This window comes from Pseudoalteromonas aurantia 208 (genome assembly GCF_014858725.1).
Taxonomy (GTDB): Bacteria; Pseudomonadota; Gammaproteobacteria; order Enterobacterales; family Alteromonadaceae; genus Pseudoalteromonas; species Pseudoalteromonas aurantia.
Genome location: NZ_AQGV01000012.1, coordinates 922,743 through 1,038,085, shown reverse-complemented (window position 1 = coordinate 1,038,085; position 115,343 = coordinate 922,743). Strand labels below are relative to the sequence as shown.

Sequence of the window (115,343 nt, the reverse complement as noted above, 5' to 3'; positions counted from 1 at the left end):
CTTCATTCCTACGCCACGCAAACAACGTGCATTGATCTCATGTCGTGAAAAACAATAAAGGTATAAACATAGAAGAAAGTGTTATAGGCAAATCCATTGAAAAATATACTGTATACAATATATTCATATTGGTTATTTATACACCAAGATAATTACAGAAAAATTACATTAACTTCACAGTAAAAATACAACATAAATAAGTTACAACATGATAAAGGAGAACACGATGAAAATCGTTTCATCACATTGGACCAAGTTGATGCTTGGTTCAGCAATACTGCTTTCACAACAAGCATTGGGTGCAACTCTGCCTGATGTATGTGCGACGCAGGGACCTTCAACCTCGATAACAGACGGCACACCAATTTGTGTCAATGACAATGGAATAGCCTATTTAAGCTTGAGCGGTGCAAATGAGTATAACAGTGTTGCTATTAGTACAGGACATGGTACTGGAGACCTAAGTTTATATGTAGATCAAGGCCGCTGGCCTAGCACAGGTTCTAATAGTAATGCTTATAAGTCAATCACTTCAGGAACTAATGGTGAGTGCGTGGTCATTAGTAATCCTAGTCAGTACTGGTTGATGATCGCAGTCACTGGCACCCGCAATAAATCATCTCTTGCTGTTGATTTTGGTGCGACGTCTTGTCGAGATATAGATGGTGGTGGAGACAACCCAGGAGATGGGAATACTGGAAGTATCGTTGCGCCTAACAATCTAACGGGTACAACGACCGAATCGAGTGCTACCGTCTCTTGGAGTGACAATTCTAACAACGAAGATAACTTTATTATTCAACGTTCATCAGCTGGTGTATCTTGGCATACCGTAGCAACTGTTAACGCGAATGAAACCAGCTTTACTGATACAGGTTTAGTACAAGACAAAGTCTATTACTATGTAATGTATGCAAAAAATACGACAAATACATCTGGTTGGAGTGCGATATTAACGACTAAAACCAAAAAGTCAGGGTCAACTACCCCACCAGGTGATGGTGGCGATTTAGCCAATATCTGTGCAACCAGTGATCCTACGACTGAAACAGCACTCACGGATGGTGTACCAGTATGTGTACCCGCTGCTTCACAAGGCACTGGTTTTGCTATTTCAACGTTTAACCAAGATGTAACGAGTATCGCAATTAGTTCATCTTACGGCCAAGGTAACTTAACATTGGCTGGCAGAACAGATGGCAAGTGGCCAAAATCTGGCGACGACAGTATCCGTTCGTCTAAAGTCGGCAATACTGAATGTGTGGTATTAACTAACCCTCGTAACGGTTGGAACAATATTCGTTTAGAAGGTTTATTTAAAGGCGCAAGTGTTGTTGCAGACTTTAACAAAACCAGCTGCCGAGTAACTCCTGGCGCGGATGACCCTGGCAATGATGGATATGATCACAATGGTGTGCATGTATTGGTTTATCCATTTAGATTCCCAGATCAAGATTTAGAATTTACCACGGATCAAATCAATGCTGAAATGCAGAAGACCAAAGATTACTTCACCGAGCAATCGTATGGGAAATTCAACTTTACTTGGGAAATTAAGCCAAAAATTACCATGCCACAGAGTCACAATTACTATAACAATGATAAAACGTTATGGAATCCAGGCTATAAAGAGCAACTCGTCAATGCTGGAGTAGATCCAAACTTTCCGGGCGAAGCTACGATTATAATGGTGACTGCACCGCCTGTAGGCACAGACGCAACTTATTTCATTAACTCTCAAGCAGGTCCACCGCTTATGGAGATTTACACTTATGCTGCAGGCACAATTGCACATGAAACTGGGCACGCTTTAGGGTTACATCACTCAATGTCAATTGAAGGTGGTAATAGCATGCTTAATGGCAATTCAAATGATGTTGTCACCAACTATGGTAATGTATTTGGCTTAATGGGCATGGGGGCTCACTCGTTAGAAGAAATGAACCTAATGTATAAAGGTTACTTTAATAACTGGATTTCTGACACCGACGTGCCCACTATAACAACATCTGGTAAATACCGTATTTACACATATAATCATGGCACATCATCAGGCCACAACGCACCTGGTGCTATTGGTCTTAAAATACCATCAGGCGATAAAACGTTTTGGGTTGAATATTTAACACGCCAAAAGAGTGAAGCAAATACATCTCCGGATCAACAATTACGTACACCACTTTTACAAAACGGTATTGTGATCAACCTGCAGAATTATATGGATAACAATGCAGCACCTTGGTACAACCATAACTCATTATTATTAGACTCTACACCAAACTCTCGTAGTTCAAATTGGGCGTTAGAAGACTTTAATGATGCGCCTTTGCAGAAAAACCATACATTCACTGACCCTTGGGGTAAATTTAGCATTTACCCTGTAGAAACAGGTGGCACGCTAGGTACGGCAAATGCTTGGATTGATGTACAAGTGACGTTTTTCTAATCGTTGTTAGAAAGTCATATTGAAAAGTAATATTAAAAAATAAAGCACCGCTAGATTTAATGCGGTGCTTTTTTATCTGGCCTTTATAAAATAGTGAACAACCATACTTTTATACATCAACTACCTATGTTATTCGCCTGCCAAGGTTACTCAGTTATACCGCGTCTTTTTTTACGCTTTTAAAGCGTAGCAATAAGGGCTTGAAGCAATAGTGAGACAGTACTGACACGGTTGAAAATAAAACCACACCAATAAACGGGATCACAGGCCCTGTGAAAAATGCCGCGCCCATAACATAGCCCAGAATACACTCAACTTTATGTAACGGTATAAACAGTGCTGTGATCATCAGGCCCATCAGCATATAAACAGCAATATTTTGTAAACCAAAACTGAACGCGAGCGACGCCAACAAGCTCACCAACAACATTCCCATAAAGCCAATCAGTATATTACGATAGAAGTCGCTTAAGCTCAGCGCTTCATGCGCGCGCGTTAATAGCCTTCTCTTAATACGTATAAAAGTGATGAACACCAAAGACGGTAATATAATTAACCCCCACCAATTGGATATACCCGGCAAGTCTGAGCGCATCAGAATGTGATGTGTGACAATTCCTCCATTAAAATATTCCCATGACAAGTGACAGATTTGAAAAATCACGACGATGATGAGTAAGCTATTTCTAATTCGTTCTAATTGCCTATCTTTCATACCAACTAATTCCTATTACCAAGTTAATGTAGTTATCATTAATAGGTATTCAGCAATAAACAAACCAACTAAAAAACAATAAATTTCAACAACTTAAAAATTTAAAAAATCAACACTTAATCAATTAACTCAAATAGTCGTGTTTATCACTAAACAATCACGAATTTTCCTATGTACAGTAACAGCCATTATATGAGTGGGAAGATAATAAATTTATCCATTCTCACTTGCTGTGGTTGCTGCCCCATTATGGTCAGTTGCCGGTGCAATAACTGTAGATCTTTTGTGGTCAATACCAACGAAGCTTCATTTGGATGATACACAGACCCTGAAGGGTAATCTTTTTTCGCACATGCTGACATTTCGATGTGCGCGCCTAAAATAGCTGAAACAGGATTCATCTCAGTAAATGCTACCAGCCTTGCTATACTGCTTTTAAATGTTAACCAATCGCGAATGTATAGCCTACCTGGATAAAAGGTATCGCCAGTCAAGAGCCACTGTGTTTGGTCATCGTATAAACTGATAGCCTCTCGTTGATGCCCTGGTGTTGGAATAACCGAAATATTTCTCCCACCTAACTTAAACACACTAACCGAATTGGGCCAGTCGCTTAGCTGCAACGTTTTTTGTAATACGGTTAGCTGATGAGGAGGCACAACGGATACGCCTTCCACCCCATAAAACTGTGAGTCAGCTGCTATATGGTCGCTATGACTATGCGAGTGCAATACATGTAACGCATAATCTTTTGGTTGACGCTTTATGCGTATTAAATGTTGTTGAATAATCATTTGCACTGTGCGCGCAAGGGGGAATAGTTTGGCACTTGTTGTGGCCCCAGTATCAAGTAATAGTGCTTTTCGATCACCTAATAATAAATAACCTCAGCTCTGGATAAGCGAATTTGCCCAATAAAGCTATTTTTCTCACTCTCGGCGTTGCTTTCATTTGTAATAGCCCGCTATTACTGCATAAAAGCGCCTTGATATTGAGCAAAATATCATCATTGGATTGTACGTAAGTTTGTTTTCAAAACATTTTCTATTTCAAAACCCTTATCCAAACCTGAGGTTAAATAGATAAAAGGCGCTTCATAATGCACGCATTTACTCTGCCGAATGATGTAGGTAGTCAGATTAAACTCAAGCACTTCCATACTAGGACGCGTATCCAGTTCACACTCTTTACTCCCCGAAAACCACTGCTTTTGAGAAAGGTTTGGAGTTGCTTTCCCATATGCAACAGTGCAACTGATTAAATAAAGTACACATGCTACTAAAAAACTAATCACGCCATTCATAAGGTAAAATCCTGTGTTTCCAAATAGCGTATATTTTTAATACCGCACTGTTCCAACGCGTTTGAGATAACAACGTGGCTCAATACCTTGGGTTTATTGCATTGATACATTGTTTGTTTATGCTCTTTATCATTTTGCATAATAGCAATGGCATCGAACGACGGCGGCTGCTGTATTTTATGGACGACAAGATCGGTATGGTTGTTTAATTTAACGTTATAAAAAACCTGATTTTGTGATTGATAATTACGCGTTATCGGTTCAACTAAAATGGCTTTATGAAAATCAATGTTTGTTTTGTCAAAGTGTATTCCGCCCCTCTCAAAATGACCTGTATAAAAGTCAGCGCCAATAGTGAACACCTCTTTGGTGACCAACCTATTCAAATCGAACTTACTCGGTAATAGCGTAACCATGCCTTGGCGTAATTCAGCTAATACCTGCTGCTCGTTTGGTACAATGATCTGGTAAATTATCTGGTAATCGTGCGGCGTCGAATAAAGAGGTAAATGGCTGGCGTATATATTTTCTTGGTCATCAGTAAACAGTACCATACCGTGAGTGCCATAGCGCTGATGCGTTTGATGTGACTGATGTGATTGGGACTCTGCGAATACTTGAGGTGATACGCCGATGAGTAGCACGCACATAAGTAGCCCACAGCGCGTACAATAGTTAAATAGTAGAAAAAGCAACATAGCCATCTCTTGATGAAAAATTTTAGCTACTTTACACTGTCATTCATTGAAGTTTCATCGATTAAATATCATTAATCATTTACCTTTTGGAATCAATATGAACGTTGAAGACCTGCGAAAACTGGTGCATTTAGCACAAACTCAAAACCTTCATACATCTGCCGCGGCGCTTAATATTACCACTGGCGCTCTGTCGAAAACACTTAAGAAAATTGAAACTCAACTTAATAGTAAAATTTTTGACCGGGTCGGTCGGAACATTCAGGTCAACACCAACGGTAAGAAATTTACGCTGTATGCTAATGAACTTATCAATCAATATGATCAAATGCTCAGTGAATTCATAAGTACACAAGCCAAACATTCACTCAATATTGCAGGCCCATCCGTGTTACTTGATCACGTGCTTGATAAACTCCTCCCTCACATCAGCACTGCGCAATTTGAAGTAAACTTACAAGCTGTTTTTGAAGGCGATGCCCTTAATAAACTTAAAAGCGGCGCCGCTCATCTAGCCATCGTAACCGATGACGCTTTGCCTGATTGGCAATCAGCAGGATTTCATGCCCTCCCTCTAGGGGTTACCACATTTGAACTGGTTGCCGCCACCGACCACCCCATTCATCAAATTAAAACGCCAACACTTGCAGATATAAATAATACATTTTTTGCTTGCCCGAGCAGCTCGTCATTTTGCGGCATTGTGCGTGGTGTTGGCTCTGATGGGTGGCCAGATCATATCCACCCCCGCCATATTGCTTTTCGCTGTGATAACTTCGCTTCACTGCTTAGTGTAATTAAAAAGCACCCTGCGTTGGCTTATCTGCCTGATATTGCTATTGATGAGCAGCTTAGCGTTATCAAACTTAGTGATTTTGCTGCGCGAAATCAGGAGCGTATTAACCTCGTTTATAAACCGAGCTTCTCGACTGGTTGGTTGAACCAGCTAATTGACCGTATTAGCGCGAGCCAGACTCAAACGCCCAGCTTAAAATGAATAAAAACGATACCTTAAAAGAAGTAACAATAACGCACAGCCTAAGCAAATACACACGGTAATCTAAAATCCATGATGCCTGCGAATATGCTTGATTAACCCTTTATCATTGAATTCTAACGACACAATATTAGTAGATTCGTAGTCAATGACTTTACTGGAATGACTCGGTTTTACTTTACCTACTTCAATCATTTTAATAAATACGACATTTGAGCCGACCATCTTTTCCACAATGCGTATAGAGCTAAAGATAACTTTATCGGTCATCTTCGCAATCAGGCTATTTCGAAGTTCAGTTTTGCTGTTGATAACCACATTGTACTTAATATGTTCATCAATAAATGTGTCTGCCAGCAACGACAAATAATGATCGATATCTTCAATATCTGTATCTGGTTGCTGTCTGGCATTTTTGGCTGCTACAAAGGCATTAGCAAGTTCCGTTAACTGTGCTTCACTGAATACCTTCGCCAAAGATGGCAGTGAATATAATAACAATGTGATTATTAGTAGTAATTTATACACGTCGGTCTTCCTTTTATTGTAAATCCAGTGCGTTTTAAGTGGCTTTACTGGTAGGCTCATCTGGCCCTATATAAAGCTAAAAGCACCATTATTTCACCCGGAGTTACGACTCTGATTTTGCTAAAACAACTCCCATACTAATAAATAACGTGCCAAATAATTTGTTGAGAAACGACATTACTCGCTGATTTGATAAATACGGTTTTACGCATAACCCCAACAATGAATAACCCAGCATTACAACACTATCGATCACAATAACCGTTACACCCAAAATCATATACTGTTCGGAAAATGAGTGATTAACATTTACAAACTGCGGCAAAAATGCCGCAAGAAACACAATGGACTTCGGGTTGAAAAGGTTCACGATAAAACCTTGTTTGATAAGCTGACCATACACAGTTGACACTTGGGCAAGTTCGGTGTTCATCGCGCCTTTTTCTCGCCATTTTTTAATGCCAAGAAAAATTAAATATGCAGCACCAATATATTTAAACACCTCAAAAAAGGTCACTGAAGATGCAAGCAAAGCCCCTAAACCAAAAGAAACAACCATAATGTGTAATGCTAGCGCCAATTGCAGTCCTACTAGCCCTTTGATAGCGGCAATTATGCCCCCTGTCATTGAGTTATTAATAGACGTAATTGTCCCAGCGCCAGGGGCCAAACTAAACACAACACACGCAGCAACAAATGTGAGCCAAATACCGATATCCATAACTTTCCTCAAAACATTTTATATTTCTGCGACCAAAGAAGGCACCACTATCTCACAGTGATTTATTCCAAAATAGTACTTATCGCTTTCTAAACAGAAAAACCGACTGGTCGCTCCACTTTAAACTTTTGTTGATATAGGCTCAATTCAAGCTAACTTATTGTATAAATTAAGAACTCGATAAATCAGAATCGCTTACTATCTTGCCTAACAGCTCTCCTACCCTTTCTTTTTGATAGTCCTCCATAGATACATAAAGCGCACTCCCAGAAAGTAATAAAATTGAAACTGAATATACAAAAACTTTCTTTAACCTTGTATTCATATTAATAATCCTTGCACCAATGCTAATAAAAATTTTATGAGTCGGTAGAACGGCCCTGCTTTGTAAATGAACCAACCATAACTTAGTTCCTATTTTGATTCAATCGTGTAGTAACAGGCTTTGATGATGATTATCGCGCTAAACTGTGTCGAAAGATCTGTATAATGAGCTTTGCTGCTTTTTTCTTCGCAATATGCATGTTCAAGCCTCGCGTTCGCTATCATCAATACTTGTTAAAAATGGGAGGATCACCGGTTCATATTTTACGAAAATCAGTTAAGTCAGCTTCTGACTTTATTGATTTAGCGGCTTGTTTAGCAAATGCTTCTAATTCTTTCTTATTCATAGTCTGCCTATCCTAAACCCTATATGAGTATTAATAATAGGCAGTTACACAGATTATCTGAATTTCTCTTTAGTTACAGGGTCAAAATGTTGTGGTTCAATAATTCCGGACACTATTTTAGGTGGTATCATTACCACTCAATCAGAGGTGTCCTATGGCAAAAAAACGCAGAACATTTAGTAAAGAATTCAAACTTGAAGCCGCTTGTTTGGTTTTAGACCAAGGCTATTCACTTCAAGAAGCATGTCGTTCATTGGATGTTGGAGAAACGGCTTTAAGGCGCTGGGTTCAACAACTTGAACTTGAGCGAAATGGTGAAACACCTAATGCCAAAGCTTTGACTCCAGAGCAACAAAAGATTCAAGAACTTGAAGCCAGAATCAATCGTTTAGAACGAGAGAAATCAATACTAAAAAAGGCTACAGCTCTCTTAATGTCAGAAGAAATGAACAATATTCGTTAATAGACCAATTAAGTGAGCAAGAATCGGTAGAGGTGGTCTGCAGTGTCTTTGATGTTGCTCGTTCAAGTTTTTATGACTACAAAAACCGCCGTAACACAATTGACGCTAATGAGGTTGAACTCAGAGCGCAGTTAAATGCTTGCTTTAAGCTTAGTCGTGGCTCTGCTGGAAGTCGCACGCTCTTAGCAATGTTTGCAGATTTAGATATTGATGTTGGTTTATTCAAAGTCAGACGACTGATGCGTGATATGCAACTGGTATCAAAGCAACCGGGGCCACACGCATATAAAGTGGGGGAGAATGAACGGCCTGATATACCAAACCAGTTAAATCGAGAGTTCGATGTGCATAGCCCAAATCAAGTATGGTGTGGAGATATTACGTATATTTGGACTGGTCAGAAGTGGTCATATTTAGCAGTAGTAATTGATTTATATGCAAGGCGGGCTATTGGCTGGGCCATGTCAGAAAAGCCAGATACAGCCCTAACTATCAAAGCATTAGATAGAGCATATGAACAAAGAGGCAAACCTAGAGGGGTTATGTTCCATTCGGATCAAGGCAGTCAGTATAGTTCAACAAAATTCAGGCAAAGGTTATGGCGTTATCAAATAACACAAAGCATGAGCCGCAGAGGTAATTGTTGGGATAATTCCCCGATGGAGCGCGTATTGACGCTCCTATGTCAAGGTCAACTTAGTTTTGATAAAACGGTTCTTCGGCAGTTTAAAACACAATTGGTTTCTGAAAATACCACAGCCAACACGTGAACATATGAGAAATAATGTAATGGCGTATATGCCCTATTACAACTTAGAACGACTTCATACAGCTAATGGTGACCTGCCGCATGTAGAGTATGAGCAAAATTCCTTAAGACACGTGTCCTAAATTAGTTGTACAAAACAGTTGTTTATCAACAACAGTAACGATACAGCGAAAGTAAACGGCTATTTCTATTACGTTTTACGCATAGGCCATCTCTGTGAGATAATATAAGTGGTTCATTGGGTTTGTTTAACAAACTACGTAATTTTGTATCACTAATCATAAGCTACAGGATATACACACTATGATGTTTTCGATATACACACAACATGATAATGAATAGAAACATAAAAAGCACACCACACACACCAAATGAGATTAAACAGCTGATATTAAAGGTAAATAGATACTAATGGAAAACCAGAAAAACAACGAGAATACACCAAGTATCTATTGGCACGACTATGAGACTTTTGGTGCGACACCACAAAAAGACAGGCCGAGCCAATTTGCAGGAATTCGCACCGACTACGATCTCAACATCATCGGTGAACCACTCATTGAATATTGCAAACCTGCGCCTGATTATTTGCCTCACCCTGAAGCTTGTTTGATAACGGGGATCACTCCGCAACATGCGCAAAAACATGGCTTAATTGAAGCCGAGTTTATGGCAAAAATCCATGCACAATTTAGCCAACCTGGTACCTGTGTGGCGGGCTACAATAGTATTCGTTTTGATGATGAAGTCACGCGTTATAGCCTGTATCGAAATTTTTATGACCCGTACGAACGCGAGTGGCAAAATGGAAACAGCCGCTGGGATATTATTGATTTAGTACGTGCCTGTTATGCACTGCGCCCTGAAGGCATTGAATGGCCACTAAAAGAAGATGGTACGCCGAGCTTCAAACTTGAGCACCTAACCGTTGCCAATGGTATTGAACATGGCGCTGCACACGATGCATTAAGTGATGTAACTGCCACCATCGACTTAGCGAAACTGATCAAAACTAAACAGCCAAAGTTGTTTAACTTTTTCTTCAGTCTTAAAAATAAGAAAGCGCTACTCGACATCATCGATGTATTTAACATGCAGCCACTTGTGCATACCTCCTCTCGTATTCCTGCAACACAAGGATGTACCACGTGGGTTGCCCCGATGAGTTTCCACCCGAGTAATAAAAATGCCATCGTCTGCTTTAATTTAACTGAAAACCCGCAAGTATTGCTTGATTTATCGGTTGAAGAATTACGAGAACGATTGTATACCAAACGCAGCGATATGGCTGAAGGTGATTTACCTGTTGGACTAAAGTTAGTTCACGTAAACAAGTGCCCTATTCTCGCACCAGCAAAAACACTGCTACCTGAAAATGCGGCTCGCTTAGGGATTGACCGTGAACAATGTCTTGAGCACCTAAAAATATTAAAAGCTCACCCTGAACTGCGAGATAAAGTGGCTGAGGTTTTTAATAACCCAGCCGACTTTAGCGCAACAACCAACCCTGATTATCAATTATATAATGGTTTTATTAGCAAGGCTGACAAAGCCAAATTTGCGGTTGTACGTGATTCACGCCCTGATACGCTGAGTGAGCTTAATATTGAATTTGAAGATCCTAAGTTTACCACCATGTTATTTAGATATCGCGCCAGAAACTGGCCTGAGTCATTAACCCCTAACGAGCTTGATGCTTGGCGTAAGTATTGCCAAAACAAGCTCATGCATGGTGAAGACCACCCTTCTATTTCGGCTGAAGATTTTATGTTAACCCTTGAAAATTTGGTTCACGAAAATGAAGGCAATGAAAAAAACTTAAACATACTTAAAGCCCTTTATCACTATGCGCAGAGCCTATAAATTTACGGTGTAAACTTGTACTCATGTGAAAGCTGACACCTCAACAGCTTTCACGCTTTGCCTAAATAAGCTTTTTACTTATAATATTAATAAACTAAATAAGGACATCATGCGCCATTTTCCCTCAGCTCCAATCTCAATAATAAAACATATCATGTTACTGTTGCTCATCTGCGTAAGTTGCCAAAGCCTTGCCGCTTTTTCTGACGGACCTTATGTCACACTCAATAATAAAACCATGCAAGTTGAATGGGTTTGTAACAATCAAATGAGTTTACAAACACGTAAATTAACAAAAGAGTTAAAGTTCAACCAATGTGGAATGACATTAAACACGCAGCTACAAACCCCCTCTTCAAAACAGCCTGCGATTTTTAGTAACATCAAAAAGTATGCGGCACTCAGCGATGTACACGGGCAATTTTCAGTGTTGAAAACCCTACTTGTCAATCACAACATCATTGATAGTAAAAACCAGTGGGCATTTGGCGCAGGCCACTTAATTATTACCGGTGATATATTTGACCGAGGACCGGATGTGACAGATATCCTTTGGTTTTTATACGATTTAGAAACTCAAGCGAAAAAGGCAAATGGACAACTGCATTTGTTATTGGGTAACCATGAAGTGATGGTGTTAAACAATGATGATAGGTACTTACATGAGAAGTATGTAAAAACTGAGCAGCAATTAGGCCGAGACATCGACTTACTGTATGCAAGTAACACGGTGTTAGGACAATGGCTCCGCAGCAAAAATGTTATCTTAAAACTAAATAACGCATTATTCATGCATGGTGGTTTGCCTGCTAGTTTTGCACATGACAAGGTTTCTATCGCTAAAATTAACGCTGTATTTTCTCAATACCTGGTTAATAAAGATCGCCCTCAATTTGCCAAACGGTTATTTGGTCGAAATGGGCCAATTTGGTACAGAGGGTATTTCAGCAACATAACTGACAATGAACTGTCTACATTACTTGACTATTATCAAGTAGAGCACATTGTTGTTGGCCACACCTCACAATCAAAAGTTAAAGCAATTGCCGACAATAAAGTCATTGCCATCGATAGCAGCATAAAACATGGCAAACAAGGTGAACTGTTATTATTCAAAAATAACGCGCTCTTTCGCGGAAAATATAATGGCGATGTTGAGCTTTTGGTTGAGTAACCCCTCTGAATTTAAGCGCATGAGTTTATAGCGCTTTATTTCTATCTGTCATAGTAACTTAACTACATGACTTAGCTAAAAAGTTACATTAAAAGCAGCCTATGGCTGCTTTTAATACTTAACGATATAGATAAATCGTTAAGCTATTGACGCATTGATCTCTGCTAATGTTTTAACTGGATCATCTGCCTGTGTTATTGGACGACCAATAACCAAATAATCACTGCCTGCGGCAATGGCCTTTTGCGGGGTCATAATACGTTTTTGATCCCCAGCATCGCTGCCTAAAGGCCTAATACCTGGTGTGATCAGTTTAAACTCACCGCCCAGTGACATCTTAAGCGTTTTTGCTTCTTGCGCCGAGCACACAACCCCATCTAACCCTGCTTCTTGAGCAAGTTTAGCTAAGTAAACAACCTGATCTTGTGGTGTTTTTTCAATGCCTAAACGCAGTAACTGCGCTTGGTCCATACTTGTTAAAACCGTCACAGCAATCAGCAGTGGAGCTTTTTCACCATACTTTTCAAGCGCTAGCTTGGCTTTTTGCATCATTTCAAGTCCACCACTGGCATGAACGTTAACCATCCATACACCTAATTCAGCAGCTGCTGCAACGGCTTTTGCAACAGTATTGGGAATATCATGAAATTTCAGATCTAGAAATACGTCAAACCCTAAATCAACGAGTTGTTTAACAAATTGGGGGCCAAAGTAGGTGAACATTTCTTTTCCGACCTTAAGCCGACACTCACTAGGGGAAAGCTGTTTAACAAAATTTAATGCCGCTTGCTCGTTATCGTAATCTAGTGCGATAAGCACTTTTTTTGAATCTATTTGGGACATAATATTCCTAAGTGTGACCTAAATTTCAGAAATAGCATTATTATTAAAAAGTGTGTTTATGCTAGTGTAAACACATATTAGTAACCGTCTAATCCTTTGCTCGGTGCAATTGATTCCCAATGTTTGCACGACGGACAAATCCAATAAAGCGTATGACTTGTAAAACCACAGTGCCGACATTGATACTCTGGCTTAGTCGCAATATACGATTGTACCAATTTATCTATTTCTGCCAGAACTGTTTGAATTCGTGTATTACTATTACCAAGTAACTGCAACAAAAAGCTAAACCCTCGAATAGATGGTTCACGTTTTAAACTATCGGTTAAAAACTCAATAGCTTGCTGCTGCTGCCCATCTGTTAATAAAGCTTGGCAATGTTTAATCCGTATCAACACACCGCCTTTTGGCAGTAACTCAATAATCAATTCATTAAATTGATTCATTAAATTCAGCTCAGCATAACTCTGCTCAAGCTGCGCGATATAAATAGGGGCTGTGTGAGTAAAACTGCATATCAGCTTTCGCCAATAATATATGGCTTTAACGTAATCTTGCTGTTCAAATGCATCTTTGCCTAGCTCATATAATGGCCGAATTGTTTTATGCGCTAAAGCCGTTGTTTTTTCCATGAGTTTGGGGGTTTTGTCCGCTAACGCAGCTTCACAATAAAAGTTTGCGACTGCAGCACAATGTTGTGGCTTAGTAAATAGTTCACTATATGCCTCATACATACTAACGCCCTTATGCCACTCTCGCATTTGGGAATACAAATTGATAATTGGTTCTAGAGCATCTTTATTTGAGTTTTTAACCAGAACAATAAGGTGTTCTTCAGCGCTATCTAGAAGCCCGGCCAAAATATAATCTTTCGCTAATTCTAATCGACAAGAGTCAATGTCAACATGACTCAAATTTGGTTGATTCAGCAGTAACTCATGTATTTTAATTGCGCGATCAAGTTCCCCTCTTTTTCTGAAAAGAGTGGCAAGCGTAAGGTAATGTTCTACGGAATCAGCGGAAACTTCGAGGAGTTGTATCAAATGTTCTAAGCCTTGATCTTCCTCTCTATCAAGAAGGAATTTAAGGCCTTTACTATATTGTGATGTAATTTGACGGTTTTGTTCATGGGCTTGATTTTTAGCACTATTCTTTCCCATAACGTAACCATATGCGGCTGCGACTGGGAGCAGTAAGAACAACAGCTCAATCATGGTCAGCGTTCAGTGTCAGGTGACAATTGGCGGTTACTTTTTTTTAGCCGATAATTTTGCCATTTCAACTGGGAAAAAACCTTTACGCTCACCATACATCCAATAAGCACACCAATGAAAAAACAAACACTCATTAAAGTCGCTAAAGGTAATTGGCTAGTCGCAATTAAATAATTAACGTTAACCACTTCGGGGTTTTGTGTACCTATTACAAACGCTAATAATATGAGTGCTAAAACGAATCCTTTTTGTACTACCTTAACCAAGTGCTACTCCATCAATGTATCGCTATTTTAGTCAATTATACTGGCATTTACGCGATCACGTAACTCTTTACCAGGTTTAAAATGTGGTACGTATTTGCCGTCTAGCTCAACTGTATCACCTGTTTTAGGGTTACGGCCTGTGCGTGGAGAACGGAAGTGTAACGAGAAACTACCAAAACCACGAATTTCAATACGATCGGAGCATGATAATGAACCGGCCATTTGTTCAAGAATTTCTTTCACAGCATTTTCCACATCTTTCACAGGAACATGTGCGTGTTGCTCGGCAAGTTGTTCTATCAATTCTGACTTTGTCATAGTGTTTCCTTTAATATAAAAAGGAAGGGCTAAAGCGCCCTTCCTGATAAGACTTAATTATTAGTCTTTTTGAGCGTTTTTGAAAGCTGCTGCCATTGCGTTTTCGAACGCAGGCTCTTCTTTCTTCAACTTCTCAAGAACTTCTTTCTCTTCAGCTTCGAACATAGCTTTAACTGAAAGGCTGATAGTACGGTTCTTACGATCAACACCAACAAATTTAGCTTCAATCTCGTCACCAGCAGAAACAACAGTCGTTGCATCTTCGATACGCTCTTGAGCGATGTCAGCTACACGGATGTAACCTTCAACACCTTCGATAAGCTCAACAGTTGCGCCTTTAGCGTCAACTTCAGTCACTTTACCTTTAACAATAGCACCTTTTTTGTTTACGTCTAGGTAGTTATTGAATGGGTCAGCTTCGATTTGCTTAACGCCAAGAGAGATACGTTCGCGCTCTGGGTCAACTTGCAATACGATTGCAGTGATTTCGTCGCCTTTCTTGTACTCACGTACTGCTTCTTCGCCTGGAGTGTTCCAAGAGATGTCAGAAAGGTGAACAAGACCGTCAATACCACCGTCAAGACCGATGAAGATACCAAAGTCAGTGATTGACTTGATCTTACCAGTAACTTGATCGCCTTTGTTTTGAAGACGAGCAAATTCTTGCCAAGGGTTAGCAATACATTGCTTAAGACCTAGAGAGATACGACGACGTTCTTCGTCGATTTCAAGAACCATTACTTCAACGCTGTCGCCAAGGCTAACAACTTTTGAAGGGTGGATGTTCTTATTAGTCCAATCCATTTCAGATACGTGTACTAGACCTTCAACACCTTCTTCGATTTCAACGAAACAACCGTAGTCAGTAAGGTTAGTTACACGACCAGAAAGCTTAGCACCTTCTGGGTAACGGCCAGCGATAGCTGCCCATGGATCTTCGCCAAGCTGCTTAAGACCTAGAGAAACACGAGTCTTCTCTTTGTCGAACTTAAGTACTTTAACTGCGATTTCGTCGCCAACATTAACGATTTCTGAAGGGTGCTTAACACGCTTCCACGCCATATCAGTGATGTGTAGTAGACCATCTACACCACCAAGGTCAACGAACGCACCGTAGTCAGTAAGGTTCTTAACGATACCTTTAACTTCTTGACCTTCTACAAGGTTTGCAAGAAGCTCTTCACGCTCTTGTGAGTTCTCTGATTCGATAACTGCACGACGTGAAACAACTACGTTGTTGCGCTTTTGATCAAGCTTGATTACTTTAAACTCAAGCTCTTTACCTTCAAGGTGTGCTGTGTCACGTACAGGACGAACATCAACAAGTGAACCAGGTAGGAACGCACGAATCGTGTCAACTTCAACAGTGAAACCGCCTTTAACTTTACCGTTGATCATACCGATAACTGTTTCTTGCTCTTCACATGCTTTCTCAAGACGGATCCAAGCTTCGTGACGCTTCGCTTTCTCACGAGAAAGGATAGTCTCACCGAAACCGTCTTCGATTGCGTCTAGCGCTACATCTACTTCGTCGCCAACAGCAACTTCAAGTTCACCAGCAGCATTTTTGAATTGCTCCGCAGGGATAGCACTTTCTGATTTTAAACCAGCATCAACAAGAACAATGTTGTTCTCGATTGAAATAACAGTACCTTTAACAATAGAGCCTTGCTCTGCTTCAAAACCCTTTAGGCTTTCTTCAAATAACTGCGCAAAATTTTCTGACATACTAAATACGTCTCATAAAGTATATTCCAATTAGCAACCATGCTGCATGGGGTAGTTAAATAAACACCAGCTTCCTGCCAATGCATTAATAAATTAGGTTAAACGCGACTTTTCTAGTTTACCGGCAATTACCGACTCCTCTAGAACTTTCATTACAACTGCAAACACTTGTTCTGCATTAAGCTCACTGGTATCAATTGTAATCGCGTCTGATGCTGGAACCAAAGGCGCAACTTTACGATTCATATCGCGTTCATCGCGAGCCTTTATGTCCTCTAGCAGACCACTTAGTGTAACATCTAGTCCCCGCCCATTCAACTCTAAGAATCGGCGGTGAGCACGTTCTTCTGCACTGGCAGTTAAATATAGTTTAATTTGAGCATCTGGAAAAATAACCGTTCCCATATCTCGACCATCTGCAATCAACCCTGCTTCAGTTCTAAATGCGCGTTGCCTGCGTAACAATGCCTCTCGTACTCGAGGAAGCGCTGCTACTTTCGAAGCCGCAGCCCCTACATCTTCATTACGAATCGTAGTGGTAACATCTTCTCCTTCCAAAATGACCCTGCCATTTTTAGAAACAGGGTCAATCAAAAATTGTACATCTAAATTGGCAGCTAATGGTACTAGTGCTTCTTCGTTGTCTAGCGCTATTTGATGGTGTAACGCCGCCAAAGAAAGAACTCGATAAATTGCTCCACTATCTAGTACTTCCCAATTTAGTTTTTCAGCTAACAAGCGACAAACTGTTCCTTTGCCTGATCCACTTGGGCCGTCTACGGTGATAACTGGCATAGATGCCTGCATTTAAACCTCCTGAAATGCCCACCTGAAATTTACCGCGTGCATTATACGCAAGTTTAATGAATATATCCTTACTTACCTGTAACTTTTTGTTAAATAGGTACTAAATCAATAAATAATAGAGCCATAATATGCCGGCTCTATTATTTATACAGGTTGAATTAATATGTTGAAATTGACTCTAACACATTAAAAAATGTCGGAAATGTTTTTGCCGTACAGCCAGGGTCGTTAATAATGATTTCATGACCACCAACAGCAACCATCGCAAAACACATAGCAATTCTATGATCATTGTATGTGTCTATATCAGTCAACTTTATCGTTGTTGGAGGGTTTATTTCAATGAAATCATGCCCCTCAGTCACCTGTGCACCCACCTTACGTAATTCCGTTGCCATCGCCGCTAAGCGATCTGTTTCTTTTACTCGCCAATTATATATGTTACGAATAGCCGTTGGCCCTTTGGCAAACAATGCGACGGTCGCTAAGGTCATTGCCGCATCAGGAATTGCGTTAGCATCAATATCAACGCCTGTTAACTTCCCTTTGCGCACGATAAGCTTTTCATCAAACCATTCAACGTTTGCGCCAACCTGCTCCATAACGTTCGCAAAACCGATATCTCCTTGTACGCTTTGTTTACCAACACCATTGATCTCTATTTCACCGCCAGATATCGCTGCAGCAGCAATAAAATAGGACGCTGAAGAAGCATCTCCTTCAACCATAATGCGATCGGGTGATTTATATTGCTGCAAGCCCTTAACTGTAAATGATTGGTAGTTATCATTAACAACCTCGACACCAAATTGAGCCATTACACCAATTGTTATATCAATATAAGGTTTAGATACTAACTCACCTTTAATACGAATGTGGGTATCGCCAGTAAATAATGGTGCAGCCATTAATAATGCTGTCAAAAACTGGCTTGAAATACTGCCATCGATGTCGACTTGTCCACCCGTTATTTTTTTACCTTCAATTAATAATGGTGGGTAATCAGTACTTTTCAAATATTGAATATTTGCACCTAAGGTTGTCATCGCGTCAACCAAATGACCAATTGGTCGCTCTTCCATTCGAGGCTCACCAATAAGTTCAAATCGCCCAGGTGTTGCCGCTAACACTGCTGTTAATGGGCGATACGCTGTTCCCGCATTACCGAGAAATAATACTTCCTCAGGCGTTTTTAATTGCCCAGCACAGCCATGTACAGTCGCTACTGTTTTGTCTGCGTTTAAAGTGACCGAGACCCCCATTTGCGCCAATGCACCTAGCATATGGCGAATATCATCACTATCTAGTAAGTTATGTACCTCAGTTGTCCCTTCGGCAAGCGCAGCCAATAACAATATACGGTTTGATAGGCTTTTAGAACCAGGCAAAGTGATTGAGCCAGATACTTTAGATATCGGTTTTAATGTTAACTGTTCCATTAATTATGCTCCTTTGCAAACTTCTCCATAAAAGCAATCAACGCTTTGATCCCATCCACTGGCATTGCGTTATAAATACTTGCCCTCATACCGCCAACAAGCCTATGCCCTTCAAGTGCCACTAACCCTACTTTCTCGGCTTCTGACAAGAACAAGGCATTTAAGCTATCATCTCTTAACCAAAATGGTACATTCATTAACGAGCGACAGTGTTTAGCTACCTTGTTACTATAAAATTCTGACGTATCAATATAATCGTATAATAACGCGGCTTTTTCTTGATTATGTGCCTGCATTTTTGGCACTCCACCATTGGCCTCTAAATACTTAAATACTTCAGCAGCTAAGTACCATGCAAACGTCGGCGGGGTGTTATACATACTGCCTTGCTTGGCTTCAATTGCATAATCCAATATTGCTGGGCGAGGCAGCCCATCTCTTTCTAAAAGCGTTTTGCGCACAATAACGATACATAAGCCTGATGGACCGATATTCTTTTGCGCACCGGCATAAATCAAATCAAAGTCATCAACATTAATTTCACGAGACAAAATCATCGATGACATGTCAGCGACTATTGGCGCATTGTTATGCTTCGGGACGTCAAATATTTCAATTCCATCGATTGTTTCATTCGGACAGTAATGAACAAAAGAGGCCTGTTCTGGTAAGTTCCATTGGGTGACAGGTTGTATATCAAACTGTCCATTATTATCGGTGCGAATATTTAACGATTCAACTTGCGTGAACTTTGCACCTTCTTTTGTTGCACCGTTAGACCAAATACCATTTTCAATATACACACCAGGCGCGTCACCTTGGTGCAAATTCAGAGGGACCGCGGCAAATTGCCCCCGACCACCGCCGTGCATAAACAATACTTCAAAGTCATCTGAAATATTCATTAAGCGTCGTAAAGAAGCTTCACACTCTTCAACCATGGCTAGAAATGGTTTTGCACGGTGACTGACTTCCATCACCGATACACCTAAGCCTTGCCAATTTAAAAATTCTGCTTGTGCTTTTTTCATTACTTCAGGGGGCAACATTGCTGGCCCTGCACAAAAGTTATATACCGTCATTTTTCCTCATTCCTAAACAACAATAATTACAGATAAAAAAAGCGGCCACAGCCGCTTTTTAGTTTGCTTTATTCACTCGGTGAATCATCGTTCACTTGCGTGTTTTCGATCGTTTCGGTGTTCTCTGTATTCACATCGTCAGCCTCACCTTCGGGTAAGTCATCAACTTCAATTTCTTCAATGCGCTGTAGACCAACTACTTGCTCATCTTCAATTGTTCGGATCAAAATAACCCCTTGCGTATTTCGACCAACAGTAGACACCTCACTGACACGAGTACGAACCAACGTGCCTCGATTAGAGATTAACATTATTTCATTGTTGTCTTCTACTTGTACTGCACCAACAACACTGCCATTTCTATCACTGACTTTAATCGATACAACACCTTGTGTTGCACGACTCTTCGCTGGATACTCATCCAATGGTGTACGTTTACCGTAACCATTTTCAGTAACTGTTAATACAGCGCCATGATTTTTAGGTACTATCAGTGATACAACTTTAACACCATCCGGCATTTTTATACCACGAACACCAGTCGCTGTGCGACCCATTGGGCGCAATGCCAGCATTTCTTCACCGGTTTCTGGGTCGACTTTCACTTCACCAGTTTCAGAATCACGTAATTTTTCGTTAAATCGAACAACTTTACCATGATCAGTAAATAACATGATGTCATTACTACCATCAGTGATATCTGCTCCGATTAGGTTATCGCCTTCATTTAAGTTAATTGCAATGATGCCACTTGCGCGTTGTCGACTATAAGCTGTTAATGGTGTTTTCTTAACCGTACCATTTGCTGTCGCCATCAATACGTATTTATCTTCCTCATACTCGCGTACTGGGAGAATGGTGGTAATACGCTCGTCAGCTTCTAATGGCAATAGGTTAACAATTGGTTTGCCGCGTGCTGTACGTGATGCCAGTGGCAGTTGATACACTTTAAGCCAGTACATACGACCTGATGTCGAGAAACATAGAATTGTATCGTGCGTATTGGCAACCAATAAACGCTCTATGAAATCTTCATCTTTCATCTTAGTCGCGGCTTTACCTTTACCACCACGACGCTGGGCCTCATAATCTGACAACGGCTGATATTTCACATAACCTTCATGAGACAGCGTAACCACAACATCTTCTTCATTGATAAGATCTTCTAGACTAATATCGTGTGCTGCTGCACTGATCTCTGTACGACGCTCATCCCCGTAGGTTTCTTTAATTTGAACTAACTCATCACGAATAACTTCCATTAAACGCTCAGGAGAAGACAAAATAAATAGTAGTTCAGCAATGACATCTAACAGTTCTTGATATTCAGCTAGGATTTTTTCGTGTTCTAAGCCTGTCAGTTTATGTAAACGTAAATCTAAGATGGCTTGAGCCTGTTGCTCTGACAAATAATATTGGCCATCTCGAATACCCAACTCAGCAGCCAACCAATCTGGGCGTGCAACATTATCTTCGCCTGCTTTTTCAAGCATTGATTTAACTGAACCTAACTCCCACGGACGTGCGATTAGAGCTTGCTTCGCTTCAGAAGGGCTTGGAGATTTTCTGATCAATTCAATGATCGGGTCAATATTAGCCAACGCAATAGCAAGACCTTCAAGCGTATGTGCTCTATCTCTCGCCTTACGTAAATCAAATACGGTACGACGCGTAACAACTTCTCGTCTGTGAACGATAAACGCATCTAGCATTTCTTTTAGGTTAAAACACTTAGGTTGGTTATTATCCAACGCAACCATGTTCATACCAAATACTGTTTGTAACTGAGTTTGCGAATATAGGTTATTTAAAATAACTTCACCTACTTCGCCTCGTTTCACTTCAATTACAATACGCATCCCGTCTTTATCAGACTCGTCACGCAATGCGCTGATCCCTTCGACTTTTTTGTCTTTGACCAGCTCAGCTATTTTTTCGATTAATCGTGCTTTGTTAACCTGATAAGGTAACTCATGCACAATAATTGTTTCTTTGCCTGTTTTCTCATCAACTTCGACTTCCGCACGAGCTCGCACATAAATTTTACCGCGACCCGTCTTGTAGGCTTGTTCAATTCCTTTTTTACCGTTGATAATTGCAGCGGTCGGAAAGTCAGGCCCTGGGATATAATCGATCAGTTCTTCAATGGTCAAATCAGGGTTTTGGATGAGCGCCAAACAGCCGTTAATAACTTCAGTCAAGTTATGTGGCGGAATATTGGTCGCCATCCCAACAGCAATACCAGAAGACCCATTCACTAATAAGCTAGGGACCTTAGTTGGTAGTACATCTGGAATTTGCTCTGTTCCGTCGTAGTTAGGAACATAATCAACGGTTTCTTTTTCTAAATCAGCCAGCAACTCATGAGATATTTTTGCCATACGTACTTCGGTATAACGCATCGCAGCAGCTGAATCGCCGTCGACTGAACCGAAGTTACCTTGGCCGTCAACCAACATATAACGCAGAGAAAATGGTTGCGCCATACGTACGATAGTGTCGTACACTGCGCTGTCACCATGAGGGTGATATTTACCGATCACATCACCGACTACACGAGCCGATTTTTTGTAAGGCTTATTCCAGTCATTTTTTAACTCATTCATCGCGAACAATACACGACGGTGAACGGGCTTTAACCCATCCCGTACGTCAGGTAATGCACGCCCTACAATTACACTCATTGCGTAATCTAGGTATGAATTTTTGAGTTCATCTTCAATATTGACTGGCAGGATTTCATTGGCGAGATCAGTCATTCGATTCCACTTTCCTTCAGTGTCTATCTCTTTTATGTCAAACTAGTCAGACTTATGACAAAGAGATTGAGTTATTATTAATTTCTGAATAGCTATGCTAACACACTTTTTTATAATTTACAGGCGCAAGATTTTAGTGATTTTAATCTGACCCTGCTTATAATGCGCTCAGATTAACGAGGAAGTTTTTTATGACCGAACATCAAAATGTAGATCCACAAGAAATAGCAAAGTTTGAAGACATTGCTCAGCAATGGTGGGATACAGAAGGCGAATTCAAACCATTACATGACATAAACCCATTACGACTAGACTTTATCAATCACCAAAGCCAAGGTTTATTTGAGAAAACTGTACTCGATGTAGGCTGTGGCGGCGGCATACTCACTGAAAGTATGGCCAAACTTGGTGCAAATGCCACAGGCATTGATATGGGGCAAGAGCCATTAAACGTAGCAAAGTTGCATAGCTTAGAAGCAGGGGTTAAAGTTAATTATCAAAAAATACCTGCTGAAACATTCGCACAGCAAAACCCCGAGCAGTTCGATGTCGTTACCTGTATGGAAATGTTAGAACATGTCCCAGATCCTGCTTCTATCATTAAAGCTGTTGCAGCACTGGCTAAACCCGGCGCGCATGTTTTTTTCTCAACCCTCAATAAAACCACCAAAGCGTACCTATTAGCCATTGTTGGAGCAGAGAAAGTATTGAAAATGGTGCCTGAAGGCACCCATGATCATGATAAATTCATTCGCCCTTCCACACTGATTAATTGGGCTGAACAGTGTGACTTAAAAGTAAGAGCCAGTGCCGGAATTAACTATAACCCACTCTCAAAAACATTTACGTTAACTGACGATGTAAGTGTTAATTACATCCTCCACTTTGAGAAATTAGCATGATAGACGCTGTCATTTTTGATTTAGATGGAACATTACTCAATACTTGTGACGATTTGGGTGCTGCACTCAATCATACTTTAAAGTTGCATGGCTTACCTGAAGTCAGTAAAGCAGCATATAGTCCAGCTATTTCTAACGGCGTTAAAGCGCTACTAGAAGTTGGGTTCGGTGACAAACTAACGGACTACGATGTTGAACAGCTGCGCCAACATGTTTTAGATTATTACGCAAATAATATAGCGATACATAGTCATTGCTTTGAAGGTATTAGTACTTTGCTACAGTCACTCAACGATGCAAATATACAAATCGCAATTATGACAAACAAGCCAACTTTCCTAACGCTGCCGCTACTGAAAAAAATAGATGAACTCAAAAACATCCGGGTTGTTGTGTGTGGAGACACGCTCTCAGAAGCAAAGCCATCCCCCAAACCATTATTGCATGCAGCGCATCAATTAAACGTTGATCCAGAAAGATGTTACTACGTTGGGGACGCAGAAAGAGACATACAAGCAGCTAAGGCAGCTAAAATGCGTCCTGTTGCTGCACTGTGGGGATACGTTCCTAGTGAGACAATTGCACGGTCGTGGGCCGCGGATCTGAATCTTACTAACCCTGTGGGACTACTTCAGCACATTTAGTATTATAAAATCAGACAAAGCACCATATGTAGTGTTTTGTCTATATTTTGATACCTAGCTGCATATAAAAAAATCAGTCAGTTTTTTTTTCAATTTACAAAAAAATAGTCTTCATTGAGTTGATTTTTTTATGGCGGCTTAGTGTATAAAACCTCAAAGGTTAATGAACACTAACACAATGCAATTATCCCTAAGTTATCCACAATTGAGAGCAAGTTGTTCTATTGCAAAATTGCCATAACCCCACTATCTTGTGATCCGCAGGGGCACTCCCACCATATATAGTGGTTAAAAGCTAAGCAATTGTTGTCTCAGCGATCAATATAAAAATACACATTCCGAAGGAATACAGGCACAACTATGAACCAACAGCTATCTGTCAGTAAAAGAACCGGCCGAAAAGAGCCGCTCGATTTAGATAAAATCCACCGCGTTATCACGTGGGCTGCGGAAGGTCTAAATAATGTTTCTGTGTCACAAGTTGAACTTAAGTCACATATTCAGTTTTATGATGGCATTCGCACTGAAGACATCCATGAAACAATCATAAAAGCCGCTGCCGATTTAATTGATAAAGACTCTCCTGACTATCAATACCTTGCTGCCAGACTAGCCATATTCCACCTTCGGAAAAAAGCGTATGGTCAATTTGAGCCACCTCGTTTATATGATCACATTACTAAATTGGTCGAAGACAAGCGCTATGATCAACATTTATTGGTTGATTATACAGAAGCAGAATTACACGAGCTTGATGCTTACTTAGATCATTCTCGAGATCTTAATTTTAGCTATGCCGCGGTTAAGCAGCTCGAAGGTAAATATTTAGTACAAAACCGAGTAACCGGCGAAATCTATGAAAGCGCTCAGTTCTTATATATCTTAGTTGCCGCAAGCTTATTCTCTGATTACCCAAAAGAAACCCGTATTGATTATATCAAACGCTTTTACGATGCAATTTCATTGTTCAAGATATCATTACCAACCCCCATTATGGCGGGAGTACGTACACCAACACGTCAGTTTAGTTCGTGCGTACTCATTGAGTGTGGTGATAGCTTAGATTCTATCAATGCGACTTCATCTGCGATTGTTAAGTACGTGAGCCAACGTGCAGGCATTGGTATAAATGCAGGTAGAATTCGTGCTTTAGGTAGCCCTATTCGCAACGGTGAGGCATACCATACTGGATGCATTCCATTTTATAAGCATTTCCAAACTGCTGTTAAAAGCTGCTCACAAGGTGGTGTACGCGGTGGTGCTGCAACATTGTTCTACCCACTTTGGCATTTAGAAGTAGAAAATTTACTCGTTCTAAAAAATAACCGTGGTGTTGAAGAAAACCGAGTTCGCCATTTAGACTATGGCGTGCAGTTTAACAAAACTATGTATGCCCGCTTGATTAAAGATGATTACATCACGCTATTTAGTCCTTCAGACGTACCGGGCTTATACGACGCATTTTTTGAAGATCAAGACAAATTCGAATCATTATATGTGCAGTACGAACAAGATGAATCTATTCGTAAGAAACGTATAAAGGCCATCGAATTATTCTCTATGTTTGCACAAGAGCGCGCAAGCACTGGCAGAATTTATCTGCAAAATGTTGATCATTGTAATACGCATAGCCCGTTCGATTCGAAAGTTGCTCCTATTCGCCAGTCTAATTTATGCCTAGAAATAGCATTACCGACAAAACCACTAAACAATGTAAATGATGCGGAAGGCGAAATTGCATTGTGTACACTGTCGGCATTTAACTTAGGTGCACTCGAATCATTAGATGAGCTTGATGAGCTTGCTGATTTGGCTGTACGTGCACTCGACAACTTACTGGATTTCCAAGATTACCCTGTGCCGGCTGCGCATACAGCGACAATGGGTAGAAGAACACTCGGTATAGGTGTTATCAACTACGCTTACTACCTTGCTAAAAACGGTGTAAAATATTCAGATGGCAGTGCTAATGGCCTGACACATCAAACATTTGAAGCAATTCAATATTATTTAATGAAAGCATCAAATACTTTGGCGAAAGAACGCGGCGCATGTCCATTATTTAATGAAACCACGTACTCTCAAGGCATTATGCCTATAGACACCTATAAGCGTGATCTAGACAAAGTATGTGATGAAACATTAAAGCTTGATTGGGATGCGCTCCGTGCCAGCATTAAAGAACATGGTATGCGTAACTCAACACTATCAGCCTTAATGCCATCTGAAACATCGTCGCAAATATCAAATGCGACCAATGGTATTGAACCACCTCGGGGTCATATCAGTGTCAAAGCGAGTAAAGATGGCATTTTAAAGCAGGTCGTTCCAGAGTATGAACGTTTGAAAGACAACTATGAGTTGCTTTGGGACATTCCGTCTAACGATGGCTACCTCGCACTCGTTGGTATCATGCAAAAATTTGTTGACCAAACTATTTCAGCTAACACAAACTACGACCCGAATAAATTTGAAGGTGGTAAAGTTCCAATGAAACTACTGCTGAAAGATTTGCTTACTGCATACAAATTAGGGGTAAAAACGCTTTATTATCATAATACCCGTGATGGCGCTTCTGATGCTCATGATGAAATGAAACCAGAAGTTGAAGATGATGGCTGTGAAGGCGGCGCGTGTAAAATTTAAGCTTTAGCGGGCCTTTTCGGCCCGCCCTCTTTAGTATCGAGTATTAACTATGTCCTATTCTACGTTTAGCAGAAAACACAACGATCAACTACAGGAGCCAATGTTTTTTGGCCAAACTGTAAACGTTTCTCGTTATGACCAACAAAAGTACCCTATTTTTGAAAAGCTGATTGAAAAACAACTGTCTTTTTTCTGGCGACCAGAAGAAGTCGATGTGAGTAAAGACAAAATAGATTTTCAGGCACTGCCTGAACACGAGAAACATATATTTTTAAGTAACTTGAAATACCAAACACTATTAGATAGTGTCCAAGGTCGTTCTCCTAACGTTGCACTATTGCCGATTGTATCTATCCCTGAATTAGAAACTTGGATTGAGACATGGGCGTTCAGCGAAACAATTCATAGTCGCTCATACACGCACATTATTCGTAATGTAACCCAGTCACCTGAACTTATTTTTGATGACATTGTCAGCAACGACAAAATTAATGAGCGTGCTGATGCCGTCACGCGTTATTATGATGCTTTGATTGAGCAAGTCTCTCTATTTAACTTGTATGGTGAGGGTAAACATGAGATCAATGGTAAAACTGTTGTAATTAGTTTATTCGAGTTGAAAAAACTACTTTACCTTTGCGTCATGTCGGTAAATATCTTAGAAGCTATTCGTTTTTACGTCAGCTTTGCGTGTTCGTTTGCTTTTGCAGAGCGTGAGTTAATGGAAGGCAATGCAAAAATCATTAAGTTGATTGCGCGTGATGAAGCACTCCATTTATCTGGTACACAACATATGCTCAACATTATGCAAGAAGGCAAGGACGACCCTGAAATGGCAATCGTCGCTGCACAATGTAAAGACGAAGCAATCGCGATGTTTGTAGAAGCTGCTGAACAAGAAAAAGAATGGGCTGAATACTTATTTAAAGATGGCTCAATGATTGGCCTAAATAAAGATATTTTATGCCAGTATGTCGAGTACATCACTAATACACGTATGACTGCCGTCGGCTTACCAACACAATTTGAAAAAAAATCTAACCCAATCCCTTGGATCAATGCGTGGTTAATTTCAGATAATGTCCAAGTTGCACCACAAGAAGCTGAAATTAGCTCCTATCTTGTTGGACAAATAGACTCAAAGGTTGATGCCTCTGACTTCGGTGATTTTGACTTGTAATGGTTGAAAAGCCCTACCCTGTGATATCGATAACAGATCACGATGAGCCACTTGAATTTGTGGCTCATTCCCCAACTCTATTACATGCATTAGAAGCTGCAAATATAGATGTACCTTATCAATGTCGTGAAGGTTTTTGTGGGGCGTGCAGAGCACAGCTCAATGAGGGGAAAATCACCTACAATCAAGAGCCTCTCGCTTTTGTACGGGAAGGTGAGGTATTACTATGCTGCTCTCGCCCCCTCTCTAACATTAAAATTACGCTGCTATAGAAACAAGTTTCCTCTAGCGGGTTTTAGAGCAGTTGCGCAACACTGGTTTCATAGTATTCATGCTTATCACTAATACTCAGTTGATTTTGTTCAATCACCACATCCCAATGCAAGCTGCGACTTAATGCATCACTCAATGCATCTACAAACTGTGCCTCAAGAGAAAAAACACTTAAATTACCTATCAAATGTAATCTTTGCGACATTTCGTCAAACCACGTATCATTTTCTTTTATTAAAATCACCAATTTACCAAACAATTTAGCGAGTCGTATGATCTCATCGAACTCCAAAGTATTTGCATACAAAGCCACGGTAATATAGCCCGTATCATCTTCCAGCCATACATCCGGTTTTTGTTTGTCTGAATTGGCGTTTAAAATTGCTTTTTGGTCATATGATATCGCGCACAATCCCACTATTTTAAGTACAAAATGCTCTAGAGATTCAGACTTTTGTAACGCAGTCGTAAAAACTTCTTGGTGATTGGTATGATGAAATAAATCAGCCACATTAACGCGCGCTTTAAAAACAAAAGGTTTGATCATGTTAATCTCCCTACTCTGTCACGCTCTAACTATAGACTTTGTGTCGATTTTAGCAAAAATATTTGAGGTTATAGTATAACATCATTGAACTGCCAATTATGTGGTGTTATATTGTCACGAATTAATTCAACCTCAACATTAGTGTCTAATAAATTATGATGAAGCAGTCTCTTATCAGCAGTGCAATTGTTACTGCACTTTTCTCAAGCAACGTATTTGCCGCAGATGTAAAAGGTAAAATACTCGACAATAACAGTCAGCCAGTAAGTGGAGCAAAAGTACACTTACATGGTAAGAGCCAGTCAGTAACTACTGATAAAAACGGCCAATTTACAATTAATGTCGATGCCGACTCTCAACTTCATATCACCAAAAACAATTATTTAGATGAACGCTTACCTGTAACCGTCGATAACGCTTATGTAACCGTCGTGCTCAAGCCTAGTGCTGTTGAAAGTATGGTTGTTTATGCATCTGCGTTACACAAAAATAATGTTGAAATGGCTTCTCCAGTGACAGTATTAGCTGGTGACGAATTGAAAAACGCAGCCAAGCCAACACTGGGGGAAACGCTTAAAGGCCAACCAGGTATCAATTCAAGCTACTTTGGTCCTGTTTCTTCGAGCCCTATTATTCGTGGCTTAGACGGCCCTCGTGTCAAAATTACTCAAAACGGATTAGACAGCAGTGATGCATCTCGCGTTGGCCCCGACCACGCAAATACAAACGACAGTCTATCCGCACAACAAATTGAAGTGCTTCGTGGGCCTGCGACATTGTTATATGGCTCAGGCGCGATTGGTGGCGTAGTAAATGTTGTCGATAATCGTATTCCAACTGATATTATAGAGTCATTGTCTGGCGCCGCTGAGTATAGCCACGATACGGTATCGAATACCAATACCTATGCTGCAGTGCTTGAAACTGGATCTGACGGTTTTAATTTCCATTTTGACGGTGTAAGCCGCAAAGGGGGTGATTACGACACGCCTGAGTTTAATTTACCGCATGAAGAACATGACGAGCATGGCGAAGATGATCATGACGCGCATGATGATCACGGGCACGAAGGTGAGCATGATGATCACAATGAGTCACCTGAAACGGCTAAAAAGGTAGATAATACTTTTATAGATTCTCAGCAAGTTAATTTTGGTACTAGTTACGTAAATGAACATTTAACACTGGGTTTAAGCTTCGGTAGAATTGATACAGATTACGGTATTCCTGCCCATAGTCATGAAGGCCATGATCACGACGAACATGACCATGATGAACATGAAGGCGAACATGACGAGCATGAAGGTGAAGATAATCATGCAGATGAAAGCGCTGAACAAGGTGTATTTGCTCGCGTAAAACAAGATCGTTGGCAAGCCCTCTTTAACTACTCACTTCATAACGAATGGATTGAGTCAATTAATGTAAGAGCAGGTTATACAGACTATGAGCATAGTGAGATTGAGCATGGCAGTATTGGCACAACATTTAAAAATAAAACCACAGAGTTACGCACTGGCATAGAACATCGTATCGGTGAATGGCACGGTATTGTTGGATATCACTACGCAGATAGTGACTATCAAGCGAATGGTGCTGAAGCATTTACTCCAGCAACAGAAACAAAATCTCATGCGCTGTTTTTGCTTGAAGAACGCACGTTTGGTGACTTTACACTAGAGCTTGGTGCGCGTATTGAAGATTTCCAGCTATCTAGCTTAGTGACAACTGAAGCGCATCACGATGACCATGACGATCACGGTGATGATGACGATCACGGTGATGATGACCACGATGACCACGATCATGACGATCATGACGATCACAAAGAGTATGAATCAGTGGCGTACCAATTAGATATGACGAATATCAGCGCTTCGATTGGTGGTGTATACAATTTTACGGAAGGACATAACGTCGCATTTAATGTTTCTCGTTCTGAGCGGGCTCCTCTTACGGCCGAACTATTGTCAAATGGTACCCATATTGCTACTCGTACTTACGAGCTAGGCCTTGGCTATGTAATTGAAGATGGTGAAGTTCACTTCGAACCGCAAGAAATTGAGCAAGAAACTGCCACTAATATTGATTTCAGCGTACGTCGTTTTATTGGTGATTTTGGCTATACCATTAACGTTTTCTATAATGATGTTGATAATTATTACTATCAACAAAATACAGGGTTAATGTTTACCTCTGAACATGGTATTGAAAACGCAGATCATTTCCATGAAGGCGCATTACCAGTATTTAAGTTTGCCAGTGATGATGCTGAACTTTATGGTGTTGAGCTAGATGCACATTATCGGATAAATGATAAAAACCGTGTAAAAGTTTTCGCAGACACGCTAACAGCTAAATTAGACAATGACCAATATCTACCTCGGATCCCAAGTAATAAGCTTGGGGTGAAATACGAATATGAGCATGCAGGTTGGAAAGCAAATATGACAATAACACGTTATAATAGCCAATCAGATATTGCTGCTTATGAGAGTAAAACTAATGGTTATACATTGGTAGATACAAGCTTTCAGTATGATTTCTCGGCACAGGGTATCGACTTTGTTGGCTACGCTAATATTGACAACTTGACCAATGAACTTGGCTTTGTACATAGCTCCTTCATAAAAGAACAAGCCCCTTTACCGGGTAGAAACTTAAAATTAGGCTTACGCGCCTACTTTTAATTCGCGCTTCGAAAAATGGAACCAAACATAATTTTGGTTCCATTTCTTATTTTTATTTTCGCTTCCCCCTCCTTACACTTTCAACGTTAAATTAATGTAATGCTCTGTAATGGATAAAATTAACATTTAGACCTATGCTCTGCCCACTTCAATTAGTAAGGACAGATGCAATGAGCAAGTTACGTATTGCTACACTCTCTAGCATAATAGGCCTCGTCACGGCCGTTGGCTGCAGTACACAACAATCCGCACCACCCGTTAACCCACCAAAAATAACACCAGCAGAAGGTGGTGAAATAAAACGGGTGTGGTTAGATCAAGGGTGGAGCGAGCAAATAAGAAACGATTTTTGGTTTACTAATCAAGGCGCACAAATCATTCCCTACACATGGTTTGTATGGCTTGAACAAGCCGAAAGTGAGCAACTGTTTCGCCACACGGATCATATGGAGATGTTACGTTACTTGCCGATGCAAGCATCACAGTCAAACCCTGGTGGTCTTCCCATAGGCTTTGCATTGCATAACAATCAGACAACAGGTGAAAGCTGGGTTGGTATGACGTGCGCAGCTTGTCATACTAACCAATTAGATTATAAAGGGACAAAAATACTCATCGAAGGTGCGCCGACACTCGGTAATTTTGTACTTTTTTTCAAAAAACTGATTGAAGCTATGGATAAAACCCTAGCTGACACAGCCAAATTTGAGCGTTTTGCAGCAAATGTACTCGGCCCAAATAGAACGGACAATGATGTAGCACAATTAAAAACTCGCCTCCAAGACATTGCATTGGCTTCTGCAAAACGCCAAACTGTTAATGCACTACCTACAGACTACCCTGAAGATTTTACAAGTTATGCACGGCTTGATGCTTTTGGCAATATACAAAATGCCGGAACGGCTTTTGCTCTACATGACCTTACAAATAAAAATACGCCGACAGGCCCGGTATCATATCCGTTCTTGTGGGGAACCCATCAATCCGATGTTGTACAATGGAATGCTTCTGCACCTAACACCCCTATTGTAGGACCTCTGGTGAGAAATATTGGCGAGGTCGTCGGTGTATTTGGTAGCCTAGATATTAAGGAGGCGCCCATATGGCAACGTTTATGGGGTAAAAAGGTTCGCTATTCTTCAACCGTTGATATTATGGGTCTAGGCTACCTTGAATCATGGGTTAAAACACTCAAGTCACCACAATGGCCTGTCCAGTACTTCCCTGCGATAGACAACAATAAAGCCGCCGCTGGCGCACTGTTATATAAAGCGGAATGTGCGAGCTGTCATCAAATTGTTCCGCGTGAAGATGAGTTGAAACGCTACATTGCAAACCAAACCCTGATAAGTGAATTAGGCACTGATCCTGTAACGGCTTACAACGCATCATGCCATATGGCGAAGACACTTATTCTAGAAGGAACTAAAGAGCGTATTTTAATTGGTGATAAGTTCGGGCCAACAGGTAATGCGATTGATATTCCTGTAAATGGTGTTGTAGGTCTGGTGCTTAAAGATATTCCACTTGCATTAAAAGCAGGTAATATTGCTGAACGAACACAAGCCAATGGCAAAAAGCTCAGTGGGCTTGCTGAATTTGAGGCACTGGTATCTGAGCATCTAAAAGCCCGTAATAACAAAGCAAAATCTGCCGCGACTGACTGTATAGATGGCACCTTAGACAATGGTGTATATAAAGGACGACCTTTAAATGGTATTTGGGCAACCGCGCCATACTTACATAACGGTTCTGTCGCAAATTTATGGGAGCTTTTACAAACTCCCAAAGCTCGATCTAACACTTTTTGGGTCGGTAGTAGAGAGTTTGATCCTGTCAACGTAGGTTATGAAACGCATCAAGGGTTGAATTTGTTTAAAGTCACTGATAGCAATGGCAAAATTAGAGCTGGTAACTCTAACTTAGGCCATAGCTATGGCACCCACCTAAACGATACGCAAAAATGGCAACTCGTTGAATTCATGAAAACACTTTAATATCAACGGGGCATAGGCCATCAGCTTATGCCCTACTTCGCCTTTTTACCTTCACTAAATACCTACGCATGCCTGTCATATATATGTCATTTATTTACAACAAGTATTTGAGTTTATGAGAATTTTTACTATATTTTGGTAATGATGCAAAATAGAACCTTGCAAGGAAGATACGTATGAATAGTGTAAAAGCCAAATTAATGCTGTGTGTCATCAGTGGTATGTCAATAATACTCATTGGCGCGTTAGTGACTTTATTTTTAGTAAAAAATGTCGCAGCAGAATTAGATTCATTAATAAACAATGAATTATCTACCCGCCAACAAGTCGGTCTGATATCTAGCCAGTTTAAAACACAAGTTCAAGAATGGAAAAATGTCTTGATCAGAGGCAGTGAACCAGAGCAATACGAAAAATATTGGTTACGGTTCGAAAAGAATGAACAACTGATACAAGATAATATTAAAGTGCTGCTAGATACCCATACACTCCCTGATTCTATTATTCACCAATTAGCTAGTTTTCAAAAAGAACACAAAAAGCTGGGGGTACTATATCGAGTAGGATTAAATGAATATAGTGCATCCTTATTTAACACCCAAATAGGCGATAAAGCAGTAAAAGGTATAGACCGTTTGTCGGCTAAGCTCCTTGGTGATATCAACGTGGCGATCACCCATTTAGTTTCTGATCGTTCTGTTGCCCTCACTGCAAAAAAAGAGCAAGTGCTATTTCAAAGTATGGTCATGATGTTTATTTTGTCTTCAGTAATACTCCTACTTATGACGTTATTCATTCAAAGGTTGATCACGCATCCTATTCGCCAAGCTTCCAGCATAGCTGAACAAATTGCTAGCGGGAATTTGGCAAACGATATTCATGGTCACGACAATGATGAAATTGGTTTACTGTTAAATAATCTAAATACTATGCAGCAAAATTTACTGGCTATGACCGATGACCTAAAACTGCAAATGGTGCAACAACAAACCCAAGCTCAAGAAAATGGAAGAATTAAACAAGCACTTGATAATGCCGCAGCGCCTGTGATGTTAAGTGATGGCAACGGTAAAATCATTTATTCCAATCACCAGTGTGAACGTCTATTTCTTCGCTATAAAGATCAAATAAAAGCCACTCAACCCAATGTCACATCATTAAATGAAGCCAATGTAGAACACTTTTTTGATCAACAAAGCTGCTATGACACACTCCGTGATGCTCACACGCACCAAGTTGAATGCGAAGTGAATTACCAATCTGTGATATTTAATGTTGTCGCGGGCCCAGTTTTCGATGAAGAAAAACACCTATTGGGCATTGTTTACGAACTCTCCGATCTGACTGAGCAGCGCTACGCAGAAGAACAAGTAGGAAAAATCATTCAATCAGCATCTCAAGGACAGCTTGCCACACGCTTGGATAGCACAGAATTTACCGGCTTTATGCATACACTCGCAAAAAGCATAAACTCACTACTTGATGCCATTGCGCTTCCTATCAAACAAACCAAAGATACCCTTAACTTAATTGCAATTGGCCAAGTGCCTGATGCTATTCACGGAGATTACAGCGGTGAGTTTCTAGAAATAAATCATAGCCTCAAAACAGCAACTGGTGCAATCAACGCGCTCATCGCGGATACCAATATGTTAATGGAAGCGGCCAGTCAAGGTGAACTCTCAAAACGTGCTGATATTGACCTGCATCAAGGTGATTTCCAAAGCATCGTAAAAGGGTTTAACACCACATTAGATGTGATTGTAGAGCCTGTACGCTTAACCGCTGATTATTTAGATCTCATCGCCAAAGGACAATTACCTACAGATATTAGTAATAGCTACCAAGGCGACTTTCTACAAATTAAGAATAGCTTAACAACATCAATTGATGCGATTAAAAGTATGGTGAAAGACACCACTGAGCTGGCGCAAGCTGCCAGCAAAGGGCAACTTGAACAGCGAGTCGATGCTTCTAAACATCAAGGGGAATTTTCCGTTATCGTTGGTGGGATAAATTCAACAATTGATGCGATCTCTAAGCCTTTGCATGAATGCAAATCGGTCATGCATGCACTATCTGAAGGTAACTTAACGCAACTTGTGGAAGGTGAATATCAAGGTGATTTTAATACTTTAAAGCACTCTGTTAATACATCTGTATCAAACCTTGCAAAGATGGTCAGTCAAATACGCACCACAGCCAATACAATTAATGGCTCGGCAAATGGAATAAAGCTGGGTATGAATGATTTAAGTGCACGCACAGAATCACAAGCGGCATCCATTGAACAAACCACCGCGTCGATGAGTGATATCACCCACACGGTTTCCATCAACTCCAAAGATGCGCACTCAGCAGCATCTTTGGCGACTGAAGCTGATAAACAAGCCCAACAAGGTGGTGAACTCGTTCATTCAACCGTCAACGCAATGAAAGAAATTAGTAATAGCTCCAATGAAATATCGAGTATTATAGAGGTCATTAACGAGATTGCTTTTCAAACCAACTTACTTGCACTCAACGCGGCGGTAGAAGCTGCTCGAGCAGGCGAATCTGGAAGAGGATTTGCTGTTGTTGCTGCTGAAGTGCGTGAACTTGCCCAGCGCAGTGCAAATGCGTCTAAAGAAATATCAACTTTACTCAATGACAGCGCGATGAAGGTTGACCATGGAGTGCAGCTAGTCACTGAGTCAGGTCAAACGCTCGGCCACATTGTGAGTAGTATTAAACAACTATCCCAACTAATGGAAAATATAGCACTTGCCAGCACTGAACAATCTAATGGTGTTGGACAAGTCAATGTTGCTATAAAACAGATGGATGGCATTATACAGAAGAACACAATGCTCGTTGAAACGGCCAATTCATCAAGCAATAGTTTATCGCACCAAGCCAACGAGCTTAATCGTTTTATGTCTGGGTTTGAAGTATGAGCTTGCTGAGTCTATTACATCATCATGCTGATAAACTAAAATGGAGGCTAAAGTCACCTAACGGATCCCTCTGCTCCTTGACTTATTGATTGGCAATATAAGTTAACGGGCTTTAATACTGGGGGAGATAAAGATGAAGGTGCTCCCCTTTCTTCAACCACCAAGAATCTAACCTTTGAATACAAAAAACTTTTTGTATTCATTTTAACCACAAAGAAATATAAATAGTTTACAATTGTTGGTTTTAAAATCAACAAGGAATTTTTGTGTATTTAAATATTAAAAACGGTCTTGTGCACTCTATCATTGTGTTCATTACCCTAACCCTATTAATTGCATGTGGCAGCGATTCTTCCAGCTATACTGAGCAACCAAAATTAAAAGCAACTGAGCCTGAACTGCTTTATGGTAAAACTGGAGACGAAAAACTCCATGAAGAACTCGAAGCAATACGTACGCAATACAACATGCCTGCTTTGGCTGCTTTTATCGTCAGTAGTGATGCACTTTTAGAAATGGATGTGAGTGGATATCGTATCAGTGGTCAACCAACACTCGTCACGACTGAAGATCGTTGGTCAATTGGGTCATTCACTAAATCAATCACGGCAACAGTTGCATCCCGGCTTGTTGAACAAGGGTTGATCTCACTAGAAAGTGATGTATTAGAAATCTTCCCTGAATTATCTGGAAAAATTAAACCCGAATATGAACACCTTACACTTCGAGATTTATTATCAATGACGTCTGGGTTAAAGCGAGATTTAGACAGTATGTTTACTGGTCAATGGCATATGGATCAAAGATCAATGACAGAACAAAGGTATTCATGGACCATTGAGCTACTTAATACAGAACCTGAAACCACAAAAGGTACATTCTTATATAGTAATGCCGGATATGTACTCGCAGGTCACATGTTAGAACGTGTTACGGGTCAATCTTGGGAAGCGCTTGTTGCTCAGGAAATTGTCATTCCTTTAGAGATGAACCTTATTGATTTTGGTACTGCTAGCTTTATGGATCCTGACAATCAACCAAGTGGTCATCAGATACGTGACGGACAGTGGCATGCAATCACCGCAGCTGATAGAGTTAGCCTTCCAAAAGTCATAGGTCCTGCTGGCACAATAAATACCAACCTTCACGATTTATCACTGTACTTACAAGCCCACTTATCTGGTGCAATGGGCAAAGGTAATATTGTAAGTACTGACAGTTACGCACACATGCATTCACCTGTCAGTGAAAGCTATGGACTAGGGTGGATATTAAAAGAAAACAATCAGTTTCACCATAACGGATTTACTGGATCATTTTACCTCGATAACCTCATCATTCCAGAAGAGAATATTGCATTACTGGCGGTTACAAACGGAAGTACAACACAAGCAAGAGAAGCTGTAGAGCAAGCCATTGCGGTTATGCTAGAACGCTATAACGCTCAGTAGTTCAATCAGGAATGGCGGTTAACCCGTCATTCCTTCCAATTTAGAGCACACCTATTGCTTTTTCTTGGCCTGATGCAATGCATCTAATCGCGCCAGTAGGCTCGATGTATCAAAACGACCGCCACCGAATGCTTGTACATCGGCATAATATTGATCAACCGTCGCCGTCAATGGTAAAGAAGCGCCATTATTACGTGCCTCATCTAGTGCAATCCCTAAATCTTTACGCATCCAATCTACTGCAAAACCAAAATCATACTCTCCTGCAATCATTGTTTTATAACGATTTTCCATTTGCCAAGAGCCCGCAGCTCCTTTAGAAATCGTTTTAATAACCTGTTCAGTGTTTAACCCAGCTTGTTTTGCAAAGTGCAGACCTTCAGCGAGACCTTGCACAACACCTGCAATACATATTTGATTAACCATTTTGCAAGTTTGCCCACTGCCGACATCACCCAATAACTGACTAAAACGACTAAATGCAGCCATCACTGGTTGAACTACCTCGAAACTTATTTGGTCGCCACCAGCCATCACCGTAAGCACCCCATTTTCCGCACCAGCTTGCCCACCAGATACTGGCGCATCAATGAACGAGATATTTTGTTTTGCTGCCACCGCTGCAACCTCACATGCAACCGTTGCCGAGGTCGTCGTATGATCGACTAAAATAGCCCCAGGGTGCATACCGGCGAGTACCCCATCTGCACCATAGACGACAGACCGTAAATCATCATCATTACCGACACACATAAACACGATGTCTGCACCGCTAGCCGCTAGTTTCGGTGTTTGAGCATAGCTACCTGCATGTTGCTCTGTCCATTGCTGTGCTTTTGCTGTCGTTCTGTTATACACCGTGACTTCGTATCCTGCGCTGACCAAATGTCCAGCCATTGGATATCCCATTACCCCCAATCCGATAAACGCCACTTTCATTGACATAATTCTGTCCTATTTCGCTGCTATGGTATTAACAATGGAGTTTTTATACCCCAAGTAATTGGCGTATAGCAAATTTAAATCACTAATAAGGTAGTTAAAACACTACTTACAACATGCCCGTGAAGGAGTATGAGTCAAATGGAAACAATTTATCGTTATAGTGTACAGCTACTCAACGGTGAAACAATCGCATTGAAGCAATTGCAGGGTAAACCTGTACTCATTATCAATATTGCCAGTAAATGTAGCTTCGCAGCACAGCTTAGTGCGCTCGAAAAAATGTATAAAAAATATCATTCGTTTGGGCTTGAAATTCTAGCGTTTCCCTGTAATCAATTTGGCCGTAATGAGCCACTTGAAGATGCAATGTTAAAAGAGTTTTATAACAGTCATTTTGATCTTAGCTTTATGATTTGTAACAAAGTACAAGTCAATGGCCCTGATGCACACCCATTGTTTAACTACTTAAAATCACACACTCGTGGAATCTCACAAAACCGAGCAATTAAGTGGAACTTTACTAAGTTTTTAGTAAACTCAGAAGGTGAGCTAGTATCAAGATACGCACCTCGCACCAAACCAGATACACTAAGACCGGTTATAGAGAGCCATTTATACAATGAAGATAGCCCTATTCAGTTCGCAAAGTTATGAACAACCATTTTTTGATAAAGCACTTAGTACTCATCCAGAATTAAATATTAAGTGTTTTAATGAGTCATTATCCGAACACACAGCATCATTGTGTAAAGGGTTTGACGCCGTGTGCATATTTGTCAATGATACCGCTGATCAGCAGGTACTCAATATATTAGCCTCACTGGGTATTCGCTTTATTGCTCTAAGATGTGCCGGCTTTAACAATGTTGATATGACCACTGCTAATAAATTAAACATCAAAGTTGTTCGCGTGCCTGCATACAGCCCAGAAGCCGTTGCTGAGCATTGTATTGCCCTGATGCTAACATTAAGTAGAAAAACACATAAAGCTTACAACAGGGTAAGAGAGGATAATTTCGACCTCAATGGGTTGCTTGGTTTCAATTTACACAATAAAACGGTAGGTATTATCGGAGCAGGGAAAATTGGCCAAGCGTTGATTGCTATATTAAATGGCTTTGGTGCAAATGTTTTAGTGTATGATCCGAATATAGGGGAAGGCAGTTATACAAAAGTAACATTCGACATGCTATTGACACAAAGTGATATTATTAGTTTGCACTGCCCGTTAAATGATGCGACCTATCATTTGCTTGATGAGCAAGCGTTTGGAAAAATGAAACCCGGCGTGATGTTAATCAATACCAGTCGCGGTGCACTCATTGACAGCAAAGCATGCATTTACGCGTTAAAAAACCAAACTGTTGGATATTTAGGCCTTGATGTGTACGAGCAAGAATCTGAGTTGTTTTTTAAAGATCGTAGCCAAGAAATCATTCAAGACGATATATTTAGTAGACTTATCAGCTTTCCAAATGTACTCGTTACAGGTCATCAAGGTTTCTTCACCCAAGAAGCGTTGACACAAATAGCCAACGTTACCATTGAAAATCTCTCTGAGTGCACGTCAGATCTACCGTTAACGAATCAAGTCATATAGCACATAAAAAAGAGGCTCCCACTAAAAGCCTCTTTACGCTCTCATAACACCATACTCATTCAAGAACGTGGTCCGATACAGGCAAGGCTCTACCGACTCTTCTTCCTAATTTAGCACGTACAGCCAACGCGGTAGAGTGCAACATCTTTGGACTGACAGCTTGCCAGCCATTCAATGTTTTTACTTCAATATCAAACCCTGGGATCTCAGTAAAAACCATTAACTGACCTGACTCACTTTTGCCAGCTGCAACACTTGGCAGGCGGTAAAACACCCCTTGGGAAGCCAGTTTAGGAATTTCTTTAAAACCCACTAAAGCAATAAATCTTTGCCAATCTTTTTCTCTTGCTTGCAGAGCACCTTTCGTCATAAAAGTCGTATTTTTATCGAAAGAGCGACTTTCTTTGTATCGTAACGCCCAGTCTGGTTTGTGCCAAGCTCGTTCTGCTAACGCCAATAAGCGTGGATACAGCATATATTCTGCTTGTTCATCTGTACGGATCATTTCAGACCAGAGGTGTCCTTGTATTCCTTTTGCACTTACGCCTTTTTCTAATCTACTCGAAGTATCATCTGCGATATATGAACGTGCATAATTATTATGCCAAAGCTCTGCATGTGCCGGTAAGTTATCAGGCATAAACTCAAAAACTTTACGTGTATTCACCGCCCGCGTAGCCCAGTGGTTACCTCGTTCCATTGGATGTGACTCATAAGGAAAATCGAAATATGTCACATCAGGATTTGACACAATGACATTCCAATTTCTATTTATATGGCGGTGTGCAACTTGATGGCCTCCATGAGCCAGTGTTCCCCATACATTACTCTGCACAACATGAGGCATATTTTTTACCCGCACATCATCTAAACCATCGCTCCACCCCGCAACTTCAACCCCTTTATCGGTCACTATTTTACTAATACGCTCAATAAAGTAACCATTTAAAGATGGTTCTGAATACTTAAGTACGCTACATGCAGGAGAATTCAGCCATGCACCAGCGGTTTCATCTGCACCAATATGGTAGATTTTTAAAGGCACTTCAGCGGCTTCGTGCAATGTTTGCACTTCGGTGAGTACCTTATCTATAAATTGATAAGTTTGCTCTAAGCATACATTCAAAGTATTGTCGCTATAGTGCTGAATCGAGCGATAGCGACTCAAGTCTTGTGGTTCAACCAAACGGTATTTGAGTGCATCTCTTTCAAGGTTTTGTGCCATCAAACGCTCAAAGCGTGCTTCCATTGATACGATTGCCGCTCGTGAGTGACCTGGCATGTCTAACGAAGGGATAACCTCAACATGGTGTCGTTTCGCATGCTGTAAAATATCAATATAGTCCTGACGACTATAAAAGCCATTGATACTTGCATCAGGTGCATTACCAGCCCCCAGTTGAGGTAATAAACAACGTTGCTCTGATAGGTCAAAGCACCGAGTCGAACCCACCTCCGTCAACTCAGGTAGCCCTGCAATTTCTAGTCGCCAGCCCTCATCATCTGCTAGATGTAAGTGTAACCGGTTAAGCTTATAGCTGGCCATATGCGTTATCGTCTCTAAAATAAACTGCTTTGACCTAAAATTTCTTGCGCTGTCAATGTGCAAACCTCTAAACATATAATGCGGTGCATCAGTTATATCAACCTGAGGCAGTGTGTGCGTTTCTATATTCAATAAGCCGATTAAACTTTGTAATGCATAAAACGCCCCTTGCTCCGTTGCAGCCTCTATATTTACAGCCTGCGCTGATATCTTCAAGGTATAAGCTTGCTCCGCCAACGTTGCTGTGGTCGTGCGTTTGATGTTTACATTAAACCCCTGCTCTTGCTCATGAATACCCAATGTTGACAACCTAAATAAAGCCTGTGAAATGCCTTCACGCTTAATATTAACCAGTGATAATTTAATACCATTTTGAATGCTGACCACCGGCTCTGAGCTAAGTATCAGTGTCTTTGGTTTTGGAATAATGTCAATTGGCGCTTCAGTCAGTACAGGCCGCAACGCATTTTCAAATAGATATTTAGTCCCCATCCACGGTGTTTTATCACGCTCGTGAATTCGTAATTGAGACATTGTATTGAAAGGCGCCAAATATGGCTGAACCTCCAAACCTGTTTCAGGGTCAACGGTAGGGATTGTACTCGCGATGACTTTAGCACTTAATAGCCCCTCACTATCTGCTAGGATATAATTTGGCATAAACTCAGAGCGCGTTATTTGTGAATCTTGAGTATAAAAGCGGATCCGATGTGCATCTCCACCAGCAAAACCACTAAACATTTTTGACGGTGATAAGCGATGTAGATCCCCATTTATATGCGTGATCTCAAACTCGCTATTAGAGCTATGAACAATAGGCATTAATTGACTAAAATAGATAGCCCAGTTATGACTATTAAGGTCATAGGGTAATGTCAATGACAGTTCCGATAAATAACATTGTTGCACCTTCGCCGGACAAGCAGAATTCGCATCAAGTAATGTGTAAATGACTTTTAAATCTTTTGCCATTGAATCTAATTGCGGTTGATTCATGGCAAATACATTCACGCTGATAGCACACGCCAATAACCCTAACACATATTTATACATCCGATAGCTCCTTGCTATAAATAAGCTGATTGGTGAATCCTGCATAAGCACCTAGTAGCGGGGCATACTGCAATCGACTCGGCTGGACCTGCACATGCTCAGCCAATGCGCTATGACTACGTTGTTTTAATGTGCTAAACATGCTTTGGCTGAACAAAGGAAAAGAGTGTGCCACTGAGCCACCTAACACAATTTTATCCGGGTCAAATGCTAATAAGACATGTGCCAATGCATTACCCAAGTGTTCGCCTAATTGAACGAACATATTTAGTGCCTTTAAATCTCCAAGATTGGCCTTCTCTGCTTCTTTTGCGCCATCAGTCGCGAACCTCTTAAAAAACTGTCCACTGGTATAATCTTCGATTATGCCATCTAAATAAGGAAAACTACCAAATTCACCAGCAAAACCATTTCTCCCCGTATATAACGCACCATTGAGTACGATTCCAGAACCCAACCCTGTTCCGAGTGTCACGCCAACTAAGTTATCAGTCGGTAAATGAGGGCCGTAGTAATATTCACCTAAGGTGAAGCAATTTGCATCATTTTGCACATAGGTTTCTACGCAAAAGCGATGCATTAAATTGTGCTTTAACGAAACATCATGCCAGTTTGGGATATTCACTGTATCGATAATATGCCCATCGCTGATGCGTACTGCACTGGGAACGCCGATCGCAATTCCCGTACTCTGACGGGTCATATTTGACTCAACGAGATACTCGATAAAATCATTGACTTCTTGTTTAGTACCACGACGTGGCACATCATGGCGATATACTTGGCCAAGACCTGACTTTGATACCTGAGCAACATGGGCTTTTGTGCCTCCTAAATCTATACATATAATATGACTCATAATAATTGCTGCCCCTGCGTTTTTTTCTTATACAATTTGGCGGTATGGTTTTTAACTAACGGTCTAGCCCATACTCCAACACTAAATATATAAGCCAGCGGTATCAGCAATAACAGCATTGCACTTCGTTGTGAGTTAAGCACTTCGCTCGCGACCCCCAGTATGGGTGATACCATTGCTCCACCTACGATACCTGTACATAAAATGCCAGTAACCGCACCATGGCCAACCCGTACTGAGTTTAATCCCAACGACACGAGTACCGACCACATAATTGACAAGAAAAACCCCATCGTAGCAAAACCAAATATTGCCCCCTCTTGATCACTAAAAAGAGCTGCCACTAAAGAGATTCCGGCTCCAGCACTAAATCCCATGAGCAGTTTTTGAGCGTCGATGAACCGTAACAACAGTAATCCAATAAAACATCCCAAGGTAAGTAACATCCAGAACTGACTCACCGCAAACGCGCCTTGGGTCTGAACGTCTACCTGATGATACGAGTGCAAAAATAACGAAATGGAATTGGCAATGCCTTGCTCTAAGGTGACATAAGCGACAATTGCAAAGAAAAACCGCAAAACTGTCGGCTTTTTCAGTAATGCAAGGCTCTGTTTTACTGTGAGTAGTTCATTTTCACATCGTGTTACTTTAACCAGTGGCGTAACTGCAACATAAAGTGTCATACCAAAACACAGTACCGAGAATAGCCAATACATACTCAGCCACTCCATTCCATTCGGTACTAATCCTTTAAATATTAAGCCTAACCCTGAGCCCTTTTGAATACGCTCAACAAAAAAGCTGTAAACTAATGGAGACAAGGTGGCAGCTACACCAAATATAAGCTGTGCAAGGACAGAGTACATAGCAAAATACTGACTCCCCCCGCTAACGCGCAACAGCGGGTTAATCGCGACTTGTAATAAGGCCATTGCACAGCCAATCGCAAACAGCGCCACCATTGCAATAGTAAAACGAGGGAAAAGTGCAAAAATCAAAGAGCCAGTACCAGCCAATACAAAAGCAATCAGCATCGTTTTTTTCTCGCCTACAGTTTGCACCAATAGACCGGCCGGAATAGACATCACCCCGTAGGCTGCAAAAAAAGCAAATGGAAAAAAGCCCGCTAATGCAATGCCAATACCAAAATCAGCTATCAACTCTGGAAAAATAGGGCCTAAAATATTGGTCATAAACGACACCATAAAAAATGTCATAAGTACCAGCAAGACAACGGCATATTTAGGATTCATTGTAATAACCTTAATATTGAATAAGGCAATGGCACTAGCGCGTGGTCTGCGGGCAAACAAACCATATGACTCAAGGAGTAGGACATTGCCTTAAATTATGAATGCGTTACTTTGTAGGGACTGAACGCATAAAACCAGTGACTTTAGGCGCTCAGACATCAATAACATGACTCTACAAATCAAGTGGGTGGGTTACCCTCAATTTGCCAATCAATAGAAACCTTACCAGCGCCCTCTAACACCAAAGGTTAAGCGTCGTTCATAAATATTTTGAGAGATACGATTGTCTTTCCATTGCGCGTAGTTGGTCTCATACTCTTCAGTCAGATTACTCCCAGACATGAATACTGTGAAATTATCTTGAACGTCATAACTTGCAGATATATCAATATAAGTCGTCGGTTCGGTCCAAATCGCAGTATCGCTCATACCGTACGGCACTGATATCTCAGCCAACCGTTTAGCACGGTAATTCGCAGCCAATCTAAATTGGAACCCTGATTTTTCATACCATAAAACCGCATTAGCAGACTCTTTTGAGTTATCTTCTAATGGTAAAGCATCCCCATTTAAATCTATCCGACCACTCTCACTGTCGCTATAGGTGTAATTAAACGCCGCACCTAGGCCACTCCAGACACCAGGTAAAAAGTCAAATGCCTGTTGATACGAGAATTCAGCCCCACTCATGGTGCCTCCCTGCCCGTTGATTAAACCATTTACAGACACTTCACGACGAACAACACCGTCAGCATCGGCCATAGGCTGGGTCCATATACTAGACTCAATAAAAGAATCTAGTTTTATGTTAAAAATACCAAGACTCACCATCGCACTTGGAGAAAAGTACCACTCGATTGCCATATCGGTGTTTTGAGCTCGCCATGGGTTTAAATCAGGGTTTCCTTGCATTGTGGCATTCGTTGCAATAAGTAAATCAGGTGAAATGCCTTCTCGTGCAGCTAAGTCTTCACCGGCACGTGTACGACTGATCCTCAACCCTCCAGCAATCTGTTCAAGATCCAGCTTTGTCATGGTCTTACCCCATGCCGCACGATAGACAACATCTTCACTTAGATTGACACTTAAGTTTAATGACGGTAAAAAGTCAGAGAATGATTTATCCGTGATGATATCTCCAGCATCCTCGGCAACAGATCCTGGACAACTAGTACAGATAGAATCGCCAATGATATTCTGAACAATCTCTAAGTCTGTTTTGATGTATTGAAATCCGATATTTGCGCGATAATTTTCACCAGAGAAGTCACTGCGCCAATAGACTGATTGGGTTTGCTCTGTTACCTTGTACGAACTGCCCGGTACAGTGCCACGCATATTGCCCGGATAAAACTTATTTTGAAATGCAAATGGGTCATCTAACTGTTTAGGATCGATAAAATAAATGCTATCGATACTGATTGGTCCAAAATCTGATACTGGTTGTACCCAGCCCTCTGGCAAACTTGAAAACGTAATCAAGTTATCATAGCCCATCGTCAAATCTCCCGCAGATGCACTTGGCGTCCCCCCACTACCATCAGTATCAAATGCGGCCAGCCCTTGATCTTTCCACATGACATTAACGCTCCCATCGCCAACAGGGTTGTTTAATGGGGCAAGCAAAACATATTGGTCCCGTGAAATATCACGCTCGCCAAAACGAACCCCAAATGTCATTTTATTTAAATGTGCATGGTCAAATTCATATTCACCATCAAGACGCACAATATCGAGTGATGCATCCTCATCATAGTTATTTTCAGAGTAAGTTGAAGTGACCGAGTAACGTGATAGGTTTGAGCCAAATGTTTCACCTTGCAATGTAGCTGGTGGTAACAACATGGCATGCTCTCCCTTAAAATTGAATCGCATCGCAATGGTGTCTGGGCCATATCCGTTTGGGTTTACAGCGATTGGACCATTCCCTTCGTTGCGTCTGAGACCATGGGCTAAGCCATTTGTTAAATACCCCTGCGCAACATTCTCTGTATGACTGCGAGATGCATCCGCTGTAATAAACCGCGCTTTACCTGAAAAAGCCCCAGTTCCTTTATAAACAAGTTCAACGTTATAGTTAGTCGATTGCCTTTCATTGGTATGACTTTCTGAATGCGCAACCACTCTTGGCGCATTTAAGGTAATATCTTGTGCAGTATATAAACGATGGCCTGATGCGAGTATATCACCGCGATCTATGGGATCATGTTGGTCTTGCCACTGCCAATGCCCGCCCCACGCGTTATCTGCCATTAACCCGCGTTGACGGTCAGCGTCATCCATTTTTGTATAAAATACATCCGCACTCAACTCTAAATTTTCTGAAACATCGGCCTGAAAACTGATGTTAGCGCCCGTTCTTTCTCGCTCAGTAAATCGATTGACCATACCATAACTGACGTAGGTATATTCGGCATCATTGGTATCACCATCCCCATTCATATCAGCTTGTGGACAGTACCAACAATTCCCCGATTCTTGAGGCGCACCGACCCAACCATGATTGGTTGCCCCAAGACGATAATTTGCCAGTGTCACTTCATCTTTAGATACGGTGGCAAGTACGGCAAAACTATCAGCATTATACCCGGCAAAAATCATTGCTTTTGGATCTGTTTCCTTTGAGTACGACCCCCGTGCGGCTTCAATTGATGCAGCCCCAGTGAACCCTTCAGCTAAATCAAATGGCTTGCGTGTTTGCAAATCAACAGTACCGGATATCCCCCCAGCTAACGTATCGGCTGTAGGTGACTTCATAACATTCATGGCCCCCACTAAACTCGAAGGAATATCAGTGAAATCTGGTTGTACTTTCGTGAGCGAACCCGCACTTAAAAACTGCTCTCCATTGAGTAGCGTGGTAACCTGTGGCATCCCTCGCACATTAATTGTCGCCCCTTCTCCAGCATTTCGACGAATTTGTATGCCCGGTACTCGTTGTAATGAATCTGCGATGGTAACATCTGGCAACTTACCAATGTCTTGCGCTGTAATTGAATCTACAACCCCGTCAGCAAAACGTTTTGTATTTAAGCTTTTTTCTGTCGAAGCGCGTATACCGCGTACTTCTATTACTTCAACGGACTCTTGCGCTTGTAATTCGCTCGCTGCAGATACATTACTCGACAACAGCCCAGCCAAAATAGCATAAGTAAGGTGTGAGAGTTTGAATGATGCCTTGTTGTTCATGTCATTCCTCTGATAATTTTTATATAGTTAGGAGTGTTAATGTTTACTACCAAATAATTGGTACTGACTTATTTCAGCAGCTATTCGCGCAAACAGTGGGCAATTTCAAACCTTTTTACATACTAACCTATCGTTTTGACATCGCTGTCACTCAATAAATTAATATATAATTAATAACTGATAACATTATAAACTCACCATTTCCTTCTTCTATGAGTGATATGGTGCAATTGTTGATTGATTAGTATCACTATAAATAATCAACCCATTCAACATAGATAACGACGTGCTGACGCTTTAATAAAGGAGCTATTAATGAGAGCAATGTGTGAAAAGGTTATTCCCTCCGTCAACTGTTCATGGCGGTATTGTTTATATAAACTAAATGAAATTCCCTTTAATTGGCACTATCACCCAGAATATGAAATTTGCTTAACCCTAAACAGTCAAGGCGTTTGTCATGTGGGGGATCATATTGCACCCTATGGTGATTTTGACTTAGTGCTGTTAGGGCCCGATTTACCACATACTTGGCAATCACTTCCCAATCCAGATGGCTCGCAGCAATTAGTACATGTTGCACAAATTCCCGTTAAGTGGCTCGAAGGGTTAATACAAAACAACACAGACTTATATTCATTGAGTACATTATTACAAAAAGCAAGGTGCGGTGTTCGCTTTAGTACCGCTACAGCTAAGTCTATTTTTCCGCAGTTCAAAGCGATGGAAGCAGCAGACCCATTGACACGCTTTACGCTACTGATGAGCTTGCTTAATGCATTATGCTTAAGTGAGGCTCAAACATTATCGAGCCAAGAATTCTCATTTGTTAACAGCTTAGACCCTGCACAAGACAAATTTGAAAAGGTGATGAGTTACATTTACGACAACTACTGTGAGCAGCTTAGTGCTGAGTCTCTCGCACAGTATGCACATATGAGTACCAATCACTTCCATAGGTTTTTTAAAAAGCGCACAGAGCGCACCATTACTGAATTCATTAATCAGCTACGAATCGCCAAAGCATGTAAATTATTAATAAGTAGCTCGGCGCCTATTTCAGTGATCAGTGACCAGTGTGGTTTTAATAATATTTCCAATTTTAATCGCCGCTTTCTCAGTATTAAAGCCTGTACACCCAGCGCATTTAGAGCTCGATTGAAACAAGCGTCATTAATTTAACTATTCCCTTTAAATCAACTAAATAAGTATGGTAAGTTATTGATGTTGTAGCCTCATTACCCAAGGTTATAAAGGACTACTTAATGATCAATACTCAAAGGCATATTGATAGTAGCCCTTTATTACTTTATGAGGAATTACTATGTCTATAAAACGCCCGACGATTGTGATTGTTGGTGGCGGTGCGGGTGGCTTAGCACTGGCTACGCAACTGGGCCATAAATTAGGAAAAAAACAATACGCTGATATTATTCTCATTGATAAAAACCGGAATCATATTTGGAAGCCATTATTGCATGAAGTCGCAACGGGCTCACTTGACGCTGATTTAGATGGCGTCGTTTACTCTGCCCACGCTGCAAAGCATCATTTTCGCTTTATTTTAGGCGAATTCATTGCCCTAGACGCTCATCAACACACCCTAACATTAAAACCACTGTTAGGTGATAACCAACAACAAATCCTCCCAGAACGGCATGTACAATACGATAAGCTGGTCTTAGCTGTTGGCAGTGTCAGCAATGACTTTAATACCCCTGGTGTAAAAGAACATTGTTTCTTTTTAGACTCCCATGCTCAAGCGGAAAATTTCCAGCACGCACTATTAGATAATTTTACCCGAATTCACCAAAGTAACCATACGAGCCAACCCTTAAACATTGCCATAGTTGGCGGCGGCGCGACAGGGGTTGAGTTATCAGCCGAGCTATATCATGTTACACAGCTATTAAAAATGTACGGCATGAACAATATGACTGCAAATCAGTTGCAAATAAGCTTAATTGAAGCAGGTCCACGTATATTGCCTGCTCTTTCCGAGCGAATAGCAAGCGCGGCTAAACGTGAACTGCTTAAATTGGGTGTCACCGTACTCGAAAATACCCAAGTAGCATCTGCATCTAAAAGCGCCTTTACCACTGTGCAACAAACCACGATACCAGCAGATATAAAAGTATGGGCCGCAGGTGTAAAAGCACCTGATTTCATTAAAGATTTAAACATTTTTGAACTGACTCGAAATAATCAGATCCAAGTGAACTCATACTTACAAAGTACCGTTGATAATCAAATTTATGTCATTGGTGATTGCTGTGCCTTCACCCAAGCTGACGGCTCTATCGTTCCCCCAAGGGCGCAATCGGCTCATCAAATGGCGCAATGTGTCCAACATAATTTAATCGCAACAGTGTTTGATAGACCCCTCAAGCAATTTATCTATCAAGATCATGGGTCTTTGGTAAATCTATCTCAATTCACCGCGGTGGGTAATTTAATGGGGAATTTAACTAAAAACAGCTTCTTCATTGAAGGGAAAGTTGCACGCTTAATGTATGTCTCGTTGTATAGAATGCATCAACGCGCAATTCATGGCTCACTCCGTACGTTTATTCTTTGGCTGAGTGAAAAAATGCTCAAAATTGTCCGACCAAAAATGAAGTTACATTAAACGAAATGGGTTGGGTTTACCCCCAACCCATTGTCGACCGTAGCATAATACGCTCTACTTAAGTGCAACGTTTACAAATACCGCCGTCATCAAAATAGGGCAAACAAAACGAACATATTGGGCAAACCAATAGTGTGGGCCTTTACATTCGAGATGTAACTGGTTACCACGTTTCCACATCCACCCTACTGTAATAAAGTAAAATAAGCCCATTAATGGTAGCTGATACTGCGTAAACAAGCTGATTACGAGCCCAAACATCCAGTCAAAGTTCAAGATAATAAGGCATGAAGCAACTAAAATAGTCGCTGTGACCCACCATGTTGCAACATGTCGTTTTAAGCCGTGGTTTTCTACTAAGAATGATACTGGTATTTCAGTTGATGAGATGGTTGATGTCAGTGACGCTATCGACATTAAAACAAAAAATGTTAAACCTACAACTAAACCCACCTCTCCCATACTGGCAAATAATTCAGGAAGAACCGCAAAAATTAAGCGCCCTTCACCTATTAGCTTACCATCTTGGAACACTTCAACCCCGTTATGTTGGGCAACAAATATCGCAGGAATGATCAGTAAACCAGCTAAAAATGCAACGCCTGTATCTAACAGCGCAACACTTGCAGTGAGCTTTGGTAAGTTCGCGTTTGGCTTCAGGTAAGATCCATAAATCATCATACAGCCAACACCCAAAGACAATGAAAAAAATGCTTGACCCATTGCCGCAATAATTAAGTCGGGGTCTGTGATATGTGAAAAATCAGGAACCAAATAAGCTTGAAACCCTTGCGCGGCACCGTCTAACGTGCCGATATAAACAATGAGTGCAACTAAAAGCAGCAATAACATTGGCATTAAACGCCGAGACCAGGTTTCTATGCCTGACTTCACTCCTTTCAATATGATACTTGCTGTTAGGATCAACATCACAGGTGTAAATATAAAGTTACGAAGTGTGGATTCTCCCACCAAAAAAGCACTCAATTGGTCAAAGCCCAAAAAGCGAGCAATCGGTTCTATAGAGTATGCCAACATCCATCCAGCAACGATAGAATAAAAACTCAGCATTACAATGGCACCAAATAATCCAATATAGCCTGCCGTGGCCCCAATATTCGGCCCCTTTTCTTGCCACGCTTGTTTTAATGCTTTAACAGGGTTAGCCTGCGCTTGATGCCCTAAATATAGCTCGGTATACAATGCAGGCAGCGCTAAAAGAAATATCACAATGAAATAAACAAGCAAAAATGCGCCACCACCGTGGTTCGCTGCTTGTGTGGGGAATCCCCAAATGTTGCCAAGTCCTACCGCAGCACCAGCCGCCGCAAGAACAAAGCCAAGTCGACTTTGAAAGCCATCACGCAATTGAGCCATAACGAGTCTATATGATTATTGTTTTGGACCGCTGATTATACTTAACTGTTTGAAAAATGCGACAGCGAGTCGAAAATTTAGAATAGGCGCAACAAATATGATTAATGTCTAAAAACTTGAGCCAGCTTCCATTAAAAACTGTAGCTCTTCATCATTAGATACGCGGCTTAATATTTGATTCCTATGTGGATAGCGGCCAAATCGATCAATAATTCGCTTATGGGATAACTCGAACTCATAATTAGGCAAAGCTCTGAAAAGCTGTTCAGCCTGTTGGTGAATAATTTTACTTTCACTGTGCATAAATGGCATATACAAAAAGCTTAGCTCAGTATCATTTAAGCGTTTATCGAAGCCTTTATCAATGGCATTTTGCGCGAGACACAACGCCAATGGATCCGCAGAAAAAGCCTCTGGTGTATCTCGAAACATATTCCTAGAAAACTGGTCGAGCACGATTATTTCACACAAAGTGCCCACAGGATCAGCTCGCCAATGTGCGAGTTCTCCTTGTACAGCCATTCTATAATGAACCATAAATTGGGATTTTATTTTGATGTCAAAATGCGCGGACTTTTGCCACCAATCAGACTCTGAACAAGTGACAAACCAAAAATTATAGATATCTTGATACTGCATGACGGCCTCCCAGTTTATGTAATAGTCACTTTACTCGGGATTCAACCGCCATGCAATCTAAAACTTAATTACTAGTTATTGTTACTAAAAAGATACTAGCCGCTACGCAGCCTCCAGTAACTTCGCGTGAATGGCTTGAACCACATTATCCGAGTCTGTTTGTTCAACCAAAAAGCACAAATTGTGCTTACTTGCGCCATGGCAAATCAGTCGAATATTGAAATCACTGAGCACTTGCATTAAGTTGACTTCATGCTGACGTAACTGGATCTGAGAACCAATAAGAGCCACCAGTGTTAAGTTGTTCTCAACAGTAACATGACAAAATTGGCTTAGCTCTTCTAAACAATCTTGATCAAGTTCAGGTCGTGACGCGTTCAATGCGTTATCCAGCGTGATCGCGACACTTATTTCTGATGTTGTTACCAAGTCCACTGAGATATTATAAGCACTCAATATCGTGAAGATACGCGCCAAAAAACCACTAGCAAGTAACATCTCAGGACTCTTTAGTGTGAGCAATATTTGATTTTTCCGCTGTGTAACAGCTCTGATCCCTGCTTGTGATGATGTGTCTTTTTCAATCCAAGTGCCGCCTGCTTGTGGGTCGCGGCTCGATCCGACAAACACTGAAATATTACTGCGGCTAGCTGGTAATATTGTTGCTGGATGTAATACCTTCGCACCAAAAGTAGCCATCTCTGCTGCTTCATCAAAACTCAATTTGGCTATGGGTGTGGCTTTTACACACAGTCTCGGATCTGTACTAAAAATACCAACAACATCAGTCCAGATATGAACACTTTTTGCTTCTATAGCTTCCGCTAATAAAGCCGCACTGTAGTCAGAGCCACCACGTCCCAGCGTCGTTGTTTGATTATATGGATCACTGCCGATAAAACCTTGAGTCACAATCACCTTCTCATCTAACAATGGTATTAAGTGCTTGTGAGCCGCCACCTGTGTCGCTGCAATATCCGGTGTGGCTTTACCAAATTGGTTATCAGTCTTTAACACTTTACGTACATCAAATCGCTCGGCGTTTACGCCTATATCTCTGAGTACTTGGGTAAATAAAAATGATGATAAACGCTCACCAAAACTCAACATCTCATCACACTGTTGTGCACTTAACGCGGGTAAAGACGCCAACGACTTTAGCTCATCAAGGGTTAAATTAAATGACTGTGCTAAATCCGCATCCAGTGTTAAATGGGCTAAAATCGAGTCTTGAATTTTAATGATGTTATCGACTAACGCCATACGTGCACTTTCGTCAGCTTTTTGTTGCGTTAGCGTTACTAGATGATTTGTCACTCCCGCACTGGCACTCACAGCAACAACACGTACATTATTGTCATCGTGAATAATTTGCGCACAACGGTGCATGGCATCAAAATCGGCTACACTGGTGCCACCAAACTTTGCGACCGTGTACTGTGAACTCATAATATCTCCTTTTGACTGCATTGGGGGCAATCATAATAAATAAGGAGAACTTGGCAATTAAGGTGCTTTGCAAATAAAGAAGGAACCATTGCCAGAAGCTCTCCACCAAAACGGTGACAGTTCCAAGGATTCAACCTCGTAAACCGAAAGTTCACAGTGACGTGCTATGAGCTTCCTCGGCGAGTACTTCCCTCTTTAGTGGTCTTTGGCGTTCGTCACCTTTCACTAAATACCTAAGTATCGCACCTCTTCTGTTTATTTTGCCTCGTCATTACTGAACACAGGCAAAATAAAAGCCCGCATATTACGCGGGCTAAAAACAAAGTAACGTTTAGACGTCTAGGTGTCAAGTGCTAAATTGTACCTTTTGTAGTGAACTACATAAATTGCCCTGCGACATACGCCCCAGCATAGCCAATGGTATATGCAATCAACAAATATAAAAACATACGCAAGTAGCTCATAAACGTCAGTGCTTTCACTTTGCTCATCGCGATAATTCCCGCCGCAGATCCTATCACTAACATTGAACCACCTACCCCTGTCGCATAGGTAAACATCAACCATTGCTGTGGCGTCATCACAATATCGGCCTTTAATAAAGCGGCCGTTAACGGTACGTTATCAACTGCCGCTGAGAGTAACCCCATTAAATAATTGGCATATTCTGGTGCAATGTAAACATACAGGTCTGTAAACATGGCCAGGACACCCACTTCTTTGAGCGCGCCAACAAGTAATAGTACACCAACAAAGAATAATAGAGTGTCATACTCAATCTCTCGAATATAATCAATAATTTTCTTGTTCACATCTTTCTTGCGCATTAAGAATTGAGCAACCAAAAACATCAACGACAATCCAAATAAGAATGTAAGTAAAGGCGGCACTTGATACTGCACACTCAAAAATAACGTCGCAAAAATTGTCGAAGTAAATATCACCGCAATCGTTATATCCGTTTTCTCTATCCGTCTTTGTATCTGCTTTTCAAAGCGTAGTTGCTCATTCATACCTATAGACAACATAGCTGCCAGCGCTACCACACTCACCAGCGCAGGACCGACAAGTAACAATAAATTAGGAATAGTAACTTTGTCCGCTAAGAAGATCATTAATGTTGTTACATCTCCTGTAATGAGTGACACACCACCAGAGTTAACACTAAAAATAATTAATGTTGCATACTTAATTAACTTCTTTGGATCTAGCTTCAACGACATAACTACTGCCAAAGAAATCAAGGTTGCGGTAATATTGTCTGAAATCGAGGAAAATACAAAAGCGGCAATGCCTACCAAGAACATAAGCTTACGCTCACTGATCTGAGATGGCATAACACGATGCACAATATTTTGTATAAACCCCTTAGAGTTTAGATAAGCTACAAACGTCATTGCAGCCATCAAAAACAACCACAATGTGGCGATTTCAAGAATGTTATGATCTAGCGCATGTTGTACATTTTCTGGGCTTTGACCATGAATAGGTGAGATAAAAGCGATAATCCAACATAAAGTACCAAAAAAAAGGGTGGTTTTGGCCTTGTTTACATGGATGATATCCTCTATAACGATAAGCACAAACGCAATCGCTATTAGGGTAAGGATAATGGGCGTAACCATAATGCGTAAACAACCTGTAATTAAAAGTTAAAAATTTAGAAAGGTAACGTAATTCGGCGCGGAGTCTAGCACTTACATATAGGATACGCTACGACTAAGCCCAATTAATTTCCTATAAACGTCACATAAAAGATACACTCTGGAAAGTTATGATCCCAGCTAAGAAAGTTTTAAATACGCTAAATGAACATTGGAGCGTATTGGAGCTACTTTTTAAACGCTTTAAAATGACCGATTTTAGCGTCAAAGATGTTCAAAACATCATAAAACACAAAAATCCTCAATGGACCAGTGAACGAATATTCAGAGAAACTAATCGCTTACTCAATCAAGAAATCATCATTCCACTGGCTAAATCTTCGCAGTTGGAAATAAATCGGGCTGTCGCAGATTTCGCAAGTTTTCTGTTACAAGAAGAGCACCTAGGTTTGGCACAAGAGATCACCGTTCTGGTCAAAGACCTTGAACGACTCGGTAACCGCCTAGAACAAGCTGCTGATGAAGGTGATCAAAGTGAACTACGGCGTTTTAGCCGAATCATGGATGAGCGCGTCAGAAAGATCATTAAATTATTTTTACATAATGAAAATGCCATTTTCAACATTGTCGAACAAGCAAAATCTGATAGCAGCTCAATATCACTACAAAAACGGTATCGCGCAGTTATTGAGGCATTTGACGAATATATAGAACCGATGTTAGAAATGGTTGATATACGCGGTGAGTTTCATGCCTGTTTTAACGTCATTGAAAATCAGTTGAGCCAACAAATTGATGATATTGAATTATATGGCCGTGGTGCCCAAGACAAACGTATGCTTGAACAACTGCGCACACGAATCTTGGATATGCACTTGGTCGGCAGGGAAAGCTTAAGAAAAAGTGCAGATATGTTAATGCCATTGCGTGAAGAATTACGCAGAAACTCTTTAATTACGCGTCAAGCATCCAAAGTACTCGCAATGATCCGTAAGAATGGGGTTGATCCAATGTTAAGCCCTGTTCAACCAGAGTTCGTATCAGACATTCAGCGCTTTTCACTTGGCCAGCAACGACACATGGTTGCTTATATGGCTGGCTTGGCCGAATTTGAACATGATGAATATCAACTTCCAGATCAAAGTGATGTCCCTGCATATCAAAGCCCGCATATTCCAGACTATGCAGATGTTAAGAAAAGCTTTTCAAATACAGGTAAAACTAAAATTGCATTACTCGGGTTTCTCACTGGGCACTACCCTGACTTAGACGCTGATGAGTTATTATTTTTATATCAAAAGCTAATCAGTGATGAAGCACTGGAGCTGGCGCAAGATGAACAGCGAGTCACAGTGAACATAGCAGAGCATGACTTCTCTCTCTACCCATTTAATGCCAGTACAAAAATAGAACACACTAATGACAACAATTAATTTAACAGAACTAACAGAATTACAAGCCATTAACAAGAAATTGGCCAGTGGCTATCATATCAGTGAGCAAGACACGACGTTATGGCAACAACTCGACCAGAACATTGGCGCCTATCAAGCACTATTTAATGCCTTAGGCCATGATCTACAACACGATGCTCGTGGGTTCTACTATCTCGCAAGTGATGAAAGTACCCCTAACATGGGAAAAATTTCTCGTGCCATTGCACTCACACTCTTTATTCTTATCGAACACTTTGCCAATCAGGGAAAAGATCCTTTGCGTGCAATTTTTGACGAGCCGGCAGATCTCGAGCTGATGCAAACTTTAGTGCAGTTAAATAAACACTTATTTGATCAACTTGAGATTTTCTCAGGCTCCGACCTCCGTAAAGATGTATATCTCAGGATGATTAGACTTGGACTAGCGAAAGAAACTGAGCGAGGTTTTATCCATTTAGCGCCCGTATATCGTTATATTGATGCACTAATGGAAGTAAACGACACAAATTTTGATGGACTAGAGGAAGAAGTATGAGTGAACTATACGGCCTAAGTAAATTAGCGCTATTAAATACCGCGGGCTATGCGAAGTGCGTGATCCCACTCAATAAAAGTGCTTCTATCTGCGCACCAAATAACACCGGTAAAAGTTCGGTTATTAATGCCTTACAATTTCCTCTTATCAATGATTTACGATTGACCGAGTGGGATGGCCATGATTTAGAAGAAACGCGAAAGTTTTACTTTTCGTCTGACCAATCCTATATTTTGCTCGAAGCAAACCTCCCCCATGGAGATGTAGTAATTGGCGTTGCTGGCCTTGGCAAAATAGCTGGGTTTGCACACCAATTTTTTTGCTACCCAGGTAAACTAAACCTAGATGACTTTACTGAAGGTAAAAGCATCATAAAATACACTAAATTATTCAAACACCTACAAAGCAAGGGCATGAGTCCCGTAGAACTAAAAGCCGCAGAACTCAATGCACTTTTAACCGGCGGCGCCACACAATTTGATGGCGACATCAATTTAAAAATGATCCCACTTAACAACGTCCAAGATGCTGGTATTTATAAAGAAATATTTAGACGTATACTTAATCTACATAAGCTAGGTGCACAAGATGTAAAACGTTTTATGTTGCGTGTATTTGAGCGACATATGTCAAACTCTCGAGTTGATTTTTACGAAGTATGGCGTCGTGCATTCGATAAAGTTAATCGCTCCCGTCGAGAACTTACCGCTTTAGAATCAATGCAAGAGCCCATCGGTGCATTAGAGGAAATGCTTAACACTGATGCAACACTCAAAGGAAAGCTAGCAGCCTACGCACCTAAAATAGATATTGCCTTAGGCGAGTATGAAGAATACCAACAATCGCAACATACTGAGCTTTCAGAGCAACTGACTAACATTGAACAAGAGAAACACGATTTTGAACAAAAACAGCAGTTATATTTACAACAGTCTAGAGACATTGAGCGTCGTCAAACACAAATTGAACAATGGTTTATTAACTACCACGGCCTAAAAACTGAGTTTGAGCTCACCAATCACGCCACTCTAAAAACCAATCTACAGCTATTGAAAAAAGAATATGAACAGCTGTCTTTTTCTATCAATAGCGCGCATGGACAAAGCTTACATACGCTCGACTTTAGGATCAATGAAACACAAAAACAAATTAAGAGCTTAAAGTTACAACTCAAGAACTTAGAATTTAACTTGTTTACACGTATGCGTGAAGACCTATCACTCAAAGAGGTTGAAGAAATATCTCGTATACTTAACCCTGATTTATTGTCATTTGCTACGACCAACCAAGGTGAAGTTAGTATCACCGATGAAGATGCTTTTGGTGAGTTCTTAAGTCAACTATCCGCCTCAGTAAAAGGAGGTGAATTGACGGTCCCCGGTGCCAGTATTAAACTTAAAAAACTGACTCCAGTACAAATGCAAAGTGGTGAAAATAAGGAGCAATTAGCTGCACAGTTAACCGCTCTTCAGCAATCATTGAAAGAGTTTCAACAACAACGAGACGTTGCGGCAAACGTTGCCCAAAAACAACAAGAGCGTGATGCATTGTATGATGAACTCATGGCATTGGAAGGATCACTCAAACGATTCGAGCAATATCAAACAATGCTACAATCAGTAGAAGCACAAGAGTTATTAAAAGAGCAATTGCACGTTGAGCGAGAGCAAGTTGACGAATATTTACAAGATGTTCAACGCAATGCTGGCTCCATCTCTGACAGACGCTCCATCATTAAAAGTAAACAAGATTTATTAACTCGCCAAGCTGACCGATTACGCCAAGTAAAGTCCGAACGACTAGATCATACATTGAATTTGTACAGTGGCTCGCTTGCTCCCTATCCTATAGAAATCACCATCGAGTTTGATAACCTATCTGAAGTCATTCATCAATTTAATAAAGATTGTAATGAGTTAAGAAACTTAGCGGTTAACGTTAAAAATACTTACTTGCATATTTACAATGCAGGGATCACCAAATTTGATAATGAAACGGATGAGGCAAATAAATACACCAAGCTTATTAGTGCATACCATAATATCGACAACGAAAGAGACGCAGTAGACCGTCAAGCGCGCGTCGCATTGACTGAGGTTGCGGCAACAATTAAGGGCTTGCGTGAAGACTTAGATCGTCTCCGCCGAGAGATGAATAGCTTTAACCGTGGGATCAGCCAACATCGTATTTCAAATCTTAAGTCATTTAAGATCAATATTATACCTAGAAAAATGCTCGTGGAGAGTATTGATACCATCATCGCCACCTCTGACAATTATGAAAAGGGAGATAACCTAGATTTACTTTCAGAACAGCCCTCAGACGAAAAGGCCGTCAATGAGGCCAAAGATCACTTGATTAAATTGGCCAGTGAGAAAGCGGGTTTAACACTCACTGATCTATTCGATATTCGTTTTGAAATAGTCAATCGCGCCGGTGAAACTGAACATTTCGATAAAATTGATTCAGCTGGCTCTAATGGCACCCGTATTACAATTAAGTTGTTATGTGGTATGTTGTTTATACGTTATTTGTTGTCTGACCAAGAACAAGCTCTGTACCGTATACCTATTTATATTGATGAGGCCGCCGATATTGATCCACAAAACCAAAAAGCGATTATCGAAACTGCGTTAAGCTTTGGATTTGTGCCAATATTTGCATCTGTAAAGCCGCAAATAAGTTGCGACTATATCGTGCCGATCCGAAGTGTTAAAAACGGTAGCCAGAACTGGGTGTCTGAAAAAGATTGGATTGAAGTGGAACATTCTACGAATCAAGCTGTCTGAGTGGACAATATGCTGTATTGGCTGAAGTAATTCAGCCCTTTAGGAGATAAAACATGTTAAGAAATATTATTTTAGCTGCCTCGGTCATATTGATCAGCGCGTGCAGTAATACACCTGATTGGGATTACGATAAGTCCGTTAAGTTTACCAATTACAAGACATTTTCTTGGTCTGCAGATGCTGATTTAAAAAATAATGGCGGAAATGCGTATCAAATAAATGATCTCATGGAAAAGCGTGTTCGCAACGCCATTATTGAAGCAATGTTAAAGCATAATATTAAACTAGTCGAAAGTGAAAACGCAGACGTTCTGGTAAACTATCACGCATCTGTTGATAGTAAAATAGAAGCAGATTCATTTAATACAAGTTATTCCGCTCGTTGGAATTACTGGGGCTTCGGTTACCAAACACAAACCCATGCTCGAGAATATGATGTAGGGACACTGGTAATAGATGTCATAGATAAAGCATCTAATCAATTAGTATGGCGTGGTGCAAAAGAAGGCCGCCTTCGTAATAAACAAACTCCAGAACAACGTACCACATCTGTGAATAAAACGGTGTTTGCAATTCTTGAAAACTTTCCTCCTGTAGAAGTCCACTGATAATAAATTGGCGATGATACATGTATCAAGTTGCCCAGTAACACTTATGTTTAGGCTTATAGCCTAAACATAAGTGTATTGTTTACATGTTTCAACACACATCACAATAATTACTTATTCACCAGTCACCACACCAATACAGCCGAACATTTTTAGAATTGACTGACCCACACATTGCATATAAAACACCCATCAATTTGATAATATAGTGTTGTAAAAATGATATAAATGCTCTAGTTTATTAACTGCTCATTAATTGAGCAACCAATAAGTTAATAAAAGGAAGTTAATCATGAAAAAAACAGTTCTCGCACTAATTGGTGCAACATTATTTAGCGGTGCAGCATTAGCAAGTTCAGTTTCTTGTTATGTAGATACAAGAGCATATGATGAGTACAGGCAAGGCACCTGTTTTGGTGGTGAGTCACTCACTCACACACGTCAAGGTGCTGCTGTATTTAAAGTCAATACGTCAAAACCAGTCCAAAGTGTCGAATGGGATATTAGCAGATATAATGCTAACTGCTCTGGTACAACGTGTATTGTCAGAGTTGGCTTAGGTGAGCATGAAGTGAATGCGTGTGTTGATAAAATTTATTATAAAGATTTCACATGGGCTGACGTAAATTGGTGTGCCACTGCCCATGCAAATTACTGGGGCCAAGGCGGTCCTCTTGCAAATGAACTACTAGGCCAATAAAGAATAGAGCGCTATGTTTAAACATAGCGCAATTTAACACGTCATAATTTCCATGTTTGTTAATATTGATAACGCTTCCGTTGAAGATTTACCGCATGCCCACTCAACCGCTTTAAAATCGTGACACACATTAGGACGCTCAGGCTGACCAAATAATTTGCATAAATTATCATCTGACAAGTTTTTACAGCGCTCACCCGCCGCTTTTCCATTTGGGTGCAATGGAAAACTTGAACTTATACTCGGCGCTATACAACACGCACCACAATGTAAACGACATTCCATAACACAGCCCTAAAAATAAAGCACGCAGTATATCAAAAGTCGCTCAGCTTTACGCGATTTTTATAGCACTAGCTACAACAAGCAGTTAACCTCACAATCTCGGCATACATTGCTTCACAATACGTGTTGATTCAGTTACTTTCCTTGGTAACAATTCGCATGTACAAAACTAAAATTACCCAGCTATATCTTTATTTAACCTCAGCTCTGGATAGGCGAATTTGCCCAATAAAGCTATTTTTCTCACTCTCGGCGTTGCTTTCATTTGTAATAGCCCGCTATTACTGCATAAAAGCGCCTTGATATTGAACAAAATATCATCATTGGATTGTATGTAAGTTTGTTTACAAAACATTTTCTATTCCAAAACCCTTATCCAAACCTGAGGTTATTTAAAAAATGCAAATGCCTTTTGCATTGCAACATCATTGCCTGATGCATCTATATCCGCAGATTTTAGCAATACCTGAGGTATAAAATCTTCTCGATATTCACCATTAGTGTGATATAAACGCTCGAACCCAACTTCAATCCAACTGTCACTGTAAGGGAGTTTGACTTGTTTAATTCCGCCAAGTAAGTCTGCCATCGGAGCACCTATCACTGCTTGTGCACCAAGCGCATCTAAGCCAATCACCATTCCCTCCCCCATACTTCCGGTCCAACGTCCGGCGAGTACAACAAATGGCTGAACTATATACGGATTTTCAGGTAAAACTTGGGCAAATTGCATAACTGACTCACTGTAGAGCTGGCCTTTACTTTGCGTTTTATACGTCTGATAAGTGGCCACTTTATTAGTAAAGTGGCCAAGAATTGGTTCTGCAACTCCCGTATTACCACCGCTAGGTGTATTGCGTAAATCGATGATCAGACCTTTGGTATTAACAAGTTTTCTTAACCCTTTTTTGAAAAAATCGCTTGTCTGTGTATCACCCAATGCATTATTAAAGCGTATATACCCCACCTGTCCATACACTTCAATCGTGACGGGCTCTGCCTTTTTAAGTGCGTTTATATTAGAATAACTCGCTGCTAAGTTAAACTCTTTATCTCCATTCTCACTGTGAATGAGTAACCTTCTGGGCTGGTGGCGCCTTCCACCTAACGCAATATTAGCCGCATAGTTACGCTGCTTTTTCGTTAACTCATTCAATGTCATGCCAGTTACTTGACTCATAGCCAGTTCAATCGATTGCCCATCAATGGCGCTAATCTCCATACCAGGCTTTAACCCTTTGATATGTGCATCAGACCCCGCTTTAATGTCATAAACCACCAGTTTTCTATCATCAAACTGGACAAAAATGTCAGAACCTGTCGGGTAAACGCTGAAATCATCACGGTCATAGGGCCCCAAATTCAAATGCGGATCTGTAAATGCTCGTAAATATGCTTGTGCGTTATCTCTAAATTCCTTCGTTGTTTTACTATCATGTAACCTTGATTGATGAGTATTGAATAGCTTTACTGCTGACTGCTCTCTATCGTGCAAGTATGCGTAGTTGTCGGTGAGTATTGTTTGAAGTTCATTTATGGCTTTTTCAGCATCAAATGCAGCACATTTAAAGCCCATAAGCATCACAGAACTTGCTAGCATAAGCACGAGATTTCTTTTCATCTTTATTCCTTCAAAACAAGCTTTATTATGTTTCACCTTAATCAAAATAAGGTACAAGCTAGTCGAGTCTATAGCAGTACCCCGGTTATCACAATCCCCTGCAATCGACGTATCCCCTTCGAAGTTCGGCTTTCTGCCCACAAACGAATCGAGGGTTATCACCATTGACGCATTAGATCCCTTTAAAGGGCGAATACCCTTTCTCTTATCACTCAAATAACAAGCAAATGCACAACCAACATAACCGACTATTTAAGCAACTAAGTTATGTGTTAAATTAGCGCTCTTTAATTTGCTATTAAATACACACTTAACGCTATGAAAATCACAGCTCTATTGCCGCAAGAAATTGATGCCTGTTATCACCAGTTTTTATCTCGGTCACATGCTGAGCAATGGGTATTCACGGTCATGGCCGTGATTTATAAACCCATTTCTTTAGGGAATTTAAATAAAGTCCTTAAACAATTAGATAAACAAGCATTTGATTCCAAGCACTACGCCTATGAGCGTATTACATCAAACACGATTAAAGCATGGCAACAATTGGGATTTATTCGCATACATAATGATGAGCTAAAACTCACCCATTTACTCACTCATCAGCTTACGCGTAAAGCAATCACTTGTGACGTGTTTTTTACCATTTTAAAGGCCGGGGAAACGGTTGTTCCTGTTATACAATTGTATGATTGGGAGCAAACGCTTGATGATGAACAACGATTAATTCGAGATTTTTACTTCTTAAATGATCACAACAAAATGGTCCAACATCTAAAAATACATAAAAATCCACAGCAAATCGACTATCAGCGTAATCAAATATTAATAGAGCTGAATTTTGTCCCATTTCAGTTAACACATTTTATGACCTTACCAGACACGCTTCAATATCAATCGTTTGCATGCTGGTTTTATGTACTTCGTCAGCGAGGCGCTTCAAATGCCTATGCATTAACATTGCTAGAGCAGGTACACGACATTAATAATAGTCAACGAGCCCTCAGTCTCCTATTAGCTGAGCAGTATTTATTACAAGGTGAAATAAACAAAGTACGCCTATTAATGGAACCGAGCGACAATAGTTGCTACAGCTTGCAAATCAAGGCAACCCTTGCATTGTTGGTAGGTGACGTAGACAGTGCGCTTAATTTGTTCAATAAAGCACTTACGGCTAAAAATAAATATGGAAAAAAGAAATTTCAACATTTAGATGGACTGTATAGCCTGTTCTATCAGTTAACTTTATTAATTGCGGCAAACAAACTAGATCCGACTTACTTTTCACTTGCAGAAAAACACGTACATGCCCAAAGCCACGACAAAAATAGTCAGGATCACAGCCATTACGTAGGTCAATTTATGCTCCCTCTTATTGAGAGCTTATCAACAGCAACACCGTATACATCTTTGCTACCTGACTTCACGTTTCTATATAGCCATCATGTATTTTATGCTCATCTAATACATTATTTTGATGCTCTGGCCGTAAAGTGGTGTCAACCATTATCGAATGAACAGCAGCTCAGCTCGCAAGCCCTTCACCATGCATATCTTTTTTTTGAAGCAACTGATTACCACTTATTTTCCCTACTAATTGAACAATTGGCGCCACACTTTAATGTTAATGATAGCGGTGACGTACAGCCCCCAAACACTCATAACCTTTTTGATTTAACACAGGCTATTTCACATAAAGTAAGCTGGGATCTCGCACTTGAAAAACTCATTGCACTCGCTCCTCAAGGTAAGTCAGCGGACATCCACCTTCCGGAAACAGCCTCAAGGTTAATATGGGAGCTAACCATAGCACCGTTTTGCATTTCACTGTCTGCACGCGCGCAAAAAAAAACGACATCGGGATGGAGTAAAGGTCGTCCTGTATCATTGCAACGTCTATACGAACAGTCCCACGAGTTTACTTTTATGTCTGAGCAAGATATTAATATTTGTTCACATATTGATAGAGCAAAGCAATGGCAAGATAAAACCCATTATACTTTGGAAGGCACAAGGGCACTCACCGCCGCATGCGGTGCACCGAACTTATTTTTAGTCGATGATGTATTTACACCCATTGAATTGAACAAGGCGCAGCCCGAGTTACTTATCACGCAACAAAATGATCATTTAGTACTGAGTATCGCTGAGATTCCCGCAACTTTGAATGGCATACCATTGAATTACTCGTTAACTGAATATGCCCCAGAGCAATATCGACTTACAGTCTTTGCACCAGAACACTTAAAAGTCGCGCAGATCATTGGTGAAGAAGGGTTAACAATTCCTATATCAGCTAAAGAAAAGGTGCTAGAAAGCGTCAGTGCGATTGCGCCTTTACTCAATATTCAATCAAGTATTGCTGAACTAGATACAGGGCTTGAAATCCACCCTGCTGATGCTCGATTAGTCATCAATATTCAACCATTTCATGATGGACTTGAGTTTACCTGTTTTGTGATGCCATTTGGTGAGCAAGGGCCAACGTTCAAACCCGGAATTGGCAATGCCAAAATAACCACAGAACTTAATGGCAAACGCGTTGCGACTCGTCGCAACCTTATCCAAGAAGAGCAGTACCTTGATATATTAGATACTCATTGCTCTGCATTTCTATCGATGCAAGACAATCGTCTCCAACTTAACGATTTACAAACTGCTTTGGAGACACTTCAGCAGCTAGACCATACCACGGCGTTAGATCCCAGCCCTATTCCTTTGACCCTTCGTTGGCCGAAAGGTAAAACAATGACTTTGACAAAACCACTGCACAGTCATCATTTGCAATTGGCTCTGAGCAAAAAACATCAATGGTTTGATTTATCGGGCCATTTGGTCGTTGACGATTCTCATGTAATTGAGCTTAAGAGGTTACTCTCGTTAACCTCTCAAGCTCATGGCCGCTTTATAGAACTGGATAACCATCAAATACTCGCCCTATCTGATGAATTAAAGCAACGCTTAGACCAACTTAATACCGCAACAGATAATGGACAATTTCATCCACTTGCCAGCTTACATGTATCACAGGCAACAACAGGAATGAGAATGAAAACATTACATGCTTGGGATGAACAGCATGTTAAAATGACGCAAGCTAACCTCCTTGAATGCAAAGTTCCCACAACGCTACGTGCCACACTCCGTGATTATCAAATTGCAGGATTTGATTGGGCATCAAGACTTGCCCATTGGGGGGCTGGGGCGTGTTTAGCTGATGATATGGGGCTTGGCAAAACACTACAAGCACTTGCGCTGCTCGTCTCTCGAGCACACTTAGGCCCCAGCTTAGTGATAGCCCCTACATCAGTCTGTTTCAACTGGCAACAAGAGGCAACTAAATTTGCCCCTACATTAAATATAAAACTGTTGTCTGATATTAAAACTTCAGCCAAACGAGCTGACGTCTTAAAACAGCTTAACAGTCTTGATTGTTTAATTATAAGCTACGGGTTACTGCAACGAGAGAGCGCATTACTGCAAACGTGCACATGGTCAACGATTGTCGCTGACGAGGCTCAGGCATTAAAAAACCCTTTAGCACAGCGTTCGATTGCAGCATGCGCATTAAAAGGCGATTTTAAGCTTATAACCACTGGTACACCTATTGAAAATAATTTAATCGAATTGTGGAGCTTGTTTCGTTTTGTTAACCCCGGCCTGCTTGGTAACTTAAAACGCTTCAGTGCACGTTTCTCAACGCCTATTGACAATGTTAAAGATGACCCAATTGCCGCTAAAAAAGCCCGCTCTCAATTAAAAAGCCTGATCCAACCATTTATACTGCGTCGCATGAAGGATCAGGTACTCACCGAACTACCAGCCAGAACGGATGTTAATGTTAAAGTGCAACTTAGTGAAGAAGAAATGGCGCTTTATGAAGCTCTACGGCTAACTGCGATAGAAAACCTCACCGCGACATCTCAACAAGACCAAGCAGGCGCACAAAGAATCAAAATGCTCGCAGAATTAACTAAACTTCGCCAAGCATGCTGTCATCCATCGCTGGTACTTTCAGACAATGCGCTCCCCAGTGCAAAGCTTATCGCTCTTGATAAACTATTAAACGAACTCCAAGAAAATAATCACAAAGCCCTCATTTTTAGCCAATTTGTAGGACATTTACAACTAATCAAACAGCACTTAGATAGCAAAGGCGTGGACTATCAATACCTAGATGGCAGTACACCGCAAAAAGACAGACAACATCGCGTCAATGCCTTTCAACAAGGTGAAGGTCAAGTATTTCTAATTAGCCTCAAAGCGGGAGGTTCAGGGTTAAACCTCACTGCTGCCGACTACGTTATTCATATGGACCCATGGTGGAATCCTGCTGTAGAAGAACAAGCCAGTGACCGTGCACATCGCATGGGCCAACTGCGCCCGGTGACCGTTTATCGACTGATTGCGATAAACACCATAGAAGAAAAAATTGTAGCACTGCATCAACATAAACGAGATCTCGCGCAAGCATTACTCTCTGGTAGTGACTCTGTAAGTAAACTATCGGTAACTGATATCATGGCAATGCTCAAAAAAACACTGTGACCATTGCAGTTGTTTTTGTCACGCAAACATTATGACCTTATAATCGAGATACTGTAAATAAAACACCGATTATAATACAACACAGGATTAAATACCCGACTCACAAAGTGTTAAATGTAAGTTAAAAATAATATTAAACTCATTATTTAACGACCAAGTCAGTCATGTGAAATAAAAACACCAAGACATTACATGTTAACTAAGGTTTAGCAAAGTATTTTAATTTTTGGGTTCTGCTTTTAGTTCTTTTTGATTATCAAGCAGTAACAGAATTTAAAATACCTAGAATTTTTAAACAAAGTATAAGTATCCACCCAAAAACTCAAAGTTAACAAACAGAAATAAATAATTAACAATGTGATAGTAAACTAGATATTAACCGCATCACAGTAGGTCGCTACGTTACTCTCGGGGTGTATCGACAATTGCTAGGTTGGGAATCTCGCAAACTGTAAAGGCTTATGTAAGATTTATTGGTGGGAGACTACTTTCCAAAATTGAGGAGCACTTCAAGTGTATAAAGCAAGTTCTAGGGCTCACAATGAAACCCCAGAACCACGTAACACTTATTCGATACCATTTAATGTAATTGGGCGCTGTGCATTTCTTGTTGCTTCTTTTGAACGGATCTCTGCTTCCTTACGCTGCTCTCGCGTAGAACATACCTTTTTAGGAATACTTGACCCTAATACTCTGATTTGCTCACATTTATATCCATTGGTATTTCTTGCTTGTTTATCAGCTTCATCATCAGTTGCATTACAACCAGCTAAAACAACACAAGACACCACTACACTAAGTATATTTTTCATATTTCCCTCTTCCATTTTGTCTTTTTAATTATTCTTCTATATTTTAAAGCACAGTAAACGCTTTGCTAAAAACATTAGAGCATTAAAACTAGCGCTAAATAAAAAACAAATCAACAACAATTACGACCTGAGTCTGAAGGAATATGCACTGTGCATATAAAAATTAACATTAGGCTTTTATTCTTTATATTAACTAATCTAAAAAAACAAAGCCGAAAGCATTAGAATCATACACTTATATAATTTACCCATTGAACCACGGTACAACGTTAACTTTCACCTGTAACGGAGGGTCTACAATTAATTACAAAATAATACAATTATAACGACATCGAAAACCTCTATTAGCTGTGTCAATGCGGTCGTTACGCTACACGTCAGCAGTCTCACTGTAAACAATGTTCCTTTCACTCACTGAACACAAAAACATTTAGATACACACTAAATAATCCTATTTTACTGAAAAGCCATCGATAAAACCGCACAACCTTATTCCGAAAAAATTATTGTATGCAATATACAGTAGATATCTTTACAGAAACATTCTTTCCTAAAACAAAAATAAACTGATGAAATAAAAACCAGCCAGAGTGGAAAAACAAACCAACAAAAAACGAAAAAACAGATAAAAAATAAAAAAAAGCGGAATTAAATGAGAAATAAATCCAAAAAAACCTCAATTAAACGTAATGACACTTTTCCAAAACCCTTCAACAATTCCTTTTTATACAAAATTACCCAATAAAAGGACTTGTAATTATCCACGCTTGATATATTGTATACAATATATCAGCAACCAAATGTTGATAGTTATTCTTTCTAAAAGCAAAACAGTAACTCTTATTTGCATGCATAGAAAGCGTATGAAAAATATAACAATAATTAGTGATACTAAGGGGTATACACAATGAATAATCAATGGGTAGCTAATACAAAGCTAAATAAAAGTTTACTTGCGCTTGCTGTTTCAGCTGCAAGTCTTGGGGCTACTGCACAGGCAAATGATTCAGTTGACGTCGATACACCAGAACGAATTATGGTAACAGGCTCTCGTATAAAACGAATCAACTTCGAAGCGCCTTCTCCTACCGTTGTCATCTCAGCAGAAGACATCAAACTAACTGGTGCTCAGAATGTAAATGATATTCTTACAGGCATGCCACAATTTTCCGATGGTTTTGATTCCGCTTCAGGGAACTATTCGTTTGGTAATTCAGGTCTAAATATATTAGATCTTCGCAATATGGGTGAAGAGCGCACTCTAGTATTGGTAAATGGTAAACGTCCCCCTTCTGTATCTACTGATAACCAAGGTCTTTTCGCTGATGTTGGTACTATCCCGGCCTCTCTAATTGAACGTGTAGAAGTTATGACGGGTGGTGCATCAGCAATTTATGGTTCAGATGCAATTGCAGGTGTTGTTAACTTTATTCTGCGAAAAGACTTTGAAGGTACTAAAGCAAACGCACACCTTTCTGGTACGCAAGAAGGCGGTCATAGCACACGCAGCTTATCATTTACTCATGGTTTTAACTTCGATGATGACAATGGTAATTTTACCGTTGCCGTCGATTACTTATCAGAATCCGCCTTAACACAAAACGATCGTGAAAAAGCGTATAACTATCAACGTTCAGTAACAAACCCAAATAAAGCTGATGGGCAGCCAAGTAAAATTTGGGTTAAAAATGTCTCACCAATCCCGTGGGGTGTACCTGAAACTATCTTTTCAGTATACAACGATGATGATGGTGGCTATGATTGGTACGATTTTGATGAATCGACCCAAGATGTGGCACTTCGTGCTCGATACAAAGACATGTATGACGGCTGGCTAGTCGATGCCGGTAATGGATACGAGGGCACTCGATGGGGTAATATTGAAGACCCATTTGAGCGTATTAACCTATTCTCTTCTGTAAATTATCAGTTTGATGATTTTGATATGTCATTTGATGTAACACTTGCTAGAACAGAGTCTAATAATGTCATCGACCCACCATTCAAACGCGCATGGATGCAAGTGTCTGATGTTAAAGAACTATTTGACACTCCCGCCTCCATTACAGACAACTTTCAAGATACCGATTGGATTGGCTTTCACCACACATTTCATGAAGTTGGAGGTCGTAAGCACAAAAACGTTCGCGAATTTTTCAGTTCATCTTTGACGTTCTCTGGCGTATATAATGACGAATGGTTTTGGGATGTGAATTTTTCATCCGGTAAATCGATGAATGATTTAGAAAACAAAACTCAGTTGAGAGTTGACCGCCTAGATAGTCAATTACAAGTTATCGGTCCATGTGTTGAAGCTGGGAATTGCCCGAGTTTCTCACCTTTTGGACGTCAGTCTCAAGCATTGACAGATTATGTAATCGACGCATTTGTTGCTACAACTGACTCAGTAAACCACGCCTTTACAGCAAACTTATCTGGCGACTTATACGAGCTACCAGCAGGTGTAATGCAAATGAGTAGCGGCTTAGAAGTTCGATACGAGGGTATTCACTTTGACCCTTCAGAGCTATGGGCGTCGGGTAACTTAACGTCTAAAAAGCTACCATTAGATGTAAGCCGTAATATTAAAGAAGCGTATGTTGAACTATTAGTACCTGTCATTAGTGACATGCCATTCGCCGAACTGCTTGAAATAGAAGCTGCGTATCGTGTTGCCGATTATTCTACCAATGAAAATCGTTTTGAAAGTACTAAGTTCGCTGTGAACTGGTCGATTAATGAAGAAGTCAGATTACGCTCTATTTTCTCACAGGCCGTTCGTGCACCACAGCTATATGAGCTATACGCGGGTGAAAGTGTCGGTTACTCAACAATTAACGACCCTTGTGATGAATCAAATATAGATGGCGGCCCTGCTGATGGACGTCGTAAAGCAAACTGTGCACTATACGGTATTCCTGCAGGTTGGAACTCAAATATTAAAACAACTCGCGGAGAAGTCAGAAACTCAGGTAACGCTGACCTGCAACAAGAAAAAGCCAATACACTGACGGTTGGTTTTGTATATACACCAACTTCAATACTTGAAGGTTTGACACTCTCGGTTGACTTTTTTGACATTAAGCTAAAAGATAAAATATCTGAGTTTGACGGTGAAGACGTTATGGAAAACTGCGTAGATTTAGCAGCAAACTCCATTGATAATATGTTCTGTAACCTAGTAACTCGAAAAGACAATGGCGATGTAGATTATGTTCGCCCACTGAGCTTAAACTTCGACCAAGGCCGCGTGAGAGGAACTGATTTCGAGTTATATTATAGCTGGGATGCATTGTCATTTGATTTCAAAGCAACCAGATTATATGAAGACTCAACTACGACTCAAGATTTAGCAGAAGGTACGGCTGAAACGAATAACGAAGCCGGTCAATTAGGCCGACCTAAATGGGCATCTAATCTCGTTACGAAATATACACTGGATGATTTAACCCTAAGTTGGACATTCAAATTTAAAACGTCAGGTCGATTTGATGATGATGCCAGTGAAAACTATCGTGATAGTGATACTCCGTCACACTCTCGTATTCACAATATCCGCGCAGATTATCAACTAACTGACATGGCATCTGTTTATGTAGGTATCAACAATATTACAGATAACAATGGCGGCGACCATTGGACTACTTCACGTGGAGCCTATAATGGTTGGGCTATACTAGGTCGCTCTGGCTATATCGGCGTAAATCTAGACTTCTAATAGAATTTAAAAAACTCCCTGTTATATAAAACAAACCATAAGTTGCTCTAGAATAATAGAGCAACTTATTTTGCATTAATCCCCCATACAACTCAGTACATATTTTCCTATATTAAACAATGAAATGGGTTTATTCATGCATCTAAAACACAAGCAAAGCAATCAATACTTGCAAAAACAACACACAAGAAAGTTGACTCATTGCTCCGGCGTTCACGTCATAAAAATCACTTTTGGGCCATTAACCGCTTCGTTTGGCAGGTGCACGTTCATTGTGACAATAGATATATCAAAGTGACGGTATAATCATGACTTAAAATCAGTTCCATTATATTGCAAAAAAGTAAATACCCTTCGTTATTAACGGCTGGAAATAGTCGACATGCAACCGTTCACATTGTACCGAGCTATTGAAAATAGCGATATTGAAATTCAGGCGCCTTAGAAATATTTATCCTGTGCGCATAGCCAATATAGTTGGTATATCAACATTTTTATTATATCGGCATAAGCCTTCATCTTTTGAGTCTATCGCCAGAATAGACATTCTGTCAGCAAGTTCATTGCCTTCAATACCTACATGTCCATTCACATGATATATCGCGATCTTCGATAAAAGTGTCTGATAAAGTGCATACGCAGGTTGAATAATATCTAAGTTTTTTATTTCTCCAGAAGCCTTCGTCCAACCCTTTTTCTCCCAATTACTTGCCCACTTGGTAATACAATCAATTGAATATTTTGAATCACAATAAATAACCACAGATTTTCCTGTTGATAACTTATCTTGTGCTATCAACAAAGCCTGATTTAACCCGCGTAATTCAGCAGTATTATTCGTTCCGATTGACTGATAAAGCCCGTACCATAGTTCACTAAGTACATCATTTTCATAAACAGCTAGCCCTGTTCCCGCTTCCCCAGGATTTGGTTCACAACCCCCGTCGGTATAAATTTTTATATCATAGGCCATTTGATCAATGTGCGCTTGTGACAAAGCACTAGGCTTCTTTTTTGTAATTTTGGATGAAATATCATTAATCTCACGCTGTGGGAATGATCTGCCTCCAAAGGCTAACTCAGCTTCTTCTAGGCTTGAAAAAGACTTGTACTTAGCACCTGAAAAGCCATCCACTTGGGCTTTGCATTGCGCCCAATTAGTATAAATTCCAGGCTCTCGCCCTTGCCAAACGACATAAAATTTTTTAGCCAAGGTCACTCCTTATATTAATCAATATATATACCGCCAATTTGCGCTTATCTCGCGATCATTTGATGGTATGTATGAAGAGTCATCATAACCCTAGAAACTGGGTACGATGGTTAACTGCATTAATTTCTCATACCAATTTACGACCACTGTGGGTATCTGTGTATAGTGCTGATAAAGGTAGTAATAGCCAGCCCCTACCAGACCCAACTGCGACAACGCAATAAAGGGGTAACGAATATCAATAATCTTCATTGCACTGCCAAATGAAGACTTAATGCGATTGTTAGCTAAATCGACGCTGTAACATTCATCTAAAAGCAAGTGTACTAAAGAACCAAAAAAAACAAAGAGTGCTACCAATAGCGAAAAACTCAACGTGGTCCCCAACTGAAGTGCACAAACACATCCAAGTAGCGTAAACATAAGTACAGCTAAAATTGAATGTAAACTTCCCCGATGCACCGTTATACTTTCAAATATTGGTTTGACTAAAAACCAAACTAGGCCGTAAATACCGCCTGCACAAAGCCAAACCGACAGTAATGATGATAATGGGTAAGTCGCAACAAAACCACCAGCAAGCACACAGCCTAAAATAGAAAATAGCCATCCAATCGATGTTGAATCATCCGCATCAAGATCGGGCAACAGTCCAGACAAAGCGCCTATCAATATAAGCAGAAAACTCTCTGACATCGTCACAATGTGTGATGCCAATAAAGTTGTTCCTAGCATGGCGCTTGATACTGTACTTGCTGTTATATGAGTAGAGAAATTTGCCAAGTGGGTTCCTTACTAAATTTAGCGACACGATAGAAAGCAATCGTATAGGCTACTGTTATAGAGTGATTTTAACACTTTAACTGTACATTAAGCACCAATTCCTGCTGCAGTTAAAATAATTAACCCTACATGCAAATTTAGCCGTGGTTTCCAGTGAAATCATTTACCATATTTACAAAGCCGCAAGTTTGTAATGCAATCAGTCTTGCACAACCAAAAAGCATTCATTGAATAGGTATCACCCTCAAAGAAGCCATACGCCTGATACTGATACTGATACTGATACTGTAAATGTAAAAATGTTTCTGTTATCGCAATGCTTTGTTACAACTTACCTTAGACTTTAAACACCTAGAAACATCTATTGTCGTATCATAATAGGTAAAGATATCAGCCGTCATTGATATTGCGTGTTTTAATAGTAGGAAGGACTATAACGTGGCTAGTAAAAAACAAATTATATTACCGATTGCGGTACTCATTACAGGAATTGGCGTTGCAGCAGCATTTTCTGCAATGAAACAACCACCAGAAGAAAAAGCCGAAAAAATCATTCACCCACTTGTTGAAATTGAATCAGTCTCAGTTGCCCCCATGCAACTTACTGTTGACTCATACGGTATTGTAAAACCGAAATATAGTACTGAACTCGTTGCCCAAGTCAGTGGTCAAATAATTCAAATCTCAGAGAAATTTGTGCGAGGAGGTTTTGTTAAAGCTGGTGAAGTATTAGCGCGCATTGATCCCAATGATTATGAAGCGGCGCTCATTGAAGCACAAGCTAATTTAGCCCAAGCGCATTCAGCCCTTGAAATTGAACAAGCTCAGGCGCATGTGGCAAAAACGGAATGGCAACGGATAAAAAACAATGCCAGTGAAACCATTCCATCTGAATTATATCTCAGAAAGCCGCAATTGGCTGACAAACTAGCGCAGTACAGAGCTGCACAAGCCAGCGAAAAGCGTGCAAATCGCAACTTAGAACGGACCTATATAAAGGCACCCTATGACGCCATTGTGGACAGTCGACAAATCAGTTTAGGGAGTGTCGTTAGTCCGGGAAATCAGTTTGGTGTACTCAATGCAACATCAGTTGCTGAGGTAAGACTACCGGTTGCTGATAAAGAGCTACAATATTTAGTCAACAATGGCTTAGATTCAAAGGTATCACTCGCCGCGAAATTTGCGGGCAAAGACGTTATTTGGAAAGGTAGGATTGTCCGTAATGAAGGCGTCATAGACGAGCGAAGCCGAATGACTTATTTGGTTGCGCAAGTAGATGTCCCTTACAGCTCTGGCGACAAACAGCTTCGCTTTGGCACCTATATTAATGCAAAAATTGAGGGGCAGCTTATCCAGTCCGCGGTATCTGTTCCTCGCCACTTGGTCAAAAATGGTCAAATTGCGACACTTAACGATGATTTAACACTCAGCTTCAAATCGCTTCAAATTATTAGAGAAAGTAATGGAATGGTTATTGCGAATGCAGGTCTCTCTAATGGCAATAAAATCATCACGTCTGCACTAGAGTACCCTGCTAACGGCATGCAATTACGTATTGAAGATACTGCTAATCAAGCGCCAACAACACAATTGGCTCTTAAGGAGGAGTAACTTATGTCATTACCATCCGAAAAAGGCATTATCGCATGGTTTGCACGTAACCCTGTTGCAGCAAACCTATTAATGATTTTTATTCTGGTTGGCGGGATCCTCACTGCTTTCTCAATTAGAAAGCAAATGTTCCCTCAATTCGAAAATAACTGGTTAAGTGTGCAAGCTGTTTATCCTGGTGCTGCACCTCAAGAAGTCGAAGAAGGCATCACGATAAAAGTTGAAGAGTCAATGGAAGGACTCGAAGGTATCAAACGGCTGATCACCTATTCCAACCGTGGTATGTCACAAACATGGATCGAAGTCGAAGAAAAGTACAACCCTCAAGAAGTACTTGATGAAGTAAAAATGCAAGTTGACTCCATATCTAGCTTTCCTGTTGGTATGGAGCGCCCTGTTGTTCGTTACGACAAGTTTGAACAGGAAGTCATGTGGCTTGCTTTAAATGGCAGTTTAAGTCGGGCCGAGCTCAAAGAGTTAGGTAACACATTACACGACGAGATGCTTGCCCTGCCAGGTGTTAACCTTGTTGAATTCAATGGTGGTCTCAACTACGAAATTGGCATTGAAGTTAGTCCTGATAAGCTACGCGAATATGGACTAAGCTTTAGAGATATTTCAAACGCTGTTTCAGCTTTCTCCGCTAACATGTCTGCTGGTCAAATTCGCTCTGACAACGGCTACATATCAATGCGGGTTGAGAATCAAGCATACCGAGGCTCGGAGTTTGAAAATTTACCATTGATCACGTTAGCCGATGGTGCGCAAATTAAACTGGGTGATGTGGCAACCGTCAATGACGGCTTTGAAGAAGGGTTACAGTATTCAAAGTACAACGGTAAAAGCTCTCTCATTTACCAAGTAAGTGCTTCAAAAGATCAAGATATCAGTAAAGTTGCCAATGTTATAAAAAGCTACCTAGCTGAACGTAATACCACCTTACCCGCAGATGCTGAACTAGAACCTTTCATTGATTTAACTTACTATCTTGATGGCCGCTTAAATATGATGGTTGAAAACATGATCTGGGGTGGTTTGCTGGTCATGCTGATGCTGGCACTATTTTTACGCGTTAGACTTGCGTTCTGGGTTATGATGGGGCTACCTGTTTCGTTTCTAGGTGCTTTTTTATTTATGCCAATGGGCGCGCTAGATGTCACAATAAATTTAGCTTCATTATTTGCATTTATACTGGTACTCGGGATTGTGGTAGATGATGCCATTGTTGTCGGTGAATCCGTTCACTCCGAAATTGAGGAACATGGCCATAGTTTAGATAACGTTGTTCGAGGCGTGAAGCGTGTTGCGATCCCAGCGACATTTGGTGTACTAACCACTGTTGCGGCATTTTTACCACAAACGCTAGCGACCGGCCCTGCTGCTGCTTTTTCTAAAGCCATTGGTGGCGTAATTATACTTTGCTTAATTTTCTCTTTAATTGAATCAAAGCTTATTTTGCCTGCACACTTAGCCGCGATGAAAGATAAGCCTAGCAACCCTAAAAACCCCTTTCATCGACTTCGAGCACTTTTAGATGGCGCCCTTAAGAACTTTATTGAAAACCTATACCGCCCTTTTATCGAGCGTTGCATTCACTATCGCTACACAGTAATTGTCGGCTTTTTAACAATTCTTATCGTGAGCGCTGGCATGTTTGCAGGAGGCTTCATTAAGTTTGTTGCGAACCCAAAGATTCCTCATGACTTCCCCGAAATTTCAATTGAAATGAATTTATCCTCATCTGAAAGTGCCACACTTGAAACAGCACAAAAAATAGAAGCGCTTTTATTTGATGTTGATAAGCAAATTGAAGAAAAATATGGACAAGGTATGATCCGTGACTTATCTGTAAGTCTCAGAGGCCGTACCAATGCAAATATCATGGCTATTCTCGTTGAACCGGATAAGCGTCCAATTGACACATTTGAGCTAAGTGCCATGTGGCGCGAACAAATGCCCCCACTGCCTGGTGTGAAGAACCTGAATATTCGCGACAGCATAATGAATGGCGGCCGAGATGATGGTGACATTAGCTTTAGGCTTGAGGGAAAAGATAAAGAACAATTGAAAGAAGTTGCCGAAAAGCTCACCGAAAAACTCAATACGATTACAGGTGTCGGAGATGTCAATGATTCGATGCAAAGTGCAACCGATGAAGTACAACTAGAGCTGAAGCCTTTGGCTTATAGCATGGGCTTAACACTTGCAGACGTAGCCTCCCAAGTAAACTTTAGTTACTACGGATTAGAAGCTCAGCGTATTTTACGTGACGGTGAAGAAATCAAAGTGATGATCCGTTATCCGAAAGAGTCTCGCAATTCAATCAGTGACATTCAAGATGTGCGTATCGTTACACCAGCAGGCGCAGAAGTACTCCTTGCTGAAGTCGCAAATGTAAAACTCGTCGACGGTGTGAATCGTATTCGTCGAGAAAACGCAAAACGTACTATTAACGTGTGGGCTTCTGTAGATACAAATCAAGCCCAGCCATTTGAAATTGCAACAGAAGTACGTGATGAGTATCTGCCATCATTGCTGCTTAATTACCCCGGTGTACAAAGTAATGTAGCAGGTAGAATTCAAGAAGAAATGGACAGTGTTGCAGAGCAAATTCGTGATTTTGCACTTTCAATGATGATCATTTTTGCATTACTTGCGATTCCTTTACGCTCCTATTCTCAACCAATCCTGATCATGTCGGTTATCCCATTTGGCGTTGTAGGGGCTGTATTTGGTCATATGGTTATGGGTATGACCATGAGTAGCTTGTCGTTCTTTGGAATTATAGCTGTCGCAGGGGTTGTGGTAAATGACTCTCTGGTCATGGTCGATTTTGTGAATAAAGCTCGAGATGCAGGCGCAACGATTAAGCAAGCGGTTGTAGAAGCTGGCTGCAAACGTTTCAGGGCAATTCTCTTAACTTCATTAACGACATTTATTGGACTTGTGCCTATTATTACCGAAACCAGTTTACAAGCGCAAATCGTTATTCCAATGGCTGTCTCTTTAGCGTTTGGTGTATTGTTTGCGACTGTAATCACCCTAATACTTATTCCATGTCAATATGTTGTTCTTGAAGATATTAAGGCACTCAAGAACAAATGGTTTAGTAAAAAGGATACGCTACAGAAAACATCTGCAACTTAATAAACACTAAGTAATCCCAACCCCAAAGCTCGGATTCCACCGAGCTTTTTTATTTTTAATAATAATGAGTATGTGTAAACAGGTAATTTGCTGTTGTTAATGAAAATAATCTCTTTAACTAATACAAAATACCGATCTAACAGAATTTATCTACTCATACACCGTATCGCTCTTTACATATCCATATTTTAAAGACAAACTGACATATAAATAGATTTAGTTAGACACCACCATGAAGTATTTAACGATAATTTTAACTTGTGCCTTGGTTTTCTTATCAGGTTGTGGAAAAGATAATAAAGGAACGGGTGAATCAAGCTCTCCGGGCTACACCGCCACCGCTTTTTTTGATGCTTTGTACAATCATAATAATTTAGAAAGAGCAGCCAAGAATGCAACACCACGTCTTGCTCGTGTCATGCGCTCATATGGAACTGCAAAACAGTTCACGCGAAATCTCGTTAATATGCAGTTTGATCAAGTTACCATAGAATTGGACATGACAAATCAGAGTTTGCGAGAACAATACGGTGAGACAGCTAATATAAATATGGTCTTTACAGGTACGCTCAGAGGTGAACAAGTAGATGATATGCGAAGCGTGAAACTGCTACGTAAAAAAGGAAAATGGTACGTAGATAAAATAAACCCAGATCCGTTTGCCCGTTAACCCGCTCACTTTGCTGGTTGTGCGTTGTTACAATGGACGCTTTTGGCTCGGGTCAGTTGCAGTTGCTTCGCCCGAGAGCTTGCTATAAAAAACGGCTCTCCTTCCCTTATCTAATGAATGCTATAACTGACAAAATAGTGTTGGCAGCAGTAACGCAAAATGTATGCTCAATAGCATCTATTGTTACACGAGCACAGTCATACATTAGTAAGAGCAATATATCGACTATCGGCAATTTGAGTTTTATTAGGTCAAGAGTTAACTTTGTGAGTGACAGTTTTAACCGGTAAAATTACCTACTATTCAAAAAACGCATATTGTATTATCACGCTTTTATCTGACATTAACTTACAGATTGGAGATATAAAAAACCGGTCTAAAAAACCGGTTTTTCATTTTAAACTAAGTAAGTTTCTTAGCGAACTTTCTCTGCTATGTCCACTAAGTCTGTCAAGTGGCAAATTTCACCATCGTGAGTTTTAATGCCATGTTCACCAAAGTAATCTCGTTGCGATTGTACTAAGTGACCATTACTGGGTGTGCTTAATGTCGCAATGTAGGTTTGTGTCGATGATAATACAGGAAACGCCAAGCCGCTTGATACTGCTAAGCCTGTCACTTTACGTAACGCCGCCACCTCTAAATCTAAGCCATCAATGAACTCAACACCTTGCGCCACATCATCTAGGTAATCAGCGCGAATAATACAACCAGCGCGCCAAGTCTGTAATGTCTTTGCTAAATCAACTTTCCATTGATGAGCACGAGATGCGCCTTTTATCAATGCTAAACCTTGGCGATAACAGAGTAGGCTTGCTAAATAAAATGCTTGCTTAAGCTCCTCAAGATCAACGTCAATATTAATCGTACCTTTTGCTGCATAAGTCATTTCTTTTGCTGCATGAGTATCGATTGTATTAGTCAAATGGCGCGCTTGAACAGCTGCAACCAATGATGGAACTGCAATCCCCAGCTCTAGTGCATTTTGTGCAGTCCAAAGACCGGTACCTTTCGCACCCACCTTGTTATCGATCAAATCAACTAATGCTTCGTTTCGATCTGTTTCTAACTGTAAAATATGACTGGAAATTGACAATAAATAACTATTAAGTGTCCCTTCAGACCAAGACTCAAATACTTCAGCCACTTCCTTAGGTGAACGGCCTGTGCCATGGCGCAACAATTGATACATTTCTGCAATTAACTGCATCAACGCATACTCAATGCCATTATGTACCATTTTAACAAAATGGCCGCTTGCAGATTGTCCAACACGTGCGAAACAAGATTCGCCGTTATAACTTGCAGCAACCTTTTCAAACCAAGGTTCTACGCGCTCCCAGCCACCTTCCGAGCCACTCGCCATCATAGCAGGGCCATGACGTGCACCTTCAGCACCACCTGATATCCCCATCGTCGCAAACTCAAATTTATTTTGATACTTCAACTTACGGGTAATACCATCTTTATAATTACTGTTACCACAATCGACAATAATATCTTCTTTTGCCACACCCGCTTCAATCAAATCACCACACACTCGATCAACTAATTCACCAGCTGGGACCAGTAGTAAAATTGAACGAGGTGTTTCTAGTCGTCTGACCATATCACCGAGATCTGAAACTATGTGTAAGCGCTCAGCCATGCCCATAGATTGGGCGCAACTAATTAACTCAGCACCTGCGTCTGGGTTTCTATCATAGGCAACTAGCGTTAACCCCTTCTCAATTAGATTCAATGCTAGGTTTTTACCCATCACGCCTAAACCAACTAATGCAACTTGCATTTAGTTTCCTCCTCGGTAACTACAAAATTGTGAGTAATTTATTACTTCGCGCCGCATTATACCCTAGCTTTAGTAAGAAGCCAGCGCATGACCACGCATTAATAGCAAAGTCAGGTTAAATGTCCTTCCTAATCTGCTTTTTTTTCATTATATGATTGTTGTAGTCGCTTCTTTGTACAAATACCATCACTAGTTTTTAAATGAGTAATTTCGAATCCTGTGATTTTTCTTATCTCGACTAACAAAACAACAGATGTAAACTCATATTGTCCGAATATCAGAGATTGACCAATACTGACACCGGTGTCATAATGATGTAATACAGATCATATAATTTAATTGAAGTGTAAAAAAGAGTTTATAGAGCAAATCTTTATACACACGATCTTTATCATGTGATGAATACATTGTTTTGTTCAGTAGCAAGGCAAATCATGTATTATCGATAGGTACGAATTTAAACAACCCTATAAATAGTAGGTCGACAGGAGATCCTGATGCTTAGACGCACAAAAATTGTAGCAACCCTTGGACCGGCAACAGACCGTGATAACAACCTAGAAAAAATTATCCGAGCGGGTGCTAACGTTGTTAGATTAAACTTCTCCCACGGTGTAGCACAAGATCATAAAGATAGAGCTGAAGCCGTTCGTAAAATTGCCAAAGAACTTGGAAATCATGTTGCTATTTTAGCTGATCTACAAGGCCCTAAAATCCGAGTTTCAACATTTAAAGAAGGTAAAGTAACACTTGCGGTTGGTGCTAAATTTACACTTGATGCGCAGATGGAGTTAGGTCAAGGTACTGTGGATGCAGTTGGTATTGATTACAAAGAACTTCCTCAAGATGTCAAACCTGGTGATCTATTGTTACTTAATGATGGCCTCATTCAACTTACCGTTGACTCAATTGATGGCGTTCTAGTGCATACTACCGTTACAGTTGGTGGCGTGCTATCAAATAACAAAGGTATCAACCGTTTAGGTGGTGGATTGACAGCACCGGCTTTTACTGACAAAGATAAGGAAGATTTGATAACAGCAGCAGAAATTGGGGTTGACTATATAGCGGTCTCATTCCCACGCAGTGGCGATGATATGCGCTATGTTCGCTCGTTGGCTGAAAAAGCAGGTTCAAATGCACAACTTCTGGCAAAAATAGAGCGTGCAGAAGCTGTTGCTACACAAGCTGATATTGATGATATTGTACTTGCATCTGATGCAGTGATGGTTGCCCGTGGAGATTTAGGCGTTGAAATTGGTGACGCTGCATTAGTTGGCAAACAAAAACTCATCATTAGCCGTGCTCGCTCGTTAAATCGTACGGTTGTCACTGCGACGCAAATGATGGAATCAATGATCGATAACCCTATGCCAACGCGTGCTGAGGTGATGGACGTAGCAAATGCTGTACTTGACGGCACTGACGCGGTGATGCTATCAGCGGAAACAGCTGCTGGTGATTATCCTGAAGAAACCGTCGCAACTATGGCTCGAGTTTGCTTAGGAGCAGAATCACAACCCGAAATTCATGTATCAAAACATCGTTTAGATAGTATGTTTTCTGACACGTCAGAAACACTCGCACTGTCAGCTATGTACGCCGCAAACCATTTGGATAGCGTTAAAGCTATCGTGGCGCTTACTGAGTCTGGCAAAACGGCGAAACTCATGTCTCGTATTAGTTCTGGTTTACCTATATATTCATTATCTCGCCACGCAACTACACTCGGGCAAACGGCGCTCTATCGCGGTGTTTATCCTGTCTACTTTGATTCGACCACCTGTTCAGACCAATCAATGGTTCGCGACGCACTCGCTACATTGCTTGAAGCTGGCTCACTTGAAAAAGGCGATACAGTAATACTAACGCATGGTGATGCAATGGAAACTGTCGGTGCAACCAACACAATGAAAATTGTCACCGTATAAATAGTTTTCTAAGGTAGCTTCCAATGAGGCTACCTTATCTTAACTAGCCAACGCTGCTTTTACTTTATCTCTATAACTACGACTTACTTTCAGCTCTTGCCCATTATCTAAAACCAGTAAATATTCACCACTACTTTGTGTAACTAACTTACTAATTTGTTTGGTATTTACAATTGCAGAACGGTGAACTCGGACAAACAATGCAGGATCTAGCTCTTGCTCCAGTTCTTTCATGGTTTTACGCAATATGTGGGTTTGACCATCGCTACAATGCAAACACATGTAATCTCCTGCTGCATCTACCCATTGGATACTCGCTGTTGATACCCGAACAATTTCACCTTGCTCTTTTACAGCAATCGACTCTGGATATTTTTTATCAACTAAGGTATCCCCTGTTGCTAATTTTTTTAGGATCTCTTCACAATTATTACCTGTTATTCCCGCCACAAAGCTCGCTAGCTTTTTCTTGTGTACGTTGTCTTGTTGTGTCTTCAAATAACTTTGCACTTTTTCCACCGCCTGTCTTAGTCTGTTGTCATCAACGGGTTTTAAAATGTAATCCAAAGCATGGATCTCAAATGCTTGCACAGCATATTGATCGAATGCAGTAACAAATACAATTGCAGGTAGAGGCTTAACACTTTCACTTAAAGTTCGAGCAACCTCAAATCCATTCATTCCTGGCATTTGGATATCTAGAAAAACTAAATCTATATCATTCTCTTGGCATTGAGCGATTGCTTGTTCACCACCATTACATAACTCAACTATCTCTAATTCTGGAAACGACTTCAAGCGAACAGCAAGCCCTTTGCGCGCCAGCGGTTCATCATCAACAATCAACGTTCTTATTTTGCTCATTACTTCTTAGCCTTTTCAAAAGGAACTCGAATGTTTACTTTCAAGCCATTCGGTTCGTTATGCGATAACACAAATGAGTAGTTATTCTCATAAAGTGTTTTTAGCCTATCAATCGTATTGGCAATCCCAACACCTTGTGCGTTTTGTAATTGTCCGTTTTTTAATTCTGCACCAGGGCCATTGTCTCCCACTTCTAACAATAGTTCATTTGCAAAAACCTGAGCTTTTATCTCTAACTTACCACCTTCCACGAGGTGTGCTATCGCATATTTTATCGAGTTTTCTATGATTGGTTGTAGTATTAAACTTGGTACTAATGCTTGTTTAGCCTCAGAACTTACATCAACATCAATACTGAGTCGTTCGTCAAACCGCACTTTCTCTATTTCTAAGTAAAGCATCAGCGCATGGAGTTCCTGCTCTAGCGGTACCTTTTTTATAGGGTCAGTGTTTAAGGTATACCGTAAGAAATCTGATAATCTTGCTACCATCTGGTTTGCATCTTTATTTTCTTCTACCAAAATCAACGTAGAGATAGCATTGAGCGTATTAAACAAAAAATGTGGATTCAATTGATAGCGTAACATTTTTAACTGGGCCTCATGGGCCATTGTGTTCGCTTTTAATGCTTTTTGTCGTTCACTTTGTAATAATTGATAATATTTAACGCCAAAGTATAGGCCACTCCAACATAGTACAATGTAAACCGAGTCGAGCCCTTGCTGAAAGTAGTAAAACCACTCAGTGGGACGGTAGCCATGACGATAAATTTCCCACAAATTAAACTTTTGGATGACAGCCCATAGAGTCCCCGTAAAATAGGACGCACTAAATACCACTAAAATAAGAATAAGTGGAGGAGCGTTCCAAATTCTGCGGTAAAGATACCTTATAGGCACAGTTAAAAGACACCCTGCATAAGCATTGAGTACGATCACGAAGACATAAATATCTCTCATCTCAAATACTTTGGACCCTATATAGTTAACTAGCGCGTAACCTAACCAGCCAGCAATTTGAAGAACCCAAAAAAAACGTTGTCGATTATCGACTAATGCTTGCCATTTCAACAGTGTATTTAACTCCTATCATAATAATTTGATTATATATCAGTGATAACCTTTTAATCACTACCGATAGTCTCAGAATTTTTACGGCTCGACGCAAATAAAAAAGGCACTATAAAAGTGCCTTTTTAGAAAATGCTAATAATTACGCTAGTTTATCAGACGCTACCTTATATTTAGGGTCTTCAATTACGTTTACTTCTACTAAGTCATTTGCTTTGTTTAACAAGTCTTTACAATCTTGACTCAAATGTCTCAAATGCAGCTTTTTCCCTGCTTTAGTATATTTTTCGGCTAAATTATCAATTGCCTCTATAGCGCTGTGATCAGAAACACGACTGTGTTTAAACTCTACAATAACATCTGCGGGGTCATTCAGCACATCAAACAGCTCACTAAAGTTCTTAACAGAGCCAAAAAATAATGGGCCATGCAATTCATATACTTTAGAACCTTGCTCATCAATATAATTGCTTGTGTATATGTGCTTCGCATGCTCCCAAGCAAACACTAATGCAGATACAATAACACCGACACACACTGCAATTGCCAAGTCAGTTACAACTGTCACACCAGAGACAAGTACAATCACAAATGCATCTGTTTTTGGTATACGTTTCATTAATCTAAAACTAGACCATTCAAAAGTACCGAGTACAACCATAAACATAACACCTACTAGCGCAGCTAATGGGATCATTTCAATTAGACTTGCTGCAAATAAAATAAACCCAAGCAATAACAATGCAGCTGTAATACCCGACAATCGACTACGACCTCCCGAGTTAATGTTAATCATAGATTGGCCTATCATTGCACAGCCTCCCATTGCACCAAATACGCCACATGTCATATTAGCAGCCCCCTGGCCAATACATTCACGGTTACTATTACCTCGCGTGTCAGTAATTTCATCAATAAGAGTCAATGTAAGTAATGATTCAATTAAACCAATCGCAGCTAAAATAAGTGCATATGGGAAAATAATTTTAAATGTTTCAAAATTAAAAGGCACCATTGGGATATGGAACTCAGGGAAACCACCTGCAATAGTTGCATTCATATCTCCCGACATATCTTTGAGGTAATCAAGCACTGTTCTAGCTTCAAGGTCTAACCCAATAACTAATCCAGTAACGACGAGAATTGCCGCAAGAGAAGAAGGAATAGCAGTCGTTAATTTAGGTAAGAACTGAATAATAGCCATAGTTAAAGCGACTAATCCAGCCATTATTAGTAATGGGGATCCTTGCATCCATTGTAATTGACCTTCAGCATCCATGACTTTAAATTGACCTAATTGTGCCAAAAAGATGACGATTGCTAAACCATTTACAAACCCAAGCATCACGGGGTGCGGTACCATCCTGATAAATTTACCTAGTTTAAATACCCCAGCAAGGACTTGTAAAACCCCCATCAATAGCACTGTGGCAAATAAATATTCAACCCCGTGCTCTACCACTAAACTTACCATTACAACCGCTAGTGCACCTGTAGCACCTGAAATCATACCTGGACGACCGCCAAATATTGACGTAATCAAACCGACAATAAACGCAGCATATAAGCCTACTAATGGGTCAACTTGCGCTACAAATGCGAAAGCAACAGCTTCTGGGACTAATGCAAGCGCAACAGTCAAACCAGACAGTATGTCATTTTTAGCAGAGCTTGGCGCCTTGCCGATTAAATTAAACATTCATATCCTCTTGATTTACAACGAACAGAAAAGCGCTGGATTTTATCAAAATCCAGCGCTTTTAACAAATGGTGAAGTATGACTATAGTACATAGTCAGTACATTGATATTACAATATCATGTACATATTGTCAGGCTTATAGTGGAAGTGCCGTTGTACGCTTTACGCACGTCATGGTGACGTTAGAATGGACTTCTTGCACATACTCTAAATTGAGTAGATTATCTCTAACAAACTGCTCATATCCTTCTATTCCTCTCGAAATGATGCGGAGCATAAAGTCCATTGTACCTGCCATTGTATAGCATTCAGTTACTTCATCATAACTCATAATTAGTCGTTCAAACTCTGATAAATTATTTCTACCATGATTAGATAAACGCACATGTGCATACACTAGCATATCAAAACCAAGTTGCTTCTCGTCGAGTAGCGCGACCTTCCCTTTTATATACCCATCTTGCTCTAGTTTAGCGATTCGACGCCAACACGGCGATTGAGACAACCCGACTTTGTCGGCAACTTCAGCAGTAGATAAACTTGCATCTTGCTGTAACAATGCCAATATTTGGCGGTCAACTTGATTTAAAGACATACATTTTTCTTAAATTTAAGTAAATTAGATAAATTATACATACAGAATGAATACTTGTCTGCATTTCCTTAGCCAAAACGGCCACTCATAAATGGGTTATTCTGCTTCTCGTACCCTATCGTTGTGTTTTCGCCATGCCCTGACATCACGACCGTTTCATCTGGAAGAGAAAACAATTCTTTCCGAATAGACTCTTTGAGTTGCTCCGTATTTCCCTTTGGAAAATCGGTTCTGCCTATAGCCCCTTTAAATAGTACATCTCCAACAATTACTGTCTTTGACGATTTCTCATAAAAAACAACATGCCCCGGCGTATGACCTGGGCAAAAGCGTACCTCAAGCTCGAGTTTACCCACCTTAACTACATCACCTGCCGTTAGCCAGCGATCTGGTAAAAATGCCTGCTTAGGTTTGAAACCAAACATTTGAGCCTGCATTGGAATGGCCTCAAACCAAAATGTTTCATCTTGATGTGGGCCGATAATATCTACTTTGAGCACTGCTTTCAAAAGATCTGCAGCACCAACATGGTCCAAATGACCATGAGTCAACAGTATAACCTCTACATCTAGCTTATTCTGCGCAATAACAGATTGCAGTTTATCAACATCTCCACCCGGATCTATAACCGCGCTTTTTCCTGTGCTTTGGCATGTTATGAACCGAGTATTTTGCATAAACGAGGTAACTGGGACAGTTAAAACGTGCACCTTCTTACTCTCCTAGTTCAATTAATACTGGATATTTTAAGTACGCCTGATCGTAAAATGGCGTTTTTTCATATAACCACGATAGCCTTTTTTTAGCATCATTGGCGAATAATTCATCTTCTCGGATTTTTTTATCAAACTCAAGTGCCATCGCTGGATTACTTTTTAACATAGAACGAGCGTAAGGTTCCAGTGCATAATTTTCAACATACTCAGTACGTTGAAATATGGTATTAAACTCCCCCCACTGAAAGAATGAATCAGGAGCTTCAGGGTGTAATAAATGCGTCACTAACTCAGATTTAGCCTGATCTGTAGATACGCGGTACCATCCTGTTAAAGGCATTTTCTCAACTTCGTTCAAATCGAATTCAGCCGTTACTCTAAAACGCCCCTCAAAAGGCAATTTATCGAACTCATATTGAGTAATTTTCGCTTGTTTAAGTCCCTCTTTACTTTCAGCCGTGGTGACAATTTCCACGGAGATACCATGAATCCTTAGTTTCTCTACAATATTCGGGTATGCAGGGGGAATATAAAATGCAGCAGGCACTTTTACCTTCTTCTCCACTATTTTCTGCCAATATATTGGTAGCGCATCATAAAATTTAGGTTGACCTAAATATTTCACTTCCACTTGACCAGATAGTGCACTATCAAATTGCTTATATGCAATACCTCTAAACGGTATGTGATTAGGCTGTTCAGCGTAACTACGTCGTACAACTATTTCTTTCGGCCTCGTTGCATGCTCTATGTCAATGGCTTTTTCTAATGCACTTTGACTCTTTGCCAACGCATCCACGACACCATCAAAAAACACATATGTTCCCAAAACCCTTTGTTTATAAGGTTTTAATGAATGATTTTCAACAAGAATAGTTGGTACACTAGCCAAATCACCCCAGCCATTTGAAAAGCGAGGTGTTGCTACCCAACCTGCTAACCCTTGTTTAAAATCTCGCTTGTCCATAACAAACACCAAAGGGCCTGCAATATGGCCTGCTTGAGTTAGCGCGGCGTCTATTTGTGGTTTAAAGTGCGTATCCAATACTTTTGCAACAAGAGGGGATTCACTTGCAAATTGTGGGTTATACCCATACGTCACATCATATTGATAGTCAGCACCATCCGTCACATGAACGTCAATATATAGATCCGGGTCAAACGCTTTAATCACTTGTAATACAGCGCGCACTTCTGGTGTATCTAATTTCGTGTAATCACGATTAAGATTTAAATTATTGCCATTAGTTCGAAAGCCCATATCAATTGGACCTCGCTGATTTATGCGATTAAATGGGCTTCGTCGCTCATGTCCATCCACATTTAAGATGGGAACAAATAAAATATTAACTTTTTCTAATATATCTAAGCGTTTACCAGTAGCAATATCGCGTAACAGCATAAATCCAGCATCTTTCCCGTCAATTTCACCAGCGTGAATGCCTGCTTGAATAAGTAACGTGGGTTTAGCGCTAGTGCTGATTTCTGTCGCACTAAACTTACCGTGCTCTGATGCGACCAGCATTTTAATGTCTCGACCGGCCTGACTTTGACCAATACTAATTGCCTTAAACTGCGTTGGGTTGGCAGCAACTAAACGGTCCACAAATGCTATCGTCAACTGGTAGTCTGGAGACGTTACCCCACCACTAAGTTCAAAATCAGTTGTTAGCGGCCCTTTTTGTTGAATTAGCTGCAGGCTTTGTCCTTGCCAAGCCTCTAAAGGTGGTAAATGTGCATCCAAATTCATTGCTGCGGATAACATAATAATACTGGCAATCATGATGCGCTCTCTAAATAGTTGCCTCAATAGCGCAATTATATCAATATTTTAATTAACAGCTTACAATGTGCGGTGATTCAACAAAAATATGCAGCTAATAACATGCTGCTCACATTTTTTAGGCATTTTTAGCTAAGATAAAGACGGTTTAATATGAAATCAATTTTAATTACCGGCTGTTCATCCGGTATTGGATACTACTGTGCCAAGAGATTACATGATGAAGGGTTTAATGTTATTGCGGCTTGTAAAAAGCAAGTAGACGTTGATGCACTCACAGCCCTAGGACTCACCGCCATTTTATTGGACCTTTGCGATGAAAACAGTGTTCAATTAGGTTTTAAACGCGCACTTGAGCTATGTAACAATGAACTAGACGCGCTATTTAATAATGGCGCCTATGGGCAACCCGGCGCTATAGAAGACTTACCAACCGACGCACTAAGGGCGCAATTTGAAGTGAACTTTTTCTCATGGCACACACTAACAAATTTAGCCATCAAACATATGCGAATCCGTGGACAAGGGAGAATAATTTATAACTCTTCAGTATTAGGTTTAGTCGCACTGCCCTACAGAGGCGCTTACAATGCCAGTAAATTTGCACTTGAAGGACTGGCGGACACGTTAAGAATGGAGTTAGCACAAACAAATATTCAAGTGAGTTTAATTGAGCCTGGACCAATAACGTCTAAATTTAGAGAAAATGCTTTACATGCCTTTATGACAAATATTGACATTGATAACAGTGCACACGCTACTAGTTATCAAAAACAGCTCGACCGTTTAAAATCAAACTCAGCGCCACAATCATTTACGCTTGGTCCCGATGCTGTTTACAACAAGTTAATACACGCGTTTACAGCCAAAAAAGCCAAACCTCGCTATTATGTCACTTTCCCAACGTACTTCATGGGCTACTTAAAACGGCTACTTAGTACAAATATGCTAGATAAAGTGTTACTTAAAAATAAATAAGAAGTCATTTACAACTACTTTTTCCCATCGAATTTAATGCGATAAACAAACAGAGTGAATGGATCAAAAAAAGGAGCTCAAGGCTCCTTTTTCACATAATAAGTACGAAACTTATTAAGCAGCAAGACTTTCTTTTGCTTTTGCAACTAGTGCTGCGAAAGCTACTTGATCGTATACTGCGATATCAGCTAGGATCTTACGATCGATTTCAATCGATGACTTTTTAAGGCCATTGATGAAACGGCTGTAAGATAGGCCGTTTTGACGTGAAGCTGCGTTGATACGTGCAATCCATAGTTGACGGAATGTACGTTTCTTAGCTCTACGGTCACGGTATGCATATTGACCAGCTTTAGTGATTGCTTGGAACGCTACGCGGTAAACACGTGAACGTGCTCCATAGTAACCTTTAGCTTGTTTTAATACTTTCTTGTGACGTGCACGTGCGACAACGCCGCGTTTAACTCTTGCCATTTCTGATATCCTCTATTAAGCGAATGGTAACATACGGTTGATAAGACCAAGGTCATTTTTATGAACCATAGACTTAGCACGTAGGTGTAGCTTACGCTTAGATGATTTCTTAGTCAGAATGTGACGAAGATGCGACTGCTTGCGCTTAAAACCGCCTGAAGCAGTTTTCTTGAAACGCTTCGCAGCGCCTCTATGTGATTTTAGCTTATAAGCCATTGCAATAACTCCAATAGTATTGCTTAAACAAATATAAGTAGGCGGATGTTGCCATCACTTGGAAGGCCTAACTTACAACCATATTCCGGTGAAGGGTCGCCCCTTTCTTTAAGACCGGTCAATACAGGTGGCCAAAGGCACTTTAAACCTGTATTAAATTCGCGCGCATTTTACCGCACCTATTACTTTTTAGCAATAGGGGCCATCATCATTATCATTTGACGACCTTCAACACGATTTGGGAAAGACTCAACAATTGCTAAATCTTCTAAATCGCCTTTAACACGGTTCAATAAGTCGATGCCGATTTCTTGGTGTGCCATTTCACGGCCACGGAAGCGAATAGTGATTTTAGCTTTATCGCCCGCTTCTAAGAATTTTCTTAGGTTGCGTAACTTAACTTGATAATCACCTTCATCAGTACCTGGACGGAACTTGATCTCTTTAATTTGGATCTGCTTCTGCTTTTTTTTCTGTTCTTTTTGTAATTTTGCTTTTTCAAAAATGAACTTACCGTAATCCATCACTTTACAGACAGGGGGTTCAGCATTTGGACTTATTTCAACTAAATCCACACCTAATTCATCAGCAATCGCCTGAGCTTCTCTTAACGACATGATCTTCGGTTCCTGGCCTTCTACACCAGATAATCGAACTTCTTTCGCTGTTATTTCTTCATTGATACGATTTTTTTGAGCTGTAGTTTGCCCTTTTTTTCCGCCTCTAATGGTACGTTCCTCCAAGAATATCAAAATATATTGTGTGTAGTTAATATGTTACTACTACACACAGGTTTTATTTACTTACGGTCTTTAATTTCTGCACTAATATGGGCAACAAAATCATCAACCGAGAACTTGCCAAGATCTTCACCTTTGCGCGTTCTCACAGCTACTTCTTGTTGTTCTACTTCTTTATCTCCAACAACAAGCAGATATGGTATACGTTTTAAAGTATGCTCCCGAATTTTAAAGCCTATTTTCTCATTTCTCAAGTCAGCACAGGCTCTAATTCCAAGTTTATTTAATTTTTGTACAATTTCGTGCACATAATCAGCTTGTTTATCGGTAATATTCATAATTACCACTTGCTTTGGTGCTAACCAAGTTGGGAATAGACCAGCATACTCTTCGGTTAAAATGCCAATGAAACGCTCAATAGACCCCAAAATTGCACGGTGGATCATAACTGGCGTTTTACGTTCGTTGTTTTCAGCAACATACGTTGCGCCTAATCGACCTGGTAATGCAAAATCTAGCTGCACTGTACCACACTGCCACGCTCGCTCTAAACAATCATATAAGGTAAATTCAATTTTTGGACCATAGAAAGCACCTTCACCTGGTAAATATTCAAATTCAATATTATTGACTTTCAATGCTTCAGCCAGAGCTTGTTCTGCTTTGTCCCAAATATCATCCTCACCAATACGCTTTTCAGGTCGCGTTGATAACTTAACAACTATTTTTTCAAAGCCAAATGTTTCGTATGTATCGTAAACCATCTTAATACATTGTGACACTTCATCCATCACTTGGTCTTCTGTACAGAATACATGCGCATCATCTTGTGTGAAACCGCGTACACGCATTAAACCATGCAATGCACCAGAGGGCTCATTTCTATGACAACAACCGAACTCGGCCATACGTAACGGTAAATCGCGGTATGACTTAAGGCCTTGGTTAAATATCTGTACATGACCTGGGCAGTTCATCGGCTTAATAGCATATTCACGTTTTTCTGACTCAGTTGTGAACATCGCATCGGAATATTTATCCCAATGACCTGATTTTTCCCATAAACCACGGTCCATCATCATTGGACCTTTGACTTCTTCGTAGCTATATTCGCGTAGCTTTTCACGAACAAACTCTTCTAGCTCACGGTAGATGCTCCAACCATCATTATGCCAAAACACCATGCCTGGCGCTTCTTCTTGCCAATGCCACAGATCAAGTGCTTTGCCAATTTTACGATGATCACGCTTTTCAGCTTCTTCTAGGCGTTTTAAGTATGCTTTAAGTTGCTTTTTATCTGCCCAAGCTGTGCCGTAAATACGTTGCAGCATTTTATTTTCAGAGTTACCACGCCAATATGCACCCGCTACTTTCATTATTTTAAAGTGTTGACAGAACTTCATATTTGGAACGTGAGGGCCACGACACATGTCAACATATTCATCATGGTGATATAGGCCGGGCTTATCATCTTTATCGATGTTTTCGTCTAAGATCTCAATCTTATAATTTTCACCACGCGCTTCAAACGCATCACGCGCTTCTTGCCAAGAAACCGTTTTCTTAATAACATCGTAATTCGTTTTTGCAAGCGCTAACATGCGCTTTTCTATTGCATCCAAGTCTTCTTGCGTTAATGAATGATCCAGATCAACGTCATAGTAAAAACCATTGTCAATCGTGGGACCGATGGCCATTTTCACATCTGGGAATAATTGCTTAATTGCATGACCAATTAAGTGAGCGCATGAGTGACGAATAATTTCTAATCCATCATCATCCTTGGCTGTTATTATTTCTAAGCTTGCGTCTTCAGAAATAATGTCACACGCGTCAACACGCGTGCCATTCACTCTGCCAGCAATAGTGGCTTTAGCAAGGCCTGGGCCGATATCTTGAGCTACATCTAAAGTAGAAACTGGATTTTCAAAAGTACGCTGACTGCCGTCAGGAAGCGTAATAATTGGCATGATATGTCCTATTTACAGTGGTGACACCTACGATGCATCACATGTATAAAAAATTAATAATAATTAAATGTGCCTAACAACGCTTTTACGAATAAGCATTGGGTTACACAAGTTATTTACCTGGATTGTGTTTGAGGTCTTTCAAACCAGCAAGTATTTTGACTGCGCCCGTGACGAAATTCAAGAGAAAGACTAAAATTGATTCATTAAATGCAAATTTTCTGCTCAATTTGAGTATAAGTAGTAAAAATATTAAGGTATTCCATGGCACATTCTCAGCAATATTGCTTCGCGTCACTAAATTTGCTTAATTTCACAGCACCTCCATTCTCATTTTATCAACTTCATGAAACTTATAACGATACACAATGGCAATCCAAGACTCAATTCATCACAGGGCTTATCGAACATATCAACCCGACTTTAATTGTATTTCAAGAAGTTTTTAGTGTTGAGGTACTTGAGGCTCTTTGTAAAGATCTGGGACTTATTCATTTCGCGGTTGTGGACATGCCTCAGCCAGACAGCATGTATCCAACGGTTTTATTTAACCCAGTCGTCGCTATTGCGTCTAAACTCCCATTTACCAGTGTTGAAGCACTTGAACCATGTCCAGAGTTACTCGAATACCTTAACAACCAACAACAGTTTAGATTTAATCGTACACCCATTAAATGCCGAATTGAGCTTGACGGCATAGGTCCTATTATGTGCTATGCCGTACATTTCAAGTCCCAGCGAGTTTTATCAATGGCGCACATGCTTGGCGAATCCGAACAGGGAGATCCGTTACTGACTCTTTTACATGAAACGGTTGGTACTATGCAATCACAAATCTCCCGTTCGTTAGAGGCATCTATTATTTATTATGACGCTCTAAAAACACAACGCGAACAAAACTGCGCAACCTTGGTAATGGGAGACTTTAATGACCATCTGCATAGTCCAGCTTTATCTTTTATGACCCAAACTTTCCCCCCACAAATACACAATAGCTCCCCATTTGAAAGTGTAGGTCTAGTTGACAGCTATTTGTTTGCCGATAATAACCACTCTTTTGACCAAAAGCCCCCGACGCACTTTTATCGCGGAAAAGGCAATGTGTTAGACTATATATTGGCCTCCAAAGTGTTTAACCCCAACCAAATTAATCCAACAGTTAAAACTTTAACTTACCATAATTATGATGGCCATTTAGATGCAAAAAGAGATGAAGAAGACATTCGCTATTCAGATCATAGTGCAATTGCAATAAAGGTAACGCTATAATCTTTTGATTTAGTAAAGTGATTGCTATAATCGCCCAAAATTTTATATAAACTGGAAAGACTAATGAGAACATGTGGCGTTGAAATAGCAGGTAGCGAAGTTCTACTATGCTTGCTAACCAAAGAAAACGACGTATTCGATATTCGTGATATTCGCCAAACTCGCTTTACGCTAGGCAATGTAGGCTTAGATACTCAAGATATGCAAAAATTTCAATTTGATTTCGCCAAACTTATGCAAGACTATCAAGTTGATTCTGTGGCAATTCGCCAACGTATGCCAAAGGGTAAGTTTGCTGGCAGCGCCACAGGCTTTAAAATGGAAGCAGCAATACAGCTAATTGCAGATTTAGATGTACGTTTGCTGTCGACAACGGAAGTGAAAGAGCAATTGAAGCGCAACCCAGTACCGATTGACTTCGCCGATACGGGACTAAAAAAGTTTCAAGAAAATGCGTTTATCAATGCCTATGTATATATTCAAAAGAAAACGTATCGTCCAGAAGAATAACACTTACATTGAGCAGTTCTCTGATTGTTGCACAACAACTGCAAATCCATAAAAACCGATATTATGCCAGGTTTTTATGGGTCTGTAGGATGCTCGTGTTGTAGAACGTCATTGACGTAATGATCAACTGAAAATGCATAACATACTTTAACTAGAAACAAGCCAGCAATACACTGAAACCATAACGGTGATGATAGCGATGCAATCACCCCTGCCCCTAATAAAACAAACACAATTGCAATGAGCGCCTGTGACTTGTGGCCATATAATGTATTTAATATTGCTGCTGTTACGATAGTGTAGCCCCATATAATCGCGCTTTCATTGAGTGCAATATTGTAGGCCCATGCGATCACAATGATATGGACATGAATGGCAATAAACACCCAACGAGACTGGCTACGAGCTTTATAATAATCGTTAGTTCCCTTAGTAAAATTGGCCGCACAACCAGCTATCACGTCAATGACCAATAAATCACCAATGGCCAACTGCCACCAAGCGATATCTGGTAACGAATGTTGTCGAACAAAAAGTACATACACAACATAACACCCAAATAAGGTCATTAACCCTATTGAACTCAAAGCTACCCCAGATTGATGGGTGCCTAATACTTCTCGAAATTGACTGGGAATTTTCACCACTTTCTACCTTCAAATTACCAAAATCATTTTCTAGGGGCTGTCAATCAACACTGCTCTGCGCATGAGTCGCATACAAACTGTCAGACACCGAGCGTAAGTTCACATTTTCAATAAAGTCATCACTCAAACTCAAAATTCCATTTAGGTTGCTTACCAACTTATCATAATGTAAATCACCCGGCTTAAGTGCAGTTTGCAAAAGGTGTAGTGCCATATCAGCCAACAGTAATCGTTGTTTCTCACGCCAATTTGCATCATTTGAAGCAGCGCTATGTTGTAAAATAGCCTGCTCTACTTGGTCATGAATACTCCAACTCAATGTGAGTATTTCTTGTCGTTGTTGCTTGTCCATAGCAGTCTCAATCGTACTTATCTAACATTATTTTGTTACTGTGTAATAAAAATAAAGTAAATTCAATGTAATTTTATTCATAAGATATACATAGAAAATATGTAATCGTTATGCAGACTGACAACGGCTATATTCATACCAAAAAAAAGGCACTTCATAAAAGAAGTGCCTAACTACTAGCAACAAAACCTGGAGAAGTGAATGTGCTAGTTTTTATATTCAAACGACATGCCAAATTAACAAAATTCTAGATAATTGAATTATATATATTAATCATTTTAAGAAATAACTAGTCGCAATTTGCATCGCAAATTTTCACGCATATTGTTTCGGGTTTTTAGGGTAATACTTGACCGGTTGCTCCAAGCACAAATCGAACTCTCTGGTATTTTTATAGGGCAGCTTCATAAACCCTGCTACACCTACATCATCAATACTCATCGCGTATTGTATTATCCGCGCAAGAAGGAGCTCAAATTTTTGTTCCTGGCTGGCGTCTAACAAGCGATAGTAATGATGGATTTTCAATCTATTAGGCAATGACTCAAATATAATACACCCGGTATGGTGAATTTGGTTAAGCTCAAATACACATTGAATGATGCTTTTCGGCAATTGTAGCTGTTCGTCTGGATCTTTACCGTCTTCAAAATAACTGTGAGGACGAGTTACCTCATTACTTGCAACGTCAACCATTGAATAGTGCAGCTGAGGCAAGGTATCAAATATAAACGCCCCCGTATCATCCCGCTCTAGTTGGATGGTTTGACGTGCATCAAATAAGCAACACTTAAACAACCCCTTTTGCGTTATCCCTTGCGCTAACATGACAGTCGCATTTATCGCATCCGTCAAAGCGTTATTTAATGTCTCATCATGCAAAATTAAACTCGATTCAACATACAAAGAGTCTGCCTTCCAATGAAAGCTCAACCCCCCCACTAAAGGGTATTTTGCTAAACGGCTTATTGATGCCAAAAATGCTTTTTCGGTGTCACCTGTATCAAATAAAAACTCCTTATAATACCGGTCTAACTGGGCATCATTGATATCATGTAATTGATGGTTATGGTCAGCTCTGCGTAAAAACTCTTTTCTTGAACTATAAACAACAGTATCCGGATGATCATCCGTATTGGTGATCCAAAATGGAATATTTGACTTTGGTTTTTCAACATTTAATATGGGTAAATAAGACTTTGCTATCTTAGGCATATGCTGCATAAAATAGTCGCCTGCTTTGTCTCGCTCTTGTTTATCTTTACTCAGCATGGCATCAATAACCGCCGCAAACTCTTGGGGCAACCCCAAGCTCTTTGCAGGAATAACTTGTTCACCAAATCGACATGACTGAGCGCTGGCTAATGCATAAATGGTTGATGCCACGCCTTGTTCATCAAAGCGTGGAGACGATTGAGCACCTTGCATCTGCTCATCGCCAATGAAGTACACATCACCCATACGCGCATTGGTACCCGCCACATCAGACGACATTAGGTCCATAATATTACTCGCAACAGGTTCCCCATTTGTATCCACTTGCGCATAGACAGAGCTCCCCCAATCGACTAAAGAAAAGCTTTTCGAAACCTCATCCCATACGATATTAGAAGGCTTAATATCACCATGAACAATGGGTTGTGGTAAAATCCCATTGCGATGATTTCTTAAATCCAACAACACATTGCGCAACAACAATGCCAGCTCTACCAATTCTTTAGGCTCAAAACAGCCGCGTTTCAGTGATACCTTTTCTAAGTCTTCACCTTTAGCGCGTGCCATCATCAAAATCCCTTGCTTTTTAACACGCTCAAAAGCCAAAAATTTTGGAACCATAGTGTTATCAATTTGCGACAGCATATACGCTTCATCTTCTAACCTATCACGCACACTTTGTGCCAACGTAATACGAGAAAATTTAAACACCCATTGTTGACTGTCAGTACTCACTCCCCCAAACACAAAACCAAATGCGCCTGAGCCGATTAATTCTACCGACTCATAACCTAATACGGTTAATTGCTTTTTACAGATATTGAGCCATTGGCGATGCTTTTTGGCATCATGGTGAGACAACAGATAAATCGATTGCTGTTCATTAATATAAAAATTATTTATCGACTTAATGTTTGCTTTAGATAAGTTTGATATTTTCATCAGCTACAAATTCAGGCATAAAAAAGGCCGAAAAGTTCGGCCTTTATAAACAATATATTATTAAGCGTTTTCTATTTTTGCCCAAGAATCTCTTAAGCCAACCGTTTGGTTAAACACTAACGCGTCAGATTTATTATCTCTACAGTAATACCCCATACGCTCAAACTGAAATCCTTGTTCAGCCATTGCATTAGCAAGTGACGGTTCAAGCTTTGCGTGAGTAATAACTTTGAGTGAATCTGGATTCAATACTTGCGAAAAATCTTCTGCCGCTGCTGGGTTAGGTACGTTGAACAAACGATCGTACTGACGTACCTCAGCATCGATACATTCAGACGCAGAAACCCAATGAATCACGCCTTTCACCTTTCGACCATCAGTTGGATTCTTACCTAGCGTCTCAGGATCATAAGAGCAAAAAATCGTCGTAATGTTACCATCAGCATCTTCTTCAATACGCTCTGCTTTAATAACATAAGCATTTCTTAAACGAACTTCTTTATCAAGCACTAATCGCTTGAACTTTTTATTCGCTTCAATTCTGAAGTCTTCACGTTCAATGAACAATTCTCGGGTAAATGGTACTTCACGTGTACCCTTTTCTTCGATTGATGGATGGTTTGGTGCAACTAATTGCTCTACTTTGTCAGCATCATAATTTTCAATAACCACCTTTATAGGGTCTAACACAGCCATTGCTCGTGGTGCATTTTCGTTTAAATCATCACGAATACAAGCCTCTAACATACCCATTTCAATCATATTATCTTGTTTGGTAACGCCAATACGCTTACAAAACTCAACCACTGACCCCGGTGTGTAACCTCGTCGACGTAAACCAGCAATGGTTGGCATACGTGGATCATCCCATCCTTCAACATGATTATTAACGACTAAGTCATTAAGCTTTCGCTTGGACATAATAGTGTACTCTAGGTTCAGTCGCGAGAACTCTATTTGCTGTGGATGGCACTCAAGACTGATATTATCTAGTACCCAGTCATATAAACGGCGGTTATCTTGAAACTCTAGGGTACATAAAGAATGGGTGATCCCTTCAAGTGCATCAGAAATACAGTGCGTAAAATCATACATTGGGTAAATGCACCATTTATCAGCCGTTTGATGATGATGAACGAAACGAATACGATAAATTATCGGATCACGTAAAACCATAAACGAGCTAGCCATGTCAATTTTAGCTCGAAGTACACACTCCCCTTCTTTAAACTCACCATTGCGCATTTTTTCAAACAATGCCAAATTGTCTTCAACAGCCGAATCTCTGTGTGGGCTATTTTTGCCAGCTTCAGTCAAGGTGCCACGATACTCGCGGGCTTGCTCTGGTGATAAAAAGCAAACATACGCTAGTCCCTTTTCAATCAGCTCAACAGCGTACGCATGTAATTGGTCAAAGTAATTAGATGAATAACATATTTCATCATCCCACTTAAACCCCAACCAAGACACATCTTCTTGAATTGACTTTACGTAATTAATGTCTTCTTTTTCTGGGTTTGTGTCATCAAAACGTAAATTACACAGACCTTTATAGTCTTGTGCAATACCAAAGTTCAAGCAGATCGATTTAGCATGACCAATATGTAAAAAGCCATTAGGTTCTGGTGGAAAACGCGTGTGCGTCTGTTGGTGCTTACCACTAGATAAATCAGAATCTATAATATTTCGAATAAAGTTTGATGGGCGATTCTCTGTTTCCGCCATGGGTATGCATTCCTCAAAAATTTAGCGCTCTATATCAGCGCATTATTACAAAAAGCTTCGACAACTTACAGCAAATCCTTTCCTTAGTTTAAAGAATATTGGTCCAAAAGTACTCGTGATCAATGAACTTAGCCAAATTCATGACAATTTTTGTTCTAGCGCAATAAAAAAGTCATAAAACGTCTATATAGTGCGCAGCATAGAACGAAGTAACTTAAGGATATTCAACATGGCTTCAATGAACTTAAACCGCGTTTACATTCCCGCTAATGCGCGTAATAACCAATATATATTGGCTGAATTTAAACCCGAAAATAAATTTTACGATTGCTTTGATAACCTAAAAAGTTGCTACGAACGTATAGCCCGACAACTGTTTGCATTATGTGACGAATACGAGTTACATAATGTACATCTAATTGCCAATGATAAGCTGCCCATTGTGCGGTTTCACGAAGAATCACATTGCTTGCAAACAGAAAAGCAAATTCTATTTTTCTACAACCCACAATACCATGAAGCCCATAAAACTTACTACCATGATGACACCGCAGCAAAGAAGATACGGCTATTATTTCTAGCCACTGGGGATGATATTAGAGCTAACGCGGCGCATTTTCATAACAAAGTAACCAAAACGCTCGATGCATTACATAACGCCTTAACATTCAAGAATGTGACATTTAAGGTTCGAGACCACCAACACTTAACCTATGACGTTTTTGCTAAATCCAAAGGTAATAAAGAAAGTTATGGATATAAGCTACGCAGTTTATATCCCCGATATCAAGCAAGAAATTGTACATTACCAGCCGACCACTCGGAAATGACATATGCCACATTTAGCATACCTGTGACCCGCTCCCTTAAAACTGAATATCAACACTTATTACTCAGTGACGACTGTTCACAATTTTACAAAACCATCGAAGATCTATTTTTGTCTGCATGTACCAATAAACATCTTACACACTCTGCTTTTGTTGCGAATGGACGATTGCCAATAATAAGAAACAGTAGAACGGATAAGTCAGACGGAAATTGTGAATTACAAAAATTAAGCTTCAATATTGACAACAGTGATGTACAAATCAAATCTATTTGGCAATCGGATGGTTTAGTCGACACAATGCATTTTGTGGTTGTGGCAAAAGCCTCTGATAAAAAAGATGTTGGCTATGGTAAATTCATGAATCAAGTTGAATCTATGGTCAAAACATTCACATCCTCTTTAGCGATATCTCCGCAGAAGCAAGATATTAACATTCGTTTTTTCCAGCATATTAGTTATCAATATTAGCATTAATGTATAGTTAGGAAGAGATCTTATCTCTTCCTAACTTCTTAGAGCGATACATTAGCTCATCAACCGCCTTGATAAGTGTATCTTTGGAGTAATCTGAGCTATTTACAACACCCGCACTAAACGTGACCGCTTCACTATCATGAGATAAGTTTTCTCTCAATACTGCCTGAAGCATCTCTAACCTTTGTGTTAGCTGTGATACATCCATAAATTGACACACCACAACAAACTCTTCGCCCCCATAACGACAAACTACATCAGCGTCGTCTCGAAAATGAGACCTTAAGTGCTGACCAAATCGTACGAGTATTTCATCGCCAATGTCATGACCGGATACATCATTAATTCGTTTAAAATAATCAAGATCTAGCATGGCTAAACTAAATGACTGCTTTTGGTGGGACAACTTATCAATATGCTCTTGAAAGTATCGCCTATTGAACAATTCAGTTAACGGGTCCCTATACGCAAAGTTACGATTAACTAAGCTCGCTTTACGCTGTAAATAAGCAAAAAGACCGATGCTAATGCAGCTCAAAACAGCAATAAAAATATACGCTCTACTCAATTGCTCTTCTTTTTCTAATTCAGCAAGGTTCGCCGCTTGTGCTTTAAGTTTCTCATTTGTCAGCGCTAACTTAAATTTATGCTGTTCCGCCTCAAAAAAACTTTGCGCTTCTTGCTCTAACACTTCTTTCGTTGCTAATTCATTTTCTTCTAGCAATCTAATATAGCGATTCAATACCGCAATACTGCCGATATAGTCTTGCTGCAAATCCAATACATGCGCTTTTAATTTAAGTGTTCTACGCATGTACCTATTATTCAAAGGACTCTGATAATTGTCCAATATAGAGAGCGATTCTTTTAAATGGATTTGTGCTTGTGCATAACGGCTCATCGAAGACAGTGCTTTGGCTAAGTTATTATGCAAAACGATGAGATGTGCCGGATTAACAATAGCTTTGTATTCTAATTCTTTTGCCTGCAAAAAATAGTCTACGGCTTCATCATACTCCTTTAACAATAAAGAGACTTTACCTAGGCCCGCGTTTGCCCAAAAATGATAGCGTGGCAATGCTAAGCGTTTGGCACTCACGAGCATGTCTGAATAACAAGATCTAGCTTTTTCAACAAGCTTAGAGCGTAATAAAGCCATGCATAAATTGTATTTTATTGGTAGTCCATCCAATATGTTTTGTGTTTGTACGGCGAGAACATTGGCTTGATTTGCAAACTCGATGGCTTTCCGGTGATATTTAAGTGTTGAATAATAAGCTGTGAGGCTATCTAATACAGCGAGTTTACTCACATCTCCAATATCATTTCTCATGATATAAGCATGGGCAGCTTGTACAGATTTAAGCGCTTCACTATATTCTTCTCGCCAAATAGAGATCACAGCTTCCATAGCTTGAACCCTAACTAACATAGCGGAGTCTTTAACATGCGTAAATGCCCGTTTAGATTGTTTAACTAAACGCTTCGCATCATCTAAGTGACCCTGCTCAATAGCAAAAAAGCTTCGATATAAATACCAGTACCCAGCCCCCCATGAGAATTGTTGCGTCTTAAGTGTTGAAGAAAAGCGCGAAAACTCCTTTTTAGAACGTTCTATATGACCAGCAAAAAAAAATGCTCTTGCGCTCAAAGCACTTAAGAAAAATTCAGTGTCGGCAGAATTTGACGTGTTAATCCAGCGATTTGTTAGTTCAATATGTAGTTCTGGTGATTTGAGTACTTGTTGTTCCAATTCCAAAAAGTCATTTACGCTCGCCTGTACTGGTTGAAAACACGACAACCAAACAAACATCGCGACCATTGCTAAAAATACTTTCACCACTACATCAACTCATCAATTTGTATTAGTATAATGTAATGTTTTGTAAAGCAAATGGCAACAAAAAAGGCCCCTTATGGGACCTTTTTTAAGCAAGAGTTGGTGATTACCAACCCGCTTTTTCTTTTAGTGCAACACCGATGTCTGCAAGAGAACGTACAGTTTTAACACCAGCTGCTTCTAGTGCAGCAAACTTCTCGTCAGCAGTACCTTTACCGCCAGCGATAATTGCACCAGCGTGACCCATGCGCTTACCTTCTGGAGCAGTAACACCAGCAATGTAAGAAACAACAGGTTTAGTCACGTTAGCCTTGATGTACTCTGCAGCTTCTTCTTCTGCAGTACCACCAATCTCACCAATCATGACGATCGCTTCTGTTTGGTCATCTTTTTCGAACATTTCTAATACGTCGATAAAGTTAGTACCCGGGATTGGATCACCACCGATACCAACACAAGTAGATTGACCGAAACCAGCATCAGTAGTTTGCTTAACCGCTTCATACGTCAAAGTACCAGAACGAGAAACAATACCAACTTTTCCTGGCTTATGAATGTGACCAGGCATGATACCAATCTTAGTTTCACCCGGAGTGATAACACCTGGGCAGTTAGGACCGATCATACGAACACCTGATTGATCTAGCTTAACTTTAACGTCAACCATATCAAGTGTTGGAATACCTTCCGTAATACATACGATAAGCTCAATACCTGCATCGATTGCTTCTAAAATAGCATCTTTACAAAATGGAGCTGGTACGTAGATAACTGATGCAGTAGCACCCGTTTCTAATACTGCATCACGTACAGTGTTGAATACAGGTAAACCAAGGTGCGTTTGACCGCCTTTACCCGGAGATACACCACCAACCATTTGCGTGCCGTACTGAATAGCTTGCTCTGAGTGGAAAGTACCTTGGCCACCAGTGAAACCCTGACAGATTACTTTAGTATCTTTATTAATTAATACAGACATTATTTGCCCTCCGCAGCAGCAACAACTTTCTCAGCAGCATCAGTTAGAGATTCTGCTGCGATAATGTCAAGGTCAGAGTTAGCTAGAACTTCACGACCTAGTTCAGCGTTAGTACCTTCTAAACGTACTACTACTGGTACTTCAACGCCAACTTCTTTCACTGCGCCGATGATGCCTTCTGCAATCATGTCACAACGAACGATTCCGCCGAAGATATTTACCAATACAGCTTTAACATTGTCATCAGAAAGGATGATCTTAAATGCTTCAGCTACACGCTCTTTAGTTGCACCACCACCAACATCTAGGAAGTTAGCTGGTTTACCGCCGTGTAGGTTTACGATGTCCATAGTACCCATCGCTAGGCCTGCACCGTTAACCATACAACCAACGTTGCCATCTAGCGCTACGTAGTTTAATTCAAAGCTTGCTGCATGTGCTTCACGTGCATCTTCTTGCGAAGGATCGTGGAACTCACGGATCTTAGGTTGACGGTATAATGCATTACCATCAATGCCAATTTTACCGTCAAGACAGTGAAGGTTGCCTTCGTCTGTCACAACTAGAGGGTTAATCTCTAAAAGCGCAAAGTCATGATCATTAAACATTTTTGCTAGACCCATGAAGATCTTAACAAATTGTTTCATTTGAACTGGATTTAGGCCTAATTTAAAGCCTAATTCGCGACCTTGGTAAGCTTGAGGGCCTACTAATGGATCGATTTCAGCTTTATGAATAAGCTCAGGTGTTTCTTCGGCAACAGTTTCTATTTCAACGCCACCTTCAGTAGATGCCATGAAAACAACTTTACGAGTTGCACGGTCTACAACAGCGCCAAGGTATAATTCGTTTGCGATGTCTGTGCAGCTTTCTACTAAGATCTTAGCAACTGGCTGACCTTTTTCGTCCGTTTGATAAGTAACTAAGTTCTTACCTAACCAGTTTTCAGCAAATGCACGGATTTCGTCTTTGCTATCTGCTAGTTTAACACCGCCCGCTTTACCACGGCCACCGGCGTGTACTTGACATTTAACTACCCACTTGTCGCCGCCAATCTTAGCAGCTGCTTCTACAGCTTCCTGAGGAGTATCGCATGCGAAACCCTCAGATACTGGTAAACCATAGTCGGCAAACAGTTGTTTTGCCTGATACTCATGCAAATTCATGATGCTTTATCCAATTTCTTGTACTAAAAAAGCTGAATATTTATGCAAATAATCAGCTATCCCAAAATGCGCCCCTAGTATAGATCCCAAGGGTACTTATGAAAACCCTAGTTAGACCAAAGGCGCAAAAAAAAAGCTGTATGGACTAACATACAGCTTAATATCTAATCAGACTGCTTATACATCCAACAACAAACGTGTTGGATCTTCCAGAAGTTCTTTAATCGCAACTAAGAATCCTACCGATTCTTTACCATCAATTAGACGATGGTCATAAGACAGCGCTAAATACATCATTGGTAATATTTCAACTTTACCATTCACAGCCATTGGGCGTTCTTGAATTTTGTGCATGCCTAAAATGGCTGCTTGCGGTAAGTTAAGAATCGGTGTAGACAACAATGAACCAAATACACCGCCGTTAGTAATTGTGAAATTACCACCCGTCATATCTGCCATTGATAGCTTACCATCACGGCCTTTGATTGCTAAATCTCGAATGCCATTTTCAATACCCGCCATACTCAACTGATCTGAGTCACGCAATACTGGTGTTACAAGACCACGAGGTGTAGAAACTGCAATCGAGATATCGAAGAAGTTGTGATAAACAATATCATCACCGTCAATTGATGCATTTACTGCAGGGTAACGCTTAAGCGCTTCAGTAACTGCTTTAACATAAAAAGACATAAAACCAAGACGTGTGTCATGTGTTTTTTCAAACAAGTCTTTATACTGCTTACGAAGGTCCATGATAGGCTTCATGTTAACTTCATTAAACGTTGTTAACATTGCCGTAGAGTTTTTAGCTTCAAGTAAACGCGTCGCAATTGTTTTGCGCAAACGCGTCATTGGTACGCGTTTTTGTGTACGCTCGCCTAAATCAGCAACAGGCGCTGGCGTTGACGCAGCTTTAGTTGGAGCTGGTTTCGCCGCCGGTGCTGACAAGAATGCATCAACATCTTCTTTAGTAATACGCCCGTTCTTACCAGAGCCTTTAATAGCAGAAGCATCTAGGCCTTTCTCTGCGATTAAACGACGTACTGAAGGCGTTAATACATCAGAGCTATCGTCATTTGCTGAGCTTGCTTCAGTCGCTGCCGTTGGAGTGGCTGGCGCTGCAGAACCACTGCTAATTTTACCGATAACTTGCTCACCTAGTACGGTATCACCTTCAGCGTGAATGTGTTCACCCATTACACCGTCTTCCGGTGCAACAACTTCTAATACCACTTTATCGGTTTCAATATCTACCAAGTTTTGATCACGGCTTACCGCTTCACCTGGTTGAACGTGCCAAGTTGCAATTGTAGCATCTGCTACTGATTCTGGAAGTACTGGTACTTTGATGTCCACTTCGTTACCTTCTGATGCTGTAGTGGCTACTGCCGCTGCTGGTTGTTCATTTGATTGCTGAGCTGGTGCGCTTGCTGATGCACCGGCTGCACCTAAAAGTGCAATAACTTGTTCACCTAGAACAGTCGCTCCGTCTGCTTGTGAAATCTCAACGACAACACCATCTTCTGGAGCTACAACTTCTAGTACTACTTTATCTGTTTCAATATCAACAAGGTTCTGATCTCGCGTTACAGTATCACCAACGCTTACATGCCAAGTTGCAACTGTCGCATCTGCAACAGATTCAGGAAGAACAGGAACCTTAATTTCGGTTGTCATCTCTTATCCCTTATTTTTAATTGTTAAGGCGTCAGCAACTAACGCGTTTTGTTCTTTTGTATGAGTCGACATATAGCCACATGCTGGTGCCGCAGACGCTTTACGCCCCGCGTATGAAAGATTAGCACCTGAAGGGATAGCTTCCCAGAAATGATGTTGAGAGCAATACCACGCTCCCTGATTTTGTGGTTCTTCTTGACACCAAACGAAATCTTTAACGTGCTGGTACCGTGCCATAACTTCATCCATCTCCTGATGAGGGAATGGATATAATTGTTCAACACGTACTATCGCTACATTGTTGAGCTCTAATTTACGTCGTTCTTGCAACAATTCGTAATAGACTTTACCACTACAAAATACAACGCGTTCCACAGTTGCCGGATCGATATCATCAATCTCATCAATCATATTGTGGAATACACCATCTGCCAATTCATCTAAAGATGACACAGCCAATGGATGACGCAATAATGATTTTGGTGTCATTACTATCAATGGACGACGTAACGGTCGTACAGACTGACGACGTAGCATCGCATATACCTGAGCTGGCGTTGAAGGTACACATACTTGCATATTGTGATCAGCACACAATTGTAAATAACGCTCTAAACGTGCAGAGCTATGCTCTGGACCTTGCCCTTCGTAGCCATGTGGTAATAACATTGTTAAACCACACAAGCGGCCCCATTTTTGTTCACCTGAGCTTAGGAATTGGTCAAATACAACTTGTGCACCATTTGCAAAATCACCAAATTGCGCTTCCCACAATACCAACGAGGTTGGTTCTGCCGTCGTATAACCGTATTCAAATGCTAATACGGCTTCTTCAGATAAAACGGAGTCATAAACTTCAAAGTTACCTTGATCAGCATGGATATTTTGCAGTGGTAAATATGTATTACCTTCAGCTTGATCATGAACAACTGCATGACGATGGAAGAACGTTCCTCGACCAGAATCTTGCCCAGTCATACGGATATTAACACCGTCATCAACAAGCGTTGCATAAGCAAGCGTCTCTGCCATACCCCAATCTAATGGCTTTTCACCAGATGCCATTAATTTACGATCTTCGTAAATCTTTTTAACTCGAGATTGTGCTTTATGGCCTTCTGGATATGAAGAGATTTTTGCACTCAACTCTTTTAGCTTTTTAACCGGAACCGTTGGGTCGTAAGCTACATCCCAGTCGTGACCTACAAATTTTGACCAATCAGAAGAATGCTTCGTATCAGGACGAATCTCTTCAACAACACACTCACCATTATCCAAGCCATTTCGATAGTCATTGGCAAGTCGCTTAGCATCGTCTGCGCTTAATACACCTTCGCTTGCTAACTTGTCCGCGTATAACTGACGTGGTACTGGGTGTTTTTTGATCTTTTTATACATCACAGGCTGCGTTGCGCTAGGCTCGTCAGCTTCGTTATGACCATGACGACGGTAACATACTAAATCGATAACAACATCACGGTGGAACTTATTACGGAAGTCAAGTGCTAACTGTGTAACAAACGTAACGGCTTCAGGGTCATCAGAATTAACATGGAAGATAGGTGCCTGAACCATTTTAGCAATGTCAGTACAATAATCTGTAGAACGTACATCTTCTTGTTTACTCGTTGTAAAGCCGACTTGGTTGTTTACGACAATACGAATTGTACCGCCCACACCAAACGCACGAGTTTGAGATAAATTAAATGTTTCTTGAACAACACCTTGACCCGCAATAGCTGAATCGCCATGAATCGTTATTGGTAATGCTTTAGAACCATTTTTACACCCTAAACGCTCTAGGCGCGCTCGAACAGAGCCCATAACTACTGGGTTAACAATCTCTAAGTGAGATGGGTTAAACGCCAACGCCATATGAACGTCACCACCTTCTGTGGCGAAATCAGATGAAAAGCCCATATGGTATTTAACATCACCCGAGCCCGCTGATTCACCATATTTTCCAGCGAATTCGTCGAATAATTCTTGTGGGTTTTTACCGAGTACGTTTACTAAAACGTTTAAACGGCCACGGTGCGCCATCCCAATAACCGCTTCTTCTTGACCACTTTCACCAGCGCGATGAATCAGTTCCTTAAGCATTGGTACTAAAGCGTCACCGCCTTCAAGAGAAAAGCGCTTTGCTCCAGGGAACTTAGCACCAAGATATTTCTCTAGGCCATCAGCAGCGGTTAAGCCTTTTAATATGCGTAGTTTTGTTTCTTTGCTAAATTTAGGCTGTGAGAAGGTAGATTCAACACGTTGTTGTAACCAACGCTTTTCTTCTGTAGAAGTGATATGCATATATTCTGCACCAACAGACCCACAGTACGTGGTCTTCAAGGCCGAATATAAGTCTTTCAACTTCATTGTCTCTTTACCGGAAGCAAAAGAGCCAATGTTATATTCTTTTTCTAGGTCCGACTCCGTTAAATCGTGATATTCGAGTTCCAAATCTCGAACTCTTTCACGCTTCCATAACCCTAACGGGTCAAGGTTGGCATTTTGATGCCCTCGAAACCTAAATGCGTTTATGAGTTGTAGCACGCGAACTTGCTTGGCATCTGATGTGCCACTTGCTGCAACAACTACTTCTCTGTGTTTGTTTTTAGCAAGATCTTTAAACTGAGCTCTTACCTCGGAATGTTTAACATCAACATCCACACCATCAACTTTAGGAAGTTGATCAAACACTTCTCGCCATTCTTCTGGCACTGAAGTCGCATCGTCAAGATACGCTTCATAAAGCTCTTCTACATAAGCTACGTTTCCGCCGTACAAATGCGAAGATTCTAGCCATGCCTTCATCACACCTTCGTGCATTTATTAGCCCTTTTTTCTAGCGCAGAAATTTAATTATTAACAAGATGGCATACTAGGCATGCCATCTTACTGTTTAAATATGTATTAAACCGAACGATTTAACAACATAGATTTTATATGACCAATGGCTTTAGTTGGATTCAAGCCCTTAGGACAAACGCTAACACAGTTCATAATACTGTGACAGCGGAATACGCTGAACGCATCATCAAGATCAGCCAATCGTTCTTCTGTTGCCGTATCACGTGTATCTGCTAAGAAACGGTAAGCATGAAGAAGACCTGCTGGACCTATGAACTTGTCTGGGTTCCACCAGAACGAAGGACATGAAGTCGAACAACACGCACATAAAATACACTCATATAAACCATCTAGCTTGTCACGATCTTCTACAGATTGAAGACGTTCCTCACCACCCGTTGGCTTATCATTGATAAGAAACGGCTTAACTTTTTCATACTGAGTGTAAAACTGGCTCATATCAATAACTAAATCACGTATCACTGGTAAACCAGGTAACGGACGCAGAATGATTTTGCCTTTTCCATTTTTCTGTAGTGCTGATATAGGCGTAATACATGCAAGGCCATTTTTACCATTCATGTTCACACCATCAGAACCACATACACCTTCACGACAAGAGCGACGGAAAGAAAGTGAAGGATCCTGCTCTTTTAAAAGTAAAAGCGCGTCCAACACCATCATGTCACGACCTTCTTCTACTTCCAGCTTATATTCCTGCATATGTGGCGCATTGTCCACATCAGGATTATAACGATAAACAGATAACTCTAAAATTGCCATCGTTGTGCTCCTAGTAAGTACGTGCTTTAGGCGGGAATGCTTCACGAGTCTTAGGCGCGTAATTTACTTCACGCTTACTCATAACTTCCGTTTCTGGGTTAAATACAGTATGACACAACCAATTTTCATCATCACGATCCGGATAATCAAAACGAGAGTGTGCACCACGGCTTTCAGTACGGAAATTAGCGGCTACCGCTGTTGAATATGCAGTTTCCATCAGGTTATCTAATTCAAGACACTCAATTCTTTGCGTATTATATTCTGTAGATTTATCGTCTAAGCGAGCATGCTGTAAACGTTCACGGATCTCTTTCAGCTGTTGTAACCCTTCAGCCATCGAGTCACCTTCGCGGAATACAGAGAAATTTAACTGCATACATTGCTGTAGGTCTTTCTTGATCTGTACCGGATCTTCACCTTGACCTTTGCTCGAATTTTCCCAGCGGTTATAACGCGCAAATGCTGCATCAATGTTATCGCTTGACGCTTGTTTAGTCACTTCAGCATTTGCTAAGTACTCACCTAAGAAGTTACCCGCAGCACGACCGAATACAACGAGGTCAAGCAATGAGTTACCACCTAGACGGTTAGCACCGTGTACAGATACACAAGCTATTTCACCAACCGCAAATAAACCTTCAACGAGTTTATTGTTCCCCTCAGCATCAACGCTCAATACCTGACCGTTGACGTTTGTCGGTACACCACCCATCATATAATGACAAGTTGGAATAACTGGAATTGGCTCTTTAGCTGGATCAACGTGTGCAAACGTTTTAGATAAGTCACAAACACCTGGTAAACGTTTATACAGCGTTTCTTCGCCTAAATGATCAAGTTTCAGCTTAATGTGCGGGCCTAGAGGACCGTCACAGCCACGACCTTCACGAATTTCTGTCATCATTGAACGCGCAACAACATCACGAGAGGCAAGGTCTTTCGCGTTTGGTGCATAACGTTCCATGAAACGTTCGCCATCTTTATTTAAAAGATAACCACCTTCACCACGACAACCTTCTGTAACAAGCGTTCCAGCACCCGCGATACCCGTTGGGTGGAATTGCCACATTTCCATATCTTGCATCGGAATACCGGCTCGAGTTGCCATACCAACACCATCACCGGTGTTAATGTGTGCGTTAGTCGTTGATGCAAAAATACGTCCTGCACCACCGGTTGCAAGTACGACGGCCTTTGATTTGAAGAAAGTGATTTCACCCGTTTCAATCTCAATTGCAGTACAACCTACAACATCACCGTTATCGTTTTTAACAATATCTAACGCATACCACTCAGAGAAAACATTGGTTTTATTTTTTACGTTTTGCTGATAAAGCAAGTGTAATAGTGCATGACCAGTACGGTCAGCAGCAGCCGCTGTACGTGCTGCTTGCTCACCACCAAAATTTTTCGATTGACCACCGAAAGGGCGCTGATATACACGGCCATTTTCAAAACGAGAAAACGGTAACCCCATATTCTCTAATTCAGTAATCGCTTCAGGACCTGTTTGACACATATATTCAATCGCGTCTTGGTCACCGATAAAGTCTGACCCTTTGACCGTATCGTACATGTGCCATTCCCAGTTATCTTCATGCGAGTTTCCTAGCGCAACTGTGATACCACCTTGTGCTGAAACTGTATGAGAGCGTGTTGGGAAAACTTTCGAAATCAATGCACACGTTTTGCCTGATTCAGAAATTGCAAGCGCTGCACGCATACCAGCACCACCGGCACCAATTACAACAGCGTCAAATTCACGGACATGATATTTCACTTAAACACCCCACAAAACAAACAGGCCTATTGCTACATAAGCAAGTGCCATCAGGTTTAACACGAAGCCAAGTACCGAACGTAATGTCGAACACTTTACATAGTCTGTTAATACTTGCCATAAGCCAATAGTTGTATGAACCATAATGCATACAAGCGTGACCAATGTCGCAGCTTTAACAGCTAGGTTAGAAAACAAACCCTGCCATGCTTCAAATGTTAACTCAGGAGTTAGAAGTAAGTAGCCAACGATAAATACAGCATAAGCTGCAATTATTAACGCGGTTGTACGCAGTGAAACGTAATCTTGTACGCCATCACGCTTGAGAGTTGCTTGATTTAAGACCATATCCACACTCCTGCCAATATTGCTACAATCACAGAAAGTGCAATCGCGATATTAGCGCTGCTGTTACCTGACTCTAATTCTTCCCAATGACCCATGTCTTGGATCAAATGACGGATACCAACGATTAGGTGATATGCCAACACAGAAAGCGTGCCCCACGCGATGAATTTTGCAACGAAGCCGTTAAACAGCCCCTTTACTAATTCAAAACCTTCAGGAGAAGAAAGAGACTCAGACCATGCCCAAATGACGAAGGTTAAAGCGAAAAATAATGCAACACCCGTTACACGGTGCAGAATTGATGCTTTAGCCGTTGCCGGCATCGATATAGTCGTAAGATCTAGATTTACAGGTCTTTGCTTTTTCACAGTTACTTGCCCATCTTGCCCACAAAGGAGCTCATCTACTTTGTTTTTATAAAATCCACTTGCAC

The 115,343-nt window shown here is 40.6% G+C and carries 85 protein-coding genes, 2 pseudogenes and 1 riboswitch; of the genes and pseudogenes, 33 read left to right on the top strand and 54 right to left on the bottom strand.

The genetic code is table 11. The features are described from left to right. Positions 1-226: 226 nt before the first annotated feature. On the top strand, positions 227-2,446 hold the full coding sequence (locus tag PAUR_RS08415; protein WP_192507323.1) for a hypothetical protein: 2,220 nt from the start codon (positions 227-229) through the stop codon (positions 2,444-2,446). A gap of 154 nt (positions 2,447-2,600) precedes the next feature. On the opposite strand, the gene PAUR_RS08410 is transcribed toward PAUR_RS08415, so the two are convergent. The 4 genes and pseudogenes from PAUR_RS08410 to PAUR_RS08395 all read right to left on the bottom strand — a co-directional run bounded on the left by PAUR_RS08410 (position 2,601) and on the right by PAUR_RS08395 (position 5,162). After that, positions 2,601-3,161: a hypothetical protein gene (locus PAUR_RS08410; RefSeq protein WP_225738315.1), complete on the bottom strand. Its 561-nt coding sequence runs from the start codon at positions 3,159-3,161 to the stop codon at positions 2,601-2,603. A gap of 188 nt (positions 3,162-3,349) precedes the next feature. Continuing rightward, positions 3,350-4,033 (bottom strand): annotated as a pseudogene (locus PAUR_RS08405) (MBL fold metallo-hydrolase); the annotation flags it as partial. A 134-nt stretch (positions 4,034-4,167) separates the two neighbouring features. After that, positions 4,168-4,464 carry a hypothetical protein gene (locus tag PAUR_RS08400; RefSeq protein WP_192507322.1) on the bottom strand — a complete coding sequence of 99 codons (297 nt, stop codon included), beginning with the start codon at positions 4,462-4,464 and terminating at the stop codon, positions 4,168-4,170. After that, a complete protein-coding gene (locus PAUR_RS08395; protein ID WP_192507321.1) occupies positions 4,461-5,162 on the bottom strand; it encodes a hypothetical protein in 702 nt (233 codons plus the stop codon). The genes PAUR_RS08400 and PAUR_RS08395 overlap by 4 nt, the downstream gene beginning before the upstream one ends. Before the next feature lie 97 nt (positions 5,163-5,259). Here PAUR_RS08395 and PAUR_RS08390 point away from each other — a divergent pair, with 97 nt between their 5' ends. Continuing rightward, complete coding sequence (locus tag PAUR_RS08390) at positions 5,260-6,159, top strand: LysR family transcriptional regulator (RefSeq protein ID WP_192507320.1); 900 nt, start codon at positions 5,260-5,262, stop codon at positions 6,157-6,159. 63 nt (positions 6,160-6,222) lie between these two features. On the opposite strand, the gene PAUR_RS08385 is transcribed toward PAUR_RS08390, so the two are convergent. Together PAUR_RS08385 and rhtB are read right to left on the bottom strand one after the other, a co-directional pair. After that, positions 6,223-6,687, bottom strand: a complete 465-nt coding sequence (locus tag PAUR_RS08385) for a nuclear transport factor 2 family protein (RefSeq protein WP_192507319.1) — start codon at positions 6,685-6,687, stop codon at positions 6,223-6,225. A 103-nt stretch (positions 6,688-6,790) separates the two neighbouring features. Next, positions 6,791-7,408: a homoserine/homoserine lactone efflux protein gene (gene rhtB, locus PAUR_RS08380; protein ID WP_192507318.1), complete on the bottom strand. Its 618-nt coding sequence runs from the start codon at positions 7,406-7,408 to the stop codon at positions 6,791-6,793. An 825-nt stretch (positions 7,409-8,233) separates the two neighbouring features. Between rhtB and PAUR_RS08375 the strand changes: the two are divergent. The 3 genes and pseudogenes from PAUR_RS08375 to PAUR_RS08365 all read left to right on the top strand — a co-directional run bounded on the left by PAUR_RS08375 (position 8,234) and on the right by PAUR_RS08365 (position 12,348). Continuing rightward, positions 8,234-9,433, top strand: a pseudogene (locus tag PAUR_RS08375) (IS3 family transposase). A 289-nt stretch (positions 9,434-9,722) separates the two neighbouring features. Next, positions 9,723-11,174: an exodeoxyribonuclease I gene (sbcB, locus tag PAUR_RS08370; RefSeq protein WP_192507317.1), complete on the top strand. Its 1,452-nt coding sequence runs from the start codon at positions 9,723-9,725 to the stop codon at positions 11,172-11,174. A 109-nt stretch (positions 11,175-11,283) separates the two neighbouring features. Beyond that, positions 11,284-12,348, top strand: coding sequence for a metallophosphoesterase (locus tag PAUR_RS08365; RefSeq protein ID WP_225738314.1), 1,065 nt, complete (start codon positions 11,284-11,286; stop codon positions 12,346-12,348). Between the two features lie 138 nt (positions 12,349-12,486). On the opposite strand, the gene pyrF is transcribed toward PAUR_RS08365, so the two are convergent. The 9 genes from pyrF to gyrA all read right to left on the bottom strand — a co-directional run bounded on the left by pyrF (position 12,487) and on the right by gyrA (position 22,804). Beyond that, the gene (pyrF, locus tag PAUR_RS08360; RefSeq protein WP_192507316.1) at positions 12,487-13,191 is read right to left on the bottom strand and encodes an orotidine-5'-phosphate decarboxylase; all 705 of its coding nucleotides are present in this window, start codon (positions 13,189-13,191) and stop codon (positions 12,487-12,489) included. 77 nt (positions 13,192-13,268) lie between these two features. Then, positions 13,269-14,405 (bottom strand): lipopolysaccharide assembly protein LapB, encoded by a 1,137-nt coding sequence (locus PAUR_RS08355; RefSeq protein ID WP_192507315.1) that lies wholly within the window; start codon positions 14,403-14,405, stop codon positions 13,269-13,271. 2 nt (positions 14,406-14,407) lie between these two features. Beyond that, positions 14,408-14,671, bottom strand: a complete 264-nt coding sequence (locus tag PAUR_RS08350) for a lipopolysaccharide assembly protein LapA domain-containing protein (RefSeq protein WP_192507314.1) — start codon at positions 14,669-14,671, stop codon at positions 14,408-14,410. 27 nt (positions 14,672-14,698) lie between these two features. Beyond that, entirely contained in the window at positions 14,699-14,989 is a 291-nt protein-coding gene (ihfB, locus tag PAUR_RS08345; RefSeq protein WP_192507313.1) for an integration host factor subunit beta, read from the bottom strand. A 60-nt stretch (positions 14,990-15,049) separates the two neighbouring features. Beyond that, complete coding sequence (rpsA, locus tag PAUR_RS08340; RefSeq protein ID WP_192507312.1) at positions 15,050-16,717, bottom strand: 30S ribosomal protein S1; 1,668 nt, start codon at positions 16,715-16,717, stop codon at positions 15,050-15,052. 93 nt (positions 16,718-16,810) lie between these two features. Next, the gene (cmk, locus tag PAUR_RS08335; protein ID WP_192507311.1) at positions 16,811-17,524 is read right to left on the bottom strand and encodes a (d)CMP kinase; all 714 of its coding nucleotides are present in this window, start codon (positions 17,522-17,524) and stop codon (positions 16,811-16,813) included. Positions 17,525-17,682: 158 nt separating this feature from the next. Beyond that, positions 17,683-18,963: a 3-phosphoshikimate 1-carboxyvinyltransferase gene (aroA, locus tag PAUR_RS08330; RefSeq protein WP_192507310.1), complete on the bottom strand. Its 1,281-nt coding sequence runs from the start codon at positions 18,961-18,963 to the stop codon at positions 17,683-17,685. Next, the gene (gene serC, locus PAUR_RS08325) at positions 18,963-20,045 is read right to left on the bottom strand and encodes a 3-phosphoserine/phosphohydroxythreonine transaminase (RefSeq protein WP_192507309.1); all 1,083 of its coding nucleotides are present in this window, start codon (positions 20,043-20,045) and stop codon (positions 18,963-18,965) included. The genes aroA and serC overlap by 1 nt, the downstream gene beginning before the upstream one ends. A 68-nt stretch (positions 20,046-20,113) precedes the next feature. Next, on the bottom strand, positions 20,114-22,804 hold the full coding sequence (gene gyrA, locus PAUR_RS08320; RefSeq protein ID WP_192507308.1) for a DNA gyrase subunit A: 2,691 nt from the start codon (positions 22,802-22,804) through the stop codon (positions 20,114-20,116). A gap of 191 nt (positions 22,805-22,995) precedes the next feature. Between gyrA and ubiG the strand changes: the two genes are divergently transcribed. The 5 genes from ubiG (at position 22,996) to yfaE (ending at position 28,448) form a co-directional block, all read left to right on the top strand. After that, positions 22,996-23,706 carry a bifunctional 2-polyprenyl-6-hydroxyphenol methylase/3-demethylubiquinol 3-O-methyltransferase UbiG gene (ubiG, locus tag PAUR_RS08315; protein ID WP_192507307.1) on the top strand — a complete coding sequence of 237 codons (711 nt, stop codon included), beginning with the start codon at positions 22,996-22,998 and terminating at the stop codon, positions 23,704-23,706. Next, positions 23,703-24,350 (top strand): HAD family hydrolase, encoded by a 648-nt coding sequence (locus PAUR_RS08310; protein ID WP_192507306.1) that lies wholly within the window; start codon positions 23,703-23,705, stop codon positions 24,348-24,350. The genes ubiG and PAUR_RS08310 overlap by 4 nt, the downstream gene beginning before the upstream one ends. A 360-nt stretch (positions 24,351-24,710) precedes the next feature. Beyond that, positions 24,711-26,996 carry a class 1a ribonucleoside-diphosphate reductase subunit alpha gene (nrdA, locus tag PAUR_RS08305; RefSeq protein WP_192507305.1) on the top strand — a complete coding sequence of 762 codons (2,286 nt, stop codon included), beginning with the start codon at positions 24,711-24,713 and terminating at the stop codon, positions 26,994-26,996. A gap of 49 nt (positions 26,997-27,045) precedes the next feature. Beyond that, a complete protein-coding gene (gene nrdB / locus PAUR_RS08300) occupies positions 27,046-28,176 on the top strand; it encodes a class Ia ribonucleoside-diphosphate reductase subunit beta (protein ID WP_192507304.1) in 1,131 nt (376 codons plus the stop codon). After that, positions 28,176-28,448, top strand: a complete 273-nt coding sequence (yfaE, locus tag PAUR_RS08295; RefSeq protein WP_192507303.1) for a class I ribonucleotide reductase maintenance protein YfaE — start codon at positions 28,176-28,178, stop codon at positions 28,446-28,448. Before nrdB ends, yfaE begins: the two co-directional genes overlap by 1 nt. A gap of 23 nt (positions 28,449-28,471) precedes the next feature. On the opposite strand, the gene PAUR_RS08290 is transcribed toward yfaE, so the two are convergent. Next, the gene (locus tag PAUR_RS08290) at positions 28,472-28,996 is read right to left on the bottom strand and encodes a YaeQ family protein (RefSeq protein ID WP_192507302.1); all 525 of its coding nucleotides are present in this window, start codon (positions 28,994-28,996) and stop codon (positions 28,472-28,474) included. Positions 28,997-29,151: 155 nt separating this feature from the next. On the opposite strand from PAUR_RS08290, the gene PAUR_RS08285 reads away from it, so the two are divergent. The 4 genes from PAUR_RS08285 to PAUR_RS08270 all read left to right on the top strand — a co-directional run bounded on the left by PAUR_RS08285 (position 29,152) and on the right by PAUR_RS08270 (position 38,070). Beyond that, entirely contained in the window at positions 29,152-31,686 is a 2,535-nt protein-coding gene (locus tag PAUR_RS08285) for a TonB-dependent receptor (RefSeq protein WP_192507301.1), read from the top strand. 170 nt (positions 31,687-31,856) lie between these two features. Beyond that, on the top strand, positions 31,857-33,683 hold the full coding sequence (locus tag PAUR_RS08280; RefSeq protein WP_192507300.1) for a di-heme-cytochrome C peroxidase: 1,827 nt from the start codon (positions 31,857-31,859) through the stop codon (positions 33,681-33,683). A 176-nt stretch (positions 33,684-33,859) separates the two neighbouring features. Next, positions 33,860-36,619, top strand: coding sequence for a methyl-accepting chemotaxis protein (locus PAUR_RS08275; RefSeq protein WP_192507299.1), 2,760 nt, complete (start codon positions 33,860-33,862; stop codon positions 36,617-36,619). 266 nt (positions 36,620-36,885) lie between these two features. Then, on the top strand, positions 36,886-38,070 hold the full coding sequence (locus PAUR_RS08270; RefSeq protein ID WP_318782601.1) for a serine hydrolase domain-containing protein: 1,185 nt from the start codon (positions 36,886-36,888) through the stop codon (positions 38,068-38,070). A 51-nt stretch (positions 38,071-38,121) separates the two neighbouring features. Here PAUR_RS08270 and PAUR_RS08265 read toward each other — a convergent pair whose 3' ends face one another. Further along, a complete protein-coding gene (locus PAUR_RS08265) occupies positions 38,122-39,015 on the bottom strand; it encodes an NAD(P)-dependent oxidoreductase (RefSeq protein ID WP_192507298.1) in 894 nt (297 codons plus the stop codon). 138 nt (positions 39,016-39,153) lie between these two features. On the opposite strand from PAUR_RS08265, the gene PAUR_RS08260 reads away from it, so the two are divergent. Beyond that, on the top strand, positions 39,154-39,669 hold the full coding sequence (locus PAUR_RS08260) for a glutathione peroxidase (protein WP_192507297.1): 516 nt from the start codon (positions 39,154-39,156) through the stop codon (positions 39,667-39,669). Beyond that, entirely contained in the window at positions 39,635-40,615 is a 981-nt protein-coding gene (locus tag PAUR_RS08255; RefSeq protein WP_192507296.1) for a 2-hydroxyacid dehydrogenase, read from the top strand. Before PAUR_RS08260 ends, PAUR_RS08255 begins: the two co-directional genes overlap by 35 nt. A gap of 55 nt (positions 40,616-40,670) precedes the next feature. Here PAUR_RS08255 and PAUR_RS08250 read toward each other — a convergent pair whose 3' ends face one another. The 4 genes from PAUR_RS08250 to PAUR_RS08235 form a co-directional block, all read right to left on the bottom strand. Further along, positions 40,671-43,214, bottom strand: a complete 2,544-nt coding sequence (locus PAUR_RS08250) for a family 20 glycosylhydrolase (protein ID WP_192507295.1) — start codon at positions 43,212-43,214, stop codon at positions 40,671-40,673. Then, positions 43,207-44,073, bottom strand: a complete 867-nt coding sequence (locus PAUR_RS08245; RefSeq protein WP_192507294.1) for an ROK family protein — start codon at positions 44,071-44,073, stop codon at positions 43,207-43,209. The genes PAUR_RS08250 and PAUR_RS08245 overlap by 8 nt, the downstream gene beginning before the upstream one ends. Further along, on the bottom strand, positions 44,070-45,329 hold the full coding sequence (locus tag PAUR_RS08240; RefSeq protein WP_192507293.1) for an MFS transporter: 1,260 nt from the start codon (positions 45,327-45,329) through the stop codon (positions 44,070-44,072). The genes PAUR_RS08245 and PAUR_RS08240 overlap by 4 nt, the downstream gene beginning before the upstream one ends. Before the next feature lie 222 nt (positions 45,330-45,551). Continuing rightward, positions 45,552-48,518: a TonB-dependent receptor gene (locus PAUR_RS08235; protein ID WP_192507292.1), complete on the bottom strand. Its 2,967-nt coding sequence runs from the start codon at positions 48,516-48,518 to the stop codon at positions 45,552-45,554. A gap of 315 nt (positions 48,519-48,833) precedes the next feature. Between PAUR_RS08235 and PAUR_RS08230 the strand changes: the two genes are divergently transcribed. Continuing rightward, a complete protein-coding gene (locus tag PAUR_RS08230) occupies positions 48,834-49,700 on the top strand; it encodes an AraC family transcriptional regulator (protein WP_192507291.1) in 867 nt (288 codons plus the stop codon). A 142-nt stretch (positions 49,701-49,842) separates the two neighbouring features. Beyond that, entirely contained in the window at positions 49,843-51,147 is a 1,305-nt protein-coding gene (locus PAUR_RS08225) for an NAD(P)/FAD-dependent oxidoreductase (RefSeq protein WP_192507290.1), read from the top strand. 54 nt (positions 51,148-51,201) lie between these two features. On the opposite strand, the gene PAUR_RS08220 is transcribed toward PAUR_RS08225, so the two are convergent. The 4 genes from PAUR_RS08220 to nhaD form a co-directional block, all read right to left on the bottom strand. Continuing rightward, a complete protein-coding gene (locus PAUR_RS08220; protein WP_192507289.1) occupies positions 51,202-52,524 on the bottom strand; it encodes a sodium-dependent transporter in 1,323 nt (440 codons plus the stop codon). A gap of 108 nt (positions 52,525-52,632) precedes the next feature. After that, positions 52,633-53,163 carry a DUF924 family protein gene (locus tag PAUR_RS08215; protein WP_192507288.1) on the bottom strand — a complete coding sequence of 177 codons (531 nt, stop codon included), beginning with the start codon at positions 53,161-53,163 and terminating at the stop codon, positions 52,633-52,635. Positions 53,164-53,265: 102 nt separating this feature from the next. Further along, the gene (gene lysC / locus PAUR_RS08210; RefSeq protein WP_192507287.1) at positions 53,266-54,612 is read right to left on the bottom strand and encodes a lysine-sensitive aspartokinase 3; all 1,347 of its coding nucleotides are present in this window, start codon (positions 54,610-54,612) and stop codon (positions 53,266-53,268) included. Between the two features lie 87 nt (positions 54,613-54,699). Next, positions 54,700-54,871, bottom strand: a riboswitch (Lysine riboswitch). A gap of 118 nt (positions 54,872-54,989) precedes the next feature. Beyond that, positions 54,990-56,237 carry a sodium:proton antiporter NhaD gene (gene nhaD / locus PAUR_RS08205; RefSeq protein ID WP_192507286.1) on the bottom strand — a complete coding sequence of 416 codons (1,248 nt, stop codon included), beginning with the start codon at positions 56,235-56,237 and terminating at the stop codon, positions 54,990-54,992. 149 nt (positions 56,238-56,386) lie between these two features. Here nhaD and PAUR_RS08200 point away from each other — a divergent pair, with 149 nt between their 5' ends. The 5 genes from PAUR_RS08200 (at position 56,387) to PAUR_RS08180 (ending at position 62,284) form a co-directional block, all read left to right on the top strand. Next, on the top strand, positions 56,387-57,649 hold the full coding sequence (locus PAUR_RS08200) for a hypothetical protein (protein ID WP_192507285.1): 1,263 nt from the start codon (positions 56,387-56,389) through the stop codon (positions 57,647-57,649). Further along, positions 57,636-58,187 carry a condensin complex protein MksE gene (locus PAUR_RS08195; protein ID WP_192507284.1) on the top strand — a complete coding sequence of 184 codons (552 nt, stop codon included), beginning with the start codon at positions 57,636-57,638 and terminating at the stop codon, positions 58,185-58,187. Before PAUR_RS08200 ends, PAUR_RS08195 begins: the two co-directional genes overlap by 14 nt. Then, positions 58,184-60,976, top strand: coding sequence for a coiled-coil domain-containing protein (locus PAUR_RS08190; protein WP_192507283.1), 2,793 nt, complete (start codon positions 58,184-58,186; stop codon positions 60,974-60,976). The genes PAUR_RS08195 and PAUR_RS08190 overlap by 4 nt, the downstream gene beginning before the upstream one ends. 53 nt (positions 60,977-61,029) lie before the next feature. Next, positions 61,030-61,584, top strand: a complete 555-nt coding sequence (locus tag PAUR_RS08185; RefSeq protein ID WP_192507282.1) for a DUF4136 domain-containing protein — start codon at positions 61,030-61,032, stop codon at positions 61,582-61,584. Between the two features lie 292 nt (positions 61,585-61,876). Then, the gene (locus PAUR_RS08180) at positions 61,877-62,284 is read left to right on the top strand and encodes a hypothetical protein (RefSeq protein ID WP_192507281.1); all 408 of its coding nucleotides are present in this window, start codon (positions 61,877-61,879) and stop codon (positions 62,282-62,284) included. Between the two features lie 33 nt (positions 62,285-62,317). Here PAUR_RS08180 and PAUR_RS08175 read toward each other — a convergent pair whose 3' ends face one another. Then, positions 62,318-62,569, bottom strand: a complete 252-nt coding sequence (locus PAUR_RS08175; RefSeq protein WP_192507280.1) for a YkgJ family cysteine cluster protein — start codon at positions 62,567-62,569, stop codon at positions 62,318-62,320. Between the two features lie 388 nt (positions 62,570-62,957). Further along, a complete protein-coding gene (locus PAUR_RS08170; protein ID WP_192507279.1) occupies positions 62,958-64,190 on the bottom strand; it encodes a S41 family peptidase in 1,233 nt (410 codons plus the stop codon). 318 nt (positions 64,191-64,508) lie between these two features. Here PAUR_RS08170 and PAUR_RS08165 point away from each other — a divergent pair, with 318 nt between their 5' ends. Next, positions 64,509-68,738, top strand: a complete 4,230-nt coding sequence (locus PAUR_RS08165) for a DEAD/DEAH box helicase (RefSeq protein WP_192507278.1) — start codon at positions 64,509-64,511, stop codon at positions 68,736-68,738. A gap of 566 nt (positions 68,739-69,304) precedes the next feature. Here the strand turns inward: PAUR_RS08165 and PAUR_RS08160 are convergent. Beyond that, positions 69,305-69,550: a hypothetical protein gene (locus PAUR_RS08160; RefSeq protein ID WP_192507277.1), complete on the bottom strand. Its 246-nt coding sequence runs from the start codon at positions 69,548-69,550 to the stop codon at positions 69,305-69,307. A 907-nt stretch (positions 69,551-70,457) separates the two neighbouring features. Between PAUR_RS08160 and PAUR_RS08155 the strand changes: the two genes are divergently transcribed. After that, positions 70,458-73,268, top strand: a complete 2,811-nt coding sequence (locus tag PAUR_RS08155) for a TonB-dependent receptor plug domain-containing protein (RefSeq protein ID WP_192507276.1) — start codon at positions 70,458-70,460, stop codon at positions 73,266-73,268. Between the two features lie 451 nt (positions 73,269-73,719). Here PAUR_RS08155 and PAUR_RS08150 read toward each other — a convergent pair whose 3' ends face one another. Then, the gene (locus tag PAUR_RS08150) at positions 73,720-74,481 is read right to left on the bottom strand and encodes a ribonuclease H family protein (protein ID WP_192507275.1); all 762 of its coding nucleotides are present in this window, start codon (positions 74,479-74,481) and stop codon (positions 73,720-73,722) included. Between the two features lie 90 nt (positions 74,482-74,571). Beyond that, complete coding sequence (locus tag PAUR_RS08145) at positions 74,572-75,264, bottom strand: metal-dependent hydrolase (RefSeq protein ID WP_192507274.1); 693 nt, start codon at positions 75,262-75,264, stop codon at positions 74,572-74,574. Between the two features lie 438 nt (positions 75,265-75,702). Here PAUR_RS08145 and PAUR_RS08140 point away from each other — a divergent pair, with 438 nt between their 5' ends. The 3 genes from PAUR_RS08140 (at position 75,703) to PAUR_RS08130 (ending at position 80,695) form a co-directional block, all read left to right on the top strand. After that, positions 75,703-76,878 (top strand): efflux RND transporter periplasmic adaptor subunit, encoded by a 1,176-nt coding sequence (locus PAUR_RS08140; RefSeq protein ID WP_192507273.1) that lies wholly within the window; start codon positions 75,703-75,705, stop codon positions 76,876-76,878. A 3-nt stretch (positions 76,879-76,881) separates the two neighbouring features. After that, positions 76,882-80,025, top strand: a complete 3,144-nt coding sequence (locus tag PAUR_RS08135) for an efflux RND transporter permease subunit (RefSeq protein WP_192507272.1) — start codon at positions 76,882-76,884, stop codon at positions 80,023-80,025. 232 nt (positions 80,026-80,257) lie between these two features. Then, positions 80,258-80,695, top strand: a complete 438-nt coding sequence (locus PAUR_RS08130; RefSeq protein ID WP_192507271.1) for a hypothetical protein — start codon at positions 80,258-80,260, stop codon at positions 80,693-80,695. A gap of 415 nt (positions 80,696-81,110) precedes the next feature. Here PAUR_RS08130 and gndA read toward each other — a convergent pair whose 3' ends face one another. Then, complete coding sequence (gene gndA, locus PAUR_RS08125) at positions 81,111-82,484, bottom strand: NADP-dependent phosphogluconate dehydrogenase (protein ID WP_192507270.1); 1,374 nt, start codon at positions 82,482-82,484, stop codon at positions 81,111-81,113. A gap of 497 nt (positions 82,485-82,981) precedes the next feature. Between gndA and pyk the strand changes: the two genes are divergently transcribed. After that, positions 82,982-84,415 (top strand): pyruvate kinase, encoded by a 1,434-nt coding sequence (gene pyk / locus PAUR_RS08120; RefSeq protein WP_192507269.1) that lies wholly within the window; start codon positions 82,982-82,984, stop codon positions 84,413-84,415. Between the two features lie 39 nt (positions 84,416-84,454). Here pyk and PAUR_RS08115 read toward each other — a convergent pair whose 3' ends face one another. From PAUR_RS08115 to PAUR_RS08090, 6 genes are all read right to left on the bottom strand, one after another. Continuing rightward, a complete protein-coding gene (locus PAUR_RS08115) occupies positions 84,455-85,279 on the bottom strand; it encodes a LytR/AlgR family response regulator transcription factor (RefSeq protein ID WP_192507268.1) in 825 nt (274 codons plus the stop codon). Beyond that, the gene (locus tag PAUR_RS08110) at positions 85,279-86,349 is read right to left on the bottom strand and encodes a sensor histidine kinase (RefSeq protein ID WP_192507267.1); all 1,071 of its coding nucleotides are present in this window, start codon (positions 86,347-86,349) and stop codon (positions 85,279-85,281) included. The genes PAUR_RS08115 and PAUR_RS08110 overlap by 1 nt, the downstream gene beginning before the upstream one ends. Before the next feature lie 142 nt (positions 86,350-86,491). Then, positions 86,492-88,048, bottom strand: a complete 1,557-nt coding sequence (locus PAUR_RS08105; protein WP_192507266.1) for a SulP family inorganic anion transporter — start codon at positions 88,046-88,048, stop codon at positions 86,492-86,494. Positions 88,049-88,185: 137 nt separating this feature from the next. Further along, positions 88,186-88,644: an Lrp/AsnC family transcriptional regulator gene (locus PAUR_RS08100; RefSeq protein ID WP_192507265.1), complete on the bottom strand. Its 459-nt coding sequence runs from the start codon at positions 88,642-88,644 to the stop codon at positions 88,186-88,188. 68 nt (positions 88,645-88,712) lie between these two features. Beyond that, positions 88,713-89,354 (bottom strand): MBL fold metallo-hydrolase, encoded by a 642-nt coding sequence (locus PAUR_RS08095; protein ID WP_192507264.1) that lies wholly within the window; start codon positions 89,352-89,354, stop codon positions 88,713-88,715. A gap of 4 nt (positions 89,355-89,358) precedes the next feature. Next, positions 89,359-91,143: a M14 family metallopeptidase gene (locus PAUR_RS08090; RefSeq protein ID WP_192507263.1), complete on the bottom strand. Its 1,785-nt coding sequence runs from the start codon at positions 91,141-91,143 to the stop codon at positions 89,359-89,361. Between the two features lie 153 nt (positions 91,144-91,296). Between PAUR_RS08090 and PAUR_RS08085 the strand changes: the two genes are divergently transcribed. After that, positions 91,297-92,121: an SDR family oxidoreductase gene (locus tag PAUR_RS08085; RefSeq protein WP_192507262.1), complete on the top strand. Its 825-nt coding sequence runs from the start codon at positions 91,297-91,299 to the stop codon at positions 92,119-92,121. 114 nt (positions 92,122-92,235) lie between these two features. Here PAUR_RS08085 and rplT read toward each other — a convergent pair whose 3' ends face one another. The 4 genes from rplT to thrS form a co-directional block, all read right to left on the bottom strand. Next, positions 92,236-92,595 (bottom strand): 50S ribosomal protein L20, encoded by a 360-nt coding sequence (gene rplT / locus PAUR_RS08080; protein WP_192507261.1) that lies wholly within the window; start codon positions 92,593-92,595, stop codon positions 92,236-92,238. 15 nt (positions 92,596-92,610) lie between these two features. After that, a complete protein-coding gene (gene rpmI, locus PAUR_RS08075; RefSeq protein ID WP_010363888.1) occupies positions 92,611-92,811 on the bottom strand; it encodes a 50S ribosomal protein L35 in 201 nt (66 codons plus the stop codon). 182 nt (positions 92,812-92,993) lie between these two features. Then, positions 92,994-93,554 carry a translation initiation factor IF-3 gene (gene infC / locus PAUR_RS08070; RefSeq protein ID WP_084622626.1) on the bottom strand — a complete coding sequence of 187 codons (561 nt, stop codon included), beginning with the start codon at positions 93,552-93,554 and terminating at the stop codon, positions 92,994-92,996. Positions 93,555-93,610: 56 nt separating this feature from the next. Continuing rightward, on the bottom strand, positions 93,611-95,521 hold the full coding sequence (thrS, locus tag PAUR_RS08065; protein WP_192507260.1) for a threonine--tRNA ligase: 1,911 nt from the start codon (positions 95,519-95,521) through the stop codon (positions 93,611-93,613). 264 nt (positions 95,522-95,785) lie between these two features. Here thrS and PAUR_RS08060 point away from each other — a divergent pair, with 264 nt between their 5' ends. Further along, positions 95,786-96,790: an endonuclease/exonuclease/phosphatase family protein gene (locus tag PAUR_RS08060; RefSeq protein ID WP_192507259.1), complete on the top strand. Its 1,005-nt coding sequence runs from the start codon at positions 95,786-95,788 to the stop codon at positions 96,788-96,790. Positions 96,791-96,853: 63 nt separating this feature from the next. Beyond that, on the top strand, positions 96,854-97,300 hold the full coding sequence (locus PAUR_RS08055) for a DUF3010 family protein (RefSeq protein ID WP_192507258.1): 447 nt from the start codon (positions 96,854-96,856) through the stop codon (positions 97,298-97,300). Between the two features lie 74 nt (positions 97,301-97,374). Here the strand turns inward: PAUR_RS08055 and PAUR_RS08050 are convergent, their stop codons facing one another. From PAUR_RS08050 to glnS, 4 genes are all read right to left on the bottom strand, one after another. After that, positions 97,375-97,944 carry a hypothetical protein gene (locus PAUR_RS08050; protein WP_192507257.1) on the bottom strand — a complete coding sequence of 190 codons (570 nt, stop codon included), beginning with the start codon at positions 97,942-97,944 and terminating at the stop codon, positions 97,375-97,377. Positions 97,945-97,987: 43 nt separating this feature from the next. Further along, positions 97,988-98,299 carry a hypothetical protein gene (locus PAUR_RS08045; RefSeq protein ID WP_192507256.1) on the bottom strand — a complete coding sequence of 104 codons (312 nt, stop codon included), beginning with the start codon at positions 98,297-98,299 and terminating at the stop codon, positions 97,988-97,990. Between the two features lie 315 nt (positions 98,300-98,614). Further along, positions 98,615-100,456, bottom strand: coding sequence for a protein kinase domain-containing protein (locus PAUR_RS08040; protein WP_192507255.1), 1,842 nt, complete (start codon positions 100,454-100,456; stop codon positions 98,615-98,617). 60 nt (positions 100,457-100,516) lie between these two features. Beyond that, a complete protein-coding gene (glnS, locus tag PAUR_RS08035; protein WP_192507254.1) occupies positions 100,517-102,181 on the bottom strand; it encodes a glutamine--tRNA ligase in 1,665 nt (554 codons plus the stop codon). A 229-nt stretch (positions 102,182-102,410) separates the two neighbouring features. Between glnS and PAUR_RS08030 the strand changes: the two genes are divergently transcribed. Continuing rightward, on the top strand, positions 102,411-103,481 hold the full coding sequence (locus tag PAUR_RS08030; RefSeq protein WP_192507253.1) for a DUF3083 family protein: 1,071 nt from the start codon (positions 102,411-102,413) through the stop codon (positions 103,479-103,481). Positions 103,482-103,494: 13 nt separating this feature from the next. Here the strand turns inward: PAUR_RS08030 and PAUR_RS23900 are convergent, their stop codons facing one another. From PAUR_RS23900 to sdhC, 9 genes are all read right to left on the bottom strand, one after another. Then, complete coding sequence (locus PAUR_RS23900; RefSeq protein WP_192507252.1) at positions 103,495-105,330, bottom strand: diguanylate cyclase domain-containing protein; 1,836 nt, start codon at positions 105,328-105,330, stop codon at positions 103,495-103,497. A 103-nt stretch (positions 105,331-105,433) separates the two neighbouring features. Beyond that, positions 105,434-106,306 carry a succinate--CoA ligase subunit alpha gene (gene sucD, locus PAUR_RS08020; protein ID WP_119860364.1) on the bottom strand — a complete coding sequence of 291 codons (873 nt, stop codon included), beginning with the start codon at positions 106,304-106,306 and terminating at the stop codon, positions 105,434-105,436. Then, on the bottom strand, positions 106,306-107,472 hold the full coding sequence (sucC, locus tag PAUR_RS08015) for an ADP-forming succinate--CoA ligase subunit beta (protein WP_192507251.1): 1,167 nt from the start codon (positions 107,470-107,472) through the stop codon (positions 106,306-106,308). The genes sucD and sucC overlap by 1 nt, the downstream gene beginning before the upstream one ends. Positions 107,473-107,649: 177 nt before the next feature. After that, positions 107,650-109,152, bottom strand: a complete 1,503-nt coding sequence (gene odhB, locus PAUR_RS08010) for a 2-oxoglutarate dehydrogenase complex dihydrolipoyllysine-residue succinyltransferase (protein ID WP_192507250.1) — start codon at positions 109,150-109,152, stop codon at positions 107,650-107,652. A 3-nt stretch (positions 109,153-109,155) separates the two neighbouring features. Further along, positions 109,156-111,975 (bottom strand): 2-oxoglutarate dehydrogenase E1 component, encoded by a 2,820-nt coding sequence (sucA, locus tag PAUR_RS08005; RefSeq protein ID WP_192507249.1) that lies wholly within the window; start codon positions 111,973-111,975, stop codon positions 109,156-109,158. An 84-nt stretch (positions 111,976-112,059) separates the two neighbouring features. Further along, on the bottom strand, positions 112,060-112,779 hold the full coding sequence (locus PAUR_RS08000; protein WP_192507248.1) for a succinate dehydrogenase iron-sulfur subunit: 720 nt from the start codon (positions 112,777-112,779) through the stop codon (positions 112,060-112,062). Positions 112,780-112,789: 10 nt separating this feature from the next. Further along, positions 112,790-114,562, bottom strand: coding sequence for a succinate dehydrogenase flavoprotein subunit (sdhA, locus tag PAUR_RS07995; protein WP_192507247.1), 1,773 nt, complete (start codon positions 114,560-114,562; stop codon positions 112,790-112,792). After that, positions 114,563-114,910, bottom strand: a complete 348-nt coding sequence (gene sdhD, locus PAUR_RS07990; protein ID WP_192507246.1) for a succinate dehydrogenase, hydrophobic membrane anchor protein — start codon at positions 114,908-114,910, stop codon at positions 114,563-114,565. It abuts the gene before it with no gap. Then, a complete protein-coding gene (gene sdhC, locus PAUR_RS07985) occupies positions 114,901-115,278 on the bottom strand; it encodes a succinate dehydrogenase, cytochrome b556 subunit (RefSeq protein ID WP_192508535.1) in 378 nt (125 codons plus the stop codon). Before sdhC ends, sdhD begins: the two co-directional genes overlap by 10 nt. Between the last annotated feature and the right edge of the window lie 65 nt (positions 115,279-115,343).

What these genes read in the sequence shown, in the direction of transcription:
- PAUR_RS08415 (WP_192507323.1), top strand. Translation starts at nt 227, where the DNA reads ATGAAAATCGTTTCATCACATTGGACCAAGTTGATGCTTGGTTCAGCA.
- PAUR_RS08410 (WP_225738315.1), bottom strand. Translation starts at nt 3,161, where the DNA reads ATGAAAGATAGGCAATTAGAACGAATTAGAAATAGCTTACTCATCATC.
- PAUR_RS08400 (WP_192507322.1), bottom strand. Translation starts at nt 4,464, where the DNA reads ATGAATGGCGTGATTAGTTTTTTAGTAGCATGTGTACTTTATTTAATC.
- PAUR_RS08395 (WP_192507321.1), bottom strand. Translation starts at nt 5,162, where the DNA reads ATGTTGCTTTTTCTACTATTTAACTATTGTACGCGCTGTGGGCTACTT.
- PAUR_RS08390 (WP_192507320.1), top strand. Translation starts at nt 5,260, where the DNA reads ATGAACGTTGAAGACCTGCGAAAACTGGTGCATTTAGCACAAACTCAA.
- rhtB (WP_192507318.1), bottom strand. Translation starts at nt 7,408, where the DNA reads ATGGATATCGGTATTTGGCTCACATTTGTTGCTGCGTGTGTTGTGTTT.
- sbcB (WP_192507317.1), top strand. Translation starts at nt 9,723, where the DNA reads ATGGAAAACCAGAAAAACAACGAGAATACACCAAGTATCTATTGGCAC.
- PAUR_RS08365 (WP_225738314.1), top strand. Translation starts at nt 11,284, where the DNA reads ATGCGCCATTTTCCCTCAGCTCCAATCTCAATAATAAAACATATCATG.
- pyrF (WP_192507316.1), bottom strand. Translation starts at nt 13,191, where the DNA reads ATGTCCCAAATAGATTCAAAAAAAGTGCTTATCGCACTAGATTACGAT.
- PAUR_RS08355 (WP_192507315.1), bottom strand. Translation starts at nt 14,405, where the DNA reads ATGATTGAGCTGTTGTTCTTACTGCTCCCAGTCGCAGCCGCATATGGT.
- ihfB (WP_192507313.1), bottom strand. Translation starts at nt 14,989, where the DNA reads ATGACAAAGTCAGAATTGATAGAACAACTTGCCGAGCAACACGCACAT.
- rpsA (WP_192507312.1), bottom strand. Translation starts at nt 16,717, where the DNA reads ATGTCAGAAAATTTTGCGCAGTTATTTGAAGAAAGCCTAAAGGGTTTT.
- cmk (WP_192507311.1), bottom strand. Translation starts at nt 17,524, where the DNA reads ATGCAGGCATCTATGCCAGTTATCACCGTAGACGGCCCAAGTGGATCA.
- aroA (WP_192507310.1), bottom strand. Translation starts at nt 18,963, where the DNA reads ATGGAACAGTTAACATTAAAACCGATATCTAAAGTATCTGGCTCAATC.
- serC (WP_192507309.1), bottom strand. Translation starts at nt 20,045, where the DNA reads ATGACGGTATATAACTTTTGTGCAGGGCCAGCAATGTTGCCCCCTGAA.
- gyrA (WP_192507308.1), bottom strand. Translation starts at nt 22,804, where the DNA reads ATGACTGATCTCGCCAATGAAATCCTGCCAGTCAATATTGAAGATGAA.
- ubiG (WP_192507307.1), top strand. Translation starts at nt 22,996, where the DNA reads ATGACCGAACATCAAAATGTAGATCCACAAGAAATAGCAAAGTTTGAA.
- PAUR_RS08310 (WP_192507306.1), top strand. Translation starts at nt 23,703, where the DNA reads ATGATAGACGCTGTCATTTTTGATTTAGATGGAACATTACTCAATACT.
- nrdA (WP_192507305.1), top strand. Translation starts at nt 24,711, where the DNA reads ATGAACCAACAGCTATCTGTCAGTAAAAGAACCGGCCGAAAAGAGCCG.
- nrdB (WP_192507304.1), top strand. Translation starts at nt 27,046, where the DNA reads ATGTCCTATTCTACGTTTAGCAGAAAACACAACGATCAACTACAGGAG.
- yfaE (WP_192507303.1), top strand. Translation starts at nt 28,176, where the DNA reads ATGGTTGAAAAGCCCTACCCTGTGATATCGATAACAGATCACGATGAG.
- PAUR_RS08290 (WP_192507302.1), bottom strand. Translation starts at nt 28,996, where the DNA reads ATGATCAAACCTTTTGTTTTTAAAGCGCGCGTTAATGTGGCTGATTTA.
- PAUR_RS08285 (WP_192507301.1), top strand. Translation starts at nt 29,152, where the DNA reads ATGATGAAGCAGTCTCTTATCAGCAGTGCAATTGTTACTGCACTTTTC.
- PAUR_RS08280 (WP_192507300.1), top strand. Translation starts at nt 31,857, where the DNA reads ATGAGCAAGTTACGTATTGCTACACTCTCTAGCATAATAGGCCTCGTC.
- PAUR_RS08275 (WP_192507299.1), top strand. Translation starts at nt 33,860, where the DNA reads ATGAATAGTGTAAAAGCCAAATTAATGCTGTGTGTCATCAGTGGTATG.
- PAUR_RS08265 (WP_192507298.1), bottom strand. Translation starts at nt 39,015, where the DNA reads ATGTCAATGAAAGTGGCGTTTATCGGATTGGGGGTAATGGGATATCCA.
- PAUR_RS08260 (WP_192507297.1), top strand. Translation starts at nt 39,154, where the DNA reads ATGGAAACAATTTATCGTTATAGTGTACAGCTACTCAACGGTGAAACA.
- PAUR_RS08255 (WP_192507296.1), top strand. Translation starts at nt 39,635, where the DNA reads ATGAAGATAGCCCTATTCAGTTCGCAAAGTTATGAACAACCATTTTTT.
- PAUR_RS08250 (WP_192507295.1), bottom strand. Translation starts at nt 43,214, where the DNA reads ATGTATAAATATGTGTTAGGGTTATTGGCGTGTGCTATCAGCGTGAAT.
- PAUR_RS08245 (WP_192507294.1), bottom strand. Translation starts at nt 44,073, where the DNA reads ATGAGTCATATTATATGTATAGATTTAGGAGGCACAAAAGCCCATGTT.
- PAUR_RS08240 (WP_192507293.1), bottom strand. Translation starts at nt 45,329, where the DNA reads ATGAATCCTAAATATGCCGTTGTCTTGCTGGTACTTATGACATTTTTT.
- PAUR_RS08235 (WP_192507292.1), bottom strand. Translation starts at nt 48,518, where the DNA reads ATGAACAACAAGGCATCATTCAAACTCTCACACCTTACTTATGCTATT.
- PAUR_RS08230 (WP_192507291.1), top strand. Translation starts at nt 48,834, where the DNA reads ATGAGAGCAATGTGTGAAAAGGTTATTCCCTCCGTCAACTGTTCATGG.
- PAUR_RS08225 (WP_192507290.1), top strand. Translation starts at nt 49,843, where the DNA reads ATGTCTATAAAACGCCCGACGATTGTGATTGTTGGTGGCGGTGCGGGT.
- PAUR_RS08220 (WP_192507289.1), bottom strand. Translation starts at nt 52,524, where the DNA reads ATGGCTCAATTGCGTGATGGCTTTCAAAGTCGACTTGGCTTTGTTCTT.
- PAUR_RS08215 (WP_192507288.1), bottom strand. Translation starts at nt 53,163, where the DNA reads ATGCAGTATCAAGATATCTATAATTTTTGGTTTGTCACTTGTTCAGAG.
- lysC (WP_192507287.1), bottom strand. Translation starts at nt 54,612, where the DNA reads ATGAGTTCACAGTACACGGTCGCAAAGTTTGGTGGCACCAGTGTAGCC.
- nhaD (WP_192507286.1), bottom strand. Translation starts at nt 56,237, where the DNA reads ATGGTTACGCCCATTATCCTTACCCTAATAGCGATTGCGTTTGTGCTT.
- PAUR_RS08200 (WP_192507285.1), top strand. Translation starts at nt 56,387, where the DNA reads ATGATCCCAGCTAAGAAAGTTTTAAATACGCTAAATGAACATTGGAGC.
- PAUR_RS08195 (WP_192507284.1), top strand. Translation starts at nt 57,636, where the DNA reads ATGACAACAATTAATTTAACAGAACTAACAGAATTACAAGCCATTAAC.
- PAUR_RS08190 (WP_192507283.1), top strand. Translation starts at nt 58,184, where the DNA reads ATGAGTGAACTATACGGCCTAAGTAAATTAGCGCTATTAAATACCGCG.
- PAUR_RS08185 (WP_192507282.1), top strand. Translation starts at nt 61,030, where the DNA reads ATGTTAAGAAATATTATTTTAGCTGCCTCGGTCATATTGATCAGCGCG.
- PAUR_RS08180 (WP_192507281.1), top strand. Translation starts at nt 61,877, where the DNA reads ATGAAAAAAACAGTTCTCGCACTAATTGGTGCAACATTATTTAGCGGT.
- PAUR_RS08175 (WP_192507280.1), bottom strand. Translation starts at nt 62,569, where the DNA reads ATGGAATGTCGTTTACATTGTGGTGCGTGTTGTATAGCGCCGAGTATA.
- PAUR_RS08170 (WP_192507279.1), bottom strand. Translation starts at nt 64,190, where the DNA reads ATGAAAAGAAATCTCGTGCTTATGCTAGCAAGTTCTGTGATGCTTATG.
- PAUR_RS08165 (WP_192507278.1), top strand. Translation starts at nt 64,509, where the DNA reads ATGAAAATCACAGCTCTATTGCCGCAAGAAATTGATGCCTGTTATCAC.
- PAUR_RS08160 (WP_192507277.1), bottom strand. Translation starts at nt 69,550, where the DNA reads ATGAAAAATATACTTAGTGTAGTGGTGTCTTGTGTTGTTTTAGCTGGT.
- PAUR_RS08155 (WP_192507276.1), top strand. Translation starts at nt 70,458, where the DNA reads ATGAATAATCAATGGGTAGCTAATACAAAGCTAAATAAAAGTTTACTT.
- PAUR_RS08135 (WP_192507272.1), top strand. Translation starts at nt 76,882, where the DNA reads ATGTCATTACCATCCGAAAAAGGCATTATCGCATGGTTTGCACGTAAC.
- PAUR_RS08130 (WP_192507271.1), top strand. Translation starts at nt 80,258, where the DNA reads ATGAAGTATTTAACGATAATTTTAACTTGTGCCTTGGTTTTCTTATCA.
- gndA (WP_192507270.1), bottom strand. Translation starts at nt 82,484, where the DNA reads ATGCAAGTTGCATTAGTTGGTTTAGGCGTGATGGGTAAAAACCTAGCA.
- pyk (WP_192507269.1), top strand. Translation starts at nt 82,982, where the DNA reads ATGCTTAGACGCACAAAAATTGTAGCAACCCTTGGACCGGCAACAGAC.
- PAUR_RS08115 (WP_192507268.1), bottom strand. Translation starts at nt 85,279, where the DNA reads ATGAGCAAAATAAGAACGTTGATTGTTGATGATGAACCGCTGGCGCGC.
- PAUR_RS08105 (WP_192507266.1), bottom strand. Translation starts at nt 88,048, where the DNA reads ATGTTTAATTTAATCGGCAAGGCGCCAAGCTCTGCTAAAAATGACATA.
- PAUR_RS08100 (WP_192507265.1), bottom strand. Translation starts at nt 88,644, where the DNA reads ATGTCTTTAAATCAAGTTGACCGCCAAATATTGGCATTGTTACAGCAA.
- PAUR_RS08090 (WP_192507263.1), bottom strand. Translation starts at nt 91,143, where the DNA reads ATGATTGCCAGTATTATTATGTTATCCGCAGCAATGAATTTGGATGCA.
- PAUR_RS08085 (WP_192507262.1), top strand. Translation starts at nt 91,297, where the DNA reads ATGAAATCAATTTTAATTACCGGCTGTTCATCCGGTATTGGATACTAC.
- rplT (WP_192507261.1), bottom strand. Translation starts at nt 92,595, where the DNA reads ATGGCAAGAGTTAAACGCGGCGTTGTCGCACGTGCACGTCACAAGAAA.
- rpmI (WP_010363888.1), bottom strand. Translation starts at nt 92,811, where the DNA reads ATGGCTTATAAGCTAAAATCACATAGAGGCGCTGCGAAGCGTTTCAAG.
- thrS (WP_192507260.1), bottom strand. Translation starts at nt 95,521, where the DNA reads ATGCCAATTATTACGCTTCCTGACGGCAGTCAGCGTACTTTTGAAAAT.
- PAUR_RS08060 (WP_192507259.1), top strand. Translation starts at nt 95,786, where the DNA reads ATGGCACATTCTCAGCAATATTGCTTCGCGTCACTAAATTTGCTTAAT.
- PAUR_RS08055 (WP_192507258.1), top strand. Translation starts at nt 96,854, where the DNA reads ATGAGAACATGTGGCGTTGAAATAGCAGGTAGCGAAGTTCTACTATGC.
- PAUR_RS08045 (WP_192507256.1), bottom strand. Translation starts at nt 98,299, where the DNA reads ATGGACAAGCAACAACGACAAGAAATACTCACATTGAGTTGGAGTATT.
- PAUR_RS08040 (WP_192507255.1), bottom strand. Translation starts at nt 100,456, where the DNA reads ATGAAAATATCAAACTTATCTAAAGCAAACATTAAGTCGATAAATAAT.
- glnS (WP_192507254.1), bottom strand. Translation starts at nt 102,181, where the DNA reads ATGGCGGAAACAGAGAATCGCCCATCAAACTTTATTCGAAATATTATA.
- PAUR_RS08030 (WP_192507253.1), top strand. Translation starts at nt 102,411, where the DNA reads ATGGCTTCAATGAACTTAAACCGCGTTTACATTCCCGCTAATGCGCGT.
- sucD (WP_119860364.1), bottom strand. Translation starts at nt 106,306, where the DNA reads ATGTCTGTATTAATTAATAAAGATACTAAAGTAATCTGTCAGGGTTTC.
- sucC (WP_192507251.1), bottom strand. Translation starts at nt 107,472, where the DNA reads ATGAATTTGCATGAGTATCAGGCAAAACAACTGTTTGCCGACTATGGT.
- odhB (WP_192507250.1), bottom strand. Translation starts at nt 109,152, where the DNA reads ATGACAACCGAAATTAAGGTTCCTGTTCTTCCTGAATCTGTTGCAGAT.
- sucA (WP_192507249.1), bottom strand. Translation starts at nt 111,975, where the DNA reads ATGCACGAAGGTGTGATGAAGGCATGGCTAGAATCTTCGCATTTGTAC.
- PAUR_RS08000 (WP_192507248.1), bottom strand. Translation starts at nt 112,779, where the DNA reads ATGGCAATTTTAGAGTTATCTGTTTATCGTTATAATCCTGATGTGGAC.
- sdhD (WP_192507246.1), bottom strand. Translation starts at nt 114,910, where the DNA reads ATGGTCTTAAATCAAGCAACTCTCAAGCGTGATGGCGTACAAGATTAC.